The organism is Peribacillus sp. NPDC055009 (assembly GCF_053608705.1).
The window spans coordinates 1-115,343 of sequence record NZ_JBSGVZ010000012.1 but is presented as its reverse complement, the minus strand read 5'-3'; the positions used below and the strand labels follow the sequence as shown (position 1 = coordinate 115,343).

The following is a 115,343-nucleotide window of genomic DNA, read 5'->3' as shown; positions in this document are numbered from 1 at the left end:
AGGCTCAAGCTTTTGTTTTTGACGCTCATTGCGCAGATCCCGGTCATCCTGCAAATAGCTGCCGTGATGTTTCATTAATCGGTTGTCATCATCCGGAATACCGGCGCTGATCCGATCCTGCATCACTTTTCCAAGTGTACCTCGCAAATAATCGCTTTTTTCTTTAATTTGCTCAACATCACTGGGCGGGCCTTCTGGTGCTTTTAATAGTGTTTTCACCATGTTGTTATCTCCTTTTCATTCAAATTTCAGTACACATCACGTTGATAGCGTTTATTCTGTTGCATTTCTTCAAGATAAGCCTTCGCATCAGCATGGCTCATATTGCCTTCTTTTTCAATGATCTCAATAAGCGTATTATGCACATCATGTGCCATGTTTTTCTCGTCACCGCAAATGTATACAGCTGCACCTTCTTGAAGCCATTCGTATAATTCCCCGCTGTGCTCGCGCATCCGGTTTTGAACATACACTTTTTCGTCAGTATCTCGTGAAAAGGCAACATCCATTTTCGTAAGTACACCTGTTTTCAACCACTTTTGCCATTCAGTCTGATAAAGGAAATCCGTCACGAAATGCTGATCGCCGTAAAAGAGCCACGTTTTTCCTGTCGCTTCAGCTTCTTCGCGATCCTGGATAAAGGATCTGAACGGAGCAATGCCCGTTCCCGGTCCAACCATGATAATTGGAGTGTCTGGGTTCTCCGGCTGCTTGAAGTTCTGGTTATGCTGAATGTAAACGGGCAGCGTGTCCCCTGGCTGTAATCTGTCCGCACATAAAATGGAGCAGACACCGTTTCTTTCCCGTCCGTGACTTTCATACCGGACGGCTCCGATTGTCAAATGCACTTCATCCGGATATGCGGATAAGCTATTCGCAATCGAATATAGACGGGCTGGCATTTTCCGGAGTATCGATACGAACTCTTGCGCCGATTCGCCCCATGTGCCAAAATCACGGACAAAATCAAGCAAATCACGGCCTTCACGATATTCTTTTAACCTTTCTTCATTACCAGGCTCTAAAAGCTCCTTTAAATCCTCGTTACCTGAAAGCTGTGCCGCTTGTTCAATGAGCGATTTTGTCAAAACCGTAATTTCAAAATCGGAGATGAGCGATTCCCTAAGCTGTCGAAGGTCTCCCTGCTTATTGACCTTCACGGTTTCTTCAGGGTCCCAATTGAGTTCCGTAAGAAGCATATCCACTAAATCCGAATCATTTTTCGGATAAACACCAAGGCTGTCACCAGGTTCGAATGTAAGACCTGAGCCCTCAAGAGATAACTCAAGATGATGTGTCTCTTTATTGGAGCCACGGCCGTTCAAATTTATATTTTCCAACACTTCCGCTTTAAACGGATTTGTTCTCGAATACGTTTGTTCACTTACTGAGGCTTTCGATGCGGGAACAGCAGCAATTGAACTGACTTCCCCTTCACTTAAACTAGAAAGTACTCCATCCAGCCATTCGCTAGCAGGCTCATCATAATCAAGGTCACAGTCCATTCTCGGAAATAAACGTGTCCCGCCAAGTTCCTCCAAGCGTTTATCGAATTGTTTTCCCGTTTCACAGAAAAACTCGTATGAGCTGTCTCCTAGCGCCAATACCGAAAAGCGGAGACCTTCAAGGCTTGGTGCCCTCCTGCCATGAAGGTACTCATGGAAGGACAATGTATTATCCGGAGGATCACCTTCTCCATGCGTGCTAACGGCAATCAGGAGATTTTTGACTTTTTTCAAATTGTTGACTTTAAAGTCACTCATGGATGAAATGGTAACCTGAAAGCCATTACCCTCAAGCTTACTCGCCGCCTTTTCTGCCAGCCCTTGAGCATTACCCGTCTGTGAACCAAAAAGAATGGTCACCTCTTTTGATATTGTCTTCCCGCCGCTTTGAGCTTCCAGTACCGGGGCGACGGCTGAACTGATATTCGAAACTGACAAAGATGCAGTCAGATAACCGCTCAACCAAATTTTTTGTGTTTCTGTCAAGCTTGGCAGTAGGCTGTTAAGGAGCTCTGCCTGCTCTTGATTAAAGGGACTGTTACTTACCTGAAGTTGCACGATTTCCACCTCACAAAGGGATATTAACTTATCTTAGTTGACTATTATGTATAACGAGTGGGTTTAAACATTTTTATATCCATCCATAAATTAATTAACTCGTTTACTCCTATAGACCAAGTCGGTTTTAACTGCAAAAAAAATAGTCATATAGGTTCATAGCTCGCAACAAATAAAAAATAAGGTTATAAAGGACAATAGCCTTCCACAGCCTATACTCTTCCTAAAATAAGTTTCTCATTAAAACTTTACTGGAAGTCACATCATTAGTAAAATATATATAATTTATTGTAACTATTAAGAATATTAATAATAAGGAGAAATTTCTATGTACTATGATGCTCTAAAAACATTCGTGACCCTTGTAGAGGTCAAGAATTTTACAAAAACAGCAGAAATGCTTCTTATGTCCCAACCAAGTGTAAGTTTACATATAAAAAAATTGGAGGAAGAGTTCCAAACGAAATTATTTCTCCGTTCTCCTAAATTCCTAAAAGTCACCTTGACGGGAGAAATTCTTTACGACCGGGCCAAGCAAATGATCACAATCTATGAACAGACCAGACAAGACATTCAGGAACACGATAGTTCCATCAAGGGCGAATTAAAGATAGGGGCAAGTTTTACAATAGGAGAGTATATCCTTCCTTCTTTACTCATCGACCTTCAAGAGGACTATCCTGAACTCGAACTTCAAGTCGTAATTGGAAACACGGAAGAAATCGTTCAAGCCGTTCGGCTATACAAAGTGGATATTGGCTTAATCGAGGGTCAAACTAATGAAAAAGAGCTTTCTGTCCACCCATTCATGCAAGACGAGCTATTCATTGTGTCTTCTAACAATCATGTACTCTCTAATAAAGACGAAGTGGAGATTACTGATTTACATGACCAAGCATGGGTAACCAGGGAAGTTGGATCTGGTACTCGTGAATACCTTAATCACGTCATACGATCAAACGGATTGAAAATTAAATCGATACTCACGATAAGCAGTAATCAAGGAATAAAAGAAACACTTATAAAAAACGGCGCAGGGCTGGCTCTGCTTTCCCGAAGTGTAATTGAAAGGGATGTACAAAATAAAATCCTTTCTATTATTCAGGTAAAAAATGAATCCTTTAACAGGACACTTTCGTACGTCTATTCCCCAATTATGGAAGATAAAAAGAATGTCAAGACTTTTATAACTGAATTAAACAAAAAATGGCCCATGAAAGCAAAGCCGATAGGATGATCTTTGCGAAGATTGCTGTTATAAAGTTACAGACTGGGAAATCCGGGAGCACGCTCTTAACAGGTTGCTTATGTAACCAAAACGGGGAAAAGTTGCATTAAGTAAATTTCGACAATAAAGCCGAGGTTTGCCTACGTTAAGGAAATATACTTAATTAAGAAGTCTGAGTAAATCCCAACTTGTCTTTCTTATACACATTAACTTATAAACAATTGGGTATACGAATAACTAGAGCAATCTTCTTTGGCTTGATTTTTGTTTTCCTTGGATAGATAAAAATAATATCAATTTTGTATGGGAGCGGGTTTAATGAATATTGAGATTAAAGAAGCAGCGATTGAACAACTATTAAAAGTGGATTATAAAGAGAATGAAGGTGTTCGTATCGAAGCCATTTATATTGGAAGCTGTTCGATTTATGTGGAACACGAATTGAAAATTGATGATAAGAACGAAGATGATGAGAGATTCATAATTGATGGGGTCCCCATCTTAATATCAAGTGAGTCTAAAAAGCATCTTCCGGATAAAGTATTTCTTGACTACAGTGATGGACTTGGATACAAATTATATACAGACGAAGAAACATTAAGATATAATCTCCAGTTGAATAGAGTGAATTGATTTAAAATGAACAAGTAAAAGCCCTTCTGTTTCAGTTGGGCTTTTTTGTGTTTATACTCAGGGAATTTATCATCGGCATTTACCTAGAGGGATTTTTATTTTCTCATAGGATAGCACTGCACTAATAGCCCCATTACCAGGAATGAATGCATTTAACTATTGTTTTTATCCATTCTATTTTTTATTACTGAATCGTTTCGAAGTTTTGCAAATAATAATGAATGAAAATTCAAAGAATTATAGTTATTATGCTTCCAACCTCCTGGACTCGAAGTACCGCTCCAACTTCCTTTTTACCCGCTGAAGTGCATTATCGATCGTCTTTTTTGGAACATTCAATTCCTTTGATATTTCAAAATAAGTTTTTCCTTCCAGGTACAAGTCCACAACACTAGTTTCCAACTCACTAAGGACTTCCGTTAAAATTAGCTCAATATCGCAAATTTCTTCTGATTTAATTAAGATCGTGACTGGGTCATTTTGTCTCTTTTCAGGGATTAGATCAATTAGGCACTGTTCCGACTCCCCTTGATTAGGCTTATACAATGAAACATAATTATTTAAGGGAGAATGCTTTTGGCAAATAGCCGCTTTAACAGCCGTTATGATTTGTCTTGTAATACACAGTTCCGCAAATGATCTGAAAGATGACTTTTTGCAATTCTTGTAGTCCCGAATGGCCTTATATAGTCCAATCATCCCTTCCTGATAGACGTCTTCCTTATCTCCACCCGTTAAAAAATACTTCAAAGCATTTGATTGAACGACACATCTGTATTTTTTAATTAAAAAGTCCAGTGCATCTTCATCACCATTATGGATTTTCCCAACCAACATTACATCTTCCATATGAGTATAGTTTTCCACTCGTTTCTTCTCGATGATTACACTCATTTATTTTCCCCCACTCACTTAATTGAGCCCCGACATAAAAGTTGCATTATCACTTCAATGTGTTAATTCAATATAATAATATCTCAGAAATGACGATAATGATATTCGCAAATAACGACATTTTTCAACAAAATACTGATATTTATAAGTCCTGCACTATATCTATACACTTTCAGTCAGCTTTAATTGATTTGGTAAAGATCTCGTCATTATAGTCGTTTTGTTTAACTCCTTATCATTGACGGATATAGTTGTGCCGATGGTTGTGGCAATTACGGTGGGGTTCAGGATATGGAAGCTTAATATAGCATAATTATAAATAATACTACTAAAGAACTATTCTGCAATAATGGTTTAACATAGCCTATTCAAAGGGAAAGACTGGAACCCATTCCACCTTTTACTTTTACATTTACTTCAATAGCTTTAATTAAAAAAAGGAAAATGCCATTTAAAACATCTTCTCTAATTAGCAGGTTTTATTTAAACCCTTCTTGACAAAATAAGAAAGCACCCTTCAAAGGATGCTTTAACATATTATTTAACTCGGTTATAAAATTGAAACTGGGATTTAATTATTCGCTAATGGCCCCGTTAGTTAAGGTCATTACTTAAGCATGCATAAGTTATTAAAGTGGTGGACTCTCCACACCTAGATGAATCCAATCTTCTTTTGGCGGTCCATATACCCCATAAGGTTTTATTCCTGCTTGACGCATCAGAACCGTAACTTGTCCGCGATGATGAACAATATGCTTGATTAGCCCCATAAGGATGGAAGCATTTGTTTCCTGTCTACCAAACGCTTCTTGTATTTGCTCTAGGGATGCGTCCGTCCATTGTTGTTCAATTATTTTGGCTGCGTGAGAACTTACATTTTTAAAAGTGATAGCAATTTCCTGTGCTGAAGAAGGGACGTTTTCCGAACTTTCTATCCGGTCTATCTTTAACCCGAAATGAGCTAGATAATCTGGAATATTCGTGGTGAAATGCCACACAATTCTTCCTAAAGTGCGACCTTCAGGATAAACTTGTTGTTCTAAAGATTCATCAGTCAAACTATCCAAGACATTTTGAGTGAGAATGGCTTCTTTATTCCATTCTTTAATAAAATCTGAAATTGTAATATACATATAATACCTCCCCTATTCCGTTAGATAATTACTTTCTCAAAGCACATTATAAAACATACGTTCCCTCATTACAAATTCCTTATTAATCATTTTATTTTGAGATTAAACTTTCAGTCTTTTTGAACGTCCATTGACTTTATATTTAAATGGATAACCAGGTTTAAATCGAATACTGGACGGTAAGTTTGTGACTGCAATTTAATGGACGTGGTTCAAATCTTCCTACTACTAGCTATACACAACAAGAATCACTACTTAATAATAGTGGGTAATTATGTTATTAATATATTATAAATTCTGTGTTGGTTAGGAGATAAAGCCATGCAAAAATAAGCTTAGTATAGGTCGTGCAGTAACGAGATTCGACAGCAGCGGGGAAATGGTATGGCATCCACATGAGTGCATCACACTGTCCGAAGCATTGAAAACTTATGGTACTTTTAGATATGAGGAACTGGGTACATTAGAAGTAGGAAAACTTGCTGATATCATAGTATTAGAACAAAATCTCTTTGAAGTACCAGCAGAAGAAATTCCTAATACAAAGGTACAGCTAACGATTGTTGATGGAAAAGTTGTTTTTGATCATACGACGATTTTAATCGATAAGTAAAATAGTCATTAAAAGAGGATTCTACAATTGTAGAATCCTCTTTTGTCCATGGACAATTGTCAATTCCGCTACCAATGCGTTAGAGATATGTTTTTCGCTTAATAACCATGCCTCTTTATTGAAAAAAGTGGGATTAGGCCGCCTGCATGATAAGTACTTCAATTAAATAGAGAAGTATTGGCATATAAAGATGAAGCACCACCAGAGTGAACAAATAAGATGTTATCCTCAGGCTTAAATGTGCCTTTTTTTATTAAATCAATGAGTCCCGCTGCCGCTTTACCCGTATATACCGGATCCAGCAATATCCCTTCTGTTCTTGCCATGAGTTTGACTGCTTCCACCATTTCAGGTGTAGGCAAAGCATAACCCGGCCCGACATACTCATCAAGACACGTAACAGCTTCACGAGGAATTGAATTTGGAATGCCGATATGTGTTAAAGTTTCTTTAACAAGCTGAAAAACTTTCTCTTCTTGTTCCGCTTTTCCTCTGCTTACGTTTATTCCAATTACTGATACTCCACTTTGATTGCCATGAAATCCTGCCACCAAGCCAGCATGCATTCCCCCACTGCCGCTTACACAAATTACTGCTTTCAAATTAATCCCTTGCTCAAAGGACTGTGCCAAGATCTCCTGAGCGCATGCAACATATCCGGTTGCACCAATGACGTTGGATCCACCAACCGGAATGATGTAAGGTCGGTGTCCTTTCCCTGTTACCTCTTTAGCCACTTTCTGCATTTCTTGCATTAAGTCCGCTCCATTAGGTACAACTATAATTTGGTCTGCCCCCAATAAATGATAGAGAAAATAGTTACCGTTAAAATCCGGCTCTGAATTTTTTGAAAGTCCCTCTTCCAACACAAGGATGCATTTCATTTTCTCTTTAACCGCAGCAGCCAGTGTCAAGCGGCAATGATTTGACTGAATGCCTCCACATGTAATCAACGTATCCGCGCCTTTTTCCAATGCATCGGCAACAAGGAATTCCAGTTTTCTTGTTTTATTTCCCCCAGCCGTCAAACCAAGCATATCATCACGTTTAACGTAAATGGATGGTCCACCAAGAACATCAGAAAAATGACCTAATTTCTCAATTGGTGTATATGTCGGTGTATATCTCTTTCTAGGAAATTGTGCTAAATTCATTTTAAAACTCCTCCTGTATCCTCTATGTAGTATATTAAAGAAAATATCAATCTGATGTATTCTTTTCTTTAGTATAAGCTTCGATTTCAATCATAGCATCTTTATGTAATCGAGCAACATGAATCTCACTTCTTGCATGGTAATCTGTAAAAAGAATCCCCATATACATCATTCATCACGGCAATGTGACCCATATCAACCGATGATAATAAAACAACTATGAGCTTCCTCTTACTCTATGACACCCTTGTTTCCCCAAAAGTATCAGGCAGTTCCCCAGTTCAGCATAGATGGGGACTTCCCTGATTTTATCCCCTGCCAATATGGACAGATAGCCTTGTGAGCGTCTTTAGTAATAATAGTTTCATCCATTCCATTGAATTGTATAAATAATCAAAAGTATGAAGCATTGAAATGACTTCAATCGGTTTAAGATAAAATAAATACACTTGTATATAATTGGATTTTAGAAAGGAGCACCATGGAAACCAATCACTATCATTTATTACAGATCAAATAGAACATTATTCTTCTTAGCCCTTAAGGGAGCAATATTTTTTGTTATCAAAAATGCGATCATTGAAGGGATATTGCCTGGGGACCGTTTAACGGAAGATGATATCGCCCAGCAATTCAATTGAAGCCGTACACCGGTTCGTGAAGCTTTGAGGAATTGGAACAGGAAAATTTGCTTCAGGTGAAACCTGGTATAGGGATGGTCATATCAAATGTGGATATTGAACTTTTACAGCAGGAATTGGAAATCAGGAAAATGCTCGAAAACTATTCGATATAAAAAGCTTGTGAAGGAATTACGGAAGAGGAATTTAAAAAACTGGAATGGGCAACGGATAAACTGCAACAGGCAATTAATAGTAATGAACGAATAGCGGCAAGCCGTGCGAACATTGAATTTCACCGCTTATTATATTCTTACTCGAGAAATAACTTTCTCCAAAGGACTACGGATTCATTATGGCTTTCTTTTCGAATTTCCTTTTTATCCGCCCGTAATGAAGATGTTACAATGGTTGATAAATCTTGGTATGAGGAACGAAACAACGAGCACTTACAGGTAATCCATGCCATTCGTGACAAAGATGCAGAAAAAGCAATAAAGGTCAATACGATCCATATCCAAATGATATTACCTAGATTACATAAAGCTTGTATCACAATAAAATTTAATAAATGGGTTCCTTTTTGTGTTTTTTAATAATATTAATATTATGAATTATTTTTCATTTCCCCATTTGTTGTTAAATTTTTCACTTTCATTCACTGTACAAGGCCATGGTTGAAGTCCCCTTCCCGACCATTGCCTTGTATGCTTTTTACGGTTTCGCTTCTAGTTAGTTAATCAGCTGATCAGGTAGGAAAATAGCCAGGTTTTCGATTGAATGACCGCTGGGGTTCTTATTCCTAATTATGTAAGTTCCATTTACCCAGACAATTCATCCGAACACCTTTTGATGATCATTGTTACCTGTTTACTCATCAAAACGTTCTAGCAATTCAATAATGACTTTATAGGTCGATGTTGTATCAATATAGGCATATCGGCCTTTTCCGTTAAAAAAGTTACCTGTCTGTATGACAGGATAGCCCATTTCTTCTAACGTCTTCATTTTAGCCTCCATGTCTTTAACGACAAAAGAGATATGGTGAACACCCTCACCATATGTTTCAAGATGGTCTTTCCACGTACTGGGTGATTCACCCGGCTCGATTAATTCAATTTGAATTAACGGCGTATCGATGAACATATATTTTGACTTACCTTCAGTGGGCTTCCCTTTGTAAATCACGTTTGTAATATCGGTTGAACCAGAATGGATGATTTGAGGTTTTTCAATCCCCAACAACTTACAATATGCTTCTGCAGCCGCATCGAGGTCTTTTACAACTAACGCAATCTGTTCCACTTTGTTAGTCCCTAATAGCGGCTGAACGCTAGCATCTTCTGGTCTTTCCCATTCCGTTTCTCTCGGCTCCGAACTTTCAAGCATTTCAATTAACGTTTTGTGATCATTTAGTGTATCCACATATACATATCGGCCGTCACTTGAAGTGAATTCTCCCGTTTGCAAAGCTGGGTATCCACTTTTCTCCATGATTGGCAGCCTTTTTTGGATAGAGTCTACATCAAAAGCAATATGGTGAATCCCTTCACCCACTTCATCCAGGAACTCACGCATCGTTCCTGGATTTTTATCGGGTTCTATTAGTTCAAATTGGACGGTTGGTGTATTCAGAAAAGCCAGTTTGGATTGTGATTCCGTTGGTACACCTCTAAAGGTGACTTTCGAAACAGAACTGTCACCAGTTAGAAACGGTTCTGCCTTCTTAATGCCCAGCAATCTTGTGAAAGCTAGATTAACAGCATCAATATCATTTACAACAAATGCGAGTTGATTAATAATCCTATTGCCCAATAGTGATTCAGCCATACCTATAAACCTTCTTCCGGTAGTTTATTTTGTTATGAACTCAACCTAATCCGCGAACTGACAATCCTCCATCACTGGAGATGACTTCGCCGGTGATGGCACGAGCAGCGTCAGATGCTAACAGGACATAAGCAGCTACATGATCTTCGGGCATCTGTGCAAGCTGAAGAGGGTTTCTTTTTTTAATGCTATTGGCCTTCGTTTCATTATCCACGATTTTAACGAATGGACGTAGGGGAGGAATGACCGATAATGCTGTCAGAGTGCCACCAGGCGCTACAGCATTCACCCTTATGTCAGGAGCAAGTTCAAAAGCAAGTTGGCGCATCAGCCCTATTTGGGCATGCTTGCTTGCTGTGTACCAAACCCCGCCGCCATCCGGATAGAAACTAGCACCGGATACGGTGAAAATAATATTGCCATTCGATTTTTGCAGTTCTTTAAGAGCGGCTTTAGCACCAAAGAAAGATCCTTTAACGTTAATATCGATCAGAAAATCAAATGCTTCTGAAAGTGCATCTGGCGTTACGTCGGCAAATTTTGCAAATCCATCAAAGACTCCTGCATTGGCAACGAAAACATCCAGCTTTCCAAATTGCTTGACAGTGGCCTGAACAGCCCTCTCATTGTCTTCATATTTACTTACATCACCTTGGTTAATGAGGATTTCTTCACCAAATTCCTCTTTCATTTTATTTAACGTTTCTATCGAGCGTCCGATAATGCTGACTTTTGCCCCTTCTTGTATAAAACGTCTAGTGACAGCCTCTCCTATACCTGAATTGCCTCCAGTAATCAACACTACTTTATCCTTTAACGCCATTGCCATTGTAACCAGCCTCCTTGTTATCTCTTTTTATTCAAGTCAATATTATACGAAGATAGCAAGATTTCTGGTATTTATCGTTGATTGATCAACAATGAATATCCGTTTTGAAAGTTTCCATTTACCTTCTTCGAAAATGAATTCATCATTTCGTTCCCCTGAAATCAAATCATGCTGAATATCCGTGCTGCGGCTCCGATAGATAAGCAGATAGCTCTTGACGACTGCCTTTTCACCTTCAACATAGTCTTTAACGCGTACATTTGAGACAAAACGCCGTGTTCTTGATGGCGGTATTTCCGCCCATGCATAATCCGTTTTCAAACGATCCACTCGCAGTTTCAGCAGCTCAATATCATCATTAAATGTAAACATTTCCGTTGAATAATCCGGGCGTTCCACCCCTTCTTTATTAACACGTACAGGCATTTGATAGCGTAAGCTCGAGTGCATTAAATCGAACCAATCATCAAATTCAATATCATCCAATAATTGAGCTTCATCATACAGCCACTGTTCAAATTCACATTTGAGCAACATTTTCTCCACATTCATTTCCGTTCCCCCCTCCCACTTATCATTTCGTCATCAACTCAAGCCAGTATTTGTAAAAATTCCTCTGGCTCGCTTCAGTGAATTTATCATCGTATGCAACACCAGGTCCTATAAAATCAACTGGTTCACGATGAAGACCCATTGTATAATTGTAGGTTAGATTCTTTAGGAAAGGCATTGGGCCTTGGGCTGCTTCAGTAATATCCGTAAAAACTTCCGTATCATCCTGTTCAAAAATACCGGATGGACTAAAAGTCAAGATAAATGAATCTCTTGATCTATCTTTCCAATCTTGGGAGGCGTTCTTTTCCACGAGCATCCAAGCGATCACTTCCATTTTATTGTGACCGATTGGCCGCCACATCCTTATTGAAGTGTTGGAGATGAATTGGTCTTTGATTTTTGTATGGGATATTAAAAATGATAAGTTAGGGAAGACATTCCCAATCATATTCTTTAAGTTTGATAACACTCCATATTGTTCTTCAGACAAATTAGTTTTAAATTCATCTTTCAATTCTTCCGGGAAAGCGAAGTCAGGATTAGGTGTCCCTAAGTTTAGTCCATGCCCGTTATCCGTATGGATTTGAAAACCGCGCTTTGAATAGGTAGCATTGGGCACCATGCCCAGTTTTGCAATGGATCCGTGTGTGACCATCGTATGATAGGAATCACCAACAAAGTTATCGGAACCAACTTTCCAGTTGGAATTAACAACGAATCTTTGCGGAACCCCGATCACTTCCATTTCTGCACGTCCTACAAGGATATCCAAATACCATTTAATGTCTCCAAGAAACTCTTCAAGTGGCTCTGCATCTTCATTCCAAGTTCCAAATAAAAGACCTTTATAGGATTCAAGCTTCACTTTGTGGAGTCCCATTTCCGAGCGGTCAAGGTTCCCCCCATATATGTCCTTTTGTAATGGCACTCCTACGAGCTCACCAGTGTTTTTAAAATTAAACCCATGGTAAGGGCACGTAAATAATGACTTGTTCCCTTTATCTGCACGGCATAGTTTCATTCCGCGATGGGTGCACATATTATAAAACGCCCTGATTTCCCCTTCAGCATCACGAGTTATGATGAGCGAGTAGCCAGCAAGTTCACGGGTCATGAAGTCTCCTTTGTTCGGTACTTCAGATTCATGACCGATAAAAACCCATGTTTTCAAAAACACTTTTTCATGTTCTATATCATAAACTTTCGGGTCTCCAAGGAGGTATGCAGGTATAACGCCTTCCTCTGGTTTAACCGTTTCGTTCAAATAGTTAACAACTTGCTGTTTCGACATTTCTTCTAAGGATTTTTCAGTTTTAAGCATACTTTTTCTCTCCCTTCCAAGCTTTACATCATAATGCATTACCCGATTTGAACGCTCTTTTCCTTATTTTGCAGAGTCGCCAAAACACTTAATGCCGCTAGATAACTCGTTTTCGGATTATTAGGCATCGGATCATTTTCCACTTCCAGTTTCAGTTTCCCGAACGAACCTGACGCTTCTATCAGGTGATTGTTTTTTAACACATTTGGATCGGCAATGATTTTCACTTTCGTCTTTTCTGATCCAAGACCAGCCATAGACAGCACAATCGCAACATTAATGTTTCTCGGAAACTGTTTTATCGCTTCCGCAGCAGATCCTTCAAATAATAACGTTTCTTCTGTCACTGAAGACCCTACGGGCAATGCGTTTGGCGGTTTTCTTGTGGTGATGCAAACAGATTCAAGGCCATTCACCGCTTTTGCCGATTTAAGTAAATCGAGACCTCCAATCGCACCAGACGGAAGGAGAATATTCACGTTATTCAATTTACAAATCTGGTTTGATTGTTCTTCAAAGGCAGAATTCGCCATAACGCCAATGCTGCTTAGCAAGAGATCCTTCCCGCTTTTAAGCACTTTCAATGCATACTCTTCAGCTGCTTCTATCGTTGCAGCCTCTATGACTAAATCTACATCGGATTCAAGAAGTTCGTCGACATCACCATATGACTGTGTCCTGAATTCTTCTGCTAGTTGTGAGGCAATTTCTTCACGGCGGGCATAAATCGCAACGATTCTCCCACCTGGAAGATGCCCGTCGTTATTAATGGCCTGAAGCAGAAATTTTCCGATATTACCGCACCCTATTAAACCTAACTTCATGTAGTTTCATCCTTCCTCAATCAGCAAACCCGTATGAGTCCGCAAAGAATTCCAACCCGCAATGTCTTGTTTCCCGAGAAACACCGCTTTCTTTTAAGCCAGGGAAATCCAGGGCCAAGTCGCTGAAAACGGTATGATTATTATGGAAAACAGCACCAGCTTCAAGACGATCTGCCATTTCGACAGCGATATCTTCATTCTCGGTCCAAACAGATGCACGCAGCGCAAACTCACTATCATTCGCTAATTTTACAGCTTCATCAATATCTTTGAAAGGTAAAATTGGAATGATGGGCCCGAATTGTTCCACTCGAACCAATTCGCTCTGCTGATTGACGCCAGTAATAATGGAAGGAAGCATATAATAACCTTTATCCCAAGTTTCCGGATTCAGCTGGATGCCGGTTGTGATTATATTTCCTCCTGACTTAGCGGTACGTTCGATCAAGCTATTCACAAAGTCATATTGTGCTTTATTATTCAATGGACCCATAGTTACATCAGGCTGAATGCCATCACCGATTACCATCCGGCTAAACTCTTTGGTCAGCTTCTCCACAACTTCATCATAACGTGATTCTTGGACATACACTCTTTTTACAGCAGAACAGACCTGACCCGCAGCTCGTAAAATCCCCATCCTCAAACGTTTGATAGCCGCTTCATCCATATTGGCATCTTCCAAAATGATGGCAGGATCATTGCCGCCAAGTTCCATATATACTTTTTGCAGATTTCCAGATGATTTCTGCATGATATCTTTCCCGGTTTCCGTACTTCCGACAAACGCCAATGTCCGTACGCGTGAATCGGTACATAGTGTGTCGCCGATTGCTTTTCCAGATCCTGAGACTATATTGATGACTCCTGGAGGGAAATGTTCGGCAACTACTTTTAAACAGGTCATGATCGTTAAGGGACAATTCGTTGCAGGTTTTACGACAACGGCATTGCCTGCCAAAACAGCAGGTATGACCCTTTTAAAGGTTAATATCATCGGAGAATTCCATGGTGTGATTATTGCCGTGACACCTCTTGCCCTTCTTCGGATTTGGACTTTTTGTTTTCCTGGGAGGACTTCAGGCTTCCACCAATCAAGTAACTCTGCTGCACAGCCCTTCATGACTTCAACACAGCGCAATAAATCCTTTTTAGCTTCAACAAGTGTTTTGCCATTTTCACGTACAAACACTGTAACATTTTCCTCGATAACTTTTGAAAGCTCTTCTGCCGCAGTATTCATACGGGTTGCCCGTTCCCCGATATCAGAGCGGGACCACGTATCAAAAGCATTTTCCGCCGCTTCAATTGCGTCATTCACGATTTCTTCAGAGCATTTTGCCACCTGGCCAACTACTTCCGATGTATTTGCCGGATTCACTACATCGACTTTTTCCGGTAATTCTCTCCATTCTCCATTAACTAGATATTTTCCTGAAACAAATGGGTATGTCGAAATCATTCTCAATCCTCCTTATAGTTTTTTTGGCTTGAATGCTTCTGCAGCTCCTGGCGGTCCGCCAAATGGCTTGGCCATTGGCCCCACAGCTTCCATATCAACAACGATCATTGAAGGTTTACGTCTTTCCTTAGCCTTTTTCAGTTCGGATATGAATTCATCTCCAGAACCAATACGCACCGCTTCAAAATGCATGGACTCAGCCAGTTTCACAAAATCAGGGCTCAATAAATCCACGGCTACCTGCCGGCCATATGCGGCTGTTTGAATATTGCGAAGAACCCCATAGCCTGAGTCATCGAATAATACGATAATAACTGGTAAGTTTTCTTCGGCTGCCGTAACCATTTCCCCGACGTTAACCATGAACCCACCATCTCCAGCCATAAGAACGACGGTTTTATCTTGACAACCCATTTGGGCACCGATTGCTGTTGGAAGACCTTGACCAATTCCTCCCCCTGATGCATGAATGGATGTTCTCGGTTCATAGATTTCAAATAAACGGCTGCCCCAAACGTTTGCCTGAACGGTTACATCACGGACTAGAATAGTATCGTCTGGTAATATATCCCTCATGCCATCCACAAATTGCTCATAAGGTCCAAGCGTTTCCCTGAGTTGGGCACGTACTTCATTTCTAAGCGAAAGAACTTCTTGTAAATAAGATGGCTCCGCATGAACTGAATGTTCTTCAAGCTTTTCAATGACGGCAGCAAGCATATCTTTTGCATCGCCAACTAATCCTAACGTGGCTTTATAGTTCCGGTTAATGGCCTGCCAATCCGCATCGATCGCTATATGTTCTTGTGGCACCGGTACTTTCCAGTTGGATGTTTCATTCCCCCTAAACCTAACACCTACGCTAATCAATAAATCTGCATTTCTTAAAAACTCTTTAGTTGTTTCATATGCCGCAAAATGTCCTATGCATTGTTCATGGTTTTCTGGAATCGAACCTTTTCCTGACTGACTGGTTATAACCGCTGCACCAAGGATTTCCGCTAATTTTTGCAGCTCTTGCGAAGCATTGGCACTGATGACTCCACCACCGGCCCATATCACAGGACGGCGTGCCCCCACTATTTTTTGCACAGCTTGTTCAGGAATGAATGGCAATGGATTTGTTTCAGATGTTGAAGCTCGTAGCCCTTCGAGTGAAAGATCTTCTATGATCGCCGATTGATAGTCGATGGGAATTTCCAATGTAACCGGGCCCGTTGGTGCAGTTAACGCTTCTTCGATTGCCTTCCTAACTACTGCTGCGGTTTGATCAGGGTTTCTAAGCCTCACTGCATTTTTACAAGCCCCGCTCATCATTGAAAGCTGGTCTTTACACTCATGTATGTATCCTTTGCCTGTACCAAGATAAGAAGAAGCCACCTCACCTGTAAGGTGAAGAAGGGGAACACCAGCTGCCCAAGCTTCCACCAAGGAACCAGCAGCATTTCCTGCCCCTGTTCCAGTACTGGTAATCACTACACCCAATTTCCCAGTGGCGCGGGCATATCCATCAGCCATGTTTACGGCACCGCTCTCACCGCGTGAACATATAAGTTTGATGCTCCCTTCTCTAAGAATTGCATCATAGATGGGCATATTGTGAATGCTGACAATCCCGAAAGCTGCTTCCACTCCTGCTTGAACAAGCTCCTTTACGATGGAATCGGCGGTCGTAAACTCTATTTCTTCTTTTATTTTCATCGCGTTATCCTACCTTTTTTAGTAATATATTTATAGTGCCTTTCCAATCGCTCCTGCCGTCTCAATCGTCGAACCCGCTACATAACTTGCTTTGTCTGAAGCAAGGAAAACAATGACACTGGCCACTTCTTCCGCTTCGCCTACGCGGCCGAGGGGGATATTCCGTTTTTTCGCAAGGTCCCCGTAATACTCTTCAGGGTCCATATCAGGCGCATTTTTCAATCTTCTTCGCTCCCATTGATCAGTCCGGATCAATCCAAGACTCACTGAATTGACCAATATATTGTCAAAGGCCAATTCCTGGGACAAGGTTTTGCTTAAATTAAGGAGGCCAGCCCTTGCTGCTGCAGTCGCTACCATATGACGTTCAGGTTCTTTAGCAAGCGTCGCATTAATATTAATAATCCGCCCTCCTCCCCTTTTCACTAAATGAGGATGCGAAGCACGAACTGCATATATGATGGCAAAGAACTTTAACTGAATCTGTTCTTCCCACTGCTCATCCGTTATGTCAAAAAAGTGACCCATCACGCTTTGACCGGCTGCATTCACCAATATATCGATTCCGCCAAACCTCTCAGCGGTACCATTAATGAAAGAATCCACATCCGATTTTGAGGTGACATCACATGTTGATGCAAAAATATCTGCCTTTTCACCAAATGAGAGTAATTGACTTTGTGCACTTTCCATACGCTCAGCGCTTCTGCCGCAAATAGCCACTTTCGCTCCTTCAGCTAAAAACATTTCTGCTGTTTTTAATCCCACGCCCGACGTGCCGCCCATAATGACAGCCACTTTTCCTTGCAATCCTAAATCCACTCTCTTCACTCCTTTTCAAAGCCATTTTCCTCAAATGCTGTCCTTTAATCTACAAGAAGCTAACTACGCGCAAGAATCATGGGAGGAAATCAAAATCCTCCTCATTTTTCCGCCATGACAGAACCATCTATATGAGAATCAACCCATCCTGGATCGGGATCTCCTCCCATTGCTTTGCGGGCTTCAGGTTTCGGCGGCCCTGCAATCCCCCACTGATCCATTAAATGCGGAACCCGTTTCCATACACGTGCTCTCCACTCAGATTCATCTTCGATCGTTTCCAGATAACATGTATACTCCATAACAAAACCGCCTGGGTCTTGAAAATAACAGAAAATATTGTCTCCAGGCCCATGACGTCCAGGTCCCCAAAGTTCTGACAAGCCCGCTTTTCGGACATTGCTTATTCCTCGCATCAGTTCATCCACGGAATCGACTTCGTATGCGATATGATTGACTGACGCATGCTCATCTTGATTGAAGGCAATGGAGTGATGCTTCCTGTTGCACCGCAGGAATGACATTTGGTGCTCACTCCAATCAGTAACTTTAAAACCGAGTACGTCCGTATAAAACTCAACGATCATATCTAAGTTCTTCGTGTTCATTACAACATGATTCAGTTTCACTGGATCGACATTTTTCTTGCTCCAAATAGACGTTTGCACTTCCACCCAAGCCGAGAGCTCAATCACGCGATTTTCCGGATCAATAAACCGCAGGCCATAACCTGCACCTGCTTCATCCAAATATCCAGGTGGTTCAATAATTCGAACGCCCTTCGATTGTAGAATCCCCGCTGCACGATCCACAGCATTTTTATCGACCATTCCAAAAGCTATATGGTGCAATCCTCGTTTTTCTCCCTTGTGAAGGCTTAAAATATGATGTTCCGGTCCAGCACCGCGGAAATAAACAGTATTCTCCTCTCCCGGAACATCCACTCTATCAAGTCCCCAAACCTTTTCATAAAACTCTGCTTGATCGTCGAAATTCGGAGTTATCATGCTTATATGTCGTAAATGAGTAATCCCAAGCATTTTTATACCTCCCATAATTTGGATTTACCTTTAGATAATTTGCATTGGCCATTATTTAACAATCTAATCGAAAAGGGCGCCTCATTAATTTTCATAATGCAGGTGCCCTTTTCGGCTAAATGATCAGTCTTTAATGATGGCTTCTCTTTCTTTAGAGCGTTGTTTACGCAGTTCTTCCAGTTCACTGCCTTCAGGATAAGTCGGTAAATTAGGCTTCACTGCCCCTAGCATCACGAGCATGCGTGCCTCTACATCCCCGTCATTCCTAATTCCGCGATAAACCCCAGGTGGGCTGCTGATGCAGTCTCTCGCACTTAATTTAATTTCATGCACTTCACTGTAGCTGTCCTCTTGAATTAGTGCCGTGACTTCACCCTCAAGAATGAAAAACACTTCTTCAACATCGTCGTGAAGATGCAAAGGACCGATACATCCCGGAGGAAGCACCATTGTACTTAAAGTGAAATGTTCACCTGCAATTACATTCGTATCGTTATTGGCAGTGGCACCACGTCCGATATATCTCATCTGTGCACGTCTATAAGCGGGATCAATTTCTTCTTGGAACTTCAAGACATTCCAATCAAGAGTACGGTCTTTCAATCGGGCAACATATTTTTTTTCAAAATCCTTCACTGAGAAAGCTTCTTTTGTCATTTTAAAATTCCTCCCTTATTTGTTGTTTCTAAACCCCAATATGTTTCATAAGCAAAACATTGTTTTGTCTATGAATTAAGTCTAAAATGAAACCGCTTCATTGTCAATGAGTTTTTAGAATATTTAAAACTATTTTTATAAACAGAACGCTCACCACTATGGGATAAACTTGTAACGATTTGCTTTTCTTAACACAAAAAAGTGTGGATTCCCTATTGGGAGATCCACACTTTCGAAAGAGGTTATTCACTTATTAATCGATTTTATATCGTTCAGACATCTTCGTGTTGATAAGGCTTTCCCCCGCTATATCCCATATAACCGGATAACTGCCGAGAAACTTCCAACAGTTTCGGCAAGGCAATTTTATCGATGAAATCCTCCTGGTAAGCAGATTCTGTTGCCACGACATTCAAGGCAGCCAATACTTTCCCAGTCCTGTCAAAAATCGGGGCGGCAACGGAACGGATGCCAGGGTGGAATTCTCCGCTTGTCATCGAATAACCATTTTGCCGAATCGATTCCAGCTGTTTTTGAAATTCCCCAGGGGCAGTTAGTGTTTTGTCTGTATAAGGAGTTAGGTTTGAGATTTTGAACATTTGCATTAGCATTTCTTTCGGTTGATATGCCAAAAGTAATTTTCCGTTGGCCAAAGCATGTGCCGGCAGCCGCAAACCTATGTTCACATTGACAGCGGATACACCTCTGATCGGGGCACTTCCAACATAAACAACTTCCTGTCCATCCAAAATGGACAAATGGCAGGAGGCTCCGATTTCATCACGTAAGGTCTCCATATAAGGTTGGACAATTTCCTGGAATTTCAAGCTATTCAAGTAGCTGAATCCCAATTCAAGAACTTTAGGAGTTAAACTATAACGTTTGGTATGTTCATCCTGAGACAAGTAACCAATATTTTGTAATGTGAATAATAAACGATATGGTACTGTTCTGCTTACTCCGAGTTGTTTTGCTATTTCTGAAAGAGACAAGCTCGGCTGTACTTCATTAAAGAGCTTAATGATTTCCAAGCCCCTAACCAATGAATTAGCACTATATTTCTCTTTCTCTTTTTCTTCGCTTGCCATTTGAGTATTCCCCCCGTTGTGAATAAATCTCATTTTCTCCTGACTATAACCCAAGCTTTCTTCATACCTAGAAAGAAGAACTTGCAGTATATGTACATTTTTTTCTGATCGTTCATTTGGTGAATGTTTTGATGCATACTTCAATTGTTGCCTGTTTTCTTTAGCTTCCTTAACACCCCTGGATCCTGCTGCAACTTAAATGGCCTATCTTCCCGTGTATAATGGAAAACCCGGAATTAGGAATCAATTTTTAAAATATGCTTGACTCACTATCAGGTCTGACCTGATTCAGTCACTACACAAGACACTGTCGGGACAGATATTGAAGATAGGATGTCCATTTGTTTTAAATTTGATATAGAGAAGGAAAATGACCAGTATCCTGACGTGAGCACTTGTGCTTCCCTAACTAGCCATAACATTTGGCGTCAGGAGTGCACTGCCCTCTGCTTTGCAAGTTCATCCGATCACATTTCGATGGATTGTAATCAAATCAGAAGTTTCCGTTTACTTTCCTTCATGTTAACAACAGCTGTCCAACGAGTCACATCAGATATAATCAACGCTTTCACCACTTCCGGAAAACGGCTAGTAAAAGCCAAGAGCGATACCCGAGCTGGTGTCACCGTGTTTCCCAACACTGCAGGATAACAATTGCAATTCCTGATAATGAATCAGGCAGTACTCTAATTGGCAACCATTTCTACCTTACAATCCTTTACTCTTCATGTATAAATAGAATAGTGTATATGTGTCAATTAAAGCATATTTACATATATAAAACTATTTGGAATGCTCAGCGTAATTGACGTATCGAAAGACCAGCTCTTTGTTACACAACCAAATATAACCAATTATAAAAGTAAAAACAAATAAATTTTAATACATCGATATTCTTTGCCAACAAAATTTTCCATATTAAGTATTTCATATATAAAACAATATAAATGAATTATAGATTTTCCTGATTTTAAATTCAATATCAACAAGTCAGAATTTTTAATAATTTGATAATAATTTGTTTTTTGGACACAAAGTATTAGATTACTTCCATTTTAAGTACTTGCTTGATGGAGTTCCTACTCAATAGGATGAAACAGAGTTCGCCTTTGGACTGAAAGCGCTTATAAGATTATTTATTCTAAAAATAGAAAATTGTCAAAATATTAAATTGACAATCAAATTATTTTAATTTATCGTTAAGAAAGTAAAACTTTGTTTTCCTTACAAAACACACTATTCCTTTTTTTCTATCAAAATTATAAAGAAAGGCGGGATTTAGCTCTTAAATGAATAATCAAAACTAGTACCTTTCTAAAGGAAAACCGTAAAACACTTATTCTCAAATATAAGTATTTTGCGGAATGCTAAAGAGCGATAAGGAGATGGTATTATGTTAAATGGGCAAAAAAGATGGTTGTATATTGCCGTTCCAATTTTTTTCTTTTGGTTTTTCGGACAAATTGATAAGGTTGGCATTTCCATCATTCAAACAGATCCAGAATTCTTGCATGCACTAGGTATGACAGGCGATGACAAAAATGCAAAGATCGGTCTTCTATCTTTTGTATTCACCATTGCTTATGGAGTTTCAAATCTTTTTTGGGGCTTCATCATTGATAAATTAGGTGCACGAAAAACAGCCATCGCCGGTTTATTCGTTTGGACACTCACGATGATTATGTCAGGCCTGGCAAATTCATATGAAATATTTTTAATTAGCAGGATAATTCTTGGTTTTGGTGAAGGGATGATGATTCCGGTTTCCGGAAAGCTCATTTCTAACTGGTTTCATAAACGCGAATTGGGTAGGGCCCAGGCATCTTGGCTCACCGGAAACTATTTAGGACCGGCAATGGGAGCCGTAGTTTTGGTGCTCGTGATATCTTTACTCCACTGGCAAGCAGCTTTCTTTATGCTTGCAGCTTTCAACTTATTTATAAATATCCCGATGTTCATCTTTATGACGAGGAATACACCAGAAGAGCATCCCCGTATAAGTAAGGAGGAATTGGCTTTCATTCGCCAAACGGATGATGAAATGAAAGAAACCGCCCCCTCCGAGAACAAGAAGAGTTTCGCACAAGATTATCGTTTCTGGATCGTTTGGTTCGGCATGCTCGTATGCTCCTTCTTATTTTTCGGAATCAGCATTTGGCTTCCTACATACCTCATTGAAGCAAAAGGATTCGAAAAGGAAGGAATGTCGAGCATTACTTCTCTTTCCTGGCTATTCGCTCTAGGATTTGTCTTGGCATGCGGTTTTCTGGCTGACAAAACCAGACGTCCAAGTTTGATGGCCACGATTCTATTTTCATTGACGGCTGTCTTTTTGACGGTAGCTGTCTTCATCCCGAATCCTATTTTGGCCGGACTATGTATGGGACTGGCAATGGGATGTCAAGGCGGTGTGTTCCATCTAAGTAATATGCTCATGGTAAAATACTCAACACCTGAAACAGCAGGACGAGCCGCTGGTCTAATTGGATTCACGAATATCATGGGCGGCTTTTCGAGCTATATCATGGGATGGCTTCGTGACTTGTCCGGCGGGGACTTCAGTTCATCGATCGCCATGCTGATTTTTACAGCCTTCTTAGGCTTGGCAGCTTATTTATTCTCCATTAAGAGAGAATCCGCAGAACTGCGCTTATCACCTTTACCTGTACAAAAGATACAAGCATGAAGTCGTTGCAAAATCAGTTTTATGACCTAAATCAACAAAAAAACCCTTGAATTATCAAGGGCTTTTTTGTGCCTAAAATCAAGTCGGTACAATATCGTTCTTTTTGCATTTCCCGATAAAATTTTCCACCGCTTATTCCGAATCAATCCTTTATTTGTATAAATATGTCGATAGTTAAAATATTCAAAAAATGATATTTTTTTGAATACCCATGTTATATTGTTAATGGAAAAAAATACTTGTCAAGTAAGGTGAGTGTGTGAATATAGAAGTTTTAATTCTCCATTATATTCAGGAAAAACGTCAAAAGCCTAACCATGCCAATGAATTATTGGATTATATTCAGAATGAATATGTAAACGGCAAGCTGTCAATCTTGCAATATAAAAGTCTCTGTCAGGACTTATATCTTCGAGGAGCCAAACAAACGTCACCCGGATGAAACTACACCCTTGTCAATAGTAAAAATAACTACGATTTTGAATGAATTTTATTACTATTTTTTCTGCAACGACCTATCTTTAAGAGTACAGCCGGTCCTTTTCTTCCTCCCCAGTATGTTCATAACTAAATAAAAGCCTCCGTGATTTGTCACAACAAGACAGTTCACGGAGGTAAATGCTACATAATCAGGTTTTGCAAAAATTTTCTTTAATTATATGAATATATCGAAAATTAAAACCAAACCGAATGCCACGAAGGAAAGTAATGTTTCCATCACTGTCCATGTTTTGAAAGTTTCTTTAACGGTTAATCCCATGTATTCTTTTACTAACCAGAAACCGGCGTCGTTAACATGGGAAAACATAAGTGAGCCTGCTCCCGTGGCAATAACGAGCAATTCTAGATTAACACCCGTCATATTGGCAACGACCGGTGAAACGATCCCTGCCGCCGTGGTCAAAGCGACGGTTGCAGAACCTGTGGCAACCCGGATTAATCCGGCCACAAGGAATGCAAGAACGATTGGGGACAAAGAAATTTCCTCAGACATGGAAGCGATTGCAGTCCCTACGCCACTATCAATTAAAATTTGTTTGAAGCCTCCGCCAGCACCGATAATAAGGATTATGGAAGCTAATGGCAATAAGCATTCTTCCGTCAACTTTTTAATTAGCGATTTGTCCATTCCCTGTCTGTAGCCCAAGAAATAGTAAGCTGCAAAACAGGAGATTAATAGGGCGATCACTGGACTTCCGATAAACAATAAGATTTTTTCAATGGAACCCGGTATCGGCAGATAAGGCGCCACTAAAGTTAAAACCATCAACAATACCGGCAATAGGATGATGAAGAACGAAACTCCAGTGCCTGGTAATCCACTTGTCTTTGTTTCCACCCGGATCAATTCCGGTTCTCCGACAGGAATAACCCGTTTATGAATCCATTTTGCGAATAGTGGTCCCGCAATAACAGCAGTCGGGAATGCAATGATCAATGAGTACAGAAGTACTTGTCCCATGTTAGCATTATAGATTCCAATAGCTGTCATGGCTCCAGGATGTGGAGGTACCAGCCCATGTACGATCGATAAGCCAGCAAGTACTGGAATACCAATTAACAAGATGTTCACTTTGGTAGATTTCCGAATGGAAATGACCAAAGGAAGCAATATTACTAAACCAACCTCGAAAAATACCGGAATGCCAATGATGAAACCAGATAAGAGCATGGCCCATGGCAGTTTTTTCACACCGAATTTATTAATGAAAAAGTCAGCAACCTGCATACCAGCTCCAGAGTCGGACATCATCTTTCCTAAGATGGTACCCAATGCCAATATTCCAATAAGGTGACCAAGGACCGCTCCGACACCCGTTTCATAAGCCCCAACAATCTTGTCCATTGGCAGTCCGGAAAAAACCGCTAAAAATAAACTGGCTACAGTCAAGCTAATGAATGCATGCCATTTCCACCATGATACCCCCAAAATAACTATTACGATTGCTATCAGCGTGATTCCTAATAAATATAGATCCATATGTTCTCCCCATTCCCAAGAAATCGCTTACAATCAAACCAACCAATACAATAAATAGGATTATTGTACCGGCTCGTTATATGTCACAATGTAGTTCTGTTTAACCGTGTTGTAATATCCTTCACTGTATTCCATAACATTTCCGTCCCCATCACTGGAAATCCGAATCCTCTTTAGTACTGGACTATTGTTTTCGATTTTCAGTGTTTCGCAAATGTGATCCGGAGCGATAGCAACGGCAAACTCATCTCTGAAAATTTCAAGTTTGACGTTTTGATCTTCCAAAAAGCGGTACAAAGAATTGATCTGGACCTCTTCTATTTCTTCTTGGTTTAAATCCAGTGAAACATAATGTGTAAAGTAAATATAAGGCTCATTGTCCAATAAATATATCCGTTCAATACTTAAGCAATGGTCACCAAATAAAGAATGCAGCTTAGAGTCTGAAGAAAGGTCAACATGACTTATGTTTAACACCTTTTTTAAAATGGAGTGCCCTTCCTCCACCAAAAGCTCTGTGAAACGCTTTCCTTTGGAAAGTTTGACAATCGAACCATTAGCTATGACTCTAGTGCCTTTGCCGCTTTTCTTTTCAACATACCCCTCTTGAACGAGTTCTTTGATTGCATTACGGACAGTGACCTTACTTACGTTAAATTCTTCTTCCAAAAGAGGCTCAGAGGGAATGTTTGTGTCGATGGCATAAACCCCATGTAAAATACGATCCTTTAATATTTCTTTTATCTGTAAATACATCGGTCCATTTTTTCTGTTCACATTCATTCCTAATCTCCTGCCTTTATCTCTTAATATCTTCCATTTTACCTTCCATTGCCGAGAGTATCTCCTTTTCGGTTGCCAAAGGAGTATCTCCAACGACAGTACATGCCAGCATTCCTGATACAGCCGCAAACCGAACTGTCTTTTCAGGGGAATATCCTAGCAATTCGCCATGCAGGATTCCGCTTGTGTAAGCATCGCCTGAACCTATTCTATCATATACGGAAAATGATAGGATATCGGAAAAGTAAAATGTCTCTTCTTTGTATATATACCCCCTCAGTGTATGGCTATTATCACTGTTGATTGAACGATGTGTCCCTGCTATCGATTGAATATTGAATTTCTTGGCCACTTCAGGGATCAACTCAATAAGCTGCTCTTCCCTTGTGGAGCCTTCTGACTTCATTCCTAAAATATATAGGGCGTCTTTCTCATTCATCATGACGATATCAGCCAAAGAAAGCATTTCTTCATAATGAGGCTTTGCGTCAGAATAACCTCCCTCCCATAAAGAGGGACGGTAATTGCAATCGAAACAGACTGTACCGCCTTTTTCTTTGACTTTTCCAGCCAGCGCCTTCATACTTTCCCGTACATTTTCCGCCATTGCAAGCGTGATTCCGCAAAAATGGATAATATCCGTACTTTCCGAAATCATATCCATATCATAATCGGATAAGGTGGCTGTATTAAAACTGCTTTCCAGTCGATTGGAATATGTGACACGGCTCGCCCGCTGTCCAAATCCATTTTCCAAAAAGTACATCCCCATGTATTTGCCGCCTCTGGAGATGTAGCCCCTTCCAATTCCTAAGCGCTGCAAAGCTGAGATCGCTGAATCCCCGAGGGGGTTATCCGGTAACTTGGTCACAACATACCCATCATGTCCAAGCTTTGTCATCGCAGAAGCTACGTTTACTCCCGTGCCTGAAAAGGAGTATTGCAGAGTGTTAGCCTGTGATAGTAATTCATACCCTGGTACCTGCAAACGCATCATAACTTCCCCGAATGCCACAATCCTTTCAGGCATATTTTTCAACCAATTTTTTTGTTATGTCCAATAATTTCCGTACATCCTCATCATTCGTTTTACCAGTCTCTTCATCGATGATAGAAGAATATACATGGGGAATGACTTTAGGCACTTTTGCTTCTAATGCAATTTCTAAAATGGTCTCGAAATTATTTAAATCGATTCCACCTGTTGGTTCCAAAGCAAATCCCTCTTCACCACAAGCTTTTGCCACAGCACGATATTCAGCTTCATGCTTCAGGCCTTTCATCGGAAAGTATTTTAATGCATTTCCTCCCATATCACGAACAAGCGCAATGGCAGCTTTTATAGGCACAATGGCAGTTTCACTTGCACCTGCACTTACTGGACCAGTGGAGATATTCACATAACCGACTTTCCCAGTTGGAGAAACAAGTGAATTTATCCAGCTATCCTTCTCACCTAAATTGGCCCTGGTGGCACCAACAGCCGGAAAAACCTGGTTAATATGACTACCTGGATAGTATTTTGCTATTTCTGCGACAACTGCTGCCTGTCTATTATCGCCCGCGCCCAATCCTATTGAAACGGCCTCATCAATGGCTTCTCCGTATTCTTTCATTGCTGTAACACCAGCTTCCACAGTTGGATAATCCTTTGAGAGTACACCCACCAATACATGGCCTTCCGCTGCTTCAAAGACTTCCGCTGCATTTTCTACACTATTTGCAAGTACATTTAAGGCTACACGATCATTCAATAACCGTTTGTTTATGTTTGTCATCCTTGTTTTCCTCCTAATATTGTTCTTAATTGTGCTTCAATGACATGTATATCATCACCTTGCAATGGACGCGGATCTATATCGAAAAAGCCTTGCCGAATCCCATAATCACGTGTATAAATGGCAATATCCCCATTTTTGAGCTGCTCGTTCACTTCTTTCGCCGTTATTTCCGTTATCAAAGGATCAATGGAAATGCGGGCTCTATAAATGGCACGGCCGGCTTCATCCTGTACTATCGTTACTTTTACGCCATCAATGGAGTCAAGTGATGTGAGAACTTGTAAACTAGCCTTTTCTTTTTCGCTATTATCTGTCTTGTCAAAATACTCATCCAATGCCTGAAGCAGCCCAAAGGTAGTTTCCTTTCCAACCTTCATGCTCCTTCCGATACAGTGCAGTTGAACCTTTACCCATTCGATATATTTTTTTCTGCCAGCAACGATACCTGATGTGGGTCCTTCGATGGCTTTTGATCCACTATAGATCGCCAAGTCGGAGAATTGTATATATTTTTCCAAATCCTCCTCAGCTGCTGCATCGACAATCAGAGGGATATTATTCATTTTGGCCACTTCCCACGCTTCTTCGACCGATATCATATTTTTCTGAACAGCATGATGCGATTTCACATATAAAATGGCGGCAGTATTTTCATTTATGGCATCAGCAATATGCTCTGCCTTCCCTTCATTTGCATACCCAACTTCCACCAAATTTCCTCCACCAAGGTAAATCATGGTTTCAACTGGTGCACCATACTGAACGTTATGGCCTTTCAGCATGATGATTTCATTCTTTTGAATGGGATCTTGATGAAGCCTTTCACTTTTCCTTCTGTTTCCTTCAGTCACGATCGCCGCTACGGAAAGCGCAATTCCACTTGATGCTGAGTTTACGACGACCGCTGCTTCGGAATGAAGCAAATTCGCTATATGCTGGCCTGACTTATCGACTAAATCAGAAATTTCAACATAATTTTGCCCACCTTTTTTCATCGCGTCCATCACTGTGTCAGTTGGGGCAGAAACCCCCAATATGCTCATTCTTCCGCTTGCATTGATGACTCTTTTCAAACCGTATTTAGCGTTCAATGAATTCTCCATTTATAACCACTCCTTTTACAGCAACTCTTTTTTCTGCCATCCTTTTTTCACCTTCGGAATCAACTAAAAGAGTCGGCCCATTCTCGATCGAGAATAAGGTCAAGTTCGCAATATCCCCAGTTGAAATCCTGCCAAGCTCTGGTTTATGCAACCAAGCTGCTGCATTGACCGTAACGGCATCTATTACTTCTTTTAATGGATAACCGAGGTACAAAAATTTTGTAAGCACATTTGCCATATTAAAAACTGGCCCATTCTCCCTGTTTTTACGATATATATCCGTACTGATCGTATTGAAACGGATCCCCCGCTTTTTTGCCATTTCGGCAGTTTTAAAAGAAAAGCTTGCCGTTCCATGACCTACATCCAAATGAACACCACGTTCAATCGCCTTACTTAACTCAGGCAGTGGCTCTTCTCTTACATCAAATAAATTATTCGCTTTACCATTTAAGAAATGTGTAATAATGTCCTTTTCCTCAAGTAAACCAAGGACTTCCTTAATATCAGGCGGCCCTGAACCGATATGAACCATTAATGGTAAACCAGTTTCAGCCGAAAACTTCCTAGCGATTTTTAATGGCTCGACACCATTTGGACCAACCACACTTTTACTTATTCTCGCTTTAAGTCCAACGATAAACTCCCCGTACTTGGAAATTGCCTTCCTTAATTCCCCTTCGTCCAGCCATGAAATATCCGATAACTCATCAATCCTTTTCAAACCTATCCGCGAAATATTCAGAAAGGCGAAAACATTCGTTTTGGAATTTTCACAACTGATAACCAGATCAGATATCCTATCTGCCCCCGTGCTTCCCGCATCGATGACCGTTGTTACACCAGTTTTATATCCAATCTCATCAACCTCATCACCATAAGGATCGAATTCCGGGAAAGCATGTACATGCATATCAATCCATCCGCTCGAAACATAAACTTTTTGATTATAATCTATTATCTTATTGCCTGTTGCAGTTCCGGGAAGTGCGATTTCTTTAATCATCCCTTTTTCCAGTATGATATCCGCTGCATTCCCCTCTAACATCTTTACATTCTTCAGAACTAACGTATCTGTCATTTCCCTCATCCTTTTCGATACTTCCTACCGATTGCAAGTACTTTGTATACGGTTACACTGAATAAGAATTCATTTCATTTCTCTTTACAAAAATAGATTATCATATTTAACTGAACTAATCAATATAACGTTATAATGTTTGTTTTAAGTTTACAGAATTTTTAATAGAATATCGTTTGTTTTTCTATGTGCTTCTTAGTTTCTTCATATAATATGATCTCATTAGGCTTTTTAAAAATTTTCGTGCTTTTCATAAAAAAGGCGGGAAGAAAAATTATCTATTTTTCTTCCCGCCCTTTTTTTAACGAATTCACAAAAATCCATTGATATAAGTTTTTTTTAAAAAAAACTAACTCTAAGTCAGACTAAAGGGGGTTTGAACATTGCCTCAAGACACTCGCTCCAATCAGCTTTGTTTCAAAATTTAGATAGAACCCCTTTTGTCTATAAACTGATTTAGATCCTTTTTTCTTTTTATTCAACCATAAAATTAATCCAATAATTATTGCTATAAATAAAATTAATATGTCTATGTTTTACATTTAAAATTAATTTCGATCAGCTATTATTACTGAGGACATCCTGATGCACTTGCTTGCAGTCCAAATAGTTTAATAGCAGCATATTATTCCGGAAAGCACGCCTATCATGCATCAGTTATGCTAGTTGTAATAAACCAAGTTTATCTAAAATACGTATATATATTACATTAAGTCAAATCTTTCATTTAGAAGCCCTCGTTAATTAATTTATCCCCTCCTAGTATTACAGAGGATATGTTGCTTTCCATAATATAAAAACCAAGAATGCTTATTTAAAAGCATTCTTGGTCTTGTTAATTGCCGTACTTCATTTGATTTACCTTTTTATGACACCCCCTCAATATATATCCCGTTCCGATGAAAGCCTTTAATTTACCTTTTTTGATCCTTTCCAATGGATTTCCCTCAAACGGTATTTTTGTAGCTTACCTGTTGCCGTTTTCGGTAAAGACTCTACGAATTCAACTTTTGTCGGTGCTTTAAAATGAGCCATTTTTGAGCGGCAAAAGGTAATGATCTCTTTTTCTGTCACTTTTGCATTGGGCTGCAGCACAATGATTGCCTTAGGCGTTTCTCCCCATTTATCGTCTGGGATGGCAATGACCGCAGCCTCCAAAACATCTGGATGATTATACAATACCCCTTCTACCTCTGTTGAAGAAATATTTTCCCCGCCGGAAATGATTAAATCCTTAGCCCTGTCCTGTATCTCAATATATCCATCAGGATAGGTAACTGCCAGATCCCCGGTATGAAACCAGCCATCTCTAATTGCTTCGGCCGTCTTTTCCGGATCCTTATAATATCCTTCCATTACAACATTTCCGCGAGTGATGATTTCCCCCAGTTCCTTTCCATCCCAAGCGACTTCTTTCCCTTCTTGATTGACCACCATCGTTTCCCCATTGAAAACCAATTCAATACCTTGTCTTGCCTTTATTATTGCTTGTTCGTCCGCCGATTTAGCTTCAAACTCATCCTTCCACTCGTTATATAGGATGAAAGGGGAAGTTTCTGTTAATCCATATACGTGGATCATATTCAAACCAAGGATTTCTTGTGCCTTTTGTATAAGCGCTGCTGCTGGAGGAGCACCAGCTGTTGCCATCCTTGGACGCACTTTGATATTTGTTTCCTTTGCTTTAGGATCATTTACCAACATATTGACAACAGTAGGTGCTCCACATAACAATGTAATATTATGACGGCTGAATAATTTGAGGATAAGAGGGGGATCGACCTTCCTTAAACATACATGGGTCCCGCCAGTAGCCGTTACCGACCATACACCTCCCCAGCCATTAGCGTGAAACATCGGCAAGGTATGTAAGTATACATCGTCATGCTTCACTCCAAGGTGATAAATGAAATTAGCGGCATTCATGTAATTCCCGCGATGGGTCAACATTACCCCTTTTGGTTTTGAAGTAGTTCCACTCGTGTAATTTATAGTCAAAAGTTGATTTTCATCGATTGTAACCTCTGGCAGACCACCATCATTTGCATGCAAAATGAAATTCTCATAGTCTATCCCAGGTAAAGTGGTTTCATGTCCTTCAACAGGCACGATAATGATTTTTTCCAATGATAGTCTAGTAATGATCTTTTCGATTGGAGCGGTGAATTCTTCATCGACTATCAACATTTTTGAATCGCTATGCTTGATGATATATTCCAAATCCTCTGCAGCAAGCCTATAATTCAAAGGAACCATTACCGCTCCCATTTGACAAATGCCATAAAAACATTCCAACATATAATGCGTATTTGGCAACATTACTGCAATATGGTCGCCTTTTTCAATTCCCGAAGAATGCAATGCTTTGGAAAGTTGATCTGTTCGCTGCCCGAATTCCTTATAAGTAAACTCTTTCTCTTCATCAATGACTGCCACTTTTTGAGGATAATATTTTACGGCCCTGCGCTTCCAATCCATTGGAGTTAATGGGGAAAACATTTTACCATCTCCTTCTTTTCAGATTCTTTGTATTCAGCACCCTGCCTGGTTCGTCATGATGAATCCTGAGAAAAAAACTTCTTATCCTTTTGATACATATTCATTTTCCAGCCGTCATATCTTCTTTAATGGATTACTTACACCAAAATAAAATCATTGAATGACGTTTTTATCTAAATATTTTTTAATTATTCTGATAATTAACCTCCTAAAACAGTGAAATTCACTGCTTTAATAAATATATAGTGCATCTTCATTCTATTATAATGGAAACTGTACACGTCAGGAAGACTATATTTTATTCTCTATGCATGACGACAGATGTTCGGTAAGCTTCCCAACGATTTGTTTGAGACGTTCCGTTTCCTCTCCATTTAGGACGCTATAAAAGTCACGAAAGATTTTGGTAAAACACTTATTGATGGAATGATAGGTATTCCTTCCACTTTCAGTGGATTGGATAAAAACTACCCGCCGATCATCCTCACTATGTACCCTCTCAATCAACTTCTTCCGTTCAAGCCGATCAATTAGTGCAGTTCCTGCCGCAGGTTTAATCTTCAAATGATTCGAAACATCTTTAACAGCTATGGATTCATTCAAGACTATTAATTGCAATGCGCGATACTGTACAGAAGTTAAATCATATTTAACCAATAACGGTTCAACCAATTCTTGTGATAGTCTGCTTAGTTCCCTGATCTCTAGATGTAAATTATACAATTCACTTGAATTCATGTTTGACAATCCTTTCTTATTGACACTATCTATCTAAAACTATAACATAATTAACGTATCAAAAAATTAACCATGCGAATTAAATTGGTTATTGATTTTTTAAAGAGAGAGAGAGGCTGTCCATGTCAGCAGAACAACGCAAAAAGATCATTATCCTCATGATCAATATGTTTATAGCAATAGGAAGTTTCGGTATCATCATTCCCATTTTACCAGCATACCTGGCCTCCATTAATCAAGGCGGAACCGCCGCTGGCCTAATGATCGCCATTTTCGCGGGTGCACAACTTATCTTTTCGCCAATTGCCGGAAAATGGACTGACCAATTCGGGCGCAGAAAAATGATTATTTATGGATTGGTCGGTTTGACATTATCCATGTTTATTTTTTATGCAGTCAATTCCATTTGGTTATTATATGCTTCACGTATCATCGGCGGGATCGGGGCAGCTTTGCTTATACCCGCAATTTTTGCTTATGTAGCCGATATCACCACATTTGATCAACGCGCCAAAGGCAATAGTTTAGTATCTGCCGCCATGTCCCTGGGAATTGTAGTCGGTCCGGGAATTGGAGGTTTTTTAGCTGACTTTGGCTTGAAGTTTCCCTTTTTGATTTCTGCTCTGGTATCCCTATCAGCTGTTGTATTTTCGATTTTTGTTTTAAAAGAAAGCGAAACGGCACAGGTTCCACAATCCATGGATGCAAAAACTGAAACAATGATTCGGAAGATTGCCTTATCCGTGAAAATGCCTTATTTCATCCCACTCATCATTACTCTTGTAATGAGCTTTGGCTTAATGGCATATGAATCTGTAATTGGTCTTTATCTTGATAATCAATTCAATTCAAGTCCTAAGGACATCGCCGTCATGGTTACAGCCACCGGTATCGTCAGTGTAATAGTGCAACTGTTTGTCGTCGACCGGATTGTACAGCGTTTCGGGGAAGTGAATGTGCTGAATATCTTTATCAGTGTTGCAGCAATCGGTTTCCTTCTATCACTTTTTGCTACAAGTTACCTGATTTTCTTTTTGATTTCGCTTATCATCTTCCTTTCCACTTCCATCTTGCGTCCAGTTCTTAACACACTGATTTCCAAGATGGCAGGGAATGAACAGGGCTTTGCAATGGGTATGAATAATGCGTATATGAGCATTGGAAATGTGCTCGGACCTACACTTGCCGGAATGATGTATGATGTCCACATTACCTACCCGTTCATGTTGGGCCTTATCCTTTTATTCATTACTTTGATGATTACCATGGCTTGGCAAAAGCGATCACTTCATGCGAAGGCATTATCCTAGAGCTTAGAAGGCATTTCAAGTTTCATGCCTTAACAAAACCCCCGAGTAGCAGCCGCCATTCGGGGGTTTTTCATTTATGATTTTTATATCAATTGAAATCCTCCAAAACTGTATATTCACGAGTAAAAGTTAAATCTCGCGGATATTCCCTCCATTTTCCGGAAGCAGCTCTAAATCTTCCGTAACATTCAAATTCACGAGTAAATGGATGAATCTCACGAGTATTTGATCCGAATTCACGAGTAAATGGCTCTAATTCACGAGTAACGCTTCAATCTCTTGGATATTCGCTCCATTTTCATGCGGAAACAGCTCAAAATCTTGCGTAACAATCGAAACCATTTGCTTCTTAAGTTAATGATTTTATTTGACCAAAACAAAAAGCGGCCTTTTTCCTCTAATAGAGAATAAGGCCGCTTATCATTCAGTTTTTCTCATTTATATTGTTATTAGGGGAAAATGATTTTCATTTAATATATACGGCTTTTTTCCCTTTACTGCTTTCAAAAGCTGCATCAATGATTTTAATGACCGATAATCCCTCTTGGGCGGTTACTGGAGCTTTTTTTCCGCTCAATATACTATCTGCAATTGCCTGGTAATATGTTAAATAAGATCCATTCAGTGTTTCAATGGTTTCATGTGTCTCATTTTCACCTTCAACCGTAACCAGCTTACCATAGAATTCGGGTTCATCTGCACCCCAAGAGTCATCCAACGGTTTTTTCCCCTCACTTAGGGCTGCCTCTTGGCAGTCAAGACCGTACTTGATAAATGATCCTTTACTTCCATGCACCTGATAGCGCGGTCCATTAAACGGAACGATTGAGCCTGAATGCAAGATAACTCTTAGCTTTTCATATCCTAATATTACATGGAAATAATCATCCGTTTCTGCATTTTCTTTTTGGGAAAATACATCTGCCCAAACGAATTGCGGCAATCCAAACAAATGAAGTGCTTGATCGATGAGATGTGATCCTAAATCATAAAGCATGCCTGATCCCGGACCTGGTTTTTCCCTCCATCTATCCCTGACCACAGGCCGGTATCGATCATAATGGACTTGGTATGTATTGATTTCCCCAAGCACTCCATCATCCATAAGTTTTTTCACGGTCAAAAAGTCATTATCCCATCTCCGGTTATGATAGACACTTAATAGCAGATCCTTTTCCTCGGCAATCTTAATGAGCTCCTCCGCCTCCCAAGCTTCCACTACCATTGGCTTTTCAAGAATGACATGCTTCCCTGCTAACAAGCTTTGCTTGGCCATTTCATAATGTAAACCACTCGGTGTCGTAATAACAGCCAAATCAATGGATGGGTCTTCAAGAATCTCCTCTAAGCTGCTTACCACTTCAACATCTTTCAAATCTTTTTGGACTTTTTCCTTATTGGAGCTGACAACTTTCGCTATTTGAAACTGCCCTAAAACACTTAGTAACGGCGCGTGAAAAGTAGCTCCTGACAATCCGTATCCAACTATGCCCACTTTAATTTTTCTCATTTTCGTTCCCACTCGCTTTCTTGTTCCTCTTAAACATACATTTTATTATATTTCATTGTCCGGGTATGTATCTCTCAAAAACTTGACAGATTGATTAATCAATTCTTTCAATACGTTAATATCGATATCTGCCACTTTATTGATGTACACACACGCTTTTCCGGAAGTGTGTTTACCAAATGCCTGTAACAATTCTTCTCTTTCTTTGTCTCCCGTAGCAAAATATAAACTGATTTTTGCTTTTCGAGGCGAGAAGCCTACCAGGGGGGCATCGCCTTCGTGACCTGATTCATATTTATAATGATAGGTACCGAACCCAATTATGCTCGGTCCCCACATCTTTGCCTCATAACCTGTCGTTTCGGTAAAAACATCCAACAATTCGTATGCATCTTCACGTTTTTTCGGATTATCGACGTTCTCAATGAACTCAATGACACTACTGTCAGTTTCTTTGGTTTTTTGTTTATACATGACCGGAACCTCCCTTTTATTAAAAGGTAGAAAAAATTCATAAGATATCGCTTGCACAGTATTTTAGATTGATATGTATACAGCCTTCATCATCGATGTATCAATGATTGGCGGATCTTCATTACTAGTTCTCCACGCTTCATGGCAAATCCTTCATTCAATACCCTTATATATTATAGAACATTGATTCGTTTTATTCTATTTTAAGAGCAGAGTTATATAGATAAATCTTTTGTGCGTTAAAAATCGGTACTTATCATAAAAATCTCTACGATCAGAAAATATAATTCTGATCGTAGATTTTTGCATTAAAAGGCAAAATGCAGTTTATCCAGACCTATTGCCGCCGGATTTTTTCAATTTCATCAGCTATGAATTGTACCTGTGTCCCTACGATGACTTGAATGCTTTGGGGACCCACGATATTGATTCCAGCAACCCCTGTTGATTTGATTTTATTCTGATCGACAGCTCCCATATTTTCCACTTCAACTCTTAAACGGGTAACGCAGTTATCTAAAGATGTAACGTTTGCGTCTCCGCCTAATCCCTCATAAATAGCGGAAGCCATTCCAAAGAATTTACTCTCATTATTCCCGCCTTGACTGCTGTCTGCTTCCGCAGTCGCTCCTCCGCCATCAAGCTCATCTTCTGTATCATCTTCTCTGCCGGGAGTCATTAAATTGAACCTTGTAATCAAGAATCGGAATAAGAAATAGTAGATGACAGCAAAAGCCAGTCCTTGAAGAAGTAGCATATACGGTTCATTTGCCAATGGCAACCTTGAACTTAAAACAAAGTCAATGAATCCTGCACTAAAACCGAAACCTGCTGTCCATTGGAAAGTCGCAGCAATAGCTAATGATATTCCTGTTAATAAGGCATGCACAACGAATAGGGCTGGTGCAACAAACATGAAAGCAAATTCCAACGGTTCAGTAACGCCTGTGAAAAATGAAGCGAAACCGGCTGCGAGCATTAATGAGGCAACTTGTTTTTTCTTCCGTGATTTTGCCGTATGGTACATGGCAAGAGCTGCTGCCGGCAAACCGAACATCATGACGGGAAAGAATCCGGCTTGATACATGCCTGTGGTTCCTTTTATTCCTGTTCCAGCCCAGAATTTACCGATATCGTTAAGTCCTATCACATCGAACCAGAATACCGAGTTTAACGCATGATGTAAACCTGTTGGTATCAAAAGCCGATTAAAGAATCCATAGAGTCCTGCTCCAGCAGCTCCTAATTCACTTATTCCTTCCCCAAATATAACTAACCAGGAATAGATGAGCGGCCATACGAAGAATAATAATAGGGAAACCAGTAACATGACAACCGCAGTAAGGATCGGGACAAGGCGTTTACCGCTAAAGAAAGCGAGTGCATCCGGCAGCTCGACCTTACTGAACCGATTATACATAGCTGCCGCTATAAGGCCCGAGAGGATTCCGACAAATGCATTTTCTATTTTCACAAATGCTGGATTTACATCTTTTGCATCAATTCCCTGCAGCATCGCTACAGAGTCCGTGGAAAGCAATGTCGTTACAACCAGATAGGCTACCAGCCCGCTTAAAGCGGCGGCTCCATCTTTTCCTTTCGACATCCCCAACGCCACTCCAACAGCAAACAAGATAGCCATATTGTCTATAATCGAAGAACCTGCTTTTATTAAGAAAGCCGCTAATGGACTTCCCGCTCCCCATCCTGCCGGATCTATCCAATAACCGATCCCCATTAAAATGGCGGCTGCCGGCAATACGGCTACTGGCAGCATCAAGGAACGTCCAATTTTTTGAAGATATTTTTTCATCCCGCTTTCCTCCTGTCAATTACTATTTAGGGCAAACCCCATATTCTATTAGACAGCGGTTCCTTCCATTTTAGAACTTCATTTCATATATAAAGTTGGCTATATTCAGGAATAAAGTCTTAGCGATTTACTCCTCGATCAAAAGTTCATAAAAAAAAAGAAAAGTCCAACCGGACTTTTCTTTTTTCACTTATTTATAGAGCAAGTAGTTTTTACGAATTTTTTTAAAAGCATCCTGCTTTACTTGATATTCCTTCATGATTTCATTTACTGATGAACCTTCTTCAATTCTGGACATTACCCAGCCATTGCCAATCAATAAATTGAAATTTTTGGCTGCAAGGAATTCGAAATCATCAGGATATAGATCCTGAATGGTCTTGATGATGTGAAGTCCAGTAGGGACAGCCTTGAATTCCTCTCTATCCGTTATATAAATTTCCACTCCGTGGCTGAGTTTACCTGCATGTTTTGAAAATGTAGGTGTAAAGGAGGCTGCCCTGAATTTTACGCCAGGTAACCTTAATTCATTTAATTTCCCAGCAAGCTCATCACTGTTTATATAAGGAGCACCAATCAACTCGAATGGTTTAGTCGTCCCTCTGCCTTCCGAGACATTCGTTCCCTCGATCAAGCCTGTAGCCGGATATACGAAAGTAGTGGAAACTGCGGGCATATTCGGTGACGGCAAGACAAAAGGGAGACCAGTATCATCATAGTCCATATCTCGCTTCCAGCCTTTCATCTTGATGACCTTTAGATCTGCACCAATATTAAATTCCTTATTGAACAAAGTCGCGAGTTCCCCAACTGTCATCCCATGCTTTAGCGGTATTGGGTACAAACCGACAAACGATGAGAATTCAGGTTCAAGTACCGGCCCATCTACCGACTCCCCGCCCTGTGGGTTCGGCCGGTCCAGCACGATAAAGGGGATATCATTTTCTTTGGCTGCTTCCATTGCATATGCCATCGTGTAGATATAAGTGTAATAGCGTGTTCCGACATCCTGGATATCAAAAACAAGGACCTCCACATCCTTTAACATTTCAGGCGTCGGTTTTTTCGTTTTGCCATATAAGCTATAAACAGGCAACCCTGTTTTTTCATCAATATAATATTCAACGCTTGCACCAGCTTGCGCATCTCCACGCACTCCATGTTCAGGACCAAATAACGCTGTCAAATTAATGTCTGGATCATCATGAAGTAGATCGACGATGCTGGTTAATTTTGAATCGATGCCAGTTGGGTTCGTAATCAAGCCGACTTTCTTTCCGCTTAACACGTTCTTTTCTTCTTTTAAAAGGACTTCAATACCGGGACTGACCTTTTGTTTTTTCTTCTCTTTAACAGCGGTTACACTTTTTGAGGAAACAATGCCGAAAGTCAACAGACAAATGGTAAATAGGATTATCATTCTTTTCAAACTGCTTCCCTCCCTATTTTCTAATGGGTCTTCCAGATTTAATATCTAATCCATATCCAAATTTATAAAGACTTTCAGAGGGCTTAATTACTGATGGTATATCAACCGGCAACGTACCTTTAGGTTTTGATACTCCAAAAATGGCCGAAATTCCTGCCGGGATATTCGGCTGTCTATAACGCCCATTCGAATACCCTTTGAACCCGTAAACAGCAAGAACCGCTTTCGCTTCTTCAAAGTTTGCAACATCATAAGGGTTTCTTAAACTCATTAATACAAATTCTTTATCTTTCTTATTAGCATGATTCATGACCGCTCTAGGGAAGGCTGTTGCCCACTTCGAAGAATCTTGAATGCTATCATCGATCACTCCATCATTGACAGCCGGATCGTTTTTGACAACATAGGAACCAGTTATGACAAAGTCCGATTCATCAATGAGCCTTGCCACTTGATCAGTAAATGACTTTCCTGAAAAACTCATACCCGTTATTTGGACTTTCTTTATTTTCTTTTTATCAGCTAATTCGCTGATGCTCCTGGACATGGATTCAACTTGGTCATCAAAAGGAGCAAGAATTAAAACTTTATCATTTTTCTTAGGTTTGAAAGGTAATGTTTTGTCTTCATTTTTCAATAAGGTGATGGCATCTTCCGCGATTTTCCGTTCTTTTTTCAAATGATCTTCATTCCCTACCACTTGAAGCGCGGTTTCGATTTTTTTATCGATCGGAGTTTCATCAGGGTTTAATATCCCTCTTTTCACTTTTAGTTCAAGGATCCTCGTTACAGATTGGTTGACTTGATTTAGAGGAATTTCCCCGCTTGCCACTGCTGCCTTCACTGCATTGAATACAGAGGTTAAATTCTTTTCCATTTGAAGCGAATTAACCTGTGCAGGCATCAATGCAATATCAACACCAGACTTCAGGGCAAGGACTACGGCTTCTTCCTGTCCGAAGTTGTCCGCGATGGCTTTCATATTCAATGCATCTGTAACCACAACACCGTCAAAACCCATTTCTTCACGTAATAGACCCGTAATGACTTTATGTGACAACGTTGCAGGAACCATAATCTCTTGACCGTCTTTTTTACTGATATAGGTAGTGTCATCGAATGCAGGAAACTGAACATGTGCAGTCATCATCATATCAACTCCAGCATCAATGGCCCTTTGGAAAGGCATCAACTCGATGGAACGCAACCGTTCTTTATCATGAGAAACAAGGGGAAGACCATAATGACTATCGACTGCTGTATCTCCGTGGCCGGGGAAATGCTTGGTCGTTGCTATCGTGTTCTGATTTTGCAATCCTTTTATCGTTTGAATGCCCAGCTTTGCTACAAGTTCCGGATCAGAACTGAAGGAACGAACGCCAATAACGGGATTTCCAGGATTATTATTGACATCGACAGACGGCCCGAAATTGACATTTATGCCAAGTGACGACAGTTCCTTGCCAATGATTTCTCCGGATTGATAAGCATAACTTTCTTTTCTGGCTGCACCAAGTGCCATATTTCCAGGAAGGTTCGTTCCAGTTTGAAGGCGAGTTACGATTCCACCTTCCTGATCAATCGTTATGAACAGCGGAAGGTACGGGCTTGCCATCTGCAAACCATCGGTGAGCCGTACCGTTTGTTCGGTATCGACTACATTCTCTGCAAACAGAATAACACCGCCCAGATGATATTTTTTGATGATGCTTGCAACTTCTGAGTTCATTTCAATAAACCCCGTCGTCTTCGCTTCTCCTTGTTTTTGCCAATTACGAAAATCAGGCATGAGCATTTGACCGACTTTTTCATCGACTGTCATGTTTGCTACGATTCCCTGAATATCCGATACTTTTTTTTCAGTCTCTGATCCTTTTGCTGTCGCATTCCCTCCCAGAATGGATAAAACCAAGAATAATGCTATTCCAGCAGGGGCACATATCCTTTTTATCATTTAGGCTTCCTCCCTTGTATACTTTCTAGCTCTGTTAGCAGCAATTCCATAACCACTTTCATGAAGGGGTATAAATGAATGGAAAAGAACTATATAGATCCTATAAAGAAACCAAGGCAGCATTGGGAATCCCGTCTGCCGCCTCTTTTAACAAGCCATCATGAAATATATCCTATTATCCCCGTATAATTGATTCATAGAGCCCAATTGGTCACTCAATTATAAGTTTTATCGTTTGACCAGGCTTTAGAAGGGACAGCAAGGGAATATCTTCTTCTATAATTCGCCCAATCACATTAACTCGGTGATTTGCTTCTAGGTCTCTCTTGCAAATTTGGACCTCTCCCCGATACCTCCCGTAACCATCATTGTCCATCGTTATGGATCCAAGGCTGCGTGCAACTGTATTACTCGGCTCAACATTTGCTGTGACCCGGGTATTCTGCAGCCGGAAAACATCTTGAGAAACATCTGGCCTCAATTCGTACTGACCGCTTTGTAAGAGTCGGGATTCCGCTCTAACAGTTAGAATATTTTGATTTTTATAGGCAATCAGATTCTCAAGCAGATTATTCTCCGTTCCTTGATCTCCAACGTAAACTCCTTCCACATGCTGAAACAGCTCGATACCGGCAGCGTAAGGATTCATCAACCTGTGTTTTTCAAGCGTTGGAAGACCTTCATGAATTGGACCGCGTTTACTTCCTGCACCTGGGATGAAAGCAAAGATCGGAATGCCGTATTTCTTGAACATTTGATTTTGTTCATGAAAGAATTCTTCCCCAAGGCCCGTTTCAGGCCTTGGATAAAAGTTGTGCCAAGCTATCAGACTTTCCGGTTCCACACCGCCTCCAAGCACGGCTAAAAGTTCATCCTCATTCAACGTGCTTGCATTCAGTGAAAGTGAAAACACCTTGGATAAGGATATGACCGTTTCTTTATCAAATCCATCATCAAGGCGAATACCTTTAATACCTAATCTCCATAAATCCGTAAATTTGCTAATCCCCAAATGATCAAGCGTTTTTATTGAGATATCTGCATGGATTTCCATTCCGCAGGACTCTGAAAGCTTTAAAAGCCTGATCATTCTCTTTACCAGTTCGCCCTTTTCTTCAGGAATATGAAGCGAGGTAAATGCTCTCTTCACTCCCAGGTCAGCAGCATGTTTGATTTGTGTTTCTGCATGCGGGTCTTGTAGATAAAAAGAGATTCCGATCACTTGAATTCAACCGCCATTTCATCATTAAATCCAAACAGATACGTAAAAATAAATCCTGCTATATAGGAAATGAACAGTCCAGCGAGGAACAGAGCGATTTGATTTGGATGAACTAAAAAGGTAAGCGGCAGTCCGGACACACCGATGGACGACGTTGCGATTCCGAATTGAGCCTGGAATGCTCCGCCTACTCCTGCACCTAAACATGCCGTTAAGAAAGGCCGGCCCAATGGCAGGGTCACTCCAAATATTAGAGGTTCGCCGATACCTAGCATCCCGGAAGGAAGGCCTCCTCCGATTGCTCTCTTCAAACTTGCTTTCTTCGTTTTCATATAGATGGCAAATGCCGCTCCCACTTGGCCCGCGCCACCCATCGCCAAAATGGGAAGCAGTGGATCATCTCCAATCGAATTTATCAATTCTAGATGGACAGGCGTTAAACCTTGATGTAAACCAGTAATGACGAGAGGGAGGAAGGCTGCACCAAGGACGAATCCAGCTACAACACCGCCGAAATCCAATACATTCAATAACCCAGTCGTAATGGCATCCGATAAAAACCCACCTACCGGCATAAATACAATGTAAGTGACAATCCCAGTAATGAGTAAAGCGATGGTTGGCGTCAAAATGATATCCAGTGATTGAGGAATGAATTTCCTGACCTGTTTTTCCACCAAGGCTATGAAAATAGCTGCAAAGAGGACTCCTATCAACCCACCGCGGCCAGGGAGCAAATTTTCACCGAACAATGAAATGTCACCGACAGCGGGGTTGATGACCAAAATGCCTGCAAGTGCACCTAGTGCAGGTGATCCACCGTATTCTTTTGCTGCATTGGTCCCAACCAAAATCCCCAAGTAGGCAAACAGCCCCGATCCGATAACGGTTAAAATGATGGCTAATTGTGATTCTGCTGCTAGCCAGCCTGCTTGAACGATTGCTTTTGTAATACCGGTTATCAAACCTGATGCCACTAGGGCGGGAATTAAAGGGATGAAAATACTTGCAATCCTGCGTAAAAAAAGTTTAAAAGGTTTTGCATTTTTCCTATCAATCTCTGATTTATTCTTCGAGGCTACTTCCTTTAAGTTCAAATTGCCTGAATAATCTTCCAAAAGCTTTTCAAATTCTGCATGAACCTTGTTCACCACGCCTGGACCGAGGACGATTTGTATCGTTTCCTCTTCAATGACGCCAAAAACGCCTTCAGTATTTTTTATATCTTCCATTTTTACTTTAGAACGATCGATTGGCAATACCCTTAGTCTGGTCATACAATGTGCAGCATCGGCAACATTTGATGCCCCGCCTAATTTCCCCAATAATTCTTCGGCTAAACTGGCGTACTTATCCCCCTTACCCATTCAAAAGCCCCCTTTGTCAAATCTCGTATCAATCATTTATATCGATCTGTCATCGATTTAATGGCAGACCTGGTGTTATCAATATATTGGACAGTCTCTTCATATTGCTCTGAAGCCATCCCCAAAAACAAAATGTCAATCATATATAATTGTGCCAATCGTGAGGATGTGGCTGCACTTCGAAACGGTGCTTCATTCGAAAAGGATGTATACAGTGTAGCGTCACACAAAGAAGATACCGTTGTTTGGCCATAATGAGTCAGCCCAATCGTCTTTACCCCACGTTCTTTTGCCAGCTTCAATATATTGACAACTTCAGGTGTTTCCCCTGAGAATGAAATGGCAAAAACGATATCATTTTCATCAGCATTTGCAATCAAGGTTGCAACTAAATGCATATCTGTAAAAGCCGTTGCCCCTTTATTGATGCGAAGTAATTTTTGCTGAGCATCAGCCGCAACTATATTCGAAGCACCGACACCGCAAAAGTGGACAGTTTTAGCATTCAGCATCAGCGTTATCGCATGTTTGAGATTATCGTGATCGATTATTTCAGATGTGTCCCGGATGGTCTGAATCGAATTACTCGTTGTTTTCTCAACAATCCGATACAGTGATTCGGAAGGTTCAATATCCCGGTAGCCCTGTTCAACGGTCTTCATCAAATCTCCAGCAATCCTTATTTTCAGATCTTGAAATCCTTTTATGCCAAGCGACTTACACAACCTAATAACAGCAGCCCCGCTTGTTTGGGCAGACGTACTTAATTCCTGTACAGTGCTGTTCACAACTTCATGAGGATTCTTGAGAATATATTCTGCTAGTTTTTGTTCAGATTGCGGCAGCTTGCTCAACATTGTCTGTATGATTGATAATCCTCCTGTAGCCATTTCTTCCCTCCTTAATCTTCATAGATTGAGATGGCTTTTCTGACATCCCCATCAGCATTTTCCAGTAACTCCATTGCTTTTTCATAATCTGTTGCCGTTTTTATCATGACAATCGCTGGCTTAACTTGATTATTTGCCTTTTCAAGCGTATTCAATGCTTGATCATAGTCAGCATTCGTTACAGTTTCTATGATGCTTATTGCACGGTCCTTCAGTTTTTGATTACTGACATTTACATCTACCATCAGATTTTCATAGACTTTTCCCAGCCGGATCATGGTTGCCGTTGAAATCATATTGAGTACCATTTTATGTGCGGTTGCGGCTTTCATTCTCGTGGATCCTGTTAACACTTCCGGTCCGACAACCACTTCAATCCCTATATCCGCTGCTTCTGTGATGCTCGCGTTTTTATTGCATGATAAAGCAACCGCTTTAGCCCCGACTTTTCTTGCATAACGTAAAGCGCCCTTCACATAAGGGGTACGACCGCTTGCCGCAATGCCAATAACCGTATCATTTGCTGTAAGGCCCACATCCATCAGATCACATTCCCCAAACTCTTCTTTATCCTCTGCTCCTTCAACAGCCCGAACAAACGCCTTTTCCCCTCCTGCGATTATTCCCAGTACCCTATCAGGCGGTGTGCTGAAAGTCGGGGGACATTCCACTGCATCAAGCACACCGAGTCTTCCGCTCGTTCCTGCTCCGATGTAAATGAGTCTCCCCCCTTTTTTTAACGATTCGCAAGCCCATTCAACCACCGTTTCAATTTCTGACAATACCTCCTCAACCGCTGCTGCCACTTTAAAATCTTCTTTGTTGATTGCAGAAATGATTTCCATCGTATTTACACTGTCGATATTCATTGTCTTTTCGTTCCGTAATTCAGTCGTTAATGAACGCAAATGTTCTTCCATAGACAATTAAATCCTCCCATAAACAATTACTTAAATATAATTTCATTTTTTAATAGAAAATAATGAAATTATATTTCATATTATATTCAATGATAGCGTTTTCATTACTCGGATACAAGATATTTTTGGTGATCTTGCACCACAGGATTTTTTCAACAATAAAAAAACGTGTACCGTCCCCAAGCTTGGGAACGATACACGCACGAGTTATATAATAAAATGCCAAACTAGTATACTACTTCGGCCCCAGGATACCTCATTCCTTTACCCAGTTAACGAATAGGGACTACTTTCCCGTTTTCTACTGCACCGACGACAATAGTTGATGCAAATCCTCCATTTTCATCAATCGAGGGAATATCGTATATTTTTTGATCTGGCCCAATATTGGAAAGTCCATCTTGCATATGCTTACGGATGGCCTTGGCATCATCAACGCTGCCTGCAGATTTCATCGCTTCCACAAACGCATACATGGCGATATAATTCAATCCTACTTCTGAGCTTGGATCTTCCTTATAATTCTTTTGATATTTCTCAACGAAAGCAGGTATTGCTTCTTCATCTGAGTCCATCAGTGGCAAAACGCCAATCGAGCCTTCCAATGTTTCATATGACCCTGCAATCGGCTTCATTTGATCCAGCTTTGCTTGATCCATGATGATGAAACCACCCTTAAATCCTAGCTCCCGAGCTTGCTTCGCTACTTTTGCCGTAGGTTCCGAAGCACCACCGATAAATAGCACATCAGGATCTTTTTTCAAGGCATTGGTGACAATCGTAAAGAAATCGGTTTCTTTGGCGAAATCAATCGATGAATTATAAACTACTTTTCCGCCTTGCTTTTCCCAATGTGGGAGCACGGCCTCCGTCCAGTCTTTACCGTATTGCGAAGATGTTGGCAAAGCGGCAATCTTCTTGCCGAAATGTTCCATTGCATATGTTGTAAAAGGTTCAATATACCCCTCGTAATTCGGTGGAATTCGAACGGTTAATGAATTTCCGCTTTCGGTCACTGCCGGTTCACTCGTATATGCCCCAATTATGAATTCCTCTTGTTCATTAAAAACCTGAAGTGCCAGCACACCTCCGCTATGAGGCGTGAAAATGATCGGCGTATCATATTCCTGAATTAACCGTTTAGCATTCGACCCTGTTTCATTTGGAAGGTATTTATCATCCAACGAAACTAAATTCAATGTGTATTTCTTACCATCTACTTCAAACCCACCAGCATCATTAATTTCATTGACAGCCATTTCTACACCATTCAATGTCCTTTTCCCATATAACGCTGCCGCACCGCTTAAAGGACCGCTAAAACCGATGTTAACGACATTATCACTTTTGCCTTTACTGCCACTGCTTGACACAGTGCTATCCCCTTTATTGCACCCAGTCAACACAGTGATCATTAGCAGGAGAAAAATAAATAATACGTTCAGTTTTTTCATGAAAATCCCCCATTCAATTTTTTCAGGCTCCAATATACGCTTTCCTTACTTCATCATTGGCTAATAACTCACTTGCTGTCCCTTGAACGACAATTTCCCCATTTTCAAAAACATATCCTTTATCTGCAATGCCGAGAGCAGCATTCGCGTTTTGTTCAGCAAGCAGGACCGTGATTCCTTCGCGGTTTATTTCTTCAATGACCCGAAACATTTGTTCAACAATAAGTGGAGCGAGTCCCACCGAAGGCTCATCAAGCATCAACAATTTCGGTTTCGACATCAAAGCTCTTCCAATTGCGAGCATCTGCTGTTGCCCGCCGCTCAGGCTTCCCGCTTCATCATGATGCTTTTCTTTTAAAATCGGGAATAAGTGATAGACGTATTCCAAGGAATCCTTGATCTCCGCTTTCTTCTTTCGATGCACATAAGCACCCATCCTCAGATTTTCCTGGACGGTCATTTGTGGAAACAGTTTACGTCCTTCGGCACACTGGACGATTCCCTCCCGAACATTCTTATCCGGGGCACGGCCCGCTATCGGCATGCCCAGAAAATGAATTTCCCCCTTGGACAGCTTACTGATTCCGCTTATGGAACGAAAAGTCGTGCTTTTTCCTGCCCCATTAGCTCCCAACAAAACAACGATCTCTCCCTTGGCAACTTCGATATTCACATGTTTTATCGCAGTGAAACTACCATAATTCACGGCAACATCGGTTAACTTAAGCACTGGCACTCCCTCCTAAATAGGCTTTAATCACCGCTTCATTTCCGCGGATTTCCTTAGGTGTGCCCTCGGCAATTTTTTCTCCGTAATTAAGGACCATGATGTGGTCTGCCAAGTTCATGATCATATGCATTTTGTGCTCGATTAAACAAACGGTCAGTCCCGATCGATTCAATTTTTTAATCAGTTCTGTCAAGCCTTCCGTTTCATCAGGGTTGATTCCCGCAGCAGGTTCATCAAGAAAGATAATTTCCGGCTCAGTCGCAAGGGCAAGGGCAATGGCTGTCCGTTTCTTTTCCTCCTGCGAGATGCTGGAGACCATTCTGTCAGCCGATTTCGTCAATCCGACAATATCAAGAACCTCCATTGCCTTATCCCTGCAAGCCGCTTCCTCCCGTTTTAAACGTTTTGTTCTTAGAATGGCATCCACCAGATTGGATTTGGTTCGCAGCCTATGACCGACAATGACATTATCCAACACGGTCGTTTGATCAAAAAGACTTGTCGTTTGAAAGGTTCTTGAAATTCCGAGCCCCGCTATTTCATTGGCAGGAAGTTTGGTGATATCAATCCCCTTAAAAAGGACCGTCCCGGAAGTTGGTCGATGAAAGCCACTGATCAAGTTGAAAAATGTTGATTTTCCTGCACCATTTGGTCCGATTATTGCATTGATTCTACCTTTTTCAATCGTAAAATCCACATTATTGACGGCCGCCAATCCTCCAAACCGCTTTGTCAAACTCTTCGTTTCGATTAGCAAATTCATCCCTCCTCAGCTTTTATGTGCATTTCGCTTCTCACCCTGGACAGTTCATTATCTTTTCGCTTTCTTTTCCAATCAAAGAAGGCACCTGCGATTCCGCGCGGATAAAAGATTATGATCACCGTAAGCAATGGCCCGAATATCAACATTCGATATTCTTGAAGGAATTGCAGATTTTGCGAAAGGATTACTAACAATAATGTTCCTACCAAAGGACCTGAAAGTGTCCCGATTCCACCAACCAATAAATACATCAATAGATCGAACATTATGGCGGTTGATCCGATATCAGGTCCAATGAAACGAATGAATGAAGCATACAAAGCACCTGCCAAACCTGCAAAGAATGTGGAAAGGACAAATGCGGTTAACTTATTCTTCATTGTGGATATACCAATGGTTTTTGCAAGGTCCTCGCTGTTCCTGATGGCCATATACGTCCTGCCGGTCAACGAGCGTATAATTCGATACACGACTAAAATGACTGCAAGCAGGAAAATGAGGACTAGATAATATTGGGATGCTGCAGTATCGAAGGTGATCGGCCCTATATTGCCAGGAGCAGGGATACCGATCAATCCCCTAACCCCCTCTGTAAGTCCTTCCCATTTATCGATGACCAGATATATGATGTAACCCACACATAGGGTATAAATCGCGAAAAAGTGTTCCTTTGTCCTCAGCGCGATCAAACCGATTAAAAACCCAATTGCACATGTGATTAAGCATGCACATACAAGTGCCAGCCAAAAGTTCATTTCCGCTTTTACCGTCAGGAGGCCAAGTGAATATGCTCCAATCGCAAAAAATCCAGCATGTGCAAGCGAGAGATATCCAGTATATCCTGATAATAAATTGATTCCATAAACAGCTATCGCCCAGATGAACGAAAGTGTCAGCATATGGAGATAATAATCGTTTTGAGCGATAAAGGGGAATGAAAAAGCAAAGATGATAAGTGCGAAAATCCCATTTCTTTTCGTTAATATCTTCACGCTACCTCTCCCCCTTGGCAAAAAGACCTGTTGGTTTCACGGTTAATATTACGACTAAAAGAATGAATGCAATTATGTCTTTATAATCATTTGAAATATAAGTTGCGCCCAGGCTCTCACTGAAACCTAGGATATATCCGCCTACGATCGCCCCCGGGATGCTCCCCATCCCGCCCAATATGATAATGACGAATGCTTTTAGGATGACTAAATGCCCCATGCCGGGAAAAACAAGGTTAATCGGTGATGCAAGGGATGAAGCGATGGCTGCTAATCCTCCCGATATCATGAAGGTAAGCATTGCGACTTTATTAATGTTGATTCCCACTAATGAAGCACCTTCACGGCTTTGGGACATCGCTATAATCGTCGAGCCGGCATAAGTCTTCTTTAGGAAAAGGTAAAGTAAAACCATCACTGCGATAGCTGATATGATGATCAATAATCGCTGAAGTGTGAACGTCAGGCCCATGATAGTGACCACTTGGCCATATGGAGAAGTCATTGTATGGAAGTCGGCACCCCAGACAAATTGGGCAAAGGCTTCAAGAAAAAGGAGAATTCCGATTGCCGCTATCTTATCGTGCAATGGAGGTGCCTCCCTTAACAGGCGAAACACGAAACGTTCCAAAAGGACTCCCAACAAACCAACAACGATAATGGATACGAACATGGCAATCCAGTAATTGACCCCATATAAGGTCATCATTGATAACGTGATATATCCACCCAACATATATAGGGCACCGTGGGCAAAGTTCGGGATATGCAATATTCCATATACTAGCGTCAATCCCAGGGCAACAAGACTATATACGCTGCCAATCGTCAAACCATTAAAAAGCTGCTGGATCAAAATTTCCATTTACTTCCTCCTTGAAAATTATTGAATTTCACTTTGCTGTTCATTCCCTGGCCTACCATCCTGTCCATATTTTGAAAGCACACCTCTGTGATGAAAAACATTTTAATTTTTCCCTCACAGGCTCAACCTCCCGGGGAGGAATAGTAAGTATTATTTCCCTATATTCTCCACCTACAGATAAAGATTAGGTGTAGCGAAAAAAACACCCGATTGTTTGTTAGCGCTTTCATTTATAATGACAACTTATTACAGTAAATGACGTTTTGTCCTCATTCATTCTGCCTTATGAATCTAGGCTGTACGATTGTGCAGACAAGCAGATGCTGATTTTAGGGATAGCCAAATGATTACAACTTCACTTTAATAACGGTTTACCCATGGTATTCGTCTTGTTCGTTCACCCCTTCCACACCACTAAAGGACCATTACGCAGATTAATTTCCTGCATGTAGATTATTTCTTGTATGTAGATTATTTCTTGTATTATAAATGCAAGTGCCGTGCCAACATGAACTCACCGACAATTAGGCTATTCACCAGTCAGTGAATTCATTATTGAATTGTAAAAATCAAAAGTAACGATTCCATACGGGATTTCCGTCATTCACTATTGACTGAAAAAATCATTTCTGAATCAATAAAATAATTAAATGAAGACATTAAATGAAAGGAATCCAATAATAACCTTCACAACCTTAATCGTTTTAAGCAAGTCCAGGTTAAAATCCACAAAAAAACAGCACCCTCCATTGTTGGATGGTTTCCAACAATTGAGGTGCTGTTCAAACTCACCTATTCTTTTCCGCTGACCTTTAATCGGTATTTTTTAAGTTTCCTCACAATTGTTGCCTGACTGGAATCTAGGGCCTCTGCGATTTCATATGTAGTTTGGTAGGTTTGAGCCGCTTTCGTCAAGATTTCCTTTTCGGCTCTTTCCACCGCTTCTTTTAAAGTTAGGGTAGCATTGAGGTTCGGCTGATTCCGATTTTCCGGCTGATATTCTTCCGGAAGGTCGTTAATCGATAATATTTGATTATCCGTCAGCACGACGAGCCTTTCCACTATATTAATCAATTCACGGACATTTCCTGGCCAATCATGTTGATAAAAATATTCCTTCAACCGCGAATCTATTTCTTTTGAGAATTTATATTGTTCGTTTGCTTTTGTTAAAAATAAGTCAGTCAATGCCAAGATATCCTCTCTTCTTTCCCGTAGAGGAGGAATCGTAATCGGAATGACATTCAGCCTATAAAAGAGGTCTTCACGAAACTCACCCGCTTTGACCATTTCCGATAGATTTCTGTTCGTGGCTGCTATTATGCGAACATCGATCTTCTTTGGCTTTGTTCCACCGATTCTTTGAATCTCCCTTTCCTGAAGGGCCCGAAGCAGCTTCACTTGAAGTTGCAGGGGAAGCTCACCAACTTCATCCAGGAATAAGATCCCACTCTCTGCAAGCTCAAACATCCCTGGTTTGCCTTTTTGATTGGCTCCGGTAAATGCCCCTCCTTCATATCCAAAGAGCTCGGATTCCAATAAATCAGCAGGAATTGCCCCACAATTTATTTTGATGAAATCTCCTTTTTTAGATCGGATGCTCCGATTATAAATATTGCGGGCAAGGACATCCTTTCCAACACCCGTTTCTCCCAGAATGAGTACTGTCGCATCAATATCCGATATTCTTTCAGCAATTTCATAAATCATTTTCATTTTATCACTGACAAATACGACTCCATCCTTGCTTGTTATCTTCCGCAGTTTTTCAATTTCCTGCTTATATTGATTATTCAGTTCATTTACTTTCGTCAACTCGTGCATCAGTTCATTTAAATCGGATAAATCTCTTATATTCGTAACGACTTGCTCTATTTCCCCTTCTGCATTAAAAACGGGACTTCCTGTAATCAATGTTTCCTTTCCAGCAAAATTATCCTGTACGACTGATACCGTTCGTCTCAGCTTCACTACCTTATGCGTCACCGAAGCATTCAGTATGCCGCGTTTAATTAATTGGTCCACCGATTTGCCGATATAATACTCTTTTGGTATGCCAGTGATCCGTTCAATTGCCGAATTGGTATAAAGCGTGATTCCATCTTGATCGGTGATGTATATTCCATCATAGGAATTTTCGATAATGGCATCCAGTGCGCGATTCAATTTATCCGTTTCATGCGCATCAATCAATAAATCGTCCAAAAATTCTGTTTCACTGCCTATATATAGAATATTGTCAGCATCCATTTGTTTCATTAATAAAAATAAATACCGCTTATCATGCAGCCTTGCAGCTGCAAGCCTTTTATTATCGAGAAATTGCCACTCATCGAATTGTTCGGTTAGTGTATTATTACCATCCTGACTTAACGATTGATTAAAATAGTTGCCCCAATCCTTTATCCGATTTTCAGAATCCACGACTAGTGCAGGGATGGTCGACTCTTTGAGCAAATTAATCCGAGAATCCTGTTTCACTTGATTCATTACTATTCACCGCCGCAAAAAGAATTCTTTTTAAGTACAATTCTGGATAATTTTCGAAACTCCTTTAAAATTGTCGAATTTCGCTCCAAAAAAAGTAGTGATGAAATAATTTTCATCACTACTTTCCCTCAGTAAGTCTTAAAAATAACCTCTCCACTGATTGCTTCCTTACCTGACTGATTAGTGGCCGCAACGTTGAAAAAATATCTATCCCCATTTTTTTCTTTTAGATCCGCTTGAAGAGTTATGACATCATTCAAGAAAACCATACCTTTGAAACGAATCTTGTATTCTTCGATAAAACCAATTTCATATAGATTACTGAAAAGCTTTGCGAGGTTTCCCATCGTCCACATTCCATGCGCGATGATACCGGGAAGACCAGCATTTTTTGCTTCCTCATCAATCGTATGAATGGGATTGAAATCACCTGATGCGCCGGCATATTTAATGAGGTCCAGTCGCGTTACAGGCGCAAGCTCGATGGAATGTAACGAGTCACCAATATGCAGTTCGGTTAATGTCGTCACTTACTCATCACCATCCTTCTGATCGTTTCATTTATAATGACAAGCTGTTCAGCAGTGAAGACGATTTCCCCATTTGCATCCGTCCCATAATTTTTAAAGGCTAGAAATCCCATTTCCCCTTGTTTTCCTTTTTTCTCATAATAGTCTTTCACTTCCGTATAACAGGTGATTTCTTCCCCTACCTTCAGCGGCCTGTTATAGCGATATATCTGCTCACCGTGAATCAACCCTTTATTCGGTAGATTTAAGCTTTCAATCGTCCCAAAATCAAAGACCCTTGGGAAAGTTGGTGGAGCGATATTCGTTCCGTACCTTGATTGCCTGCCTATTTCTTCATCTATGAAAATTGGGTGGGGATCACCAATCGATACTGCGAATTTTTTAACGGCTCCCCGTTCAACTATATTTTTAACGGGGTTGGATCGTTTTCCAATACTTTCGTTGAACATAACATCCCGCCTTTTCCCTTAATTTTTTGGACCGCCCGCAACATATAAAACCTGCCCGCTAATGAATGACGATGCTTCATCGGCAAAGAATGCAACAGCATGGGCGATATCACTTGGCAAACCGCTTCTGGCAACAGGAATACTGTTTGCCCTGTCCTGGATGAATTGCTCAAAACTCACTCCCACCCGCCTAGCTGTTTCTTTCGTCATTTCGGTTTCGATAAAACCTGGTGCTACCGAATTAGCCGTTATCCCGTATTTGCCCAGTTCGATTGCCAGAGTTTTTGTTAACCCCTGAAGTCCGGCTTTAGCAGCTGAATAATTAGCCTGCCCGCGGTTCCCGAGGGCCGAGGTGGATGATATATTGATGATTCTTCCGTATTTATTTGCAACCATATGCTTCTGGGCAGCACGTACTGCATTGAAAGTACCTTTTAAATGCACATCCATTACCGTCTGCCAATCTGAATCGGTCATTTTGAAAAGTAGATTATCCCGGATGACCCCAGCATTATTCACGAGAATATCAAGCGATCCAAATGTGTCGGCTATTTCTGTTATGGATGCTTCCACTTCTTCGGGATTGACCACATTGGCAACTTTTGTAAAAATGGTATAACCCTTATCCCTTAATTCATTTCCCGTTGATGTCAAAACCTCTTCGTTGATATCCATAATCGCTACGTTTGCGCCTTCACTGGCAAATAGTTCGACGATCGCCCGGCCAATCCCCCTGCTTCCACCTGTAACTAATGCCGTTTTCCCTGAAAATCTCCCTGTCATAATCGTTTCCTCCTAATCTATTATAAAAATTGCCCTACTTTAACATGTCCCTTAATCAAATTTCGGGAAATGATCATACGCTGTATTTCATCCGTACCATCATAAATCCTCCAAAGCCTGGCTTCGCGGTACCAACGTTCGATGGGAAGCTCCTTCGTATAGCCCATGCCACCGTGAATCTGCAATACACGATCAACGACCCGATTCCCCATATTGGCTCCATAGAGTTTAGCCATTGAAGCTAAATGGCGGTTGTCTTCTCCATTATCAAGTGTAAAAGCCGCATTCAATACAAGCCATCTTGCAGCTTCAATTTCTACGGCCGAATCAGCTATCTGCCATTGAATGGCCTGGCGCTCCGCGATCGGTTTACCGAAAGTTACTCGTTCTTTAGCGTATTCTATAGCCATTTGCAGCAATCTTTCTGCCGAACCAACAGCACGTGCGCCCACGATCCATCTTGCAAACCCAATCCATTCCAAGCCTAGTTTATAACCGCCATGCACTTCCCCTAAGATGTTTTCTTCGGGTACCCTGACATTATCAAAAACTAAACCTGCCGGTCCCCATTCTCCCATCGTATTGATATATTCTGATCTCCAGCCCATATCACGGTCTACAATGAAACAGGTTACCCCTTCCGTCCCGGTTGCTTGATGACGTTCTTTGTCAGTTACAGCAATGACCATGACGAAATCGGCATCATTTCCTCCAGTGATGAATGTTTTTTCTCCGTTAAGCACCCATTCATTCCCTTCTTTTACTGCCGTCATTTTAATATTTCGCGTATCAGACCCAGCCCCCGGCTCCGTCATGGCAAAACAGGACTTTTTCTCACCATTAATAGTAGGAATCAGATATTTCTGTTTCTGTTCTTCATTTGCATAATAAAGTATGTTATCAGCCGAACCTCCAAAGCTGAATGGTACAAACGTTTTTGATACTTCCATCAAGACAATTGCCATCATAAGCTGCCCTAAGTCTGCCCCGCCATATTCCTCTGGGGTATTGATGCCCCAAAACCCAGCTTTTTTTGCTTTTTCCTGTAAATCTTTCAATGTTCCCTCTGGTAAACTAGGCTTCCCTGCCATTTCATTGCGAAGCACTTCATTTTCCAAGGGTATCAATTCATTTTCCACGAACTTGCGTATTGTTTTTTGTACCATTTTTTGTTCATCTGATAGTCGTAAATCCATATTAACCCCTCCGCTTTCCAATTAGACTAGTTTTGATATTTTCTCTTCAATTGTCCGGTAATGATATTTTTTTGGATTTCGGACGTGCCTTCATATATTCTAGTGATTCGGGCATCCCGATAAAAACGTTCAACTGGATAATCCTTCATGTATCCCATACCGCCATGAATTTGAACGGCCTTATCAGCGACACGATTATATACTTCCGAACCATACAACTTTAGCATTGCCGCTTCTTTAATGATTTTTTCTTTCTGATCGACCATCCATGCAACCCGGTATGTGAATGAGCGAAGTGCTTCTATTTCCATTGCCATCTCGGCAATCATATGGGATACAGCTTGATGATCTATGATCGGCACATTAAATTGTTCACGTTCTGTGGCATATTTAGTAGATAGATCGAGCAAGTACTGACAGGACCCTAAATTACGGGCAGCAAGGCCTGCCCGGCCATTTGCAAGGATCTTCAATGCATTTACATACCCTTGTCCAACGTCCCCCAGTACATTTTCGGCAGGAACCTCGCAATCTTCAAAAACCAATTCGGCAGAATGTGAGCCTCGAAGACCCATCTTCCTTTCCAGGCTACCAACTCTAAAACCCGGAAAATTCTTTTCTACTATGAATGAGGTGATTCCTTTTGCCCCTTTATCTTTGTCCGTTACGGCCATAACCGTAAAAATATCTGCTACATCAGCATTCGTTATATAATGCTTAGTCCCGTTAAGTATATATTTATCGCCATTTTTGACTGCCGTCATTTTGAGGTTCGTAGCATGTGACCCCGCTGCAGGCTCAGTTAAAGCAAAAGCACCAATTCTATTACCGCTTGCCATATCTGGTAGATACTTTTCCTTTTGCATTTCATTGCCCATTTCGACTATCCCTACCGTCCCTATGCCGGTATGGGCCCCAATCAGAGTGGTATATCCATTATGTGTTTTGCCGATTTCCTCATATAAAGCGCATTTTCCCACCATCCCGATTCCGAGCCCGCCATACCTTTCCGGGATACTAAGCCCGAATAGCCCGATTTCCTTCGATAAATTTATAATGGATTCCGGGATATGATCTTCATCCTCTATCTGCATGGAAAATGGATCGATTTGCTCTTCGATAAACTGGCGTATATTTTCTTTTAATAACAGGATGTCTTCATCTAAGCGAAAGTCCATTTGCATTCCCCTTTATCTTCGAATTGGTTGTTAGCGCTTTCATATATTATCCGAATAAGCGATATGTTTTTCCTGAAGTTTGCGTTTTAAGATTTTACCTACTGCCGTCTTAGGAAGTTCACTTTCAAAAGTGATTGCTTTTGGGACTTTAAAGGCAGCGAGTTGCTTTCGGCAATAAACCTTCAATTCGTTTTCAGTTATTCTTTCACTTGGTTTTAGAACTACCGCTGCATGTACCGTTTCACCGCGATATTGATCGGGAACGCCAAAGACGGCAGCTTCCAGAACCTTAGGATGGCTGTATAAGACATCTTCAATTTCTATTGGATATATATTGAACCCGCCAGCTATGATCATTTCTTTCTTCCGTCCCACAATGTAAAAGAAGCCATCTTCATCCATCTTGGCAATATCACCGGTATGCAGCCATCCGTTTTGAATCGTCTGCCGCGTTTCTTCAGGCATGCCCCAATAACCTTTCATTACCTGTGGACCCTTTATGACCAATTCACCTGGTGTATCAACCAAGAGGGCAGGCTCTCCTGTAATACTGTCAATTATGGCGGCATCCGTATTTTGTATCGGAATCCCGATACTTCCGGGTTTTTGCAGACCGCTAACTGGATTCCGGTGCGTGACTGGTGACGCCTCGGACAGGCCATAGCCTTCTGCAATCTTTGTCCCGCTCAGTTCGTTAAACCTTGACAATACATTCAATGGCAATGGTGACGAACCCGAAACGCAAGATTTCAATGTATGCAAATCAAATGGATGGGACTGGTAATATTGTAATAAAGCAATGTACATCGTCGGTACCCCTGGAAAAATAGTCGGTTTAAGATCATTGATAATATCGACGATCTCCGTCACCTCAAACTTGGATACAAGAATTAATTCCCCGCCATTATAAAATGTCAGGTTCATCCCTGAAGTCATGCCGTAAACATGAAATAATGGGGAAACGCCAAGTACCCTTTCCTTACCCTTTTGAGTATTGATTCTTGAAGTGGCTGCACTCTGCAGCGTATTGGCTACTATATTACGATGTGTTAGCATCGCCCCTTTAGAACGCCCTGTCGTTCCTCCTGTATATTGGAGGACGGCGACATCTCTAGCAGGATCAATCTCCACACTGAAATCCGCTTCTGTTACTGTTAGCAGTTTTTTTGTCATTTCACATTTGCCCTTTTCCAGCGACACGCTTAACACCTTTTCAACATCGGTTGCAGCTATAACGGCTTCAACTATTGGTTTTAAATCATCTAGCACAATGATGTGCCTTGCACCTGAGTCTTTCAGGACATGTATTAATTCGTTCGCCTTATACATTGGATTGATTTGGACAACAATGGCTCCATTCAAAAGAGTTCCAAAAAAACCAATTGGATATTGTGGACAATTAGGAAGCATAAGAGCCACTCGATCTCCCTTTCCAATCCCTTCAGCAGCAAGCAAGCGGGCACATCTTTTCACTAACGTCCCCAACTCTGAATATGTATACCTCTGCTCCCTGAACGTAACCGCTGTTTTATCCGAATATTGTTCGACTGCTTGATAAAATAGTTCCGTCAAAGACATGTCAGGAATATCAATCTCGCTTGGGTTTCCTTGCGGGATATGTTTTTTCCAAGGTCTATCCATTGGCCCTCCCCTTTCTTCATTCAAAAAAATAAAGAAGTCATACTAAACAATATGCAAGGAGTGTGCCAAAAATAAATCGTTATGTTACGCTGATTCATTCAATGGTAAAATTCAAAATTGAATTATTTGCTGCGCCCTTAATAATATTAGGTTCATAATGCTAGGATTTAAAATTGACTCAATAAGTCATTTTTGAATTTAGAGATGCTTTCGTAAAAGGTATCAACTTGTAGTACGGGGCATGTGGAGAAGGATATTATTTGAAAATAAAACGGGATGCTGATCAAGATCAGCATCCCGTTTTAAAAAATGATTCACTGCTCTATGGCGGAGTCATCTTCCAATGATATTTTCCATAATTCTTTCGCTTTTCCACTAACCGTTTCATCAAAAACAAATGATCCATTCGTATATCGATCATGATTTTTTAATGAAGCGGCATGAATCGTTTCAATGGTTCCCTTTTCAGAAAGAATGAATAGGCTGTCCGTTTTGTTAATGATATCAAATCCAATGACCCTATGAGGATTCGATTTCAATTCCCTCAAGACCACGACACCGCGTTTTGCCCGGCTCGTTTTTTCAAACTCGGTTAATTTCATTTTCTTTATGGCCCCGCGCTGTGTAACGATAAAGATCGATTCTTTACTATCCTTGGCCAAAACCTTTCCGCCAATGACATAATCATCTTCTTTCAAATTAATCCCTTTGACTCCTGCTGCCCGAACACCGACAACACTTACTTCCTCTTCATCAAACCATAAACCATAGCCATTATGGGTGACCAGGAAAAGGTCAGCCTGTCCATCGGTATGATGGACATCGACAAGTTCATCGTCACCTTTTAAATTGACACCAACCAGCGGTTTTGAATGACGCTGGGCTTTATAGGAAGCTAATTCTGTCTTTTTCACCATACCATTTTTCGTGATGAACAATAGGAATTCCGGCACGGCAAACTCTTTGATTGGAATCGCTTTTATGATTTGTTCTTCCCTGTCGATTGGTATGATGTTCGCGATATGCTGACCGGTTTCCTTCCAACGAATATCAGGAAGCTGATGAACTGGACAATAGAGGTAGTTCCCTTTGGATGTGAACAGCAACAGGACATCAGTTGTATTCATCTCCAGCCTCTGGAGCAGGCGATCGGAATCCTTCATGCCAAAATCAAGACCGCCTGATGCTGTATAGGATCGTAACGAAGTCCGTTTTACATAGCCTTCTTTCGTCACGGTCACCATCACGTCCTCACTCGCAATCAATACTTCAAGATTGATTTTGATTTCTTCAATTTCTTTTTCGATTTTGGAACGACGTCCGTCATCAAAGCCCTTTTTAATGAATCGAAGTTCTTTTTTAATTACTTGAAGAAGAACTTTTTCACTGCCAAGAATCTTTGTCAATTCCTCAATTTTGTTTTTCAATTCCGCCGCCTCTGCTTCAAGTGCTGTAATATCCGTATTTGTCAGCCTGTATAGCTGCAAGGAGACAATGGCTTCAGCTTGCGCTTCTGTAAAATCGAATTTAGCAATGAGGTTATCTTTGGCATTCCGTTTGTCTTTAGATGCCCGGATGACAGCGATGACCTCATCTAATATGGACAAAGCCTTCACTAAACCATCGACGATATGTGCCCGGTCATGTGCCTTTTGCAACTCATAACGTGAACGGTTCACGATTACCTCTTTACGGTGTTCGATATATGCATCTAGCATTTTTGGCAGGCTCATCAATGTTGGCCGTTTTTTATAAATCGCGACCATATTGAAATTGTATGCAATTTGAAGATCGGAATTTTTGTATAAATAATGCAGGACTCCATTTGCATCTGCTTCTTTTTTCAGTTCGATGACAATCCGCAGTCCCGTACGGTCGGTCTCATCCCTAACTTCGGCGATACCTTCCACTTTCCGGTCCAGACGGAATTCATCCATTTTCTTAACAAGGTTTGCTTTATTGACTTCATATGGGATTTCAGTGATGACGATTTGCTGTTTGCCCCCCCGAATCGTTTCCACTTCCGCCAACCCGCGAATGATTATTTTCCCTTTACCTGTCTCATAGGCCTTACGAATGCCTTCAATGCCTTGAATGATACCGCCAGTAGGAAAATCCGGCCCTTTAATGACCGTCATTAAGTCAGCGACAGTCGCTTCCGGCTTATCGATTCGCATAATGGCCGCATCAATGACTTCACCTAGTTGATGTGGCGGGATTTCAGTGGCATAGCCTGCTGAAATTCCTGTAGAGCCATTTACAAGCAGGTTAGGGAACATTGCTGGCAATACAATGGGCTCCTCTGAAGTATCATCAAAGTTCGGTACAAAATCGACCGTCCTTTTTTCAATATCCCGCAGCATCTCGGAGGCAATCGATGAAAGCCTTGCTTCCGTATACCGCATCGCAGCAGGCGGATCGCCATCAATACTACCGTTGTTTCCGTGCATTTGGACCATTACCTTCCGCAGCTTCCAGTCTTGGCTCATCCGAACCATTGCCTCATAAACGGATGAATCTCCGTGAGGGTGATAGTTACCAATTACATTACCGACCGTTTTTGCGGATTTCCTGAATCCTTTTTCCTGAGTATTTCCTTCAACATGCATCGCATACAATATCCTGCGCTGCACCGGTTTTAAACCGTCCCTTGCATCTGGAAGTGCCCGATCTTGGATGATATATTTACTATAACGCCCGAAGCGGTCACCAATTACCTCTTCTAGCGGCAAATCTCGAAACGTTTCTTCAAATACCATCGTTAATGACCTCCTCTTCAATCGACATATTTTCATTATCTAAAATATTCGATTCCTCTTCGAGACCAAAAGCGACATTGGCTTCAATCCACTTACGACGCGGTTCAACCTTATCTCCCATCAACGTTGTCACACGTCTTTCCGCACGGGCACCATCATCGATCTTCACACGTATCAATGTCCTTGTTTCCGGGTTCATGGTGGTATCCCATAATTGATCGGCATTCATCTCACCCAGCCCTTTATAGCGCTGAATCATATAGCCTTTCCCCACCTTGTCTATCGCTCCCTGAAGTTCCTCGTCGCTCCAAGCATATTCAATGACTTCTTTCTTCCCGGTCCCTTTACTCACTTTATATAAAGGGGGCAAGGCAATGTAAACCTTTCCAGCCTCTATTAACGGCTTCATATAGCGATAAAAGAATGTCAGCAGCAGCACTTGGATATGGGCTCCATCGGTATCGGCATCAGTCATGATGATCACTTTATCATAGTTAGTGTCAGGCGTATTGAATTCCGCACCGACACCTCCGCCGATTGCATGGATGATCGTATTTATTTCCTCGTTTTTAAAAATATCCGCCAGTTTTGCCTTTTCCGTATTAATAACTTTACCCCGCAATGGCAGCACTGCTTGGAATCGGCGATCGCGTCCTTGTTTAGCGGATCCCCCAGCAGAGTCCCCTTCTACAAGATACAGTTCATTCCGTTCGGGATTTTTCGATTGAGCTGGTGTTAATTTCCCAGAAAGGATGGCATCGGATTTTTTCCTTTTCTTCCCGCTTCTTGCGTCTTCGCGAGCCTTGCGTGCCGCTTCCCTTGCTTGGAACGCTTTAATCGCTTTTTTTACCAATAGGGTACTCGTGGTCGGATCTTCTTCAAAAAAGTAGGCTAAGTGCTCTGATACGATGGAATCGACTGCAGAACGGGCTTCACTTGTTCCAAGCTTGCTCTTGGTTTGTCCTTCGAATTGAAGAAGTTCTTCAGGGATACGTACTGAAATGATTGAAGACAAGCCTTCACGTATATCGGTACCTTCGAGGTTTTTATCTTTTTCCTTCAATAGCCCCATCTTTCTGGCATAATCATTAAATGCCCGTGTCATGGCCGTTTTTGCGCCAATCTCATGGGTGCCTCCATCTTTTGTACGAACATTATTTACAAAGCTTAAAATATTCTCTGAATAGCCATCGTTGAATTGAAAGGCTAGTTCGACTTCTATCCCATTTTGTTCCCCTTCTAAGCTGACTACACTATGAAGGGTCTCTTTTTCTTCATTTAAATAATCGACAAACGCTTCAATGCCATTTTCATAGTAAAAAACTTCATTATGGTCGTTACGCTCATCCGTCAATTCTATCTTCATGCCTTTTAAAAGAAAGGCTGATTCGCGAAGACGCTCACATAGGATTTCATAATTAAAAGTAGTCACCGAGAATATTTTTGGATCGGGCTTGAAGTGGATCTTGGTACCTGCTTGATTGGTTTTACCGATTTTCTCCAGAGTGGTTTCTGGCTTTCCGCCATTGAAAAACCGTTGTTCGTAAATGAACCCGTCCCTTTTGATTGTCACGACAAGCCATTCAGACAACGCGTTAACGACCGAAGCACCGACTCCATGAAGCCCTCCACTCGTTTTATATCCGCCTTGTCCAAATTTACCTCCAGCATGAAGAATCGTCAAAATGACTTCAGGCGTCGGTTTACCTAATTTATGCATGCCAATAGGCATTCCCCGCCCTTTATCAGACACACTTACACTGTTATCTTTATGTATTTTCACACTAATTTGGTCTCCATATCCAGCTAAAGCCTCATCTACGGAGTTATCTACAATCTCGTACACTAAATGATGAAGTCCGCGTGCATCAGTACTGCCGATATACATACCGGGACGTTTTCTGACCGCTTCGAGTCCTTCCAGTACCTGAATTGCATCATCATTGTACTCGATTGTTTTTACTTTCTTTGCCACAGAAATTCCCCTTTCCTTACTAAAACACAATTTCCGGGCCAAATCATACTGCAATGAAATGACTCACTAGCTAAACAAATCCATTAATACGTTAATATCATATAAAAAGTATAATACTTTTACGAACAAAGAACAAGTGTTCTATTTTTTTGTCCTTTTTATTAGCGTTAGCACATTTATGTGGAACAAAACGTATCATAGCTACCTTTCTAATTGTAGCGGTAAATTTTCATTTGGCAAATATACTTTTACTATTTTTAATCAAATTAAGCGTCCATGGCTTAAATTTACCCTGCCTTTTGACTTCTTTCGGTCGAAATACAGCCACACCTTAACAAAAAGAGCGGAAGATCCGCTCTTCATTTTACTTAGTAAGGGCGTGTTCGACTTTTATACATCGATTCATGATGACAGTATATCCTTTTTCTTTCAAGAAATTATAGGCTTCTTCATTTTCCACACCCTGCTGGGCCCAAAAGATATCAGCATCGATTTCTGCAAATTCCTTGGCTATCTCCGGCAGGAACTCTGAACGGCGGAAAACATTGACGATATCGACGTGCCCTTCAATATCTTTCAGGGCTTTAACCGCCTTGACACCCAGCACTTCAGATACAGCAGGGTTTACCGGGATGATTTCATAACCGCTATCCTGCATGGCCTTCGATACCATATAAGAAGTACGGTCAGGGTTATTAGATAAACCAACGACAGCTATGCGCTTCGATTTTTTCAACATCTTTCCCATTTCTTCTCTGCTCGGATTTTCTATCATTCTTTTCTATCCCCTTTATAATAAAATGTAATATTTGAATAAAGAGTATTCCTTAAAAAAGGTATTTTACAGAGGAAGCTGTTTATTACCATTATTAAGAAAAACCATTATACAAGAAAGAATAAGTTTCGAAAAGGCATGTCTCACTTAACTTTCTTTATGTTCATACAGACTACCACGGATTGTAACAATTTATACAAGGAGGCATCCTTCATTTTATATTTACGAAAATAAGGAACCCTAAACCTTTCACCCTTCATGAACTTAACGTATAACAAAAGATGTAAGTTCATCAAGGAAAATCATTTTTTTAGTGGATTTTTTTTTGGACAGCCGTACCATTTTGTCACGAAAATGTTACAATAAGAGAAGCTTAACAGGTGTTTTAAAGCTGTTTTTGGCTATTTCTACACGTTTATTTTTGAAAAAGGGAACAATCGCCCCTGAACGTGATAAAAAAAAGAAGATTTTTCTTAAAAGAAAGGGTAATAGAATGCTTACATTTATCACTATACTGGCTGCCTACCTGATCGGTTCGATTCCTTCCGGTTTAATAATCGGTAAAGCTTTCTACAAAATCGACATCCGGGAGCATGGCAGTAAGAATCTAGGCGGGACAAATACCTTCAGGACACTTGGTGTCAAGGCAGGGCTTACCGTTACTATCATGGATATACTTAAGGGTACCCTGGCAACTTTTCTTCCGTATATGCTAGGCGTGGACATGCATTTATTGCTAGCCGGAGTTATTGCGGTAGTCGGTCATATGTTTCCCATTTTCGCAAACTTTCGGGGCGGAAAAGCGGTGGCAACTTCTGCTGGTGTCATTCTTGCTTATGAACCATGGTTTTTTGTCTTTGCCGTCATCATTTTCTTTATATCCTTATACATATCCAAATATGTCTCGCTTTCATCCATGATTGCTTGTCTACTTGCTCTCATCTACAGTTTAGTTTTTCATATTGATGATTTGGCGCTCATTATTGTAATCAGTATAATAACGATCTTCATTTTTTACCGGCATCGCGCAAACATCAAGCGGATTATCGATAAAACTGAACCTAAAGTAAAATGGTTATAAGAACATGTAAAAATAGGCCCGTATGCATGGGCCTATTTTCCATTCTACAATTCATTTGCCGTGTTATTCAGGATATCGGCATGCCTCGAAACTTTTTCAGTAGCGTTTCCTATTTCCTGGATGATTGACACTAATTCCTTAATAGTCATTTCCATTTCTGCAGAATCCGCTATATTCCCGTTGATGACTCCGATTATTTCATTGAAGGATTTTTCTGTCAATTCAGATTCTTTCTCGCCTGCTTGAACTACTTCCTTGACCCTTAGGACAGAATCAACAACATCCTTCATATATTCATTTGATGTTTGCACGATTGCATCTATTTCAGCTATCGACTTCTTAGTCTGTTCAGCAAGTTTCCTGACCTCATTCGAAACAACCGCAAATCCATTACCATGTTCACCTGCCCGTGCTGCCTCGATGGCTGAGTTCAATGATAGTAAATTTGTCTGGTCGGCCATTCCCTGTACAAGCTTAACAAACTCGGTGATGCTTAAGAAAGATTGGTTTAATAAAATGATCTTTTCATCAACATTTTTCATGAAATTAACAAGGTTTTGTATCTTTTCCGTTAAGATCTGCATGCGCTTCTGCCCCTCTTCAGCCATTGTTTTTGAACGAAGTGATTGTTCAGCGCGCGTTGCGATCTGCATTTTGACAAATTGCCCGTTTTCTATCAATTGCTTAACGGAAGCATCCGTTTCTTCACTTAAATACAAGACTTCTTCACTAACTAACGAGATTTTCCTTTTTACTTCCTCTTTTATTTCTTTATATTGATTTTCCCTAGCTTTTAAATGTTCAACTTCATATGCCTCAAGGACTAATTGCTGTTCGAGATTTAGTATCTTTCCTATCGCTGATATTAATGCCCGCTGCTCATCTTCATTCTTGGTTTGTTCAAAGACAATTCTTTGCAAGTGATTCTGTACATTTTGAAAACCGGATGAATACCACCGGGGCTGTAAGCCAATACGATAATGAGTCTTCGCCACCTTTGTCCGCAATTTAACAAAATCATCGTCAATCACACCATTGAATAAAGATAGCATATGGGTAATTAACGTTTTCCTCAATTTTCCCACCGTGCTGTGTTCAGTGATTATCCCTTTCAATTCAGGAACCTGCAGAATCGTTTGATAAAAGGCATCAACAACTCCCTCTACCTGGGGCTCGATTGCCTCTCTAAAGGCATGTATCAGCTTTAAATCGAATTCCGTTAAATCGATGATAGTCACCTGCATTTTCACCTGTTCACTGCTTACATCCAATATGCCCTCTGTCTCTTTTGCTTTTTGAAACCAGATTGCTTTTTCCGGCTTCGCTTTTATGAAGATCCCCATATCCCACTCCCCCTGATTTTGTAATTCACGATAAAACGGATCCAAGATATTCTACCGAATACTACACAGGCCTTTATACCCATACCATTTAAAGTGAACCAGATTCACATAAAAATAATAATCCATTTAGACTATATGCATTTTATTTTGGCCTCATTTCAAGTCTTTTGTCAAGGTAAAAAGCCCTAATATGCTTTTACATTTACTTCCCATCAAATCAATAGTATGGTTTTCGTTTAATGGATAAATGGTCAAGTAAGGATTGAATAATTGAAGAACAGAGGCTACACTGGAACTAGCTATTATATACGATAGGAGAAATTGCCATGAAGCCATTGCAAATATCACCGGAAACCGCATTAAAGTTATCCAAGTCACTAAACTTGCCTTTAGAGCAAATCATGCATATGCCTACACCCGTTTTGCTGAGAAAGCTTGCCGAGGCTGAAGCAAAAGAAAAAGGAAATACAAAATAGCTGCAGGAATCTGCAGCTATTTTTGTATTTCCTTTTCTGTCATCTATGGAATCCTGCCAGTAACTAATTAAATACCCTTGCCTATAAATCGGCATATAACATGCCTTCTTTATATTGTAAATAATCCCCACTAACCGACTGTGCTGGATGATCTCATACCCATAAATATCCTTTTGAGCCAATAATGACAATAACACCTCGTACTCCCTTTTAACATCTCGTTTTCCGTAAATCATCACAATAAATAATTTCAGAACCTTGCTAAAAAATACCAAAATCACTAATATTCTTCTGCTACTCTGTGTGATATTTAGCTTAGGAATCGAAAAAAGCAAAAAAACCGCACATAGGCGGTTTTTAATTGAAAGTCAATTCTTTTGCCCAATCAGGCAAAGGCTTTTTCTTGACTGATATTAATTGTTCATTTTCATAGGTACAGACGAATTCTTGTGGTGGTTCATCCTGTAATATATCTTTTAGGTAATACTTTATGTTGGACACAACATCAATTGCCTCCATAACCCATTGATATGGCTTCCAGGCAAGTTCCCCTTCATCACAGGCAGATAGCCCGCCCCCTGCATCTTCAGCTCTGTAAACATACATTCCACCCGTTTGATTCCATGTCACGATTCCTCGAAAGGCCATCCCCCTTACTTTCAATCCAGTTTCTTCAAGAATTTCGCGTTCCATCGATTAATCGATGGTTTCACCTTGTTCTATCTTCCCGCCTATGCCATTCCATTTATGCTTATTGGGATTCTTTTGGCGAAATAGCATCAACACTTCGACTTCGTTGAATTTTTTTCGAGTTATGAAACAAATATTATAGATAATATCCATGGGTTATATCCTTTCTTGAACGCACATTATTCGCATCTACTTCATAATTACTTTATACTTAAATAACGAACCTCTAGGAAGGAGAATGAGTATGAAACTGACCATTTCCGATCAAGCAGCTAAGTGGTATATTGATGAGCTGGGGCTTCAAGAAGGCTCTCATTTACGCTTTTATGTAAGATATGGCGGGCATAGTACCGTCCAAAGCGGCTTTTCATTAGGTATCATGCAGGAAGAACCTGAAACTGCAGCAGCCGCAACAACTATGAATGAGATTAATTTTTATGTAGAAGAAAAGGATTTATGGTACTTTGATGGTCACGATTTACTTATTACTTTTAATGAAAAACTGACTGAACCAGAATTTCACTATGAAAAGAGTGCTTGACAATAAAGCAGCGGTGTAACCGCTGTTTTTTCTTGTTCAATCGAGCAGACGCTCTTTAATATCTTCCGCTCTAAGAATTTCCGCTTGCTTTTCCCCTAAAAGATCGAAATGTGAATAGCCATCCTTCCTGTGATGAATCCACTCTTTTTTAAGCCCGTATTGCTTACCCCACTCCGATAAACGCCGTAAATCTTTGCATCCCACTTTTGTAACCGTCTTGCAACCGGGAAATCGGTCATCCAGCCAATAATGAGTTAAAAAAGCAATTTGGCCTTGATCGATTTTCTGCTTCCAGGCTACTACGTCTACCCGTTTAATCCCAAAAGCCATCTTTTGATCACCTCAATAATTATAATTAAACCAATTCATCCTGCTTTTTATTTTTCTCATAGGCCTCATGCCATTCAGGATACATGCGTTTAATGGATATCGGGCGGAAGCTCTCCTTTTTAACGCAAACGTGGGAAGAATGACCTGTAGCCGCCACTTCATTTTTCCCATTAACGATCTCATACCCATAAACGACCCGCAAGCCGTCATATTTTTCAATCCAGGTTTTAATTTTTACCTTATCACCATATCTAACAGGGGTTTTATACGAAGCCTGAATATCCATAACAGGTGAGAGGATGCCATCCGCTTCCATATCAGCATAATAAAACCCTAAATCATTTATCAATTTTGTCCTGCCAAGTTCCATCCATATTAAATAATTCGCATGGTAAACAACACCCATTTGATCTGTCTCTGCATACCGCACTTCAATTTCGTTTTCAGCTATGAACATTTTGTTTCCCCACTTTCATTTCTATTGCAATAAACATTTTACCATAACAATTGTGCAAATTTCATTTAAGCTGTCTTAATCTGGACTGCTTCCCTTCAATGAACCTAAATAAAAGAGGAGAAAGATTTCTTGCCTCTTTCTCCCCTTTACCTAGTTGTTTACATATTATCGTTACTATAACCGCTTTCCCGTGCTTCCTGCTCATCTTGCATTTCTTCCTTCATTCCATCAATGCTCTTTCTTCTTCGTTCATTTTTAGCCTGAATTGCCTGTTTTTCCTCCCCTGAAGAGAATGATAACGTTTCATTTGCTGCGATAATGTTCTCTTCCGTATTTTCTATTGCATCTTGAATTTTTTCAACATTATCCAAACGATTATCCGGATTGTGCTTATTTGTGCCCATTAATTTCACCTCATGTTTTTTTATTTACATAATATTATTACGATTACTTTATTAAGCCTTGATTACTCGCCTTTAGTTTGAATGACCTGAGGATGTTTCCCGGATTTGTCCTGCATTTTCTTACCGTTATTCCCACCTGCTGCTATTGGTTGTGTCCCTAGATGGCTCGGTCTAAAGTGTTTGGAATCTTTTTTTGGATTACCCATTTTATCGCCTCCTTCTCTTATCCTTCTCTTATCATGGATAAAAAAGAGGAAATTCATGAATGCCAGTTTTTGAAAAAGCCATGAAAAAAGAGCCAGCACCTTGAAGGGACCTTCATGGCACTGGCTCTTTTTAAGCATAAACCTATTCAGCCTTTTGCATATGTTTTTTTTCAAGACGTTCCTCAAGTCTTTCCATTTGCTTAACGTCCATCAATAATTCCCTTTTATTTTCTTTAATTAATTCTTCAAATGTCCTTTTTCTTTTTTTCATACTTTTCACCTACTTATTTTTAATATAATTTTCAGTATTGCCAAATTAACGTAAAATTATGACTATATGGTTTACATCCCTTTAATTGTCATAATTATCAGATTTTTAACCTGATTAAAATTCCATTTATCCGCTCTCTATACTTTAACCCTTTTTTCATGAACATTAACCATAATTTTTTAAATTTTTTGATTTTTTCATTAAAGTTTGACAACTTTGTTAACAAATAATAAAACGGAACTTCATAAGGGTTCCGTCAGAATGTAGACTAACCTCGATGAAAATCGAGGTTGTCTACAGTTTTTTTGATTTGTACAATGTACGTTGATTTCCTCTCCAGGGACTCGCTTTTCCCGCAGGAGTCTCGTACCTTCCGTTCCAATCAACTTTGTTTTAACTTTTAGATAGAACCCTTTTGCCTAAAGTCTTCACTGCCTTAAAATAGAATTAATAAAACTTAAGGTGATGAGGATACTTTCTAAACATGATTCTATTCAGCGAGATCGAACTGGAAATGATTACTTTATACCAACTGGTGCCACGTAAAATGGAGGCTGCCATTGACAAAAGGGTTCGGAATTTTTTAATTCCGCCCCCCTCTTGTCTACAAACTGAAACGGAACCTTTATAGGTTCCGTTTCAGTTTGTAATTTTCCCTCCGACTGCCGCCAAGTCTCCTAGCCCCATGCATCTAGCCGGGTTTGGGCACCGAGTTTCGCTAATTCCTTCAATACTATTGGAACTTCATAAAGTTCCCCTACTGCATACTATTTATATTTCGTTCCATATCTTTTAATTGCATGGCTGAAATTACCTTATTCCTGATGATGCCTTGTTTGTCGATGAAGTACGTTGTCGGTATGCTAAGAATCTTGTAGCGCTCATTCACTGGATTTTTGGCACTTTGACTGTCCAGCGGTATGGTAAAAGTAATTCCATTATCCTCTACAAATGCTTGTACATCATTTTCAGGGTCAATATTAACGGCAAGTACGACGACATCATCACCCGCTTGCTGTGTATATTTCTCCATATCCGGCATTTCCTTCTTGCAAGGCGGACACCACGTTGCCCAAAAATTCAGCATTACCTTTTTGCCCTTATAATCCGATAATTCAACTTGTTTCCCATCCAAAGTTTTCAGGGAGAAATTCGGTGCTTTAGCTCCAATTTTCAATCCGCCCAAAGCATCTTTTTCGTTATTTTCCTTTGAGTCATTATCCATCGCCTGCACAATCGCTACAGTAATAAGTGATAGTAAGGCCACCGAAGCAATAATTTTTTTAAGCATACTCGTCCCCCTAGTCCCATTACAATAAAAATATTAGTCCATTTCCAGAAATAGAACAACTTCCCTATTCCATCTTAACAATAAAAGGACCTCCGGAAAAGTGCAATTCCTTTAAATCATAACATGATATCACATTGTTTCATAAACTTGACACAAAAAAAGCGGTAAACCTGATAAGTAGGTTTACCGCTTCCTAAAAGCTGAAATTAGCCTTTTAATTTATTACGTAATACCATTTGAAGGATACCACCGTGACGGTAGTAGTCGATTTCGATTTCGGAATCGAAACGAACAAGTACATCAAATTCTTTTACGTTTCCAGCTTCATCAGTAGCTGTAACTGTTACGATATCACGTGGTTTAACTGTTTCGTCGATTTTAACTGCAATCGCTTCTTTACCAGTCAATCCTAGTGTTTCAGCGTTTTCGCCTTCTTTGAATTGAAGAGGAAGAACACCCATTAATGCAAGGTTAGAACGGTGAATACGTTCGAAGCTTTCAGCGATAACTGTTTTGATGCCAAGAAGGTTAGTACCTTTTGCAGCCCAGTCACGAGAGCTTCCCATACCATAGTCTTTACCAGCAATTACAGCAAGACCTGTTCCATCAGCTTTGTATTTCATACAAGCATCATAGATAGCCATTACGTCGCCAGTTGGCCAGTAAGTAGTGAAACCACCTTCTGTACCTGGAGCAACTTGGTTACGGATACGAATGTTAGCGAATGTTCCGCGCATCATTGCTTCATGATTACCACGACGAGAACCGTAAGAGTTAAAGTCACGTGGTTTCACTCCGTTTTCACGAAGGTAAATACCAGCTGGTGTATCTTTACCGATTGCACCTGCAGGTGAAATGTGGTCAGTTGTTACTGAGTCACCGAATTTACCTACTACGCGCAAGCCAGAAAGCGGGTTAACGGAACCTGGTTCTGGTGATAATCCTTCAAAGAATGGAGGATTTTGAATGTATGTTGATTTAGAATCGAAAGCGTAAATCGCTTCGTTGCTTGTTTGGATTTCATTCCAACGTTTGTTATCGTTGAATACTGTTTCGTATTCTTTACGGAATAATTCCGGTGTAACTGTTGCTTTAACAGCAGCGTTAACTTCTTCTTGTGATGGCCAGATATCAGCAAGATATACATCGTTACCATCTTTGTCTTTACCAAGAGAATCATTGTTAAGATCGAAGTCCACAGTTCCAGCAAGAGCATATGCTACAACCAAAGTAGGTGAAGCAAGATAGTTTGCTTTTACAAGTGGGTGAATACGACCTTCAAAGTTACGGTTACCAGAAAGTACTGAAGTTACTAATAGATCTGCTTCAGCAACAGCTGCTTCGATTTCATCAGCCAATGGACCTGAGTTACCGATACATGTAGTACAGCCGTAACCAACTACGTTGAATCCTAATTGATCAAGGTATGGTTGAAGACCTGCATCACGAAGGTAACCAGTAACAACTTTAGAACCTGGTGCCAATGATGTTTTTACATAATCCGGAACAGTCAAGCCTTTTTCAACTGCTTTTTTAGCAATAAGACCTGCCCCAAGCATTACGTATGGGTTAGAAGTATTTGTACAGCTTGTGATTGCAGCAATTGCGATCGCACCTGTTTTCATTACCGTTTCTTTACCATCGGCAAATTTAACAGTTACTTCTTTATCCAATTCAGAATTGTCCATGCCGAAACCTTGGTTACCCATAGGTGCATTGATAGCATCATGGAAAGATTGTTTCATTTGAGAAAGTGGAATCAAATCTTGCGGGCGTTTAGGGCCTGAAAGGTTTGGTTCAATTGCTGAAAGGTCGATTTCCACAACATCATTGTATGCTGGATCTTCGTTTTCAGGAGAGTAGAACAATCCATTTTCTTTGCAGTAAGATTCAACCACTTTAATTTGTTTTTCATCACGGCCTGTTAAACGCATGTAATCGATCGCTTCTGCATCGACAGGGAAGAAACCAACTGTAGCACCATATTCAGGAGCCATGTTAGCGATTGTTGCACGGTCAGCAAGTGGAAGGTATCCTACTCCAGGACCGTAGAACTCAACAAACTTACCAACTACGCCGTGTGCACGAAGAACTTGAGTCACTTTCAATGCAAGGTCAGTAGCTGTTGTTCCTTTAGGAAGTTGACCAGTCAGTTTTACACCGACTACTTTAGGTACCGGGAAGTATGAAGGCTGTCCAAGCATGCCTGCTTCTGCTTCGATACCGCCGACGCCCCAACCAAGAACACCAATACCGTTGATCATTGTAGTATGAGAATCTGTACCGAATACAGAGTCAGGGAATACTTCAAAATCGCCGTTTGGAGTTTCAACTGCATGCACTACGTTCGCAAGGTACTCAAGGTTAACTTGGTGAACGATACCAGTTGCTGGTGGAACCGCGCGGTAGTTATTGAATGATTTTTGAGCCCAGCTTAGGAACTGGTAACGCTCTGCATTACGTTCGAATTCAAGATCCATATTGGCATCAAGGGAATCGATTGTACCTGCTTTATCAACTTGTACAGAGTGGTCAATTACAAGGTCAACTGGAATTTCCGGGTTGATTTTGTCAGGATCTCCACCAAGTGCAGCGAATGCATTACGTAGAGAAGCTAAATCAACAACAACTGGAACACCAGTGAAATCTTGTAGGATAACACGAGATGGTTTGAAAGGAACATCTATATCTTGTTGCTCGCTTGTTCCCCATTTAGCAAGGTTCGCAACATGTTCTTTTGTGATTACTCTTCCGTCTACTTGGCGAAGTACCGCTTCAAGTAACACTTTAATGGAATATGGAAGGCGAGATACTTGGCCGTCCCCTGCTTTTTCAATAGCGTCTAGGCTGTAGTAGTTGTAGCGTTTCCCTTCAATTTCAAAGGACTTACGCGCTTGGTATACGTCATTTTTCGTCATGAATATTACCCCCTATTAAACTGTCAGAACGTATTCTGCACATAAAAGTAAAACCTGGTTCACTGAAACCATGTTTACTATAAATATAAGTAAAAAAGTTAGTTTGTCGAATTTTCTCTCTCTTCTCCCACCCTAACTCTTCCTTCAACTTAATACTAATATAGAAATGAGTATAAGTAAATAACAAGAAAGTTATTGTTTTTGATAAGTTTCTCTTATAGAAAAAAATCCCCCACATATTAAAGTGCATTTAGGAAGCGATGCTGATATGAGTTTTATTGAAAATACCCTTATTTATGGACTGATAAATTATTCCAACAAAACATATTAGTACTTCATACATAATCATTCGACATTATCGCATTCTATGGGTGGAGGTGTCGAAATGACAAAACAAAAGGCAAATCATGTTATACCGGGTATGAATGCTGCAAAAGCGCAAGGTAATGGGGCTGGATACAATGATGAATTGGGAAATGAACCGCCATTATCGGAAATGCAAAGGCAAAACAATAAAAAAAGAAAGAAAAACCAATGATTTCACTCATTTTTAGGCTTTAAACAGTATAGGCTTTTTGAAATGGCAGTTGTACTGCATTTTTCAAAAAGCCTATTCCATTCTAAAATCAGGAAACGCAAAAGTAAAACGCACAAAAGACGATAGAACCTGTCACTCAATAGTCCTCAGAATTCACCTCATTGACGATTGACTGAATATCCTGTTCGAATTTCCTCAATTGTTCTTTCTGATGTTCGGAAGCGGTGACTAAAGCTGATTGTATTTGCTGATAGGCCTCGTTCACTTCCTGCTTCACATGTTTCAATTCCGTTCCGTAATTCGGTGCGTTCTTCTCAATGGATGAGTATACATCAAATACTTGCTGATAACTTTGCTGGGCTTCCTGGAAAGCCCTTCGCTTATCTTGTTTATCCTGCATTTGGTTCAGCTCCTTAAATATAGTGTCCATCAATAGCATGTACGAGGTTTGCAAATATATGTATGTGAATAAAATTTCACGGACTGATTATCTTAAGAGATAGGAGGGATCGAACATGAACAAAAACGATGGTAAAGATATGCGAAAAAATGCTCCTAAAGGAAATAACCCAGGTCAACCAGCACCGTTAAGCGGTTCTCATAAGGTGAAAAACAGGCAGCACTCCCGTCAGAAGCATAATAGCAGTCATGATATGTAAGCTGCTTAAATAATCGTTCCATAACGAAGCGGTGCCGCCCCAAAAGGCAGACACCGCTTTCGTTTTATATTTGTGCAGCAAATAAATCACATGGAAAATGTTCGATACCTTCCTATTATAAGGGCGTCTTTTTTGGGCACTCTTTCACGGTTTAAACGTGAATTTTAAGTCCGTGCCAATCCATTTCAGCCAAAATAACGATGATATAACGTTTTTGCCTCTGCAATATCTTTTGTTCCATGAATCAACGCCCGTCCGTCTTTAAAAACGACCAACCGATGGGTTTCAATGGTAAATGAAAGTAAATAAGGATTCCTGTCGATCTTACCACCTTGTGCGATAAGATTATTTTCAAGTTCCGCTAAGTCTCTTTCAACCTTCATTGCCGGACGGATTTGGACCGAATCCCTTCCGCATAAAACGGCAGTCTTTGTTCGATTTGAATAAGAGAGGTGGGGATACGTTCGATTTGACCCACATGACAAACAAGTATCCTTTTTTAATTTCGCTACATTTATGGATGAATGTTCATTTTTCCAAAGATCAAATGAAACGATTTTGTTTCTCAGCGATTCGTGATCTTCGACAAGGATTTTTAAAGCTTCCGCCATTTGATGGGCCACGACCGTTTGAACGGCAGGGCTGATGATTCCCGCCGTATCACAAGTCAGTCCTCCAATCGGGACCGTTTCCAGCAAACAATTCAAACATGGGGTCGTCTCCGGAATCACCGTGTAACTTATCCCATAACTCCCTACACAGGCACCATAAATCCAGGGGATTTTATATTTTTGTGCAGTATCGTTAATAAGCATCCTGGTGTCGAAATTATCAGTGGCATCCAATATCAAATCCACACCTTCAACCAGCTTCGCCAATTCATCAACCGAAACATCCGCCACAAATGAATTTACGATAACGTCCGAATTTAGCGCTTGCAAACGATTCTTCGCTGCCACTGCTTTCGGTATTCTTTTTTGTGCATCTTCTTCACAATAAAGCTGTTGTCTTTGAAGGTTGCTCCACTCTACATAATCTCTGTCCACAATGGTGAGTTTCCCAATTCCGGCTCGTACAAGACCTTCCGCAGTTCCCGTACCGAGAGCACCCGCTCCAATCACCAAAACGTGCTTTTTGCGAATTTTCAATTGCCCTTCTGCTCCAATAGGGCCAAAAAGTTCTTGACGTGAATAACGTTCACTCATCCAATGCTCAATCCTTCAACTGGACTGCTTGCTATCGCATAATCATTTTTTTCGATTCTTCCTGCTTCATACCCCAATCGACCTGCCTCAATGGCAAGTTTCATTGCTTTCGACATTTTGACGGGGTCTTTTGCTCCCGAAACAGCAGTGTTAAGCAATACGCCATCCGCCCCTAATTCCATGGCGATAACCGCATCGGAGGGAGTTCCAATCCCTGCATCAACAATTACCGGAACCTCAGATTGTTCCATGATGAAGCGTAAGTTCAATGGGTTTATAATGCCCTGACCAGAGCCAATTGGTGAAGCTCCAGGCATGATTGCATGGCACCCCACTTCTTCCAGGCGTTTAGCGAGCAACACATCATCCGAAGTATAAGGTAATACGGTGAATCCGAGTTTCACTAATTCTTCAGCAGCTTTCAATGTTTCAATCGGATCAGGCAGCAAAGTTTTTTGACAGCCAATGACTTCTACCTTAATCATGTCACATAAGCCAGATGCCTTTGCTAGATGGGCTATGCGCACTGCTTCCTTGGCTGTTTTAGCTCCTGCTGTATTGGGAAGGAGTGTGTACTTTTTCAAATCAAGCTTTTCTAAAAAATTGGGCTGGCTGGCTTCAAAAATGTTCATTCTCCGGACCGCAAATGTTAATATTTCCGTCCCCGAAACCTCCACTGATTGCTTTTGAACATCGAAATTTGGATATTTTCCAGTACCTAATAGTAATCTTGAAGAAAATTCATACGAACCAATCTTTAACATAATCATCCGCCTCCTACAAAATGTACAATCTCTACCTTGTCTCCATTTGACAAAAGTGTTTCACTTAAACTTTCTTTTGCTAATATTTCATCATTCAATTCAACAATCACTACTTTTTGATGTAAATTAAAGTGTTGCAAAAGCCCTGTAACTGTTGATTCATCGGCAGGAATCCGTATTTTTTCGCCGTTAATGACCAATTCCAATTCATCCACCTCCATTAAGAAAAAAGGGTCTGTATCGAACGATCCAATCGAAAAGCGGACCATTCGGGATTTGTCTTCCTTTCTAAAATATCCGCTATAAGTACACCTGTAATTGGAGAAAGCAGGATGCCATTCCTGTAGTGCCCCGTTGCAATGAAAAGTCCTTTGCATGCCGGATGTTCACCAAAGTACGGCAAGCCGTCCCCAGTTTGTGGGCGTATACCTGCCCAGGTCTTTTCCAATTCGGTTCCTTTAATCGCCGGAAGCAATTGCGTTGCTCTTTCTATTAAAGTAGAAATCCCGTCAAGACTTACCTTTTGATCGAAAGTGCCCGCCTTAACCGTTGCCCCGACAATGATTCTTCCGCCTACTTTGGGCACAAGATAGCAGCCATGCGAGAAGACCGTTTTTTCAAGCAATGGACGATCGGTCAGGACGGAAAAGCACTCTCCCTTTACAGGATAACTGTCTAGTTTCATCCCTGATTTTTCAAGGAGGAAAGCACTCCAAGCCCCACCTGCCACGATGACATTTTCACTTGAAAATGCGCCTATGTTCGTCACCACTCCAGTTACACATCCGTTTTCAGTAACTAAGTCGGAGACATGAACAAATTCCTTTATATCTACACCAAGGGCAGCGGCAGATTCAGTAAAAGCGAGCGACAGCCTAGTGGCTGAAACTTGTCCATCCTTAGGAATGAACATGGCTCCTTTAATCTCATCCGAAAGAAGAGGTTCCGTTTTCCTTATTTCGGCAGTCGATAGCCATTCAGCCTCAAGTCCCGCATCTTGCTGGGCTCTAATCATGTTCTTCAACTCGGCTACCTGATCATTCGTTAGCGCCACCTTGAACATGCCCTTGTTCACTAATTCGATGTCTATTCCACTTATGTCTTTTAATTCTTCCGCCAGTGCAGGAAACATCCCCCTGCTTCGGCTTGCCAATGTAAAAAGCGGGTTATCAGCATCTAACTCGGCTTGTGCCCCTAACATCCCGGCTGCAGCACTGGATGCTTTGCTGGCAAGTCTATCTTTTTCCAATAAAAGGACCTTTTTACCTCGTTTGGCTAATTGAAAAGCAATGGATCCACCTATTACTCCTCCCCCAACAATGATTGCATCATATATGGAATTCATCTTATGTCTCCTTTCCCAAAGACTTCGAATATTCTTTAACGGCTTCAATCGGATTTTCAGCTTCAAGAACCCCTGACATGACCGCAATTCCACGTGCCCCCGCATCCAGCACGATTTGGCAATTGAAAGGTGTTATTCCGCCTATCGCAATTATCGGAAGATTGACATTTCTTGAGATTGCATGAAGCTCCTCAACTCCCCTAGGAGGAAGGCCGATTTTTGAATCCGTTTCAAAAACATGTCCATATATCGCGTAATCGGCCCCTTTGCTGAATGCGGCATTCGCTTCATCCATGGAATGGATCGAACAGCCAACATTCATCCCTGGAAAAGCTCCTTTTACAACTCCCGCACCTAAACTATGAAAAGCCAATTGCACACCAAATACTTTGTGTACCCAAGCTACATCCACCCGATCATTAATGATGATCTTAGAAAGCGGGATCCTATTATCATGTAGCAGGGTCACTGCTCGATAAAGTTCCGATGCACTCATATGCTTTTCCCTTAGATAAAAGAAATCAACATGTTCCTGAATGTTTGAAGCGATTTCCACAAACTTTTCAATTGGCTGTTTCCCAGTAGAAATAATATGCAATTCATGTGCATTCATACTAAGGACTCCTAACAAGTAAAGTTACAATCTCATAAAATCAAATAGAAACTAACGGGAATTGAATCGACAGATAAAAGCCGGCCAACAACAGGATGATAAAATACAAAATGAAACCATGGTCCTTTTTTGAAAACCCAAACTCATAATAGAATGTTCGTTCTCGTGTGTCTGTAAATCGCTTTGCTTCCATCGCAACCGCGATTCGGTGAGCACGTCTTATGCTTCCGGATAACAACGGGATGGAATAGGCTTTCATTTTAAAATATAACGCTTTTATCCCTTTTCCCCTTTCGAAGCCGCGTACCTTCATCGCGTTTCGTATCGTTTGGAACTCCTCCATCATGATGGGAATCAGCCTTAATGCCGCCATGAAACTATAGGCATATTTCGGTTTAAGCTTAACTTGCTGCATTAACGAATAAAACAAGTTCACTGGTCTCGTAGTTAAGGAAAAAGTTAAGCCAAGGACCGCAAAGAACAAAGCTCGAAAGCCTACCAGTAATCCCCTCATGAAACTTTCTTCAGTAATCGATATAAGGCCCCACTCAAACCAAAGCGTCTCACCTTGCCCGAATAATATCATTGCAGAAGAGGTGGATATAAAAATGAAACAAAAGGGAATCGACAAAAGTAAGATGCGTTTTATCGAATGCCCGGTAAAAAACAAAAACAAAAGTAATACGCCAATGGTGATATTCATCATATAATTCAGGTCATGAATGAATAACGCCACGATGCATAACACAATCAGTACACCAAGTTTAAGGCTTGGATTAATTCTATGGAGCCATGTTTCTGCATTTGAATCATTCATCTACATGACACTCCTTTTAACTTTGGTCTCCACAAATCCTGATTGCACAATGTTTTCATCACTTATTACGTTTCCATCCTTAACCGTCCAGATCCTGGTTGCAAAGTTTTTTGAAATATGATCGTCATGAGTTACCATGATCACTGTTATTCCACGCCTTCGATATTCCTCAAACCATTCCAGTAATGCAAAGGTATTTTTCGAATCTTGGCCAAAGGTTGGCTCATCCAGGAGAATGATTTTTTTGTCTATTACGATTGAGGCGGCTACGCTTAAGCGACGCTTTTGACCCATTGATAATTGAAACGGGTGTTTATCCCGATGTTCCTCCAGGCGGAACACTTTAAGCAATGAGCGGACTCTCTCATCTATTTCTTGTTGCGGCCTTTTATCAATTCGCAATGAATAAGCAATCTCTTCATATACAGTATTTGCAACGAACTGAAACTCAGGATTTTGAAAGACAAACGTCATATGATCCGTTGGATTTTTCACCTTTTTAATCGGTGTTCCCAATAATTCATACTTACCATTCGTTTTTATGAACTGCATCAGTGCATGCAAAAGTGTACTCTTCCCCGCGCCATTCTCACCCCTGATTACAATCCATTCACCTGAATGGACCTTCAGCTCGTCAACCTTGATTTTTTCCTCTTTATTCCGAAAACCGCTAAAGCCTTGCACATTCATAAGAGGTGAATCATCTGTAAATGGGTGTTCCCGAATCGGTGCATAATTCTGTATATATTCACCCCAAACACCTGGGAACCAAATTCCATATTCCTTCATTTCATTTTTATATAGTGAAAGAATGGTGTCTCTTGGACCATCAGCTATGATTTGACCATCATCGTTAAAAAGCACGATTCGTTCGATGAATTCTAAAACATGGTCAATTTTATGCTCGACGATAATAACCGTTTTGTCTCGTCCGACTTCCTTCAGCAATTCCCAGATTTCTTTCGTTCCTTCCGGATCAAGCATGGCGGTTGGCTCATCTAAAAATATCACTTCTGGTTCAAGGGCCAATACTGAAGCGATTGCCAGACGCTGTTTCATCCCGCCTGATAATGTTTCAATACTTGTATGGCCCAGGTTCAATCCTACTTTACGGAAATGATTTTGAATCTTCTCTTTCATTTCTTCTTTAGGGACGGAAAGATTCTCAAGGACGAAGGCAATTTCCTCATCGGCAAATGGCATGCAAAACTGACTATCAGGATCTTGAAAAACATACCCCCACGAAGAAGGGCATTTCAATTTTTCCGCTTTCATCGGTACTTCGATGGAATTCGGAATCAATCCGCTTAACACTTGTAAAAGGGTCGACTTACCACAACCTGATGGCCCCAACAATAGCACTTTTTCTCCTTGATCAAACGTTAATGATAGGTCCTTGAATATCAAAGATTCATCACCGGGATATTTCATTCTTAACTTTTCAACAGAAACGATTGGTTCCATGGCCCTCAACCTCTACTTTTGATCCAGTTCTGCATAATCTTTATTTGAAACCGGACGCACAAGATTTGTTACTCCTGTTGCTTCCAGGACTTTAACTAGATAATAAGCGGTCACACCTGCAAAGAATATGGAACCCACAAACCTCGCTATCATGAATAACGATAGATTCCAGGTTGAAAGCGCACCTATTTCCCCGTATGCAAAATCCATAATAACTGATGCCAGGCAGGAAGCTATCGCAGCTAAAACGGCCACCGGCATATTGAATTTTTTATATTTGAAAGCCATGAACACCAGTTCCGCGAACAAACCTTGTACCACCCCATATAACAGTACGGTCAGCCCCCATGGTGAACCAAGGAAGAACTCCCCGGAAGCTGCAGCTATCTCCGCCAAAAGTGCCACACCCGGTTTCCGTAAAATTAAGAAGGCGACGGGGCCAGCTATAAACCACATTCCATAAATAAGTTGATCCAGATGTAATCCTAACGGTTTAACGGAATAATAAATCGAACCCCAAAGGATATAAACGATTCCAAATGCTACCGCAATCACGATCGTGACCAATATGTCCGTTAATTTCAAACCTTTTTTCATTGTTTCATTCCCCTTTATACTTCTAGTGTTTCCTTATGCACAGGCCATGTCTCTAAACGATAAGCCATTTCCCAAAATGAGTATTCATATTGGCTGCTGAGGATAAAATGCTCTTTCATTCTTTCCTTATCTTCGTCTGTCACTTTTTCAGCAATCTCATCAAGCCTCGCAATTTGTTCTTCCACCAAAGTGCGGAACCACTCCCCTCCGTAAGCCGCTATCCATTCTTGATAAATCGGCTCCTCCGGCATGCACCCTTGCAGCTTTTCACCTATTTCATAATAAAGCCAGTAACACGGCAAGATAGCTGCAATAACATCTCCTAAATGTCCCGAATAAGCCGCACGATACATATGGGAAGTATAAGCATAAGCGGTCGGGGCTGGTTTGAAATTATCCCGTTCTTCTTTTGTGATCCCTAATCTCTCAGAAAAATTCTCATGAAGCTTCAACTCCGCTTCATATGTTCCTTGTGCATGGCCGGCAAGCCTGCTTGTTGTATGTAAATCAGTAGCTTTAACTGCTCCTAAAGCTTGAACCCTAGCAAAATGAGATAAATAATAGGAATCTTGCATAACATAGAAACGGAAACACTCCAATGGCAATGTGCCATCTCCTATTCCTGAAACAAACGGGTGATTAAAGCTAGCTTCCCAAATGTGATCCACTTCCTGACGAATTTCCTCTGAAAACTTCATGACCATTACCTCCAAATTATATTTTTTGAATGAATATTACGAAAAAAAACTTTTATCACCCCTTTTTTTGCAAACAAAAAACCACTTTCTTAAACGTAAAGAAAGTGGTTGTACTTGAAATAATACAGAAACGTATTGTTCCAGACCCCACTTCCCTACGCTGGTATAAACCAGATCAGGTTCTAAGGGTCTTAAAGTCATACTTTAATCTCAGCTTCTGCGGTAAAAATCAACTTTCACCTTTAAAGCACCCCTAGTGGTACAAATTGTATATTAAATTTCATTTGCCTTTATATTAACACGATAAATCCAATTGTCAAACGTATTAGAAAAAGTTTTCAACTTAATGATTTAGGGTTACTAACCTTTCAATCTTGCATATACACCATTTACCCGGCAGTTTAACGGCACTTTAATCAATGGGTTTCATTACGTAATTTCCTCGTGAATTCTACTCTTTTACTCGTGAATTTGGCCGGTTTACTCGTAAATTCAGCTGCTTTACTCGTGAAATTGATTTTTCTTGGGATTTCTGCTGCTTTACTCGTGAGTTTAGCTACTTTACTCGTGAATTCGTTTATTCTCTAAAAAACAATATTATACATTCGATGTTGCTTTTCGTTTTAATATTTTGCTCGATCTGTAGTTTATCATAGCTGCCATACTTCTCTTTCACATAACGCCCAGGCAGCCATTATGCTCGGAACAGTGAAGGCCATGAATGCATTTTGTGGTGAATAGTTTGCAGCCAGCAGTAATCCTATTAATGTCGGGGCAACAATCGCGCCAATTCTACCAAAAGCCAAGGCCCAACCTATCCCGGTGGACCTTATCTCCCGGGGATAATACTCGGATATATACGTATTAGCCAAATTCATCGTGCCGACTGTACAGGCACCTCCAAAAGCGATCAGAATATATAAGGCTGCTGCATTTGAGGTCAAACCTAATATGACAAAACAAACAGTACCCATTGCACAGAGGGATAAAAGTACTCTTCTATGGCCTATTTTCCCAACGAAGTACCCTCCAATTAACGATCCGCCAATTTGTCCTATTCCCGATATAAGATTGAAAGATAAACTGGATTAAAGGCCGTATCCGGACTGCCCATGACGGCCCCCCTCCCTATTCAACTATTAAAATTACTTGTTAACCGCATTGACGGCTACTTGCATCGGTTTGTTAAGCACTTCATCGACCATGCTAAAGTTCTTGTTTTTCTTATATTTATTATAAAATGACTTTCATTACCGCATTATCAAAAATCAGTGTTAAACTAACCATGTTCATTCATATTTCCAGCTTAATTAATAACGGACTTTTTTGTTCTTGACTTGAATAGATGAAAGTGGTGAGGAAAGTTTCAATTTTGCGTACATTTAGAAAGTTCTACCAATTTTTCGTGGATATACCTTTAAAAAAAGGAGTGGTTTTGAATTACCGTTACGAGGTAAAAGCTGTAATCGGAACAGGAAGCTACGGTATTATTTATCTTTGCAATGATTTGAAAAAAAAAGAAAATATAGTGATCAAGCAACTCCGGAAAAGTAAACGCCGCAGCAAAAAAGAGCTGAAGCAGTTTGAAAATGAAATTTCCATTTTACGAATGTTAAACCACAAAAACATCCCCAAATTTCACGATAAATTTTCACATGAGGGAAATGTTTATTTTGTGATGGATTTCATAGAAGGAGATAATTTGGAAGACCATATTTTCATGAATCATATAACATTCAATGAGAAAGAGTCTCTATTTTTTCTGGATGAGCTGGTCGGTTTAGTATCTTATCTACATGACCATGACATTTCCCATCAAGATTTACGTATACCAAATATTTTACTAAAGAACAATCAGCCCATTTTGATAGACTTTGGTTTGTCTAAAAAGATCAATTCGGCCGATTTTACTAAAGAATCCATGTTGCAGCTGAAAAGGCAGGATTTTTACGACTTGGGGGAAATACTTCTATATGTACTTTATACGACGTACGCCTCCAAAAGTAAAAAGACTCTTCCTTGGACAGAAGAGCTTTCGTTAGAAAAAGAAACCGTGCATTTACTGAACAGGTTATTAAGCATCCAAGAACCTTATTCAGATATTAAAGAAATCTCAATGGACCTGCAGGCTGCATTGAAGTCAAAGAAACTGAATTAGCTGCTACTGCCGCGCCCTTTTCTCTTGTAGCGGTCACTTCCACTCATGGGATACCTTTTGTAGCCTCGGCTGCTGCTGCTGCTGCTACCTCGGCGATAATGACCATGTCTTCGCTCACTGCTGCCTTGGGAAAGCTGTTTGATTTTTTTCATTATTTTCTTCAGCATATCTTTCACCTCTTTTATTTTGGTTTTAAAACTTGTTATTACTTAGCCTAACATAGTCACAGTATAAACCTTACTAATAAGTACTATAATTTTTTTTCATTTATGTTACATTCCATTACTGCTTCATGAAGTGGGCTTCTTTCATTGTTGATCATGAGAACTCCCTAAATTCCTCCGTTAGATAATGGCACAAATAAATAAAAATGACTGTCTTTTACTGTTCTTCGAAGCGCATGACAGTAAACAAAAAAACCTGGCGAATATCGCATCGCCAGGTTTTTTTGTTTACTTTTTTATTTTACAGCTTCTTTTAATTCCTTACCTGCTTTAAAAGCGGGAACTTTACTAGCTGCAATTTGTATTTCTTCGCCAGTTTGCGGGTTTCTTCCTGTACGGGCAGCACGGTCACGCACTTCAAATGTACCAAAACCAACTAATTGGATTTTTTCTTCTTTAGCAAGTGTAGCCGTGATTGTTTCAAACAATGCGTCCACTACTTTTTTTGCGTCGTCTTTTGTCAGTTCAGCTTGTGCTGCAACACTGCTCACTAATTCTGTTTTATTCATATGAACACCTCATCCTTTTATTTTGTATAAAGTATGTAGAGTAGACAACATAACATATCTTGTATGCCTCTGTCACTTAAAATGGCTAAATAAAAGGAATTATCGCTCTAAAATGATCTTTTTTAAAGGTAAAAGGGCATTGATCACATTAACCTAATGACCTTTTTAACTTTCTGCAGTTTCCAGCTGCAGCCATTGATAGATGGTATCCATATCAATGTTTTCCTCCAAATGGGATGCCAAGAGATTGTACGCTTCCTCCCTGCGCTCCGAGTCGCTTTGGACGTTTTCCTTCACTTCTTCCAACCCCTTGTTCCGTCGAATTTGGTTAACTAGTAATCTAGTGAACAGGCGATTATGGAATATCCCATGAAGATATGTTCCCATTACCTTGTTGTCATTGGAAATGGCTCCATCCTCTCTTCCATCCTTCAATAAAAGAAAGGGCCTTACTTGCGACTTCAATGTCGTTCTGCCTAAATGTATTTCGAAACCGTTAAGATTCATTTGACCTTCCATTATCCCGGCAGAAAGGACACCTTCCATTTGTACCGTTTTCTTCTCTGCTTGAAATACGGTTTCCACCGGAAGAAGCGAGAGCCCATCTGCGTTCTCACCGTCACCTTCGACCGCGTCAGGATCGAAAAGTTTAGTCCCTAGCATTTGAAAACCGCCGCATATGCCAAATATCATCGTTCCTTGTTTCCGCAGTTCATTGATGGCCCGATCCAACCCCATACGATTCAACCACTCTAAATCTTCCATCGTGTTTTTTGTACCAGGCAAAATAAGCAGATCGGGATTACCTAACTCATGGACACTGCTTACCAGGCGGACACCTACTCCGGGTTCATCAAAAAAAGGATCCACATCTGTAAAGTTGGAGATCCGCGGAAATCTCAAGACGGCTACATCGATCGGAAACTCAGCCTTTTTAGGTTTTTTAAAACGTAAGGAAGAGAGGGCAAGTGAATCTTCCGCTTCAATATTCACGTCAAGATAGGGCAGCACCCCGAGAACCGGAATCCCGGTTTCCTTTTCCACCCATTCAATACCATCGTCCAACAATTCACGCATGCCACGAAATTTATTGATGATGATCCCCTTTACACTATCTCGTTCATCTTGATCCAATAAAGCAAGTGTGCCGATGATGGACGCAAATACTCCACCACGATCAATATCGGCCACCAAAATGACAGCCGCATCCGTGAGTTTAGCCATTCGCATATTCGCTATATCCCGGTCCTTCAGGTTAATTTCAGCCGGACTTCCTGCCCCTTCAAGTACGATGATGTCATAGTCTTCTTGAAGTTTTTCGACCGATTTACGGATGATGGGCATGGCTTCCTGGACAAATTGGGACCGATAGCTTTTTGCATTCATATCAAGGAAATGCTTTCCGTGCACGATGACTTCCGAAACCATATCCTGCTTCGGTTTCAGTAATATCGGATTCATATCGGTCGTTGCCGTGATCCGTGCTGCTTCCGCCTGTACTCCCTGAGCCCGTCCGATTTCACCGCCATCCAATGTTACATAAGAATTCAAAGCCATGTTTTGTGATTTGAATGGGACGACACGTAATCCTTTATTGGAAAATACCCGGCAAAATGCCGTACAAATCAAACTTTTCCCTACATCAGACGACGTCCCTTGTATCATGATGGATCGTGCCTTCATTACGCTCACCCCCTTAAAACTCTAATCCTTTGACAGCGCCGATGCCCTCGTCATAATAATGCTTGGTCGCCTCAATCGTTGAAACCAAATCGGCCATTTCCATAAGCTCTGGCCTTGCATCCCTGCCGGTAATGACTATATGCATATGAGCGGGACGATTTCGAATTGCATCGATGATTTCAGCCAATGGCAAGACATCTTCAATCGGGAATTTGGAAATCGCTAACGCATTGTTCAACTCATCCAAAACAAGTAAATCAATATCCGGATCAGTAAGTGCCAGTTTCGCCTTTTCCCATGCTAACGATAAGGCGTTGCGATGCTCTTCTGGTGTTTTGGTCCATGTAAAACCAATACCTAGCTGCTCCATTTCAACTCCTAATTTTCTCAAAGCCAATGCTTCCCCATAAGTACGCTCTGGAGATTTTATGAACTGAAGGTATTTGACATTCATTCCTCTGCCGATTGCCCTCAAAGTCACCCCTAATGAAGCAGTCGTCTTCCCTTTCCCGTTTCCTGTATAAATAAGCATTAATCCTCTGCGTGCCACTCACTCACCTACCTTCATAGCCAAACTGTTTTTTCTATGTATGAAGTCCTTTTAGTAGCTGGAACCGGTTGATCGCCTTTAGGGTATCCGACAAAAATGGTGCCGATCACTTTTTTGTTTTCCGGTGAACCGATAAATTCGTGCAGGCGTTCATCCCTGACTAGACCCACTCCTCTAGTGCGCCAAACGAATCCGAGACCAAGTTCTTTTGCGGCAAGCCACATCGAATGGACGGCACAACAAGAAGCGAATACATTGTCTTCGGATGAATCTGGATCATCAGGCAAAATATCGGAAGTCACGACAATGATAAGCGGTGTCGTCTTTACAACTTCCAGTGAACTTTCAATCAACTTTGGTTTGGTTGGGAAGCGTTCATGTAAATACCTTTCTGCCAATCTTTCATAACGTTGCTTCGCTTCTCCCTTGATTACATAAAAACTCCAAGGTTCACGCAATCGATCGTTAGGGGCATAGGTAGCCGCTTCCAATAGCTGCCTGATTTTTTCGTCTTCCACTTCTTTTTCTTCGTAATTCCTTATTGCCCGGCGTTCCTTCAATTCTTGAATGATGGACATTCCGACTCATTCCCTTCAATTATGGACTCTGAATCAATCACTCTTTCAAACCATTGGATTTTTTCTCTTAATTGGACGACATCCCCTACTAGAAAGATTGATGGATTTTGAATTTCTTCTTTTATAGCCTTAAAAGAAATCGAATTCAAAGTACCGGTAATCGTCCTTTGTTTATCAGTCGTGCCCCATTCTATGACAGCCACTGGCGTATTGCCGTCCCTGCCATGCTCTATCAATTTTTCACAGATAAACGGCATATTACCTATTCCCATATAAAAGGCGATGGTATCGATGCCCTGAGCCAATGCATGCCAATTCAGGTTATCCTGCCCCTTGTAATCACGGCCATGGCCTGTCACAATCGCATAACTTGAAGCATGATCACGGTGGGTCACCGGGATGCCCGCATAAGCCGGTGCTGCGATTCCCGCTGTGATTCCTGGGACGATATCATATTCAATCCCGTTAGCAGCCAGTATTTCCGCTTCCTCACCGCCCCGCCCAAAGACAAATGGATCTCCCCCCTTCAGACGGGTGACGTTTTTCCCCTGTAAAGCTTTTTCCACTAAAAGTTCATGTATTTCATTTTGAATGAGATGATGTTTCCCTGGTGATTTCCCGCAATACACCAGTTCTGCACCTTCTTTTGCATAGTTTAATAGTTCTGGATTGACAAGCCTGTCATATGCAATGACATCCGCCTTTTGGATACATTCCAGTCCATATACCGTAATCAATTTCGGATCTCCGGGACCCGCACCGACCAGATGAACTTTTCCCGGTTTCATGCTCGCGCCTCCTCTTAAGCTTCAAAAAATACATTTTACTAGTTGATAGTTTCATGGGCAGATTTGTTTTTTTGTTTTAAGCAAGCATTGATCCAGTTCTTTGCAAGTGTTGGATTGGAAGCAAAATGAAAGTGGGTATACCCCGCAACAAGGTTGCCCAATACACACCCCTCTTGTTTCGAACCGAATCTGCCTTTGGATTCATAAGCATGTGTAAGATCAGCATCCGCTTCAAATGTCGAGTAGTGGAATTCATGACCTTTTGCCTGCTCCATTTCATTAATCAAAAAATTGCCTGGAGTTCCTGTGATTTCACGATACCCAAGTGCTGCAAGCTTTTTCTGCATTTTAATCCGGCCCGGTATCATTCCTGCCATCTGATGCGTTTCTCCGGAAGTTGTTTCAATCGATTTGCTCAAAAACATGAAACCGCCACATTCCGCAAGAGTCGGCATCCCCTTTTCAATGGAGCTTCTGATGGATATGATAGCTTCCACGTTACCGGAAAGTTCAGCTGCAAATTCCTCAGGAAAACCGCCTCCAAGATATAAACCATCAGCATCCAATGGTACTTCATCCCCTTTTAATGGAGAAAAATACTTGATGTTCGCCCCATATGCTTCTAGCAGCTCAAGGTTCTCCTGATAATAAAAATTGAAGGCTGCATCTTTTGCAACGGCAATGCATACGTCCTTTTCATTTTTGGGTTGAAAAATATTTGAGTTTCCACTGGTAACGGAGGTTGTCTTTGACAAACGGTACAACTGCTCGATATCGATCGTTTCCATGACTAATTGTGCGAGCTTATCGAAAAACGGATTTAGTTCCCCGCGTTCAATAGCAGGAATTAAACCTAAATGACGGCTTGGAATATCAATATCCAATTCCCGCTTCATATAACCGAGCACCGGTACATCGCATTCTTGCTCAATGGCTGATTTGACAATTTTGTAATGACCTGCACTTCCCACTTGATTGGCAATGACCCCAATGATGTTCGGGCCGGTCGAAAAGTCCTGAAATCCTTTTACGATGGCAGCTGCACTCCGTGCCATGCTGGCACAGTTGACTACCAACAGGACAGGACTTTGCGTGATGATGCTGATTTCAGCCGTCGATCCTGTATTGGCTAAAGGACTTTTGCCATCGAAGAAGCCCATGACTCCTTCGATGATCGATATATCAGCCCCGGCACCTGCTTTATTAAGAATTTCTCGAACAGTGTCATGTTCAAACATCCAACTGTCAAGATTGCGTGAAACCCGTCCTGTAACTGCTGTATGATAAGTAGGATCAATATAGTCAGGACCACATTTGAACCCTTGAACGGTATAGCCTTTCTTCTGGAGGGCTGCCATGATTCCGATGGTCAATGTCGTTTTACCGACACCGCTTCCGGTACCTGCAATTACCAATCTTCTATCGTTCATATTTTTTCTCCCTCTTAAAAAGGAATGATCCCAACTGATATGGTTACGTTCCCCGATTTTTTCTTAACCAGCTCCAATTGTTCAGCTTTAGTATAGATCCTCACAGCCGGTTCACTCACACCATATGCACCCGTGTATTTATATACTGTATCCGATGGCGCTTCGATTTTGGCATGATTAAGCTCTTCCGGTTCATAATGCACGAATTCCCAGCCATATTTTTCAACTACTTCAATCAAGCCAAGTTCGTCTTTCTTTAAGGAAATTGTACAGATCGCCTTAACGCTTTTTAATGAAAATGATAAATCGGCTAGTGTTTCTGCAATCACCTGCTCAATTTCAGCCGCCGCCGTTCCCCTATTGCACCCGATACCAAGAGCAATGACCTTTGGACGATATACGATTCCATTTTCCAGGATTCTCATTTCCGACTGCTTAAGCATGCGGTGAGTCACGACCAGCGCTGCTTGCGGCTTTGCTTGAAGCGCTTCTTCAATGGATGGGTATATGATAATTCGTTCAGGTAATGCCGTATCATAAGACCACCAGTTCCGTTCACCTGATTCCTGTACAACGGCAACATGCTCTTCATTTACTACGGACGCACTTACTGGCGTCAATTTTTCTGCGGAATCCCAAATCCAGCCGAAGCGCTGGCCGAATAAGTCGACAGGAATCGTTTTTTGTACATCCGAAGCCGTGGTGATTATAGCTCTTGCATCAAGGGCTGCAGCAACTTCCTTAGTCAGTTCATTTGCCCCTCCCAGATGCCCTGACAGTACACTGATAACATTTTCCCCTTTATCATCAATGACTACGACACCTGGATCCGTTTTCTTATCCTTCAAAATTGGTGCAATCATCCTCACGACTGCCCCGAGTGAAATAATTAAAATGATTCCCTTATATTCCTTGAATAAGGCTGGCAATAGCATACGGACACTGCCCGAAAAAAGCTGGATCTGTTTATGCTCTTCGTCCCCTTTTTCAAACTTGCTCATGTAATATAGATCGGAATTCGAAAAAACGGTATGTAATTTTCGCGCCAGCTCGACACCATGCTTTGTAATCGCTACGATCGCATAAGTGTGGGACCGTTTAATGGGAGCAAGTTCCGCTTCTTTCAATTCAATGATCATGGTTTAACACCTTTTCTGAAACCGTGGGTAAAACTCGCATCATATAGTTTGGAACGGTATTCATCTTTATCATGGATGGCAGGGTCCAAAGCCCATCCAGCCAAAATCATCGCATGTTTGCGGATGCCATTTTGACGCATATCATCATCTAAGTTCACTAACGTAGTGCGGACGATTTTTTGGTCCGGCCATGTTGCCCTTTGAATGACTGCAACCGGTGTATCATCCTTCCAACCGGCTTCCTGGAGTTCTTTAACGATTTTTTTGGTCAAGGTTGCACTCAAGAAAAGGGCAATCGTACAGTGATGACTTGCCAAATCACGTAACTTCTCAAATTCCGGAACAGGCGTACGTCCTTCAGCCCTCGTTAATATAAGTGTCTGGGTTAAATCAGGGATGGTCAGCTCTGCTCCTATTGCCGCTGCTGAGGCGAACACCGAACTCACGCCAGGAATCACCTCATAACCGATACCCTCTTTCTTCAATAGGACAATTTGTTCCATGATTGCACCATACATGGCAGGATCCCCAGTATGAATTCTAGCAACCATCTTTCCTTCTTTAACACGCTCAACCATGATGCCAACAATTTCCTCCAAATGCATTCCAGCCGTTTTCAGCACCTCGGCATCGGGTTTTGCCTTAGCAATCAATTCTTCATTCACTAATGAATCCGTATATAAAATAACATCAGCCGTTTGGAGAATGTTCAATCCTTTTACAGTAATCAAATCCGGGTCACCTGGGCCAGCACCTACAATATATATCTTCATTTTCTCACCACCATCAATGTTAAGTATTCTAGTTCAAGTCCTTCCAATTCACTCACTTTCCAAATCACTTCTTCATCGGAAGTGACTTTGGTTACGACCGAGGCCTTTTCAAGCAAGTCCAAATCTTTTAAAACGGTAATCATTAAATCGATGACCTTTGCCACTTTGATGAACACAACGGCATCATGGTCTTCGATCGCCTTCTTCATCGCTTCATAGTCATCCCTTGCAGGAACTATCGCAACATGATCATCACCATCAGCCAAAGCGATGCCCAGCCTTGACGCTGATCCATTAAAGGAAGAAATGCCCGGGACTGTCTTGATTTCGACTTCAGGATGCAACTCCTGCATCAATTTCATCATATGTATGAACGTACTATATAAAAGCGGATCGCCTTCCGTTACGAAAGCCACATCTTTTCCTTCATTTAATTTTTGCCAAACCTTTTCAACCGTTCCGTTCCATTCCCGATCCAAAATGGCTTTATCTTTCGTCATCGGAAAAACAAGGCCCAGCATATCCTTTTCTTCAGGACGAATGTAAACTTCAACAATGCGATGTGCGTAGCTTTTACTCCCTTTTCTTTTTTTGGGATACGCAATGACCGGAGATTCCTGAATCACGCGAAATGCCTTTACTGTAATTAGCTCTGGATCGCCCGGGCCTACGCCAAGGCCATATAATGTACCAAGATTACTCATTCATGTCTTCCTTTCGTTGTGCAGTAATGATATAAACCGGATTAAGCGGTACAAATCTGTTCATTCCCAATATTGGCTTACTTCTGGAGATTTGCGCATGCATGATGGAAGTGTGAAAACCAGCTTCCGCAAATGCTTCATTAGCCCGGTAAAGATTCTCAATCGTCGCAGCATTCAGAACGATCCTGCCGCCTTCTTTTAACCGATTGCAGCAAGTATTGATCAGCTCTCCCATTTCGCCGCCAGTCCCGCCAATGAAGATCGCATCAGGATCAGGAAAATTTTCCAATCCCTGCGGTGCTTTACCATGAATCGCCGTTATATCGGTACGGAATTTACGTTGGTTTTGATAACAGTTATCTAAATCAGGCTCATTTTTTTCAATTGCGAAAATTTGGCCTTCGGATGCAAGCTTGGCCGCTTCAATTGCCATTGAGCCCGTACACGTCCCAACATCCCAAACTATACTGTTTTTCTTTAGCTTCAATGCATGCAGGCTTAATACCCGGATTTCCTTTTTGGTAATGAGGCCTTTATCAGGCTTCCGTTGTGAAAATTCTTCATCTTCTATCCCCAATGACCAGCTTGGACCTTCTGATTTCCTTTTCAAAATGACGACGTTCAACGGGGAGAATTCCCGCTCCATCATTTCATCAAGTTCATACCAACCTGATGTTTCCGTTTCCCCTTGAAGATTTTCAGCCACAAATGCCCGGTATTCCGTCATTCCGAATGCAAGGAGATATTTAGCCAGTTGATTAGGGCTATTTTCGCTGTCAGTAAGCAAGGCAACTTTCGCTTTCCCATCAATCCTTTGGGCCAGCCCTTTCATGCTGCGTCCATGAATGCTAACGAGGAAGGCATCTTGCCAGCTTTCCCCCATTTTTGCAAAAGCAAGCTGAATTGAACTGAAATATGGGTAAACCTCCATGTTGATTTTGCTGGAAAGATAACCTCCCATTCCATAAAACATTGGGTCACCGGAAGCTAAAACCACAGTTGGGCGAGTTTCCTCCTGCAGTTGTTCTACAATTGTTTTCAAACCGCCCTTTATGATAATCTTTTTGCCAGAATAGTTCGGAAAGAAGGATAAGACCCGCTCACCTCCGACCAGCACTTCACTTTCTTCTATCCATTGGGCATATTGAGGCAGTAAGCTTTCCTGACCGTTATCCCCTATCCCGATTAATTTCATCGATTGACTCAATTCCAACAGCCCTTCCCAATAATTGTCCTTTCAACGAATAAATCGCCGTTTCCATTTCAATGCCACCCTTCACTTGGTTAATGGCAGAGTGACAGCAGGATTCACATAATTTATTAAAAAAGTCAAAATTATTAATGGCTGACATCATATCCCCGACTTGTGACGCTGTGTTTGCATTCTTGATTTCAAGAACAAGATCATCATCAGCTCCGACGCTTTGGGCAATTTCCGATAGAAAACCAAAGTCGACCGGGGCACTTTTTGAATGCACCATCATCACACCTTGGGCCACTTTGGAGAATTTACCCATCATGCCGACCAGTGAGACCTTTTTAATTCCCTGCCTCTTACATTGCTTAAGTGAGAAGCCCACAAAGTCACCCATTTCAATAAAGGCTTCCTCAGGTAAATCCTGGAGAAGGCCCATGGCATACTTTTCACTGCGCCCGCCAGTCGTTAAGACAAGATGCTCACACCCGCTAGCTTTGGCGACACTGATAGCCTGGACGATACTTGCCATATAGGCGGAACTGGAAAAAGGGACGACAGTGCCCCTTGTTCCCAAAATGGAAATTCCTCCTACAATCCCCAAGCGGCCATTTAATGTTTTTTTCGCTATTTCTTCACCTGCTGGCACGGAGATGACGACCTTCACACCTCTATTGATCTTAAATTCTTCCAGTGTTTGTTGCACAGTGGTTAAAATCATCTTGCGCGGTACAGGATTAATCGCCGCTTCTCCAACTGGAACGGGAAGTCCGGGTTTGGTAACACGACCAACTCCGGTCCCTCCATCCAATATAATCCCAGGTGCATCCGACCAGCTGACAGTAGAGATAATATGGGCCAAATGTGTGGCATCGGGATCATCTCCGGCATCTTTAATCGTTTCTGCACTAACCGCATTTTCCGATATTTCATATTTCTCAATAGTGAAAGTGGCATCTCGGCCGATTGGCAAGGAAATGGTTGCCTCCTCTAGTGCATCCCCCGTGATCAAAGCGGTCAATGCCGCTTTGGTCACGGCTGTCGAACATGCTCCCGTCGTATATCCATGACGCATTTGTGAGGGGTCTTTTTTCACTTTCTTTTCCATGTTTTTTAACTATCAGCTAAAAGGGAAATCGCGTTCAATGCTGCAACAGTGACAGTACTTCCACCTTTTCGGCCAATATTCGTAATGAATGGCACTTCTGTGATCTTAGCCAGTTCCTCTTTCGATTCTGCTGCAGAAACAAATCCAACAGGCATTCCAATGATTAAGTCCGGTTTTGCAATCCCCTCTTTAATAAGACGAATGAGCTCTAGTAAAGCGGTAGGTGCATTGCCAATCGCATAAATGCCCCCTTCATTTTCCTTTACCGCTTTTTGCATCGAAATGATCGCCCTTGTCGTATTCAAACGTTTTGCCTCGACCATCACATCCGGATCCGAAATATAGCAATGAACGTCCCCGCCGTGTTTTTGAAATCGTTTTTTGCCTGTACCGCTCTCAATCATTTGCACATCCGCAATAACATGTCTGCCTTTGCGAATGGCTTCCACACCAGCTTGAATGGCATTTGGATGGATGATTACACTTCTTCCCAATTCAAAATCCGCTGAAGCATGAATGACCCGGCGGACGATCTTCCATTCATCTTCAGAAAAATCATGATTGCCCATTTCTTCAGCAATGATTGAAAAACTATAATCATATATTTTGTCAGGGTCTACCGTTAGTGGTTTAAAATCCGTTTTAAAATCCATCTTGCATTCCTCCTATTTTTCATTTAACTGATTATTCAACTCGGCAATGACATGTTCAAAACTGGAATGAACATTCTGATAGTCAACATCTGGTCGAGATATCATGATTGTCTCAATTCCACATTCCAACGCGGCTTCCAATTTCTCATCAACCGCACCGACCTTGCCGCTTTCTTTCGTTATCATCAATGTGACCCCATATTGTTCATATAGAGCTTTATTCAATTCTTTGGAAAACGGCCCTTGAATCGCAACGATATTTTTTTGTTCGATGCCCAACTGTGCACATTTTTCCATATTGTCCATGCGTGGCAGCATTCTTGCTATGACTCTGGTATTCTCGAGCCCTACCAATTCTTTTGCGAACACGGATAGTGTTTTACTTCCGGTCGTGAGCATGATGACTCCCCGTTTTGCAGCGGCAAGCTTGGCAGCTTCCTCATAATCACGGACAACTATCAATTTATCATTCTGAAACCGTTGACTTTCACGCTCATAACGAATATAAGGAACATTTGCTGCCTTTGCTCCGATAAGGGCGTTTTTGGATGCTTCTTCGGCAAATGGGTGACTTGCATCGACTACAGCCTGAAAACCTTTTGCAGAGATTAAAGATGTCATATCTTCTGCAGATAACCGGCCAATCCGGGTGGAAATCCCTGAATCTTGCAAACTCTTAGCCGCCGATTCGGTTACAACAGTTGCCAAAACCTTGAACCCCACCTGCTGCATCTCAATCGCTAATTCCCTTGCATCACTTGTACCCGCCAAGAACAAAATCATTTTGATGTCCCCACCGCTTGCCCATCATGATCGTGGTGATGATCATGGTCGTGATCGTGGTCGTGATGGTGATCATGGTCGTGATCGTGGTCGTGATGGTGATGATGGTGAGCATGTCCATGTTCCTCGACATGTTTACGATAGTTTTCCAAATCACGCGCCCCGCTTGACCTTCCTTCACTGGCTTCGATTACTCGTTCTTGCAGAATGTTCTGTAAGGTTGGATGATATCCAAAATACTTTGCCAAAATGAATTCTCGATCATGATATTGCTCTTGATAGCCTTTCAGCATATCCTCCATTCTTTCCATCAACACCCCAGTGAAGAGGAAATATGGCAGCATCACTATTTTTTTTGCCCCTAATCGTATGCATCGTTCAATACCTTCATCAACGTGAGGGTCCGTTACACCCATGAAGGCTGTTTCGACCCATTTAACGCTTAATTTTTCCCATAATAATCGTGAAATTTTATATATATCACTATTGGCATCAGCATCACTGCCACCTCGGCCAATTAGCAATATCGCTGTCTCAGAATGTTCAGAGGTCGTATCGAATCCCGCTTCCTCAAGACGGTCTGTCAGGATCGTCAATACATCATGGTGGACCCCGATCGTTTGGCCATATGTGAATTTCACTTCTGGATACTTGGTTTTCCCATCCTCTATTTCAGCTGGGATATGTAATTTCGAATGTCCTGCATGCAACAAAATGATCGGTATGACGATAACTTCAGTAGCCCCTCGTTTTACACAATTATCAATTCCTTCGGATATATTCGGTGCCGCAAATTCCAAGAAGCACGTTTCCACCATGAAACGCTCGTCCATTGCCGGAATCATATTCTTAATAAAATGACGGACTTCTTCATTTCCCGAAGCCAACCGGCTTCCGTGTCCTACGAACAAAACTGCTTTCATTTACTTTCCTCCTCTAGATTAGTCTTCACAAGGCGCAGGCTCTATGTTTATTTTGGGAGCGATGTCCTGATAAGAAAAATTCTGTATCTTTTTCGAACGTTTGAAGTATTTAAAAAGCCGCTCATTTGGATGGGCATTTTGCTTATACTCCCCGACAATGTCCGTAATCAGTTCAACAAGCTGTTCCGGTTCAATGCCTTCCGCCACCGGCTGACCCGGATGGGCTGTTCTTCCAACCGGTTTAGCTCCAAGAAATAAGTCGAACTTCCCTTTTCGGAAGACAATCCCGATATCATCCATCACAGCACTATAACAAGCCATCCCACACCCATTAAAACCGATGTTCAGTTCCTTGGGCATTTTCATTCCGCCAAGCACCCGGTGTATTTCGTCCGCATAAGGAATGGATTCCGCTTTTTCACCATCACAGAAATCACAGGCTTTTAATGTCAGTACATCTCCAATCGGCGACAAAAGAAAGTTTGCTGATTGCAATTTCCCCGTTATGACTTCCGGATCCGTTGTCGGAATCTTTAAGACGATTTTATGATTTGGCGTGTATTCCATCGTTCCCTTTTCCCCAACAACTTCCGCAAGTGTCATCATTTGTTTGGGAGTGAATTGTTTATTCGCCACACCTGGACTAACGGCAAGTTCGAATACCGACTCCATTTTTTGCTGAACAATCGGCTGAATGGATTGCTTAACGGTTTGACCCTTGACTCTTGACAGGGCCTCCATTGCCATTTCAAAGGAAGCTGGCTTCTTTTCTGGTGCTTTTGTAAGTAATCCAACTCCTCCAGCGGACTCGGTTAAGGTCTCTTGATCTAATGCCCACGGTTCCGCTTCTTTTTGCAGTCGCTGATGCGGCTTCAATGTTTGCTTTTCCGAATTCAAAGTATATTTTCTCTGATAGCCTCTTGGTGTGATGATTTTGTCATCATATAAAAAGGTGGATGAATTACCGATAATGACGGTGGTCAACATTCCAATATCGTGATTCAACATATCCTGCAAATTGGTTATGACAATATCCTGCCTATCGCGATAAGCACTTTTCACCAACCCGACAGGTGTATCCGGCGAGCGGTAGCGAAGGAGAATTTTCTGTGTTTCAACAATTTGCCGGGTCCGCCTGCCGCTGCGCGGATTATAAAGTGCAATGACAAAGTCTGCCATTGCAGCTGCTTCAACCCTTTTAGCGATCAGTTCCCAAGGAGTTAAATGATCACTGAGGCTGATCGTACACGAATCGTGCATGACTGGTGCCCCGAGTAAAGACGCACATGAGTTGATTGCAGAAATGCCAGGAATGACTTCAATGCCCACTCCAGTTTCTTCTTTCCAGCCTTTCTCAATCAATACTTCATAAACCAACCCTGCCATCCCGTAAACTCCGGCATCCCCACTGGAAATCACCGCCACTTTCTTTCCCAGCTCCGCTTGTTTCACTGCTTCCTGTGCACGTGATACTTCTTCAGTCATCCCCGTACTAATGATCGTTTGATCTGTAAGCAGTCCCTGAATGAGTTCAACATAAGTTTTATAACCAATGATGTAGTCACTTTCTTGAAGGGCTTCGACGGCACGTTTGGTAATGTGTTCAAAATTCCCGGGCCCAAAACCCACGACGAATAATTTACCGTTTGTACTCATTAAGACATCTCCTTTTACGCTTTGTTCTTTGAAATACCCGTATGAGCAGGAAAATCTGGATTAGGGGTCATTTCCCCATCATTGAATTGATAGATCATCTGTGGAACAAATTCACCATCATCGATATTACTGACGATCTGCCGACCGAATTCAGGCGTTTCCACTCGATACCAGTTTCCTTGGGGATAGGCAATCACAACGCAGGCATCCTTACATCTTCCGTTACAGCGTGTCCTGGTTGTATGGATTTTCAAATCAAGTCCCTTTGAAGTAATTTCATCGCGAATCGCTTGGGTTACTTCTTCCCCGCCCTTTTTCATGCAGCTGCTCCCATTACAAATCAACAGATGCGTATTTGTACCCATCAAGTTCCAAGTAGTCATCTTCTTCCTCCTGAGTTCAGGGAAAAGGCAAAATAAAAAACCTTAACATTAGAGTCAAGGTTTTAAAAAAACTATATGAATGAGAAGCCAAAGGCAAACATGCCAAATCCTTCCAAAATCGTCATAGTCCTTCTACCTTTCCCTCCGAAAAGTATCATGCAATTTTAAAAGCAGGTTTCCTGGCTTACGCTTCATTTTACTTTGTCCCTTCCCGGCATCATGCCAGTGGCTATCGACAATTTCATCAGCGTTTACAGTAGCGGGGGCTGCATCGGATTTTCACCGATTTCCCTATTATCCCTTGCTTATTCACACAAGGGCACTTTTAAAATGAAATATTTGGTTTTATTATACATTTCTAACTAACTTAATCTATCATATAACAACTTTATCAAAATTCAATAGTTTATTCCGACTGTTTAGAAAAGTTTAATAGTGTAAAACCAGTTAAAATCCTTTCCTTGCAACAAAATCCGTCCCGAAAAAAAAGATAGTGTAGCTGAAATTATTTCTTTATGGTACACTATACGAGAATTTTCAAAATAATTACATAAGTTTTATGGTGTTGAATTTCTCGGAATTCAACTTAAAAGGGAAGCCGGTGAAAATCCGGAGCGGTCCCGCCACTGTAAAGGGAAGTCCTATTACTTTAACTTTAATCCACTGTCAAATGAGATGGGAAGGATGTAATGGGATGATGAACCAAAGCCAGGAGACCTGCCATGAAACGTGAAACTGTTTCAGCCTACGAGGATGGGCGTGCGGATCAGGCAGAATGGCCCATGATTGCTTCATGCTGCAAAATTCCTGTTCATTACGCACTTCTTTCCTTTGAGAGAAGTGCTTTTTATGTTGGGCGCCGCTTTTCTTCTCAAGATTGATCAGAAAAATTTAAAAGTATTGAAAGGAGAAAGAATGAAAAGAACCAATTGGAAAATTATTTATTTTGTCATCTTATTGCTTTTTATCCCGAACCGGGCAATGGCCATGCATATCATGGAGGGCTTTTTACCCATTGAATGGGCTATATTCTGGTGGGCCGTGACGTTTCCATTTTTAATCTTAGGTTACCGGTCCATTAGGTCCAAAGTTAGGGAAAATCCAGAAACAAAAATGATACTTGGCCTATCGGGCGCATTTGTATTTATTTTATCGGCCCTAAAGATTCCTTCCGTTACGGGAAGTTCTTCACACCCTACCGGAGTTGGTTTGGGTTCCATATTATTCGGACCATTGGCCATGAGTGTCGTTGGCTCCATCGTTCTGTTATTTCAAGCTGTTTTACTGGCTCACGGAGGATTGACGACATTAGGGGCCAATGCATTTTCCATGGCCGTTTGCGGACCGTTCATTGCTTACTTTGTCTTCAAGGGCGCAACTAAATTGGGGTGGTCTTTTTCACTTGCCGTTTTCTTGGCAGCTGCTTTTGGAGATTTAGGAACCTATGTGGTCACTTCCGTTCAACTTGCTCTTGCTTTTCCTTCCGAGGTAGGAGGATTCATGGCCTCTTTCAGTAAATTTGCAGGTATTTTTGCCCTGACCCAAATTCCCTTGGCAATCAGTGAGGGGTTATTGACAGTCGTCGTAATGAATTTCTTGAAAAAATACAATCTAGGTGAATTGAAATTGCTGCGAGTTTTTTCTAAGGAGGCCCGTTAATATGAAAAAAAGTCTACTGCTGCTTTTCCTGGTTGTCATTCTTGCAACCATACCGTTAATCACCCAACAAGGAACGGAATTTGGCGGTGCCGACGGCGAAGCTGAGGAAGCCATCACTAAGATCCATCCGGAATACAAGCCATGGTTCAACAGTATATGGGAGCCGCCAGGTGCAGAAACCGAAAGCTTATTATTTGCGCTTCAAGCTGCAATCGGAGCCGGTTTCATTGGATACTTCATTGGCGTGATGAGACAAAGGAATAAGCAAACCAAACAAGAATTGACAGAAAAATCGAAGCATGTTACTCATTGATAAATATGCCTATTTCAATGGGCTAAAGGATGTTCATCCGTTGGAAAAGATGGTTTTTGCACTTTCCCTTTTGCTGTTTTCGTTAACGGTAAGGGATATGACCGTTTCGCTCATCACTTTTACGGTGATGAGCGCTTTAATCATTTTTGCGGCAAAAATCCCGCTTTCCTATTATCTGAAATTACTTCTATTGCCAGGATTTTTTATACTATCTGGAACAATTACCATCCTTTTTTCTTTCACAAGCGAATTTACTTCGATATCGAATATATGGTGGTCCTGGAAGGTCGGGAACTGGCAAATATTCATCAGCGATGACAGCGTCGGTACAGTGTCCAATTTGATCACTGTTGTATTCGGCAGTATCAGCTGTTTATATTTCCTTACCTTAACTACACCCATTACCGTCATCCTATCCGTGTTGCGAAAACTAAAAGTGCCTTCCTTATTGATTGATTTAATAGAATTGACTTATCGCTTCATCTTTATTTTTTTAGATACAGCTTTGGCCATTCATCAAGCACAAGCTTCACGGCTAGGGTATGTTTCATTAAGGAAAGGCATACAATCTCTCGGATTACTAATCTCGTCTTTATTTTTAGGAGTATTGCAGCGCTCTGGGCAATTGACGATGGCCATGAACGCAAGAGGCTATCAGGAGAACCTTTCCTATCTCGAGGATACTTACACCTATTCCTCACGCAATTGGCTGATCGCGATAGTAATATTAGGAAGCTTAATCTTTATTAATGGATATTTGTAAATTGGAGGCAACCCAACAATGGACGAGCATATTTTTCATATAGAAGGCCTCACCCATCAATTCGCAGATGGAACGTTCGCTTTAAACGATCTGTCGCTAACGATTCAACAGGGTAAAAAGATTGCATTATTAGGCAATAATGGTGCCGGCAAATCGACTTTATTCCTCCATTTAAATGGTCTTTTACAACCTACAGCAGGAACAATCAGATTTAAGGGCAAAAAAATGAAATATGACCGTAAATCATTATTATCATTACGAAAGCAAGTCGGGATCGTTTTTCAAGATCCCGACTCTCAGCTCTTTTCCGCTAATGTACAACAGGATATATCGTTTGGACCGATGAATTTAGGATGGGATAGAATTAAGGTTCAAGAGAAAGTAAATTGGGCAATGGCCCAAACGGAAGTAACGGAACTGAAAGACAAACCTACCCATTTTTTGAGCCTTGGGCAAAAAAAACGTGTCGCCATTGCGGGGATACTCGCCATGGAGCCCGATGTCTGGCTCTTGGACGAACCTACCGCTGGATTGGATCCTTATTTCTCAAGACAGATCATGGCTCTGCTGGACAGTATCCACCACCCTGACAAAACGATTATCCTATCAACTCATGATGTTAATTTAGCTTATCAATGGGCTGATGAAGTTGTTGTCATGAACGATGGTAAGGTCATATATCAAGGGAACCCTATTTCCGTTTTCCATGAAGAAGACGTTTTGCTGCAGGCACATCTGGAGAAACCGTGGGTATTTGAAATGTTTCAAGCCCTTCTTCAATCAAGGAACCCTGCAGAAAGGGACCTTTTCCCAAGAACGAAGGAAGAATTGCTTCAAAAGTTGGAGACAGAAAGAATTTATTAATTAATTTCCCCTAGCTCTTGCTTCATCAGAAGCTAGGGGATCAAACCGATATCTAAAAAATAGCAGGCGATAATTCTTGTTCCTAAAAAAACAAATTTTATTACCTTTCTTCTTTAGATCTTTCTTTTGCAATTTCAATATCTCTTCCGTTTACATCATCAATGACTGCCTTTATTTCGCCTTCCGCATAAGTATCCGAGACTTGTTCGTGGGTTCTGGCCAGTCCAGAGGATAAAGGATCTTCCCGTTTATAATCGCTGACATCATATATTCTTCCGGCAACTTCTGAAGATTCATTTTTTGATTGCTTGCTATCCATTTTATTCACTCCTATTTTTTAAAATGTCCAAACATTTTGACAACAGTATTAAAGTCAAAGGTATTTTGTGTAAAAAACGAAGCAATATTCAATAATGTTAAAAAAGGAGGAAAAAGGCAAAGAAAAAGCTTACAAGTAAAATCCCCTTTCAGGGACTTAACATGTAAGCTTACTGAGAGCTTATGCCTCCTTCTTCACATCCACATTATCTGATGGATCACCCCAGCATTCCACATTCTTCAAACCTTCAATATTGTTCACATGGAAGACTGGATTTTTCCCACTTTTCTTTTGCTTTTGATAATCCGCCAGTGCAGCAAAAGCAATCTTTCCAAGTAAAGCTATGGCGATCAGGTTGATAATGGCCATAAGGGCCATCAGCAAGTCAGCCAGTCCCCAAACAAAATCCAGTGATGCAAGCGAACCGAATATCACCATCCCTACGACTGCGATACGATAGACATTCAGCCAAACCTTATTTTCATTGATGAAGCCGATGTTCGACTCTCCATAATAATAGTTGCCAACAATCGAACTAAAGGCGAATAGCAGTACGATAATGGCAAGGAAAATACCCGCCCAAGATCCCAATGCCGTTCCGAGGGCATTTTGGGTTAGGACGATACCATCCGTTTCCTTAGATGTATAAAGACCTGAAAACAAAATGATGAAGGCTGTCGAGCTGCAAATGATGAGCGTATCGACAAAAACACCTAGAGACTGAATGAGACCTTGCTTGACGGGATGACTGACGTCAGCCGTGGCACCAGCATTTGGTGCACTACCCATCCCGGCTTCATTTGAAAATAGGCCGCGCTTGATTCCCTGCATCATGGCTGCTCCCAGAACTCCGCCAGCCACTTCTTTTATTCCATCAAATGCACTTTGAAAGATCAAAGCAAAGACACCAGGTAACTCGGTAATGTTCATGATGATGATAATCAATGCCACTATCACATAGGCTCCTGCCATGATCGGGACGATTACTTCAGAGACCTTTGCAACCATTTTGATCCCGCCAAAAATGATGACAGCCGTGACCATAGCCAAGATGATTGCCGTAACCCACTTTTCAATCCCAAACGATTCATTGAATGCGCTCGTAATCGTATTGGCTTGTACCGAGTTGAAAGCTAGTCCAAATGTAAGCGAAATCAACACAGCGAAAGTGATCCCCATCCAACGGGCATTCAATGCTTTTTCCATATAATACGCAGGACCTCCGCGGAATGCATCCCCATCCTTGACCTTATAGATTTGAGCAAGTGTACTTTCAATGAATGCGGAAGCAGATCCGATCAGTGCTATTAACCACATCCAGAAAACGGCTCCAGGTCCGCCCGTCGTGATCGCGATGGCAACACCTGCAAGGTTACCCGTTCCTACCCGCGATGCCGTGCTTATGCAAAATGCCTGAAAGGATGTTACACCTTTTTTATCCGCAGTGGCCCCTTCTCCCAAAAGCCTGAACATTTCCCCTACCATTCTGAATTGGACAAACTTCGTGCGGATGCTAAAATAAAGACCCAATCCAACCAACATGATGATCAATATGGAAGACCATAACACACCATTAGCCTCACTAATAAATTTTTCTAAGAATTCCATTAAAACAAACCCCTCTACTTAACTCTGATTATTATTATAAAAACATATACAACTATAATTTATTTCCCCGTGCATCGAGAAGATAAACAAAAGAAGCCCGTAAAAAAAAGGAAATTCCACAATGAATCTCCAATACAATAATATATTATATCCTAACACTCCATTTTTTTCATTCATGAATTGGTGTAATCAATCGAAGAACATAATATTTCAGTATCATTTCCTTTAGATAATAATCATACTTCCTCACTTCATTTAACATTCATTCCCAACGGAAGTTATTTTCTATTTTTATCACCATCATTATAAAAATACTAAGCGGGTACTGTTTAAATTGAAAAACAAAAAAGATTTTGCTGTGCCTATCGTAAAATCAGTAGGCAGAGACTAATAAAAAAAGGAGCATTTCAGTTCCCAAAATCCAAACAAAAAGAGAGACTTAAACAGCCTCCCTATACTCATCAGTTTTTAAACTCCCTAAGGACATTAAATACATCTGCCTTACTTGGAGCTATTATGTATCTCCTTCATAAGCTCAGATCAGGAAAGCTCACAGATAAACTCCCCCCTCTTGCTCAACGACAGTATAATGATTCATCTCGAATACATCCTTTCATAGAAAATAAAAAAGCACTTTGCGTAAGCAAAGTGCATAGTGGTCCTCTAGTCACAATCCCTACGCTGGCATTACCCAACAGGTTCAAACGGTCTACAACAGTTAGTCATACTCTCAGCCTGATTCCACAGACTCCCGTAACATTAAATTTTATTCAAGTCTATTCCTTCTGCCTAAAAAATGCAACTCCATTTTAAACTACCGTTAAATGCACTAAATCATAGATCCATATTTCATTAAAGGAATGAACACAGATCATCTCCATCGATTTTCTCAATTTTTCATTTTACATGAAGGCATATAATTCTTTAATTAATGGCATATAAAAGAAATACCATTCCAAACTCTAAAGTAAAAGCTATGTGCTTGTCTGCTGGATATAAATTAGGGTAAAAAACTTAAAAACACAGCTACTTTTGGATTGAATATGTTTGCTAGAAATCCTTCTTTAATATAATTATTTTCGATGACTATCAGCTTTTCCGTGAAGGTGTAAAGCACATATGCTTTTACGGGGCAGCGAAAAGGAGATTTGGGGGTAAAAAAACCTTCGTATGAAAGTGAGACTGACCAGCTAAAGGGAAAAATAAAGGCTATCAGGAAGAAGATTCCCCACAGCCTTTACCTATTATTTCGTAAAAATTTCAATAAGTTCGTTAACCCCTAAATAGATGAACATGATGAGACAAGCCGTTAAAACCAAATTAGGAACCGCTTTGTTCCTAAACTCTTTATCTACCTTTTTCGAGTTTAATAATAAAATCAGGGAGATCGCCAGGAATGGCATAAATAATGCTCCTAAAGCTCCATATATGATGATTAACTCGACGGGTTTTCCGAAATAAAACAAAATCATCGGAGGGAATGTCAGCCAGGTTAGATAGGCACGATAAGCAGGTTCCGTTTCTGATACAGCCTGTTTTCCTGGAGCCTTTTTCTTGCGTATCGTTTTGACAAAATCAGCAAAAAGATACGGAACCCCATTCCAAACCCCAAGTAAGGAAGAGAAAGCTGCAGACCAAAATGCAATTAAGAATAACCAACGCATAGGTGTGCCAAACTCCGCCCCAAGCATTTCGGCAAGTTGGATAAGCCCTTGATCATCACGGATGCTGACACCTGTACCCGCAAGAAATTGAGCACCGATTATCAATGCAGCCAATGTAAAAATAGCTGTTAATGTATAGGCAACCTTGGTATCTGTTCTCATCATGGAAATCCAACCTTTTCCACTCCAGCTTTTTTCACTTAACCAATAACCATAGGAAGCCATAGTGATTGTTCCACCAACTCCACCAATCAAGCCTAGCATTAAAATGAATGAGCCTTCTGGAACTCTAGGAACGAATCCGATTGCGAAATCTCCTAAGCTAGGTAGGAAAAGAATCGCTGTACCGATAATCGTTACAAACATAACACCTATTAAAACTGTCATTACACGTTCAAACAGCAGATAACGGCCTGTCCAAACGAGACCGAAGCCTAGAATCGAATGGACGATAGCCCAAGCCCAAAGCGGCATGATTGGAAACATGGCGTGCATGGCCAATGCTGAAGTCGATGCTGCAGCTGCTCCATAGATAAATCCCCAAATGACTGAGTAGATACCAAAATAACCTGTTGCCCATTTCCCTAATGAATGCCAGCCATCAATCATGGTTTGTCCAGTTGCCAAATACCAGCGTCCTACACCTTCATTTAAAAAGTATTTCAAAATTGCACCGACAATAATGGCCCATACAAAGGTCATTCCAAAAGACGTTCCAATAACGATAGATGTTATCAAATCAGCAGTTCCTACACCTGTGGCAGCGACAACTATACCTGGTCCAACCTGTCTTAATTTTTCCCCCATCGTAGCTGGTGGAATTTTGAGCTGTGGCTTATTAAGTTCTGTCTCCATGTAATGCCTCCTCAGATCGTAAATGTCCAAAATATATTTATTTAATGTAGTTCATTCATTTAGAATCGTCTTAGGCTAATTCTAATAAAATAGCCATGCCCTGACCTCCGCCAATACATAGAGTCGCTATCCCGTATCTTTCTTGTCGTTTTTGCATTTCATGAATTAATTTCGTTATGATTATCGCTCCAGTTGCGCCTAATGGATGACCTAATGCGATAGCCCCACCATTTACATTGATTTTATCCGGATCCAGCTTTGCTTCACGTATCACGGCAAGTGATTGCGAAGCGAAAGCCTCATTCAATTCAAACAGCCCTATATCCTCAACCTTCAGACCAGTTTTTTTCAAAAGTTTTTCGATTGCGGGAACTGGACCGATTCCCATATATCGTGGATCGACACCGGCTGTAGACCAGTTAACGATTTTGGCAATGGGTTTGACACCTATGTTGGAAGCCTTTTCTCGAGTCATTAAAACTAAGGAACTCGCTCCATCATTACGGCCACAGGCATTACCCGCTGTGACAGTTCCATCCTTTTTAAAGACTGGTTTCAATTGGGTTAATTTTTCTAAGGTTGTGTCTCTTGGGTGCTCGTCTATTTGGAAAATCGATGCGTTTTTTCTAGTTTTTATTTCAATCGGAACAATTTGCGATTTGAAGGATTCAGACTCAATTGCTAATTTTGCCCGATTCTGGCTTTCCAAGGCAAATGCATCCTGATCCTCACGGGAAATATTATATTTTTCCGCAACGTTTTCAGCTGTAACCCCCATACCTAAGTCTTTTCCAAAAACTTCGATTGGCTGCTGGCCATTTTCAAGATTAGAATCAACAAGGTAAGGATTTCCTTCTCCATATCGTGAATTTCTTAAATAAATGGGGGCTCTACTCATATTTTCCGCTCCGCCGGCAACAACAATATCATCCGGATTAAATGCTAAGTGCTGAACCCCCGATACAACAGCCTGAATGCCTGAAGCACAAAGTCGGTTTACTGTGAAAGCAGAGGCCTCATGGGGAATACCAGCTCTTAATGCAGCAACACGTGCTAGATTAGATGATTCAGTGGACTGCCGTACCTCACCAAAAATTACTTCATTGATCTGCTCAGGTGCTAGCCCAGCACGCTCAATCGCATCTTTAATGGTTGTTGCAGCTAGATTTCCAGCCGGTATATCTTTTAATCGTCCGCCAACTCTACCAATGGCTGTACGGTTTGCGCTAACAATTACAAATTCATGATCCATTATAATACCTCCGGATTGTTAATTCATTCGACTGAATACGCTTTCAAACTTGGTGAAATTATAAAATTTGCAGGTGTGATTTCTTTTAATTTCTCTATCGTACACCCCTTGTCTAACTCTTCTAAAATCATTTCATTATCTTTAAATCGAAAAACTGCATATTCAGATATTAATGTCGATACAACACCTTGGGCTGTTAGTGGAATATCGCAGTGATTGACAATTTTCGGATTACCCTCTCTCGTGCAATGCTGAGTTGCAATGATGACTTCCTTTGCACCCACGACTAAATCCATTGCTCCACCAACTCCTAAAATATCCTTTCCCGGTACAGCCCAGTTTGCTAAATCTCCTGTTTCACTGACTTGAAGGGCTCCTAAAACGACTGTATCAACATGTCCGCCGCGAATCATCGCGAATGATTCGGAGGATGAAAAATAAGCAGCACCTTTTTGTGCGGTGACCGGTAATTTCCCGGCATTTATGATTTCAGGGTCTTCCTTCCCTTTTTCTGGCGAAGGACCTACTCCAAGGAGCCCATTTTCGGTATGAAGGTATACTGATTTATTTTCGGGTATATAGTTAGCAACCATGGTCGGAATGCCGATCCCTAAATTGACGATTGTTCCCTCTTTTATTTCCATAGCAACCCTTTTGGCTATCATTTCTTTAATAGTAAGTGACGACATCTTCGGTCAATTTCTCCTTTCCACTATAAAATCCACGAACAAATGAGGCGTTATGATTTCCTCGGGAGATATCTTGCCCATTTCAACAATCTCCTCCACTTCAACTATAGTTATTTTTGCTGCACTAGCCATATCAGGGTTAAAGTTCCGAGCTGTTTTTGAATAGATTAAATTACCCAACCTATCTGCTTTTTTAGCCTTCACTAAAGCCACATCAGCAAATAACGGTAACTCTAAAACATATTCTTTTCCATTAATCACGCGTGACTCTTTATTTTCTCCTATAAGTGTCCCTGCTGACGTTCGAGTATAAAATCCACCTATACCGGCACCTGCTGCTCGTAACCTTTCGCCTAATGTCCCCTGCGGAACCAGCTCCACTTCCAAGATGCCTTGCTTGACGTAACGGACGGCATCCATATTACTCGTAAAATATGAACCTATCCCTTTTTTTATTTTATTTTGGAGTAGAATCTTACCTAGACCTTTTCCTCCGGGTTCCCCTAGGTTATTGCTAATGATCGTTAAATCGGAAACTGGATATTCAGCCAATGCTTCCACCAAGTTAAGAGGGCATCCTACCAACCCAAAACCTCCTACAGCGACGGTGTCTCCATCTTTTATATACGAAACAGCTTCTGATGCAGTAATGATCTTATTCAATGTAGCTTAAAGCCTCCTCTTCCACGTAATGTAATCCCTTACATATTCAATGAAAAAAATTTAAAATAAGAGTTGTATAAATTCAATTATGGATGTACACTATTCGTACAGCTTGTACATATAGTGCATCTTGGGATAATCATAATTATCTTTTGTTAAGAAGTCAACCTAATTGTTTATATTTTCTAACAATTACTATAAATATTCTTTATTTTCAGGAGGAAGTTCGTAATGGATAATGAAACGGAACAATCATCTTATTTCGTCCAATCAGTCGCAAAAGGATTTGAAGTGTTAAAAGCTTTTGATTCAAGTTCTGCTAGTCTTTCTCTTCGGGAACTTGCAGAGCGGACAGGCATTAATAAAGCGACAGTTAGACGCTTTGCATTAACCCTTGTCGACCTTGGTTATTTAAGGTTAATAGAAGACAATAGATTTCAACTCAGCCCTAAGGTTTTGGATTTAGCGGTCCATTATTTACAAACATTGAATTTACCGGATCTTGCTCAACCAATCTTGGAATCTATCTCTGCCACTGTAAAGGAATCAACAAATCTGGCCATTCTGGATGGGGCAGAAGTTGTCTATGTTTCCAGAGTAAATGCAGCTAAAAGGATCGTCGGGGCAAACTTGAAGGTCGGTTCAAGGTTGCCTTATTATGCAACCTCATTAGGAAAAGCACTTGTTGCCTGGTTACCCGAAAACGAAAGGAAAAAAATTTGGGGAATCACCAATATCGAAGCCTTTACCCAAAATACAATCACCACTTATGAAAAATTCGAGGAAGACCTGGCCATGACCAGGTCACGGGGTTATGCGTTAGGTGATGAAGAACTAGAGGAAGGACTCCGCTCCATTTCAATGCCCATTATCAATTGGCAGGGGGCAACGATAGCCGCAGTAAATGTTTCTACCCAGGTCATCCGAACAGATAAAAAGAAATTATTAGAAATCTACTTGCCAGCCCTTCAAGAAGGAGTTAAAAAATTAAATCATCAAACGGGATCTAAAAGTTAAAATCAAAATACACACTTGAAAAAATTGAGGCCACTGAAAACTTTCGTTTTTTAGTGGTATTTAATTTAGTAGTAAAAAAGACGACTCCAATTTATTTTCATAAAATTGGAGTCGTCTTTTTATTATTAAGGGTTCTGGTGCGAAAATATTCTTTCGGGAATATATACCTAAATTTCCTATTCACGTATGAATTATGATGCAACTTAAAATAATTTGTGTCTATCTTATATTTTCTAGTTTTCTGTAGGTCTCAATGTTGAAAATAAGTCTGTTATGATACACTTCTCCTGCCTCTCCTAAATGGTTAGAATCCCTTGTGAAAACATCTTTCTTAATTCTTTTTTATCTATTTTTCCAATCGGCGTTAAAGGGAACTTATCAAGAAAATAGGCTATTTTAGGAACCATATACTTAGAGGTTCTTTGTTTGCAGAAATCAATTAATTCCTCACTAGTACAGTTCGATCCTTCTCGCAATGATACCACGACACACACTACTTCTCCCCAATCTGGATGGGGAACGCCTATGCAAGCGCTTAATGCAACAGAAGGGTGCTGGTTCACCACTCGCTCAACTTCTGAAGAATATACGTTCATCCCGCCCGTAATGATCATATCTTTCTTCCTATCCACAATATAAAGGTAACCGCTTTCATCCCATTTACCAATATCCCCCGTGTAGAACCAGCCATCACGGATGTATTCTTGGGTAAGATCCGGTCTTTGATAATAGCCTACCATCATGGCTGGTGATTTTACGATAATTTCTCCAAGCTCAGTTGGTTTTACATCATTTCCATCTTCATCAATCAGTCGAACTTCGGTAAGAATGCATGGTTTCCCACAGCTTTTCAGAATTTCCGAATTGTTATGATAAGCCCATACATGAGCGCTCTTCGATAGTCTGGCAATGACAATATTGCATTCAGTCATGCCGTATTGCTGGCGCATGATAGGCCCGAATACTTCAAAAGCTTCTTTAAGGCGCTTTTGAGAAATTGGTGACGCGCCGTAAAAGATATTACGCATGGAGCTCATATCATATTCCATCTTCTTTGTCTGGTCAAGGAGCCTGTATAACATGGTCGGTACCATGAATGTCGTCGTTATTTCATGTTCCTTTATCGCCTGTATGAATGCTGCAGCGTCGAATGAACCCATCACATAGACATGGACGCCCGAAACAAGGGATCTCCAAAGTAATGAACCGGCTGAATGCACAATGGGCGTACTTAGCAATACCCGGTCACGGTCATCCAGCGGGTCTTCGATAGATGCAGAAAGTATGGCGGCGCCGAGTCCTTTCTGGGAATGCATGACGCCTTTGGGTGTACCCGTTGTCCCGCCTGTATATGACAGAAGGGCAATGTCTTCCTCTTCAGCTAATGGCAAGTCTAGATTATTTATTTCGCCGGGCCATTTAAACAGTTCAAACTCCTCCGGATAATTAATATGAAAGCCTGGGAGCCCAATAACATGGACATCTTCCTTCTTCATTTCTTCCAAATACTCAAAGAAGGTGTCAAAGTGTGTCTGTGTAGCTATTATGACCACTTCTGGTTTTGCTTCCTTTAAAATGAATTGTATTTCTCTTTTCCCCAGTTTTTCACTTAATGGCACCAAGGTTGCTCCACATTGCTGGATGGCCAAACCAAACATCACACTTTCTAAACTGTTTGGAATGATGGTCGCTATGCGGACACCCCTTCCTGCACCTAAACGAAGTAGATACGTTGTGATAAGTTCTGTTTTCTTCCATAACTCGTCGTAGGTTATCGTTTCCCCGGCTGGCAACAAGGTAATAGCCGGCAGTTCGCCGAATCGTTTCATTCCTTTATTCAACAGTGACTGAAATGTCAACTTATGCAGCATGTATATATCCTCCCCCGAAAAAGGTTTTACCCTTTTAATAATGCTTTGGCAATTGTATTTTTTTGAATTTCTGAGGTTCCGCTCAGAATACGGTACATCCGTGCACTCCTGTACATTTTTTCTACTGGATGCCCTTTTACCAAGCCTTTGGAGCCAAAGATTTGGACAGCCTTGTCAGCCACACGGCAATTTACTTCTGAAGCAAACAGCTTAGCCATGGATGTGCCGGCTCGATCCTCTTTTCCTTGATCAACTTTTCCAACCACATCATAGACCATGCACCTTGCTGCGTAGATTTCCGTCGCCATATCTGCGAGCATATGCTGAATTGCCTGGAAGTCACCGATGGGCCGGCCATGTTGGACTCGCGTTTTGGCATGTTCAATAGATAAATCGAGAAGGTGTTGGGCCATTCCGATAAAGCCGGCGGCATGGGAAGCGCGATTTGTGTTTATTCTTTTCAATCCGAGCAGCAAACCTTTTCCTGGTTCTCCGATTATATTGGCGGCAGGCACTCGACATTGATTGAAATTCAATTCAGCATGTATGCGTTCTCCTGATAGGGGAACTTGAATGTCTCCTAGTTCAAACCCCGGATGTTGGGATGTTTTTTTATCAACTAAGAAAGCAGTGATTCTTTCTTTTTCTCCTTTCCCGGATTCTTTCGCTATGACAATGGCGAAATCAGCATAGGGGGCCGCACTGATAAAATGTTTCTTTCCGTTTAATATATAATCATTTCCGTCTTTAACGGCTGTTGTTTCGATAGCGAAGGCATCTGATCCAGCATTTGGTTCTGTAAGGGCAAAGCAGCAGCTCGCATCTCCCGTCACAACGGGCATCACATATTTTTCTATTTGCTCAGGTGTAAAACTTTCCAACATCTGGCCAATTCTTAGCGGCCCGCCAATCTCACCGATAACCTGCCCCCATAAAACCGCTCCGGAACGGGCCAATTCTTCCTTGAACATGCATAAGCCTTTTAAACTAACATCTTGTCCGCCATATGTTTCAGGGAGGTTAATACCATAAAACCCCAATTCCCTGGATCGTTTCCTTGCCCATTGTATCGCTTCCATCGGGATATCCTCTTCAGCGTTCAATCCATGCTCCTGTTCATATGGAAGCAATTCATTTTGGATGAAATCCTGCAACCTTGTTTGTAGTACCTCTAATTTCTCTTCCTGGGTTGTTACCATAAGTTTCCCCTTTCGATTTTTATTTTCATTGAATTTTTTAAGTATTTAAAATGTTATAATATTAATTTTAAATG

113 protein-coding genes and 3 riboswitches (1 of these 116 running past the window's edge) are annotated in these 115,343 nt (G+C 41.0%); of the genes, 20 read left to right on the top strand and 93 right to left on the bottom strand.

What is annotated here, in order from left to right:
- On the bottom strand, positions 1–222 hold the 5' portion of the coding sequence (cysI, locus tag ACWF5P_RS18170) for an assimilatory sulfite reductase (NADPH) hemoprotein subunit (RefSeq protein ID WP_101221957.1). It extends 1,497 nt beyond the left edge of the window; 222 of the gene's 1,719 nt are visible here — the first part of the coding sequence; it begins with the start codon at positions 220–222; the stop codon falls past the left edge of the window.
- A gap of 26 nt (positions 223–248) precedes the next feature.
- Complete coding sequence (locus tag ACWF5P_RS18165) at positions 249–2,063, bottom strand: assimilatory sulfite reductase (NADPH) flavoprotein subunit (RefSeq protein ID WP_452445138.1); 1,815 nt, start codon at positions 2,061–2,063, stop codon at positions 249–251.
- Positions 2,064–2,391: 328 nt separating this feature from the next.
- Here ACWF5P_RS18165 and ACWF5P_RS18160 point away from each other — a divergent pair, with 328 nt between their 5' ends.
- Positions 2,392–3,300: a LysR family transcriptional regulator gene (locus ACWF5P_RS18160; RefSeq protein WP_402942614.1), complete on the top strand. Its 909-nt coding sequence runs from the start codon at positions 2,392–2,394 to the stop codon at positions 3,298–3,300.
- A 309-nt stretch (positions 3,301–3,609) separates the two neighbouring features.
- Entirely contained in the window at positions 3,610–3,924 is a 315-nt protein-coding gene (locus tag ACWF5P_RS18155; RefSeq protein WP_434169481.1) for an iron-sulfur cluster biosynthesis family protein, read from the top strand.
- 246 nt (positions 3,925–4,170) lie between these two features.
- On the opposite strand, the gene sigH is transcribed toward ACWF5P_RS18155, so the two are convergent.
- Both sigH and ACWF5P_RS18145 read right to left on the bottom strand, forming a co-directional pair.
- Complete coding sequence (gene sigH, locus ACWF5P_RS18150; protein ID WP_230176366.1) at positions 4,171–4,818, bottom strand: RNA polymerase sporulation sigma factor SigH; 648 nt, start codon at positions 4,816–4,818, stop codon at positions 4,171–4,173.
- 629 nt (positions 4,819–5,447) lie between these two features.
- Positions 5,448–5,951 (bottom strand): DinB family protein, encoded by a 504-nt coding sequence (locus ACWF5P_RS18145; protein WP_434169480.1) that lies wholly within the window; start codon positions 5,949–5,951, stop codon positions 5,448–5,450.
- A 313-nt stretch (positions 5,952–6,264) separates the two neighbouring features.
- Between ACWF5P_RS18145 and ACWF5P_RS18140 the strand changes: the two genes are divergently transcribed.
- Positions 6,265–6,564: an amidohydrolase family protein gene (locus ACWF5P_RS18140; protein ID WP_434169655.1), complete on the top strand. Its 300-nt coding sequence runs from the start codon at positions 6,265–6,267 to the stop codon at positions 6,562–6,564.
- Between the two features lie 158 nt (positions 6,565–6,722).
- On the opposite strand, the gene ACWF5P_RS18135 is transcribed toward ACWF5P_RS18140, so the two are convergent.
- Positions 6,723–7,718, bottom strand: a complete 996-nt coding sequence (locus ACWF5P_RS18135) for a D-cysteate sulfo-lyase (protein ID WP_434169479.1) — start codon at positions 7,716–7,718, stop codon at positions 6,723–6,725.
- A 673-nt stretch (positions 7,719–8,391) separates the two neighbouring features.
- On the opposite strand from ACWF5P_RS18135, the gene ACWF5P_RS18130 reads away from it, so the two are divergent.
- On the top strand, positions 8,392–8,514 hold the full coding sequence (locus ACWF5P_RS18130) for a hypothetical protein (protein WP_434169478.1): 123 nt from the start codon (positions 8,392–8,394) through the stop codon (positions 8,512–8,514).
- A 15-nt stretch (positions 8,515–8,529) separates the two neighbouring features.
- On the top strand, positions 8,530–8,934 hold the full coding sequence (locus ACWF5P_RS18125) for an FCD domain-containing protein (RefSeq protein ID WP_363320583.1): 405 nt from the start codon (positions 8,530–8,532) through the stop codon (positions 8,932–8,934).
- 274 nt (positions 8,935–9,208) lie between these two features.
- Here the strand turns inward: ACWF5P_RS18125 and ACWF5P_RS18120 are convergent, their stop codons facing one another.
- The 11 genes from ACWF5P_RS18120 to ACWF5P_RS18070 form a co-directional block, all read right to left on the bottom strand.
- The gene (locus ACWF5P_RS18120) at positions 9,209–10,168 is read right to left on the bottom strand and encodes a VOC family protein (protein WP_434169477.1); all 960 of its coding nucleotides are present in this window, start codon (positions 10,166–10,168) and stop codon (positions 9,209–9,211) included.
- Between the two features lie 40 nt (positions 10,169–10,208).
- Positions 10,209–10,997, bottom strand: coding sequence for an SDR family NAD(P)-dependent oxidoreductase (locus tag ACWF5P_RS18115; protein ID WP_230176370.1), 789 nt, complete (start codon positions 10,995–10,997; stop codon positions 10,209–10,211).
- A gap of 42 nt (positions 10,998–11,039) precedes the next feature.
- Positions 11,040–11,549: an aromatic-ring-hydroxylating dioxygenase subunit beta gene (locus ACWF5P_RS18110; RefSeq protein WP_076371322.1), complete on the bottom strand. Its 510-nt coding sequence runs from the start codon at positions 11,547–11,549 to the stop codon at positions 11,040–11,042.
- Positions 11,550–11,571: 22 nt separating this feature from the next.
- Positions 11,572–12,873 carry an aromatic ring-hydroxylating oxygenase subunit alpha gene (locus tag ACWF5P_RS18105; protein ID WP_230176371.1) on the bottom strand — a complete coding sequence of 434 codons (1,302 nt, stop codon included), beginning with the start codon at positions 12,871–12,873 and terminating at the stop codon, positions 11,572–11,574.
- A 38-nt stretch (positions 12,874–12,911) separates the two neighbouring features.
- Positions 12,912–13,697, bottom strand: a complete 786-nt coding sequence (gene nadX / locus ACWF5P_RS18100) for an aspartate dehydrogenase (RefSeq protein WP_452445137.1) — start codon at positions 13,695–13,697, stop codon at positions 12,912–12,914.
- Between the two features lie 16 nt (positions 13,698–13,713).
- Positions 13,714–15,159, bottom strand: coding sequence for an aldehyde dehydrogenase family protein (locus ACWF5P_RS18095; protein WP_101221935.1), 1,446 nt, complete (start codon positions 15,157–15,159; stop codon positions 13,714–13,716).
- Between the two features lie 12 nt (positions 15,160–15,171).
- Positions 15,172–16,860: a thiamine pyrophosphate-binding protein gene (locus ACWF5P_RS18090; RefSeq protein WP_434169475.1), complete on the bottom strand. Its 1,689-nt coding sequence runs from the start codon at positions 16,858–16,860 to the stop codon at positions 15,172–15,174.
- A 30-nt stretch (positions 16,861–16,890) separates the two neighbouring features.
- On the bottom strand, positions 16,891–17,682 hold the full coding sequence (locus ACWF5P_RS18085; protein ID WP_101221933.1) for an SDR family oxidoreductase: 792 nt from the start codon (positions 17,680–17,682) through the stop codon (positions 16,891–16,893).
- Between the two features lie 101 nt (positions 17,683–17,783).
- A complete protein-coding gene (locus ACWF5P_RS18080) occupies positions 17,784–18,722 on the bottom strand; it encodes a VOC family protein (RefSeq protein ID WP_434169474.1) in 939 nt (312 codons plus the stop codon).
- A gap of 123 nt (positions 18,723–18,845) precedes the next feature.
- On the bottom strand, positions 18,846–19,379 hold the full coding sequence (locus ACWF5P_RS18075; RefSeq protein ID WP_260357540.1) for a cupin domain-containing protein: 534 nt from the start codon (positions 19,377–19,379) through the stop codon (positions 18,846–18,848).
- Between the two features lie 272 nt (positions 19,380–19,651).
- On the bottom strand, positions 19,652–20,467 hold the full coding sequence (locus ACWF5P_RS18070; protein ID WP_452445136.1) for an IclR family transcriptional regulator: 816 nt from the start codon (positions 20,465–20,467) through the stop codon (positions 19,652–19,654).
- Positions 20,468–21,860: 1,393 nt separating this feature from the next.
- Between ACWF5P_RS18070 and ACWF5P_RS18065 the strand changes: the two genes are divergently transcribed.
- Both ACWF5P_RS18065 and yppF read left to right on the top strand, forming a co-directional pair.
- Positions 21,861–23,153 carry an MFS transporter gene (locus tag ACWF5P_RS18065; protein WP_452445135.1) on the top strand — a complete coding sequence of 431 codons (1,293 nt, stop codon included), beginning with the start codon at positions 21,861–21,863 and terminating at the stop codon, positions 23,151–23,153.
- Positions 23,154–23,412: 259 nt separating this feature from the next.
- Positions 23,413–23,595 carry a YppF family protein gene (gene yppF / locus ACWF5P_RS18060; RefSeq protein WP_101221929.1) on the top strand — a complete coding sequence of 61 codons (183 nt, stop codon included), beginning with the start codon at positions 23,413–23,415 and terminating at the stop codon, positions 23,593–23,595.
- Between the two features lie 213 nt (positions 23,596–23,808).
- Here yppF and ACWF5P_RS18055 read toward each other — a convergent pair whose 3' ends face one another.
- From ACWF5P_RS18055 to ACWF5P_RS18020, 8 genes are all read right to left on the bottom strand, one after another.
- Positions 23,809–25,134: a GntT/GntP/DsdX family permease gene (locus ACWF5P_RS18055; protein WP_101221928.1), complete on the bottom strand. Its 1,326-nt coding sequence runs from the start codon at positions 25,132–25,134 to the stop codon at positions 23,809–23,811.
- A 60-nt stretch (positions 25,135–25,194) separates the two neighbouring features.
- Entirely contained in the window at positions 25,195–25,917 is a 723-nt protein-coding gene (locus tag ACWF5P_RS18050) for a GntR family transcriptional regulator (RefSeq protein ID WP_452445134.1), read from the bottom strand.
- Between the two features lie 16 nt (positions 25,918–25,933).
- A complete protein-coding gene (locus ACWF5P_RS18045; protein WP_452445133.1) occupies positions 25,934–26,947 on the bottom strand; it encodes a sugar kinase in 1,014 nt (337 codons plus the stop codon).
- Complete coding sequence (gene dagF, locus ACWF5P_RS18040; RefSeq protein ID WP_452445132.1) at positions 26,940–27,695, bottom strand: 2-dehydro-3-deoxy-phosphogluconate aldolase; 756 nt, start codon at positions 27,693–27,695, stop codon at positions 26,940–26,942. The genes ACWF5P_RS18045 and dagF overlap by 8 nt, the downstream gene beginning before the upstream one ends.
- On the bottom strand, positions 27,692–28,801 hold the full coding sequence (locus ACWF5P_RS18035) for a DgaE family pyridoxal phosphate-dependent ammonia lyase (protein WP_452445131.1): 1,110 nt from the start codon (positions 28,799–28,801) through the stop codon (positions 27,692–27,694). The genes dagF and ACWF5P_RS18035 overlap by 4 nt, the downstream gene beginning before the upstream one ends.
- The gene (locus tag ACWF5P_RS18030; RefSeq protein WP_452445130.1) at positions 28,779–29,882 is read right to left on the bottom strand and encodes an amidohydrolase/deacetylase family metallohydrolase; all 1,104 of its coding nucleotides are present in this window, start codon (positions 29,880–29,882) and stop codon (positions 28,779–28,781) included. Before ACWF5P_RS18030 ends, ACWF5P_RS18035 begins: the two co-directional genes overlap by 23 nt.
- Before the next feature lie 909 nt (positions 29,883–30,791).
- Positions 30,792–32,381: a long-chain-fatty-acid--CoA ligase gene (locus ACWF5P_RS18025; RefSeq protein ID WP_452445129.1), complete on the bottom strand. Its 1,590-nt coding sequence runs from the start codon at positions 32,379–32,381 to the stop codon at positions 30,792–30,794.
- A gap of 291 nt (positions 32,382–32,672) precedes the next feature.
- A complete protein-coding gene (locus ACWF5P_RS18020) occupies positions 32,673–33,119 on the bottom strand; it encodes a MarR family winged helix-turn-helix transcriptional regulator (RefSeq protein WP_101221922.1) in 447 nt (148 codons plus the stop codon).
- Positions 33,120–33,241: 122 nt separating this feature from the next.
- Here ACWF5P_RS18020 and ACWF5P_RS18015 point away from each other — a divergent pair, with 122 nt between their 5' ends.
- Positions 33,242–34,429: an MFS transporter gene (locus ACWF5P_RS18015; RefSeq protein WP_230176380.1), complete on the top strand. Its 1,188-nt coding sequence runs from the start codon at positions 33,242–33,244 to the stop codon at positions 34,427–34,429.
- Positions 34,430–34,895: 466 nt separating this feature from the next.
- Here the strand turns inward: ACWF5P_RS18015 and ACWF5P_RS18010 are convergent, their stop codons facing one another.
- The 24 genes from ACWF5P_RS18010 to ACWF5P_RS17895 form a co-directional block, all read right to left on the bottom strand.
- On the bottom strand, positions 34,896–35,939 hold the full coding sequence (locus ACWF5P_RS18010; RefSeq protein ID WP_402942536.1) for an oxidoreductase: 1,044 nt from the start codon (positions 35,937–35,939) through the stop codon (positions 34,896–34,898).
- Positions 35,940–35,984: 45 nt separating this feature from the next.
- Entirely contained in the window at positions 35,985–36,413 is a 429-nt protein-coding gene (locus ACWF5P_RS18005) for a DUF1801 domain-containing protein (protein ID WP_230176382.1), read from the bottom strand.
- Positions 36,414–36,750: 337 nt separating this feature from the next.
- Positions 36,751–38,226 carry an N-acetylglucosamine-specific PTS transporter subunit IIBC gene (nagE, locus tag ACWF5P_RS18000; RefSeq protein WP_452445128.1) on the bottom strand — a complete coding sequence of 492 codons (1,476 nt, stop codon included), beginning with the start codon at positions 38,224–38,226 and terminating at the stop codon, positions 36,751–36,753.
- 190 nt (positions 38,227–38,416) lie between these two features.
- Positions 38,417–39,655: an exo-beta-N-acetylmuramidase NamZ domain-containing protein gene (locus ACWF5P_RS17995; protein WP_434169465.1), complete on the bottom strand. Its 1,239-nt coding sequence runs from the start codon at positions 39,653–39,655 to the stop codon at positions 38,417–38,419.
- Between the two features lie 13 nt (positions 39,656–39,668).
- Positions 39,669–41,609 (bottom strand): glycoside hydrolase family 3 N-terminal domain-containing protein, encoded by a 1,941-nt coding sequence (locus ACWF5P_RS17990; RefSeq protein ID WP_452445127.1) that lies wholly within the window; start codon positions 41,607–41,609, stop codon positions 39,669–39,671.
- Between the two features lie 211 nt (positions 41,610–41,820).
- On the bottom strand, positions 41,821–42,831 hold the full coding sequence (locus ACWF5P_RS17985; protein WP_434169463.1) for a MupG family TIM beta-alpha barrel fold protein: 1,011 nt from the start codon (positions 42,829–42,831) through the stop codon (positions 41,821–41,823).
- A complete protein-coding gene (locus tag ACWF5P_RS17980; RefSeq protein WP_101221916.1) occupies positions 42,828–44,198 on the bottom strand; it encodes a PTS transporter subunit EIIC in 1,371 nt (456 codons plus the stop codon). The genes ACWF5P_RS17985 and ACWF5P_RS17980 overlap by 4 nt, the downstream gene beginning before the upstream one ends.
- Before the next feature lie 32 nt (positions 44,199–44,230).
- Positions 44,231–45,088, bottom strand: a complete 858-nt coding sequence (locus ACWF5P_RS17975; RefSeq protein ID WP_101221915.1) for a MurR/RpiR family transcriptional regulator — start codon at positions 45,086–45,088, stop codon at positions 44,231–44,233.
- Positions 45,089–45,099: 11 nt separating this feature from the next.
- Complete coding sequence (murQ, locus tag ACWF5P_RS17970) at positions 45,100–46,008, bottom strand: N-acetylmuramic acid 6-phosphate etherase (protein WP_230176577.1); 909 nt, start codon at positions 46,006–46,008, stop codon at positions 45,100–45,102.
- Positions 46,009–46,280: 272 nt separating this feature from the next.
- The gene (locus tag ACWF5P_RS17965; RefSeq protein ID WP_434169462.1) at positions 46,281–47,462 is read right to left on the bottom strand and encodes an ABC transporter substrate-binding protein; all 1,182 of its coding nucleotides are present in this window, start codon (positions 47,460–47,462) and stop codon (positions 46,281–46,283) included.
- Between the two features lie 22 nt (positions 47,463–47,484).
- The gene (locus ACWF5P_RS17960; protein WP_101221913.1) at positions 47,485–48,192 is read right to left on the bottom strand and encodes an ABC transporter ATP-binding protein; all 708 of its coding nucleotides are present in this window, start codon (positions 48,190–48,192) and stop codon (positions 47,485–47,487) included.
- Positions 48,185–48,955, bottom strand: a complete 771-nt coding sequence (locus ACWF5P_RS17955; protein WP_402942516.1) for an ABC transporter ATP-binding protein — start codon at positions 48,953–48,955, stop codon at positions 48,185–48,187. The genes ACWF5P_RS17960 and ACWF5P_RS17955 overlap by 8 nt, the downstream gene beginning before the upstream one ends.
- Entirely contained in the window at positions 48,952–49,947 is a 996-nt protein-coding gene (locus tag ACWF5P_RS17950) for an ABC transporter permease subunit (RefSeq protein WP_434169461.1), read from the bottom strand. The genes ACWF5P_RS17955 and ACWF5P_RS17950 overlap by 4 nt, the downstream gene beginning before the upstream one ends.
- Position 49,948: 1 nt before the next feature.
- Entirely contained in the window at positions 49,949–50,812 is an 864-nt protein-coding gene (locus ACWF5P_RS17945) for a branched-chain amino acid ABC transporter permease (protein ID WP_452445126.1), read from the bottom strand.
- A gap of 792 nt (positions 50,813–51,604) precedes the next feature.
- Positions 51,605–53,302: a sigma-54 interaction domain-containing protein gene (locus ACWF5P_RS17940; RefSeq protein ID WP_232782872.1), complete on the bottom strand. Its 1,698-nt coding sequence runs from the start codon at positions 53,300–53,302 to the stop codon at positions 51,605–51,607.
- Positions 53,303–53,430: 128 nt separating this feature from the next.
- On the bottom strand, positions 53,431–53,832 hold the full coding sequence (locus tag ACWF5P_RS17935) for a MaoC/PaaZ C-terminal domain-containing protein (RefSeq protein WP_057914834.1): 402 nt from the start codon (positions 53,830–53,832) through the stop codon (positions 53,431–53,433).
- Positions 53,829–54,281 (bottom strand): FAS1-like dehydratase domain-containing protein, encoded by a 453-nt coding sequence (locus tag ACWF5P_RS17930; RefSeq protein WP_434169460.1) that lies wholly within the window; start codon positions 54,279–54,281, stop codon positions 53,829–53,831. The genes ACWF5P_RS17935 and ACWF5P_RS17930 overlap by 4 nt, the downstream gene beginning before the upstream one ends.
- Before the next feature lie 18 nt (positions 54,282–54,299).
- The gene (locus tag ACWF5P_RS17925) at positions 54,300–55,064 is read right to left on the bottom strand and encodes a 3-oxoacyl-ACP reductase FabG (protein ID WP_434169459.1); all 765 of its coding nucleotides are present in this window, start codon (positions 55,062–55,064) and stop codon (positions 54,300–54,302) included.
- Between the two features lie 20 nt (positions 55,065–55,084).
- A complete protein-coding gene (locus tag ACWF5P_RS17920; RefSeq protein WP_057277806.1) occupies positions 55,085–56,260 on the bottom strand; it encodes an acyl-CoA dehydrogenase family protein in 1,176 nt (391 codons plus the stop codon).
- A 26-nt stretch (positions 56,261–56,286) separates the two neighbouring features.
- Positions 56,287–57,438, bottom strand: a complete 1,152-nt coding sequence (locus tag ACWF5P_RS17915; RefSeq protein ID WP_434169458.1) for an acyl-CoA dehydrogenase family protein — start codon at positions 57,436–57,438, stop codon at positions 56,287–56,289.
- A gap of 39 nt (positions 57,439–57,477) precedes the next feature.
- Entirely contained in the window at positions 57,478–59,079 is a 1,602-nt protein-coding gene (locus ACWF5P_RS17910) for an AMP-binding protein (protein WP_434169457.1), read from the bottom strand.
- Between the two features lie 314 nt (positions 59,080–59,393).
- Positions 59,394–61,838 carry a DNA topoisomerase IV subunit A gene (gene parC / locus ACWF5P_RS17905; protein WP_452445125.1) on the bottom strand — a complete coding sequence of 815 codons (2,445 nt, stop codon included), beginning with the start codon at positions 61,836–61,838 and terminating at the stop codon, positions 59,394–59,396.
- On the bottom strand, positions 61,828–63,813 hold the full coding sequence (parE, locus tag ACWF5P_RS17900; RefSeq protein ID WP_101221904.1) for a DNA topoisomerase IV subunit B: 1,986 nt from the start codon (positions 63,811–63,813) through the stop codon (positions 61,828–61,830). The genes parC and parE overlap by 11 nt, the downstream gene beginning before the upstream one ends.
- Before the next feature lie 364 nt (positions 63,814–64,177).
- Positions 64,178–64,588 (bottom strand): CoA-binding protein, encoded by a 411-nt coding sequence (locus tag ACWF5P_RS17895; protein WP_230176391.1) that lies wholly within the window; start codon positions 64,586–64,588, stop codon positions 64,178–64,180.
- Positions 64,589–65,081: 493 nt separating this feature from the next.
- Here ACWF5P_RS17895 and plsY point away from each other — a divergent pair, with 493 nt between their 5' ends.
- A complete protein-coding gene (plsY, locus tag ACWF5P_RS17890) occupies positions 65,082–65,669 on the top strand; it encodes a glycerol-3-phosphate 1-O-acyltransferase PlsY (protein ID WP_230176392.1) in 588 nt (195 codons plus the stop codon).
- Between the two features lie 44 nt (positions 65,670–65,713).
- Here plsY and ACWF5P_RS17885 read toward each other — a convergent pair whose 3' ends face one another.
- Complete coding sequence (locus ACWF5P_RS17885) at positions 65,714–67,012, bottom strand: protoglobin domain-containing protein (RefSeq protein ID WP_452445124.1); 1,299 nt, start codon at positions 67,010–67,012, stop codon at positions 65,714–65,716.
- Positions 67,013–67,338: 326 nt separating this feature from the next.
- On the opposite strand from ACWF5P_RS17885, the gene ACWF5P_RS17880 reads away from it, so the two are divergent.
- Complete coding sequence (locus tag ACWF5P_RS17880; RefSeq protein ID WP_065310839.1) at positions 67,339–67,488, top strand: YycC family protein; 150 nt, start codon at positions 67,339–67,341, stop codon at positions 67,486–67,488.
- A gap of 357 nt (positions 67,489–67,845) precedes the next feature.
- On the opposite strand, the gene ACWF5P_RS17875 is transcribed toward ACWF5P_RS17880, so the two are convergent.
- Both ACWF5P_RS17875 and ACWF5P_RS17870 read right to left on the bottom strand, forming a co-directional pair.
- The gene (locus ACWF5P_RS17875; RefSeq protein ID WP_452445123.1) at positions 67,846–68,181 is read right to left on the bottom strand and encodes a hypothetical protein; all 336 of its coding nucleotides are present in this window, start codon (positions 68,179–68,181) and stop codon (positions 67,846–67,848) included.
- A 3-nt stretch (positions 68,182–68,184) separates the two neighbouring features.
- Entirely contained in the window at positions 68,185–68,331 is a 147-nt protein-coding gene (locus ACWF5P_RS17870) for a hypothetical protein (RefSeq protein ID WP_452445122.1), read from the bottom strand.
- Between the two features lie 91 nt (positions 68,332–68,422).
- Here ACWF5P_RS17870 and ACWF5P_RS17865 point away from each other — a divergent pair, with 91 nt between their 5' ends.
- Entirely contained in the window at positions 68,423–68,719 is a 297-nt protein-coding gene (locus ACWF5P_RS17865; protein ID WP_101221899.1) for a HesB/YadR/YfhF family protein, read from the top strand.
- 36 nt (positions 68,720–68,755) lie between these two features.
- On the opposite strand, the gene ACWF5P_RS17860 is transcribed toward ACWF5P_RS17865, so the two are convergent.
- The 7 genes from ACWF5P_RS17860 to acnA all read right to left on the bottom strand — a co-directional run bounded on the left by ACWF5P_RS17860 (position 68,756) and on the right by acnA (position 74,596).
- Positions 68,756–69,049 carry a hypothetical protein gene (locus tag ACWF5P_RS17860; protein WP_101221898.1) on the bottom strand — a complete coding sequence of 98 codons (294 nt, stop codon included), beginning with the start codon at positions 69,047–69,049 and terminating at the stop codon, positions 68,756–68,758.
- 25 nt (positions 69,050–69,074) lie between these two features.
- A complete protein-coding gene (locus ACWF5P_RS17855; RefSeq protein ID WP_034312417.1) occupies positions 69,075–69,506 on the bottom strand; it encodes an acyl-CoA thioesterase in 432 nt (143 codons plus the stop codon).
- Between the two features lie 158 nt (positions 69,507–69,664).
- On the bottom strand, positions 69,665–69,910 hold the full coding sequence (gene tlp / locus ACWF5P_RS17850; RefSeq protein WP_230176396.1) for a small acid-soluble spore protein Tlp: 246 nt from the start codon (positions 69,908–69,910) through the stop codon (positions 69,665–69,667).
- 62 nt (positions 69,911–69,972) lie between these two features.
- A complete protein-coding gene (locus ACWF5P_RS17845; protein WP_057275900.1) occupies positions 69,973–70,116 on the bottom strand; it encodes an acid-soluble spore protein N in 144 nt (47 codons plus the stop codon).
- A gap of 142 nt (positions 70,117–70,258) precedes the next feature.
- Positions 70,259–70,387, bottom strand: coding sequence for an FbpB family small basic protein (locus ACWF5P_RS17840; protein ID WP_072272906.1), 129 nt, complete (start codon positions 70,385–70,387; stop codon positions 70,259–70,261).
- A gap of 757 nt (positions 70,388–71,144) precedes the next feature.
- Positions 71,145–71,678 (bottom strand): TlpA disulfide reductase family protein, encoded by a 534-nt coding sequence (locus tag ACWF5P_RS17835; protein ID WP_101221897.1) that lies wholly within the window; start codon positions 71,676–71,678, stop codon positions 71,145–71,147.
- Positions 71,679–71,884: 206 nt separating this feature from the next.
- Complete coding sequence (gene acnA / locus ACWF5P_RS17830; protein WP_101221896.1) at positions 71,885–74,596, bottom strand: aconitate hydratase AcnA; 2,712 nt, start codon at positions 74,594–74,596, stop codon at positions 71,885–71,887.
- Between the two features lie 385 nt (positions 74,597–74,981).
- Here acnA and sspO point away from each other — a divergent pair, with 385 nt between their 5' ends.
- Positions 74,982–75,134 carry a small acid-soluble spore protein O gene (sspO, locus tag ACWF5P_RS17825; RefSeq protein ID WP_034312428.1) on the top strand — a complete coding sequence of 51 codons (153 nt, stop codon included), beginning with the start codon at positions 74,982–74,984 and terminating at the stop codon, positions 75,132–75,134.
- A 136-nt stretch (positions 75,135–75,270) separates the two neighbouring features.
- Here the strand turns inward: sspO and ACWF5P_RS17820 are convergent, their stop codons facing one another.
- Positions 75,271–75,534 (bottom strand): hypothetical protein, encoded by a 264-nt coding sequence (locus ACWF5P_RS17820; RefSeq protein ID WP_137018480.1) that lies wholly within the window; start codon positions 75,532–75,534, stop codon positions 75,271–75,273.
- Positions 75,535–75,649: 115 nt separating this feature from the next.
- On the opposite strand from ACWF5P_RS17820, the gene ACWF5P_RS17815 reads away from it, so the two are divergent.
- Complete coding sequence (locus ACWF5P_RS17815; RefSeq protein WP_063576391.1) at positions 75,650–75,793, top strand: small acid-soluble spore protein P; 144 nt, start codon at positions 75,650–75,652, stop codon at positions 75,791–75,793.
- Between the two features lie 185 nt (positions 75,794–75,978).
- Here the strand turns inward: ACWF5P_RS17815 and ACWF5P_RS17810 are convergent, their stop codons facing one another.
- The 10 genes from ACWF5P_RS17810 to ACWF5P_RS17765 all read right to left on the bottom strand — a co-directional run bounded on the left by ACWF5P_RS17810 (position 75,979) and on the right by ACWF5P_RS17765 (position 84,306).
- Positions 75,979–76,998 (bottom strand): thiazole biosynthesis adenylyltransferase ThiF, encoded by a 1,020-nt coding sequence (locus tag ACWF5P_RS17810; RefSeq protein WP_452445121.1) that lies wholly within the window; start codon positions 76,996–76,998, stop codon positions 75,979–75,981.
- Entirely contained in the window at positions 76,995–77,762 is a 768-nt protein-coding gene (locus ACWF5P_RS17805) for a thiazole synthase (RefSeq protein WP_402942478.1), read from the bottom strand. Before ACWF5P_RS17805 ends, ACWF5P_RS17810 begins: the two co-directional genes overlap by 4 nt.
- Before the next feature lie 2 nt (positions 77,763–77,764).
- Complete coding sequence (thiS, locus tag ACWF5P_RS17800; protein WP_101221892.1) at positions 77,765–77,968, bottom strand: sulfur carrier protein ThiS; 204 nt, start codon at positions 77,966–77,968, stop codon at positions 77,765–77,767.
- Between the two features lie 14 nt (positions 77,969–77,982).
- On the bottom strand, positions 77,983–79,107 hold the full coding sequence (thiO, locus tag ACWF5P_RS17795; protein ID WP_452445120.1) for a glycine oxidase ThiO: 1,125 nt from the start codon (positions 79,105–79,107) through the stop codon (positions 77,983–77,985).
- 1 nt (position 79,108) lies between these two features.
- Positions 79,109–79,720 (bottom strand): DUF561 domain-containing protein, encoded by a 612-nt coding sequence (locus ACWF5P_RS17790; protein WP_434169452.1) that lies wholly within the window; start codon positions 79,718–79,720, stop codon positions 79,109–79,111.
- A 40-nt stretch (positions 79,721–79,760) separates the two neighbouring features.
- Complete coding sequence (locus ACWF5P_RS17785) at positions 79,761–80,537, bottom strand: energy-coupling factor transporter transmembrane component T family protein (RefSeq protein WP_230176402.1); 777 nt, start codon at positions 80,535–80,537, stop codon at positions 79,761–79,763.
- The gene (locus ACWF5P_RS17780; protein ID WP_434169451.1) at positions 80,538–82,001 is read right to left on the bottom strand and encodes an ATP-binding cassette domain-containing protein; all 1,464 of its coding nucleotides are present in this window, start codon (positions 81,999–82,001) and stop codon (positions 80,538–80,540) included.
- Positions 82,002–82,013: 12 nt separating this feature from the next.
- Positions 82,014–82,598 carry an ECF transporter S component gene (locus tag ACWF5P_RS17775; RefSeq protein WP_230176404.1) on the bottom strand — a complete coding sequence of 195 codons (585 nt, stop codon included), beginning with the start codon at positions 82,596–82,598 and terminating at the stop codon, positions 82,014–82,016.
- A 14-nt stretch (positions 82,599–82,612) separates the two neighbouring features.
- The gene (gene tenA / locus ACWF5P_RS17770) at positions 82,613–83,296 is read right to left on the bottom strand and encodes a thiaminase II (RefSeq protein WP_434169450.1); all 684 of its coding nucleotides are present in this window, start codon (positions 83,294–83,296) and stop codon (positions 82,613–82,615) included.
- Positions 83,297–83,431: 135 nt separating this feature from the next.
- Positions 83,432–83,561: riboswitch (TPP riboswitch) on the bottom strand.
- Positions 83,562–83,946: 385 nt separating this feature from the next.
- The gene (locus tag ACWF5P_RS17765) at positions 83,947–84,306 is read right to left on the bottom strand and encodes an MFS transporter (protein ID WP_434169654.1); all 360 of its coding nucleotides are present in this window, start codon (positions 84,304–84,306) and stop codon (positions 83,947–83,949) included.
- Positions 84,307–84,725: 419 nt separating this feature from the next.
- Between ACWF5P_RS17765 and ACWF5P_RS17760 the strand changes: the two genes are divergently transcribed.
- Positions 84,726–85,454 carry a protein kinase domain-containing protein gene (locus tag ACWF5P_RS17760; protein WP_434169653.1) on the top strand — a complete coding sequence of 243 codons (729 nt, stop codon included), beginning with the start codon at positions 84,726–84,728 and terminating at the stop codon, positions 85,452–85,454.
- Between the two features lie 460 nt (positions 85,455–85,914).
- On the opposite strand, the gene ACWF5P_RS17755 is transcribed toward ACWF5P_RS17760, so the two are convergent.
- The 16 genes from ACWF5P_RS17755 to ACWF5P_RS17680 form a co-directional block, all read right to left on the bottom strand.
- Positions 85,915–86,187, bottom strand: a complete 273-nt coding sequence (locus ACWF5P_RS17755) for an HU family DNA-binding protein (RefSeq protein ID WP_063233522.1) — start codon at positions 86,185–86,187, stop codon at positions 85,915–85,917.
- A gap of 165 nt (positions 86,188–86,352) precedes the next feature.
- On the bottom strand, positions 86,353–87,870 hold the full coding sequence (locus tag ACWF5P_RS17750) for a cobyric acid synthase (protein WP_260357503.1): 1,518 nt from the start codon (positions 87,868–87,870) through the stop codon (positions 86,353–86,355).
- Between the two features lie 13 nt (positions 87,871–87,883).
- Positions 87,884–88,420 (bottom strand): cob(I)yrinic acid a,c-diamide adenosyltransferase, encoded by a 537-nt coding sequence (locus tag ACWF5P_RS17745; protein WP_101221882.1) that lies wholly within the window; start codon positions 88,418–88,420, stop codon positions 87,884–87,886.
- 14 nt (positions 88,421–88,434) lie between these two features.
- Positions 88,435–88,998, bottom strand: coding sequence for a nitroreductase family protein (locus ACWF5P_RS17740; protein WP_452445119.1), 564 nt, complete (start codon positions 88,996–88,998; stop codon positions 88,435–88,437).
- Positions 88,977–89,786, bottom strand: a complete 810-nt coding sequence (gene cobA, locus ACWF5P_RS17735) for a uroporphyrinogen-III C-methyltransferase (RefSeq protein ID WP_434169448.1) — start codon at positions 89,784–89,786, stop codon at positions 88,977–88,979. Before cobA ends, ACWF5P_RS17740 begins: the two co-directional genes overlap by 22 nt.
- A 38-nt stretch (positions 89,787–89,824) precedes the next feature.
- A complete protein-coding gene (locus ACWF5P_RS17730) occupies positions 89,825–91,216 on the bottom strand; it encodes a cobyrinate a,c-diamide synthase (protein WP_452445118.1) in 1,392 nt (463 codons plus the stop codon).
- Between the two features lie 14 nt (positions 91,217–91,230).
- Positions 91,231–92,355: a cobalt-precorrin 5A hydrolase gene (locus tag ACWF5P_RS17725; protein ID WP_452445117.1), complete on the bottom strand. Its 1,125-nt coding sequence runs from the start codon at positions 92,353–92,355 to the stop codon at positions 91,231–91,233.
- A complete protein-coding gene (cobM, locus tag ACWF5P_RS17720) occupies positions 92,352–93,128 on the bottom strand; it encodes a precorrin-4 C(11)-methyltransferase (protein WP_137018453.1) in 777 nt (258 codons plus the stop codon). The genes ACWF5P_RS17725 and cobM overlap by 4 nt, the downstream gene beginning before the upstream one ends.
- A complete protein-coding gene (cobI, locus tag ACWF5P_RS17715) occupies positions 93,125–93,832 on the bottom strand; it encodes a precorrin-2 C(20)-methyltransferase (protein ID WP_230176406.1) in 708 nt (235 codons plus the stop codon). Before cobI ends, cobM begins: the two co-directional genes overlap by 4 nt.
- The gene (gene cbiE / locus ACWF5P_RS17710; protein ID WP_434169652.1) at positions 93,825–95,039 is read right to left on the bottom strand and encodes a precorrin-6y C5,15-methyltransferase (decarboxylating) subunit CbiE; all 1,215 of its coding nucleotides are present in this window, start codon (positions 95,037–95,039) and stop codon (positions 93,825–93,827) included. The genes cobI and cbiE overlap by 8 nt, the downstream gene beginning before the upstream one ends.
- Complete coding sequence (locus ACWF5P_RS17705; RefSeq protein WP_101221876.1) at positions 95,002–96,135, bottom strand: cobalt-precorrin-5B (C(1))-methyltransferase; 1,134 nt, start codon at positions 96,133–96,135, stop codon at positions 95,002–95,004. The genes cbiE and ACWF5P_RS17705 overlap by 38 nt, the downstream gene beginning before the upstream one ends.
- 5 nt (positions 96,136–96,140) lie before the next feature.
- Positions 96,141–96,788, bottom strand: a complete 648-nt coding sequence (locus ACWF5P_RS17700) for a precorrin-8X methylmutase (RefSeq protein WP_034312499.1) — start codon at positions 96,786–96,788, stop codon at positions 96,141–96,143.
- 12 nt (positions 96,789–96,800) lie between these two features.
- Entirely contained in the window at positions 96,801–97,571 is a 771-nt protein-coding gene (gene cobK / locus ACWF5P_RS17695; RefSeq protein WP_402942441.1) for a precorrin-6A reductase, read from the bottom strand.
- A complete protein-coding gene (locus ACWF5P_RS17690) occupies positions 97,568–98,494 on the bottom strand; it encodes a CbiX/SirB N-terminal domain-containing protein (RefSeq protein ID WP_434169445.1) in 927 nt (308 codons plus the stop codon). Before ACWF5P_RS17690 ends, cobK begins: the two co-directional genes overlap by 4 nt.
- A gap of 18 nt (positions 98,495–98,512) precedes the next feature.
- The gene (cobJ, locus tag ACWF5P_RS17685) at positions 98,513–100,150 is read right to left on the bottom strand and encodes a precorrin-3B C(17)-methyltransferase (RefSeq protein ID WP_434169444.1); all 1,638 of its coding nucleotides are present in this window, start codon (positions 100,148–100,150) and stop codon (positions 98,513–98,515) included.
- Between the two features lie 14 nt (positions 100,151–100,164).
- The gene (locus ACWF5P_RS17680) at positions 100,165–100,533 is read right to left on the bottom strand and encodes a (2Fe-2S) ferredoxin domain-containing protein (RefSeq protein WP_101221872.1); all 369 of its coding nucleotides are present in this window, start codon (positions 100,531–100,533) and stop codon (positions 100,165–100,167) included.
- A 152-nt stretch (positions 100,534–100,685) separates the two neighbouring features.
- Positions 100,686–100,875, bottom strand: a riboswitch (cobalamin riboswitch).
- Positions 100,876–101,076: 201 nt separating this feature from the next.
- Positions 101,077–101,272: riboswitch (cobalamin riboswitch) on the top strand.
- Between ACWF5P_RS17680 and ACWF5P_RS17675 the strand changes: the two genes are divergently transcribed.
- The 5 genes from ACWF5P_RS17675 (at position 101,256) to ACWF5P_RS17655 (ending at position 104,132) form a co-directional block, all read left to right on the top strand.
- Entirely contained in the window at positions 101,256–101,414 is a 159-nt protein-coding gene (locus ACWF5P_RS17675) for a hypothetical protein (protein ID WP_157830965.1), read from the top strand. (Overlaps the previous riboswitch by 17 nt.)
- A 34-nt stretch (positions 101,415–101,448) precedes the next feature.
- Positions 101,449–102,192: an energy-coupling factor ABC transporter permease gene (locus tag ACWF5P_RS17670; protein WP_101222238.1), complete on the top strand. Its 744-nt coding sequence runs from the start codon at positions 101,449–101,451 to the stop codon at positions 102,190–102,192.
- A gap of 1 nt (position 102,193) precedes the next feature.
- Positions 102,194–102,505: an energy-coupling factor ABC transporter substrate-binding protein gene (locus tag ACWF5P_RS17665; protein ID WP_101221871.1), complete on the top strand. Its 312-nt coding sequence runs from the start codon at positions 102,194–102,196 to the stop codon at positions 102,503–102,505.
- Positions 102,492–103,268 (top strand): cobalt ECF transporter T component CbiQ, encoded by a 777-nt coding sequence (gene cbiQ / locus ACWF5P_RS17660; protein WP_452445116.1) that lies wholly within the window; start codon positions 102,492–102,494, stop codon positions 103,266–103,268. Before ACWF5P_RS17665 ends, cbiQ begins: the two co-directional genes overlap by 14 nt.
- A gap of 18 nt (positions 103,269–103,286) precedes the next feature.
- Complete coding sequence (locus ACWF5P_RS17655; protein ID WP_452445115.1) at positions 103,287–104,132, top strand: energy-coupling factor ABC transporter ATP-binding protein; 846 nt, start codon at positions 103,287–103,289, stop codon at positions 104,130–104,132.
- Positions 104,133–104,232: 100 nt separating this feature from the next.
- Here the strand turns inward: ACWF5P_RS17655 and ACWF5P_RS17650 are convergent, their stop codons facing one another.
- From ACWF5P_RS17650 to ACWF5P_RS17625, 6 genes are all read right to left on the bottom strand, one after another.
- Positions 104,233–104,451 carry a YozQ family protein gene (locus ACWF5P_RS17650; RefSeq protein WP_137018441.1) on the bottom strand — a complete coding sequence of 73 codons (219 nt, stop codon included), beginning with the start codon at positions 104,449–104,451 and terminating at the stop codon, positions 104,233–104,235.
- A 180-nt stretch (positions 104,452–104,631) separates the two neighbouring features.
- Positions 104,632–106,059 (bottom strand): amino acid carrier protein, encoded by a 1,428-nt coding sequence (locus ACWF5P_RS17645; RefSeq protein WP_434169441.1) that lies wholly within the window; start codon positions 106,057–106,059, stop codon positions 104,632–104,634.
- A 1,244-nt stretch (positions 106,060–107,303) separates the two neighbouring features.
- A complete protein-coding gene (locus ACWF5P_RS17640) occupies positions 107,304–108,578 on the bottom strand; it encodes an Nramp family divalent metal transporter (RefSeq protein WP_434169440.1) in 1,275 nt (424 codons plus the stop codon).
- A 70-nt stretch (positions 108,579–108,648) separates the two neighbouring features.
- Complete coding sequence (locus ACWF5P_RS17635; RefSeq protein WP_452445114.1) at positions 108,649–109,830, bottom strand: thiolase family protein; 1,182 nt, start codon at positions 109,828–109,830, stop codon at positions 108,649–108,651.
- 23 nt (positions 109,831–109,853) lie between these two features.
- The gene (locus ACWF5P_RS17630; protein WP_289349801.1) at positions 109,854–110,519 is read right to left on the bottom strand and encodes a 3-oxoacid CoA-transferase subunit B; all 666 of its coding nucleotides are present in this window, start codon (positions 110,517–110,519) and stop codon (positions 109,854–109,856) included.
- A gap of 6 nt (positions 110,520–110,525) precedes the next feature.
- Positions 110,526–111,182 (bottom strand): CoA transferase subunit A, encoded by a 657-nt coding sequence (locus ACWF5P_RS17625; RefSeq protein ID WP_402942406.1) that lies wholly within the window; start codon positions 111,180–111,182, stop codon positions 110,526–110,528.
- A gap of 231 nt (positions 111,183–111,413) precedes the next feature.
- Between ACWF5P_RS17625 and ACWF5P_RS17620 the strand changes: the two genes are divergently transcribed.
- Positions 111,414–112,199, top strand: a complete 786-nt coding sequence (locus tag ACWF5P_RS17620) for an IclR family transcriptional regulator domain-containing protein (RefSeq protein ID WP_318291651.1) — start codon at positions 111,414–111,416, stop codon at positions 112,197–112,199.
- Between the two features lie 296 nt (positions 112,200–112,495).
- On the opposite strand, the gene ACWF5P_RS17615 is transcribed toward ACWF5P_RS17620, so the two are convergent.
- Positions 112,496–114,070 carry an AMP-binding protein gene (locus tag ACWF5P_RS17615; protein ID WP_434169437.1) on the bottom strand — a complete coding sequence of 525 codons (1,575 nt, stop codon included), beginning with the start codon at positions 114,068–114,070 and terminating at the stop codon, positions 112,496–112,498.
- A 26-nt stretch (positions 114,071–114,096) separates the two neighbouring features.
- On the bottom strand, positions 114,097–115,269 hold the full coding sequence (locus ACWF5P_RS17610; protein ID WP_452445113.1) for an acyl-CoA dehydrogenase family protein: 1,173 nt from the start codon (positions 115,267–115,269) through the stop codon (positions 114,097–114,099).
- Positions 115,270–115,343: the final 74 nt, after the last annotated feature.

Bases quoted from the DNA above. Each gene is read 5' to 3' on its own strand.
- ACWF5P_RS18160 (WP_402942614.1), top strand. From the start codon at position 2,392: ATGTACTATGATGCTCTAAAAACATTCGTGACCCTTGTAGAGGTCAAG.
- ACWF5P_RS18155 (WP_434169481.1), top strand. From the start codon at position 3,610: ATGAATATTGAGATTAAAGAAGCAGCGATTGAACAACTATTAAAAGTG.
- sigH (WP_230176366.1), bottom strand. From the start codon at position 4,818: ATGAGTGTAATCATCGAGAAGAAACGAGTGGAAAACTATACTCATATG.
- ACWF5P_RS18145 (WP_434169480.1), bottom strand. From the start codon at position 5,951: ATGTATATTACAATTTCAGATTTTATTAAAGAATGGAATAAAGAAGCC.
- ACWF5P_RS18135 (WP_434169479.1), bottom strand. From the start codon at position 7,718: ATGAATTTAGCACAATTTCCTAGAAAGAGATATACACCGACATATACA.
- ACWF5P_RS18120 (WP_434169477.1), bottom strand. From the start codon at position 10,168: ATGGCTGAATCACTATTGGGCAATAGGATTATTAATCAACTCGCATTT.
- ACWF5P_RS18115 (WP_230176370.1), bottom strand. From the start codon at position 10,997: ATGGCAATGGCGTTAAAGGATAAAGTAGTGTTGATTACTGGAGGCAAT.
- ACWF5P_RS18110 (WP_076371322.1), bottom strand. From the start codon at position 11,549: ATGAATGTGGAGAAAATGTTGCTCAAATGTGAATTTGAACAGTGGCTG.
- ACWF5P_RS18105 (WP_230176371.1), bottom strand. From the start codon at position 12,873: ATGCTTAAAACTGAAAAATCCTTAGAAGAAATGTCGAAACAGCAAGTT.
- nadX (WP_452445137.1), bottom strand. From the start codon at position 13,697: ATGAAGTTAGGTTTAATAGGGTGCGGTAATATCGGAAAATTTCTGCTT.
- ACWF5P_RS18095 (WP_101221935.1), bottom strand. From the start codon at position 15,159: ATGATTTCGACATACCCATTTGTTTCAGGAAAATATCTAGTTAATGGA.
- ACWF5P_RS18090 (WP_434169475.1), bottom strand. From the start codon at position 16,860: ATGAAAATAAAAGAAGAAATAGAGTTTACGACCGCCGATTCCATCGTA.
- ACWF5P_RS18080 (WP_434169474.1), bottom strand. From the start codon at position 18,722: ATGCTTGGGATTACTCATTTACGACATATAAGCATGATAACTCCGAAT.
- ACWF5P_RS18075 (WP_260357540.1), bottom strand. From the start codon at position 19,379: ATGACAAAAGAAGCTTTCTCAGTGAAGGATTTTGAAAAAAAATATGTT.
- ACWF5P_RS18070 (WP_452445136.1), bottom strand. From the start codon at position 20,467: ATGGCAAGCGAAGAAAAAGAGAAAGAGAAATATAGTGCTAATTCATTG.
- ACWF5P_RS18065 (WP_452445135.1), top strand. From the start codon at position 21,861: ATGTTAAATGGGCAAAAAAGATGGTTGTATATTGCCGTTCCAATTTTT.
- ACWF5P_RS18055 (WP_101221928.1), bottom strand. From the start codon at position 25,134: ATGGATCTATATTTATTAGGAATCACGCTGATAGCAATCGTAATAGTT.
- ACWF5P_RS18050 (WP_452445134.1), bottom strand. From the start codon at position 25,917: ATGAATGTGAACAGAAAAAATGGACCGATGTATTTACAGATAAAAGAA.
- ACWF5P_RS18045 (WP_452445133.1), bottom strand. From the start codon at position 26,947: ATGCCTGAAAGGATTGTGGCATTCGGGGAAGTTATGATGCGTTTGCAG.
- dagF (WP_452445132.1), bottom strand. From the start codon at position 27,695: ATGACAAACATAAACAAACGGTTATTGAATGATCGTGTAGCCTTAAAT.
- ACWF5P_RS18035 (WP_452445131.1), bottom strand. From the start codon at position 28,801: ATGGAGAATTCATTGAACGCTAAATACGGTTTGAAAAGAGTCATCAAT.
- ACWF5P_RS18030 (WP_452445130.1), bottom strand. From the start codon at position 29,882: ATGACAGATACGTTAGTTCTGAAGAATGTAAAGATGTTAGAGGGGAAT.
- ACWF5P_RS18025 (WP_452445129.1), bottom strand. From the start codon at position 32,381: ATGTTTTCCCCATTAACTCCAATGGATTGGAAGCGCAGGGCCGTAAAA.
- ACWF5P_RS18020 (WP_101221922.1), bottom strand. From the start codon at position 33,119: ATGAATTCAAGTGAATTGTATAATTTACATCTAGAGATCAGGGAACTA.
- ACWF5P_RS18015 (WP_230176380.1), top strand. From the start codon at position 33,242: ATGTCAGCAGAACAACGCAAAAAGATCATTATCCTCATGATCAATATG.
- ACWF5P_RS18010 (WP_402942536.1), bottom strand. From the start codon at position 35,939: ATGAGAAAAATTAAAGTGGGCATAGTTGGATACGGATTGTCAGGAGCT.
- ACWF5P_RS18005 (WP_230176382.1), bottom strand. From the start codon at position 36,413: ATGTATAAACAAAAAACCAAAGAAACTGACAGTAGTGTCATTGAGTTC.
- nagE (WP_452445128.1), bottom strand. From the start codon at position 38,226: ATGAAAAAATATCTTCAAAAAATTGGACGTTCCTTGATGCTGCCAGTA.
- ACWF5P_RS17990 (WP_452445127.1), bottom strand. From the start codon at position 41,609: ATGATAAAAAGGATATGTGCCCCTGCTGGAATAGCATTATTCTTGGTT.
- ACWF5P_RS17980 (WP_101221916.1), bottom strand. From the start codon at position 44,198: ATGGGTAAGGGGGATAAGTACGCCAGTTTAGCCGAAGAATTATTGGGG.
- ACWF5P_RS17975 (WP_101221915.1), bottom strand. From the start codon at position 45,088: ATGGCTACAGGAGGATTATCAATCATACAGACAATGTTGAGCAAGCTG.
- murQ (WP_230176577.1), bottom strand. From the start codon at position 46,008: ATGGAAGAACATTTGCGTTCATTAACGACTGAATTACGGAACGAAAAG.
- ACWF5P_RS17965 (WP_434169462.1), bottom strand. From the start codon at position 47,462: ATGAAAAAACTGAACGTATTATTTATTTTTCTCCTGCTAATGATCACT.
- ACWF5P_RS17955 (WP_402942516.1), bottom strand. From the start codon at position 48,955: ATGAATTTGCTAATCGAAACGAAGAGTTTGACAAAGCGGTTTGGAGGA.
- ACWF5P_RS17945 (WP_452445126.1), bottom strand. From the start codon at position 50,812: ATGGAAATTTTGATCCAGCAGCTTTTTAATGGTTTGACGATTGGCAGC.
- ACWF5P_RS17940 (WP_232782872.1), bottom strand. From the start codon at position 53,302: ATGAATCAAGTGAAACAGGATTCTCGGATTAATTTGCTCAAAGAGTCG.
- ACWF5P_RS17930 (WP_434169460.1), bottom strand. From the start codon at position 54,281: ATGTTCAACGAAAGTATTGGAAAACGATCCAACCCCGTTAAAAATATA.
- ACWF5P_RS17925 (WP_434169459.1), bottom strand. From the start codon at position 55,064: ATGACAGGGAGATTTTCAGGGAAAACGGCATTAGTTACAGGTGGAAGC.
- ACWF5P_RS17920 (WP_057277806.1), bottom strand. From the start codon at position 56,260: ATGGATTTACGACTATCAGATGAACAAAAAATGGTACAAAAAACAATA.
- ACWF5P_RS17915 (WP_434169458.1), bottom strand. From the start codon at position 57,438: ATGGACTTTCGCTTAGATGAAGACATCCTGTTATTAAAAGAAAATATA.
- ACWF5P_RS17910 (WP_434169457.1), bottom strand. From the start codon at position 59,079: ATGGATAGACCTTGGAAAAAACATATCCCGCAAGGAAACCCAAGCGAG.
- parC (WP_452445125.1), bottom strand. From the start codon at position 61,838: ATGGTATTTGAAGAAACGTTTCGAGATTTGCCGCTAGAAGAGGTAATT.
- ACWF5P_RS17895 (WP_230176391.1), bottom strand. From the start codon at position 64,588: ATGATAGAAAATCCGAGCAGAGAAGAAATGGGAAAGATGTTGAAAAAA.
- plsY (WP_230176392.1), top strand. From the start codon at position 65,082: ATGCTTACATTTATCACTATACTGGCTGCCTACCTGATCGGTTCGATT.
- ACWF5P_RS17885 (WP_452445124.1), bottom strand. From the start codon at position 67,012: ATGGGGATCTTCATAAAAGCGAAGCCGGAAAAAGCAATCTGGTTTCAA.
- ACWF5P_RS17880 (WP_065310839.1), top strand. From the start codon at position 67,339: ATGAAGCCATTGCAAATATCACCGGAAACCGCATTAAAGTTATCCAAG.
- ACWF5P_RS17875 (WP_452445123.1), bottom strand. From the start codon at position 68,181: ATGGAACGCGAAATTCTTGAAGAAACTGGATTGAAAGTAAGGGGGATG.
- ACWF5P_RS17870 (WP_452445122.1), bottom strand. From the start codon at position 68,331: ATGGATATTATCTATAATATTTGTTTCATAACTCGAAAAAAATTCAAC.
- ACWF5P_RS17865 (WP_101221899.1), top strand. From the start codon at position 68,423: ATGAAACTGACCATTTCCGATCAAGCAGCTAAGTGGTATATTGATGAG.
- ACWF5P_RS17860 (WP_101221898.1), bottom strand. From the start codon at position 69,049: ATGGCTTTTGGGATTAAACGGGTAGACGTAGTAGCCTGGAAGCAGAAA.
- ACWF5P_RS17855 (WP_034312417.1), bottom strand. From the start codon at position 69,506: ATGTTCATAGCTGAAAACGAAATTGAAGTGCGGTATGCAGAGACAGAT.
- tlp (WP_230176396.1), bottom strand. From the start codon at position 69,910: ATGGGCACAAATAAGCACAATCCGGATAATCGTTTGGATAATGTTGAA.
- ACWF5P_RS17845 (WP_057275900.1), bottom strand. From the start codon at position 70,116: ATGGGTAATCCAAAAAAAGATTCCAAACACTTTAGACCGAGCCATCTA.
- ACWF5P_RS17840 (WP_072272906.1), bottom strand. From the start codon at position 70,387: ATGAAAAAAAGAAAAAGGACATTTGAAGAATTAATTAAAGAAAATAAA.
- ACWF5P_RS17835 (WP_101221897.1), bottom strand. From the start codon at position 71,678: ATGCTTAAAAAAATTATTGCTTCGGTGGCCTTACTATCACTTATTACT.
- acnA (WP_101221896.1), bottom strand. From the start codon at position 74,596: ATGACGAAAAATGACGTATACCAAGCGCGTAAGTCCTTTGAAATTGAA.
- sspO (WP_034312428.1), top strand. From the start codon at position 74,982: ATGACAAAACAAAAGGCAAATCATGTTATACCGGGTATGAATGCTGCA.
- ACWF5P_RS17820 (WP_137018480.1), bottom strand. From the start codon at position 75,534: ATGCAGGATAAACAAGATAAGCGAAGGGCTTTCCAGGAAGCCCAGCAA.
- ACWF5P_RS17815 (WP_063576391.1), top strand. From the start codon at position 75,650: ATGAACAAAAACGATGGTAAAGATATGCGAAAAAATGCTCCTAAAGGA.
- ACWF5P_RS17810 (WP_452445121.1), bottom strand. From the start codon at position 76,998: ATGAGTGAACGTTATTCACGTCAAGAACTTTTTGGCCCTATTGGAGCA.
- ACWF5P_RS17805 (WP_402942478.1), bottom strand. From the start codon at position 77,762: ATGTTAAAGATTGGTTCGTATGAATTTTCTTCAAGATTACTATTAGGT.
- thiO (WP_452445120.1), bottom strand. From the start codon at position 79,107: ATGAATTCCATATATGATGCAATCATTGTTGGGGGAGGAGTAATAGGT.
- ACWF5P_RS17790 (WP_434169452.1), bottom strand. From the start codon at position 79,720: ATGAATGCACATGAATTGCATATTATTTCTACTGGGAAACAGCCAATT.
- ACWF5P_RS17785 (WP_230176402.1), bottom strand. From the start codon at position 80,537: ATGAATGATTCAAATGCAGAAACATGGCTCCATAGAATTAATCCAAGC.
- ACWF5P_RS17780 (WP_434169451.1), bottom strand. From the start codon at position 82,001: ATGGAACCAATCGTTTCTGTTGAAAAGTTAAGAATGAAATATCCCGGT.
- ACWF5P_RS17775 (WP_230176404.1), bottom strand. From the start codon at position 82,598: ATGAAAAAAGGTTTGAAATTAACGGACATATTGGTCACGATCGTGATT.
- tenA (WP_434169450.1), bottom strand. From the start codon at position 83,296: ATGAAGTTTTCAGAGGAAATTCGTCAGGAAGTGGATCACATTTGGGAA.
- ACWF5P_RS17755 (WP_063233522.1), bottom strand. From the start codon at position 86,187: ATGAATAAAACAGAATTAGTGAGCAGTGTTGCAGCACAAGCTGAACTG.
- ACWF5P_RS17750 (WP_260357503.1), bottom strand. From the start codon at position 87,870: ATGAAGGCACGATCCATCATGATACAAGGGACGTCGTCTGATGTAGGG.
- ACWF5P_RS17740 (WP_452445119.1), bottom strand. From the start codon at position 88,998: ATGTCCATCATTCAAGAATTGAAGGAACGCCGGGCAATAAGGAATTAC.
- cobA (WP_434169448.1), bottom strand. From the start codon at position 89,786: ATGAAACCGGGAAAAGTTCATCTGGTCGGTGCGGGTCCCGGAGATCCG.
- ACWF5P_RS17730 (WP_452445118.1), bottom strand. From the start codon at position 91,216: ATGAACGATAGAAGATTGGTAATTGCAGGTACCGGAAGCGGTGTCGGT.
- ACWF5P_RS17725 (WP_452445117.1), bottom strand. From the start codon at position 92,355: ATGATCATTGAATTGAAAGAAGCGGAACTTGCTCCCATTAAACGGTCC.
- cobM (WP_137018453.1), bottom strand. From the start codon at position 93,128: ATGAAGATATATATTGTAGGTGCTGGCCCAGGTGACCCGGATTTGATT.
- cobI (WP_230176406.1), bottom strand. From the start codon at position 93,832: ATGAGTAATCTTGGTACATTATATGGCCTTGGCGTAGGCCCGGGCGAT.
- ACWF5P_RS17705 (WP_101221876.1), bottom strand. From the start codon at position 96,135: ATGGAAAAGAAAGTGAAAAAAGACCCCTCACAAATGCGTCATGGATAT.
- ACWF5P_RS17700 (WP_034312499.1), bottom strand. From the start codon at position 96,788: ATGGATTTTAAAACGGATTTTAAACCACTAACGGTAGACCCTGACAAA.
- cobK (WP_402942441.1), bottom strand. From the start codon at position 97,571: ATGATTTTGTTCTTGGCGGGTACAAGTGATGCAAGGGAATTAGCGATT.
- ACWF5P_RS17690 (WP_434169445.1), bottom strand. From the start codon at position 98,494: ATGAAAGCAGTTTTGTTCGTAGGACACGGAAGCCGGTTGGCTTCGGGA.
- cobJ (WP_434169444.1), bottom strand. From the start codon at position 100,150: ATGAGTACAAACGGTAAATTATTCGTCGTGGGTTTTGGGCCCGGGAAT.
- ACWF5P_RS17680 (WP_101221872.1), bottom strand. From the start codon at position 100,533: ATGACTACTTGGAACTTGATGGGTACAAATACGCATCTGTTGATTTGT.
- ACWF5P_RS17675 (WP_157830965.1), top strand. From the start codon at position 101,256: ATGAAACGTGAAACTGTTTCAGCCTACGAGGATGGGCGTGCGGATCAG.
- ACWF5P_RS17670 (WP_101222238.1), top strand. From the start codon at position 101,449: ATGAAAAGAACCAATTGGAAAATTATTTATTTTGTCATCTTATTGCTT.
- ACWF5P_RS17665 (WP_101221871.1), top strand. From the start codon at position 102,194: ATGAAAAAAAGTCTACTGCTGCTTTTCCTGGTTGTCATTCTTGCAACC.
- cbiQ (WP_452445116.1), top strand. From the start codon at position 102,492: ATGTTACTCATTGATAAATATGCCTATTTCAATGGGCTAAAGGATGTT.
- ACWF5P_RS17655 (WP_452445115.1), top strand. From the start codon at position 103,287: ATGGACGAGCATATTTTTCATATAGAAGGCCTCACCCATCAATTCGCA.
- ACWF5P_RS17650 (WP_137018441.1), bottom strand. From the start codon at position 104,451: ATGGATAGCAAGCAATCAAAAAATGAATCTTCAGAAGTTGCCGGAAGA.
- ACWF5P_RS17645 (WP_434169441.1), bottom strand. From the start codon at position 106,059: ATGGAATTCTTAGAAAAATTTATTAGTGAGGCTAATGGTGTGTTATGG.
- ACWF5P_RS17640 (WP_434169440.1), bottom strand. From the start codon at position 108,578: ATGGAGACAGAACTTAATAAGCCACAGCTCAAAATTCCACCAGCTACG.
- ACWF5P_RS17635 (WP_452445114.1), bottom strand. From the start codon at position 109,830: ATGGATCATGAATTTGTAATTGTTAGCGCAAACCGTACAGCCATTGGT.
- ACWF5P_RS17630 (WP_289349801.1), bottom strand. From the start codon at position 110,519: ATGTCGTCACTTACTATTAAAGAAATGATAGCCAAAAGGGTTGCTATG.
- ACWF5P_RS17620 (WP_318291651.1), top strand. From the start codon at position 111,414: ATGGATAATGAAACGGAACAATCATCTTATTTCGTCCAATCAGTCGCA.
- ACWF5P_RS17615 (WP_434169437.1), bottom strand. From the start codon at position 114,070: ATGCTGCATAAGTTGACATTTCAGTCACTGTTGAATAAAGGAATGAAA.
- ACWF5P_RS17610 (WP_452445113.1), bottom strand. From the start codon at position 115,269: ATGGTAACAACCCAGGAAGAGAAATTAGAGGTACTACAAACAAGGTTG.